This is a genomic window from Pseudochelatococcus lubricantis (assembly GCF_011762225.1).
Classification (GTDB): Bacteria; Pseudomonadota; Alphaproteobacteria; order Rhizobiales; family Beijerinckiaceae; genus Pseudochelatococcus; species Pseudochelatococcus lubricantis.
The window spans coordinates 1-115,343 of sequence record NZ_JAASQI010000001.1 but is presented as its reverse complement, the minus strand read 5'-3'; the positions used below and the strand labels follow the sequence as shown (position 1 = coordinate 115,343).

Here is a 115,343-nt window from a genome sequence, read left to right as displayed (position 1 = left end):
CCGACAAGCGGCGCGCCGGATTCGGGGCGCGCAACACATAATGTGAGATGGATCATGGCTGGATATGCCAAGCCTGCCGTCGCTGCCCGGGCATTCGGGCTCGTGGCGGCGATATGCTTTTCTGTGTTTTCTTTCGTGACGGTTCTGGCTGTCGGGGAGGTCCGTGCAGAGCCGATACGTGGCGCGGGGTCGACTTTCGCCGCGCCCGTCATCGCCCGCTGGGCGCGGGCATACAGCGAGGCGCGCGCTGACGGCGGCGACTTCGTTTCTCCCGACTGGACGGTCGATTACGAACTGGTTGGGTCGCTCGCGGGCCTCATGCGCCTTGAGCAGCCCGAACTCGATTTCGCCGCGAGCGACGTGCCCGTCGAGCCCGAGGAGCTTGCGCGGCGCGGCCACCAGCAGTTTCCGTTCGTCCTGGGCGGCATCGCCGTCGTCGTCAACCTCGACGGCGTGAGGGTGGGCGAGCTGCGCCTGCCTGGGCCGGTGCTGGCGGACATCTATCTGGGCCGGGTGACGACGTGGAAAAACCCGGCCATCGCGGCGGCCAATCCGGGGCTCGGCCTGCCCGATCTGCCGATCACCGTCGTTTACCGCAAGGACGGCTCGGGCTCGACCTTCGCCTTCACCGAATACCTGTCGGCGGTCAGCCCGGAATGGCGCGAGCGCCTGGGCGCGGATACGCTGATCGCCTGGCCGGCCGGCAAGGGCGCTGAAGGCACGCAGGACCTTATCCGCAGCGTGCAGGCGACCAAGGGCGCCATCGCCTATGCCGAGTTTGGGCAGGTCGCGCGTACGAGCATGCCCTTCGCGTCCATCGAGAACGCTTCCGGCCGCTTCGTCGCGCCCGGGCCCGACGGCTTCCAGGCTGCCATCGACTCCGTCGACTGGTCGCAGACGCGGGACTTCTACGCGGCGCTGACCAACCGTACCGGCGAGAACGCCTATCCGATCACGGCCGCGACCTTCGCGATCGTGCCGGTCGCCCGGCGTTCGGCGGGCCGCTATGGCCGCGTGCATGACTTCTTCCGCCTGGCCTTCGACAAGGGCGGCGAGGATGCGCGCGCGCTTGGCTACGTACCGCTTCCGGCGCCGCTCGTGGAGCGGATCAAGCAATACTGGGTCGAGGAACTGCGCACGCGAAGCTGATCGCGGTGCCTTCTGGGGATGGCGTAACTATGGATATTGATATCTTCAAGGACATTCTTGTCCCTGTCATCGGCGGCCTCGGGCTGTTCATGCTGGGCCTCGAATTCATGTCGAACGGCATTCAGGCCCTTTCCGTCAACCGGATGCGCGAGTTCCTCGCCAAGGCCGCGGGTACGCCGATCAAGGGCGTCATGGCGGGTACGCTGATCACGGGCGTCATCCAGTCGTCCACGGCGATGACGGTGATGGTGGTCGGTCTCGTCAACGCCGGCGTCGTCGCGCTGCGACCCGCCATCAGCGTGATCATGGGCGCCAACATCGGCACCACGCTCGGCAACGGCCTCATCGCGCTGCCGCTCGGGCCGCTCGGGCTCGTCTTCTCCGGCTTCTTCGCGCTCGTCTACTGCTTCTCGAAGAACGAGAAAGTGCGTAACATCGCGCTGTCGGCCATGGGCTTCGCGCTGATCTTCTACGGCCTCAACCTGATGACCGGCGGCCTGCGCCCCCTGCGCAACATGCCGGAAGTCATGGCGCTGCTTTCCACGCTGCAGGCCGACTCGTACATCAACCTCATCAAGTGCGTGTTGATCGCCGCCGGTATCACGGCGCTGATCCACTCCTCGTCGGCGACCATCGGCATCGTGATGGGCCTCGGCGCCGCCGGCATCCTGGACTGGAAGACGGCCGTCGCCTTCTCGCTCGGCGCGGATCTCGGCACCACGATCACTTCGTGGATGGCCTCGATCAACCTGTCCAAGAACGCCAAGCGTGCCGCTTACGCCCATATATCCTTCAATCTCATCGGCGTCTGTATCACGGTGCCGCTGTTCTTCGTCTCCATCGAGGTGCTGCGCTGGGGCATGCAGTGGTTCGGTGGCGATCCTGCGGTTCCGGTTCTGGTCGGCGGCAAGGAGACCTTCCCGCTGGTGCCGGTCGCGGTGGGTCTGTACTCGACGGTGTTCAACATCTTCAACACGCTGCTGCTTTTCCCCTTCGTGGGCGTGTTCGAACGTGTTCTCCTGCGTGTCGGCCATACGGACGACGAGGATGTGGAGGATTACTCCACGCCGAAGTTCCTCAACCGCGCTGTGGCTGACGACTTCGCCCGCGCCGTTCCCGCGGTGGAGCAGGAAACCGCCCGCCACCTGCAGGCCGGTGCCCTGTTCCTCGACATCGCGCGCGGCAAGAAGAACGCGCCGTCCGATCCGGGCGAGCACTACCTCGCGACGGATATCCTGAGCCGCGACATCCGCGCCTACACGGCGGCGCTGATGAAGGAGGATCTGCCCTACGAGCAGCTCGACCTCATCGCCAGCCTGATCGAGGAGGCGGACTTCACCGCCGCCCTTACCGAGTCGATGCATCAGGTGGCGCGCCGCGTGAAGCGTGAGAAGTTCTCGGACAAGGCGCAGGCGATCGTCGACGTCGCCCTCGACAAGCTCGACTACTCGCTGCGCGAGATCCTGCCCGACTACGGCATCGCCGATCCGCAGATGCCGGCAGGCCACGTCACGTTCCCCGGGGTCGATGAATTGCGTGCCCGCACGCTGGCGCTCGGCCCCAACGCCGGAGCGGGCGAACGCGGCACCATCCTCGCGCTGCTCGGCTCCATCGAGCGCGCGGAGCTGCTCATCCACCGCATCGACGCCGAACGCAAGTCCGTGAACCGGCAGAGCGTGCTGGCGCGCGCGGCCCGGCAGCAGGCCCCGACGCCCCGCGCGGACGAGGGCGGGCTGGCACCGGTGCCGGCCGAGTAAAACGGGCTTCCGGTTGCGCCGGAACATCGTGTAACGATCTTTCCCGCCGGGGGCGCACTCCGGCGGGAACAGTTTCGGCAGTCGCCTGTTGCCGCAGGATTTGATGCCACAACGACGATTGGAACGAACTGGGCGAGGCTTCGATGAGTGTCGGTCTGGTAGCACTTCTTGACGATATCGCGGCGCTGGCCAAGGTTGCCGCCGCTTCCCTCGACGATGTCGCCAGCCAGGCGGCACAGGCGGGCACCAAGGCGGCGGGCGTGGTTATCGACGATGCGGCGGTGACTCCGCGCTACGTCGTGGGCTTCGCCGCCGCGCGCGAGGTGCCCATCATCGGCAAGATCGCCGTTGGCTCCCTGCGCAACAAGCTGCTGATCCTGCTGCCGGCGGCCCTCATCCTGAGCCTGCTGCTGCCGCAGGCCATCACGCCGCTGCTGATGATCGGCGGTCTTTATCTATGCTACGAGGGCGCCGAGAAGGTGTTCGAACTCGTCCTGCCGCACGCGGCCCACAGCCACGAGGCGGAACTGGAGACGGTGGCCGTCGACGCCAGGACCTTCGAGGATCAGAAGGTCGCGAGCGCCATCAAGACCGACTTCATTCTCTCGGCCGAGATCATGGCCATCACGCTCGGCGCGGTGCCGAACGCCTCGCTCGGCATGCAGGCGATCGTCCTCGCCGTGGTCGGCGTCGGCATCACCATCGGCGTCTACGGCGCCGTCGCGCTGATCGTGAAGGCGGACGACTTCGGCCTGATGCTGTCGCGCTACAAGGCGCCTTCCACGCCCGGCAAGCTGATCCGGGGGCTGGGGCGCGGTATCGTGCAGGGCATGCCGTGGTTCCTGAAGGGCCTCGGAATCGTCGGCACCGCCGCCATGATCTGGGTGGGCGGCGGCATCGTCCTGCACGGGTTCGAGCAGTTCGGCCTCGGCGGCGCCGCGCATCTGGTGCACGATTTCTCCGAGGCGGCGGAGCACGCGGCGGGGTCTGCTGTCGGCTGGCTCGCCGGCGCTGCGGGTTCGGGTGCGTTCGGCCTCGTTCTCGGCGGGCTCATGATTCCGATCATGAGCTATTGCGTTTCCCCCCTCTGGCGGCGCGCCAAGCTGCAGCTCAAGAGCGCCTGAGCCGTCCCGCTCCCCGCCGCATGTTTTCGCCGCGCGGCAGCCCCGTCTCCGCGTGGCGCTCGGCCGCTCGCGGAGACTTCCGGGCCTCGTCTCAGTCGCGTCGTCCTGCCCGCCATGGACAAGGCCACGGTGCCGGTTTACAGCTTTTCCAATGTCCGGCGGTCGCGGGACGCAGGATGGGGAGGTAGGCCGTGGAAGAGGCGCGCCACAAGCTTTCGATGAGTATCCTGATGACGCCCGACATGGCCAACTTTTCCGGCAATGTTCACGGCGGCCACATCCTGAAGTATCTCGATCAGGTCGCCTTTGCCTGCGCCAGCCGCTACGCGGGCAGCTATGTTGTGACGCTCTCCGTCGATCAGGTGATCTTTCGCCAGCCCATCCACGTCGGCGAACTGGTGACGTTCTATGCCGCCGTCAACTATACCGGTCGCACCTCGATGGAGATCGGCATCAAGGTGGTGACCGAGGACATGCGCGCCCGGAGCGTGCGTCACACCAACAGCTGCTACTTCACCATGGTCGCCGTCGACGAGAACGGCAAGGCGATCCCCGTGCCGCCTCGCGTGCCGCAGGGCACGGAGGAGCGCCAGCGCTACGAGGCCGCCATCCAGCGCCGCGCCCTGCGGCAGGAGATGGAGCAGCGCCACCAGCGCATCCGCGAATCCGTCAGCCACGGCCCGCACGAGGTGGCGCCGGTTTCCGACGAATAGCGCATCGGCAGGGACGCGGCGCGGCGGCCTTCAGACCTGCGTCGCGCCCCTTGCCCGCTTTCCCGTGTCGCTGCCCTCAGCCGGCCAGCATGGTGCCCTTTTCGCGCAGCCGGGCATGCCATCCCAGCGCTTCCTCGATGACATGCGGCGTCTGCCCGCCGCGCTTGAGGGCGCGGTCGAAGTAATCGTCGAGGGCGTCGCGGTAGCTCGCGTGGGCGCAGTGGTCGATGATCTCGCGCGCCCGCTCGCGCGGCGCCAGGCCGCGCAGATCGGCAAGACCCGCCTCGGTGACGATGATGTCCACGTCGTGTTCCGTGTGGTCGACATGGCTCGCGAACGGCACCACGCTCGAAACGGCGCCGCCCTTGGCGATGGACTTGGTGACGAACACCGACAGATAGGCATTGCGGGCGAAGTCTCCCGAGCCCCCGATGCCGTTCATCATGTGCGTTCCGCCGACGTGGGTCGAGTTGATGTTGCCGTAGATGTCGACCTCCAGCGCCGTGTTGATGGCGATGATGCCGAGGCGGCGGATGATCTCCGGATGGTTGCTGACCTCCTGCGGGCGCAGGATGAGCCGCGACTTGTAATCGCCCAGGCGCGGCAGCACCCGGCCGTAGCACTCGCGCGACAGCGTGATCGACGAGCCGGAGGCGAAGCGGAGCTTGCCGGCGTCGAAGAGATCGAAGGTGCTGTCCTGCAGCACTTCGGAATACATGGTCAGGTCGTGGAAGGGCGTCTCGATGAAGCCGTGCAACACCGCGTTGGCGATGGAGCCGATGCCCGCCTGCAGCGGCTGCAGGGTGTTGGTGAGGCGGCCCCGCGCGACCTCGTTCTGCAGGAAGTCCGACAGATGGCTGGCGATGGCGCGGGTCTCGTCGTCGGGCGGCAGCACGGTGGAGGAGCTGTCGAGCTTCGTCGTCACCACGATGGCGACGATCTTTTCCGGCGGGATATCGATATACGGCACGCCGACGCGGCTTTCCGGCGTGACGACCGGGATGGGCTCGCGGTAGGGGCGGCGCTTGGGGATGTAGATGTCGTGCAGCCCCTCCAGCACGTCGGACTGCTCCAGGTTGATCTCGACGATGACCTTCTCGGCGAGGATGGCGAAGGAGGCCGAATTGCCGACCGAGGTGGTGGGCACGATGCCGCCGTTCTCCGTGATGGCCACGGCCTCGATCACGGCGACGTCGACCGGGCCGATCTGGTGCGTGCGCAGCAGCTCCACCGTTTCCGACAGGTGCTGGTCGACGAACATCACCTCGCCCTCGTTGATGAGCTTGCGAAGCGCGGGATCGGACTGGAAGGGCATGCGGCGCGCCAGCACGTGCGCTTCCGCCAGCGTCTTGTCGAGATCGTTGCCGAGCGAGGCGCCGGTGATCAGCGTGATCTTCAGCGGTTCCTCCTTCGCGCGGGCCGCGAGCGCCAGCGGTACGGCCTTGGCCTCGCCGGCGCGGGTAAAGCCGCTCATGCCCACAGTCATGCCGTCACGGATGTGGCGCGATGCTTCCAGCGCCGTCGTAACCTTGGACTGGAGGCCGGGATGGCGGATTCTCTCGCGATGCATAAGCGTGTCCTCGAAAACTGCGCGCGGTTTCGGTTGCCGTCTTTCCGGCAATGCCTGTCCACGTGGCAAATGAACGTCAGGGAACGGCCCGCCCGTGGCGTCGGGAAGGGGCCGTCCATCGTCATGACAGAGAGAGCCGTTCGTTGCCGCACGACTCACCCGCCAGCATATGTGGCGATATTCGATACGATCAACGGCGCGAGCGCGGTTTGGAACCTAGCAATTGGTTGTATGGGAAGGAAAAATGGAAATGCATTGCCGCTAACCCGCCGCCCGCTTGTCAGGCCGCGCCACGGCGTGGTAACCGGAGACGGGGCAGCCGGGCGGTGGCGCATCGGCGCCGGTCCGTATATGCTCCGGGTAACGGGGATAGGCTCCGGGATGGAGATCGCAGGAGGCGTCAATGGCTGAAAACAATGCGCAGGGTGGCGGCGTCGGGACCGAGGTGCCGTTCAGCCTGTTCGTGGGCGGGGTTGCGATCGCGCTCGTCCTGATCGCGCTCGTCGCCATCGTGAACGTCGGCTGATGCCGGGCCGTCGCCGGGCAAGCGCCGGCGGCGGGGGTGAGCGGGCGTGAAAAAGCCGGCAGGGGAATGTCCCTTTGCCGGCCTCACTGCGTTGCGGCTGCTTCAGTCGCGGTTACAGGCTGCCCTGCGAGACGAACTTCGTGTTGAGATAAGCCTCGATCGCCTCAAGGCCGCCCTCGGAGCCGTAGCCCGAATCCTTGATGCCGCCGAAGGGCACTTCGGGGAGCGCGAGGCCGAGGTGGTTGATGGTCAGCATGCCGCTTTCGATGGACTGCGCCAGCGCGGTGGCGGTCTTAGCGGAGCGGGTCACGGCGTAGGAGGCGAGGCCGAAGGGCAGGCGGTTGGCCTCGGCCACGGCGTCGTCGAAATCGCGGAACGGCACGATCAGCGCCAGCGGGCCGAAGGGTTCCTCGTTCATCGCCCGCGCGGTGGTGGGCACGTTGGCGAGCACCGTCGGCTCGAAGAAGTAGCCCTTGTTGCCGATGCGGTTGCCGCCTGTGACGAGTTCCGCGCCGTGCTGGACGGCGTCCTGGATGAGGCCTTCGAGGGCGGGGATGCGCCGTTCGTTCGCGAGCGGCCCCATGGTGGTGCCCTCCGCCGTGCCGTCGCCGACCTTGATGGCCTTCGCGAACGTCGTGAACTTGTTGACGAAGTCGTCGTAAACGCCTTCCTGCACCAGGAAGCGCGTCGGCGAAACGCAGACCTGCCCGGCGTTGCGGAACTTCGCGCCGGCAAGCATCTTCGCCGCGACGTCGAGGTCCGCATCGTCGAAGACGATGGCGGGCGCATGGCCGCCGAGTTCCATCGTGACGCGCTTCATGTGCAGGCCGGCAAGCGCCGCGAGCTGCTTGCCCACGGGCGTGGAGCCAGTGAAGGAAATCTTGCGGATGACCGGATGCGGGATGAGGTATTCCGAAATCTGCGCCGGCACGCCGTAGACGAGGCTGATGACGTCACCCGGCACCCCGGCGTCGATGAACGCGCGGATGAGTTCGGCGGGCGAGGCCGGCGTTTCCTCGGGTGCCTTGACGATGATGGAGCAGCCGGCGGCGAGCGCGGCCGAGAGCTTGCGCACCACCTGGTTGATGGGGAAATTCCACGGCGTGAAGGCGGCGGCCGGGCCGACGGGCTCCTTGATCACGAGCTGGTAGACGCCCTCGGCGCGGGCGGGAACCACGCGCCCGTAGGCGCGGCGAGCCTCTTCCGCGAACCAGTCGATGGTATCGGCGGCGGCCAGCGTCTCCATGCGGGCCTCGGCCAGCGGCTTGCCCTGTTCGAGCGTCATCTTCAACGCGATCTGCTCTGCCCGTTCGCGCAGCAGGTCCGCCGCCTTGCGCATGAGCTTGGAGCGCGCGAACGCAGACGTCCTGCGCCAGGTCTCGAAGCCGCTCGCCGCCGCCGCGAGCGCGAGGTCGAGATCGGGAATCTCGGCATGCGCAACCGTGCCGATGACTTCCTCCGTCGCGGGATTGACGACCGGGATGGTTTTGCCCGACAGGCTGTCGCGCCAGGAGCCGTTTATGAAGAGCTGGACATTGGCATACATGTGAAGTCGTTCCCTCAGGTGAAGTCATTGGTGCGTTCGCCGCGCTGCGCTGGCGGCCCGGGCGGATTATGCTGCCTTTGCCGCAAAAGGAAAGGGCACCGGGCGCGCGTCAAACGCGCCCTCCCTGCATGGCGATGCAGGCGGTTCGCTTCAGGCGCGCGGCGGCCCGAGGCGCCCGGCGAGGCCGGCCGCGAATCCCTTTACCATCGCGCGCGGCCGCGCCGTCCTGCCGCCGTCGGCCAGCCAGTAGGCCAGCGTCTGCGCGGCGATGTAGAGACAGATGCGCGTCTTCCAGCGCAGGGGAACGTGACCCATGCCCAGCAGCGCCGCCTGGTTGCGCGCGTAGGTGCCCAGCCGCAGGGGCGACTGCACCGGCAGTTCCCAGCCGATGACGGGCACCCGAAGCTGCCCGCCGCCGAGGCGATGCGGCATCGGGATGTCATCCGCCAGCCAGCAGGAAAACCCCTTCGACCAGGCGCGGAAGCACCACTCCACGTCGATGGCGTCAATGAAGAAGTCGCCGCGGAACGGGCCGATTTCACGAAACGCCGCGATATCGATGAGGCTGCCCGACGAAATCGCGAACCACACGGCCCGCGCCTCCGCCACGACGCGCCCGTCGGGATGGGGATGCACGGTCGGCGGCTTGTGGTCGGGCGAGGCGGAGACGGGCAGGGGCCCGGCCAGCGCCGCGCGCTCGCCCGCCGCCAGGAGTGCCGACAGCCGGCGGGAAAGTGCCGTCACCATGCCCGGCGGGGGGCTCGAATCCTGGTCGAACAGGATCACGCGGCTGGCCACGGCTGATTCGGCCCTGGCCATGATGCGGGCGTAGGCCTCGCCCAGCCCGACATTGCCGCCCGGATCGTCGATGTGGATGGGCGTGTCCCCGGCGATATCCAGCAGGCGCGCGCGCTCCTCCGCCGGCATGGGGGAGTTGGTGACCACGACGACCTCCGCCGTCTCGGGCGCGACCGTGGCGACGAGATCCGCGAGCACGGCGAAATCGGGATTGAAGGTGACGATGCCGGCGACGATCCGTTCCATGTTGCCCCTGCCCGCGCCGGACATTCCCGCCGCCTGCGCCCGGGACCGTTTAACAGCGATATCCGGCAAGGTCCACGAGGATCGTGCCGTTTGCCCGGCACGGACGTTGACCCGGGGGGGCGTCTCCGATAATGACAGGACGCGCGGTCAAGCCTGCTCCAGTTGTGCGACAGGTTACGAAGGGTGATGCGGTTGCTGCCCGGCCGGCTCCCGAGCGGATGCTTGCGAGGGGACCGGGAGCAGGCGGCGCCCTTCGATGCCTCATCGCGGGCCTGATTCCTCGGGTCCGCGTGCGGTCAACCTGTTGCTGCAACCAGTTGTCGAGTGAACATCTGCATGTCCCTTCATCCCACTTCCAGAGACTGGCGGCTTGCCGCCGACGATTTTCTGCGCGGCATGAAGTCCTGGCAAATCTGGACCCTGATGGGCGTCAGCGACATCAGGCAACGTTACAAGCGATCGCGCTTCGGCCAGTTCTGGATCACGCTGTCGATGGCCGTGTTCGTCGCCGGCATCGGGGTCGTGTTCTCGCTGCTGTTCAAGCAGTCGGTCGCCGAGTATGTGCCGTATCTGGCCGTCAACTACATCATCTGGACCTTCATGTCCGGCGTGGTGTCGGACAGCACCACGGCCTTCGTGCAGGGCACGGTCTTCCTGCGGCAGGAGAACCTGCCAAAGACGATTTTCGTGATGCGCGTCATCGTGCGCAATCTCATCGCGCTGGCGCACAACATCGTGATCGTGCCGCCGGTGTTCCTGCTGTTCGGCGTGGTGCCGGACTGGGGCATCTTCCTGATGCTCCCGGGCTTCGCGCTGCTGCTGGTGGCGTCGTTTCTCGTCACGCTCCTGTGCGGCATCCTGTGCACGCGCTTCCGCGACCTGCCCCAGATCATCGCCAACCTGCTGCAGCTCGCCTTCTTTATCACTCCGATCATGTGGCGCGTGAGCCAGCTCGACGGGCGGGGATGGTATGTGACGCACCTCAACCCGTTCGCGGTGTTCCTGCGCATCGTCACCGATCCGATTCACGGCAAGGTGCCGGAATTGTACGACTACGGCGCGGCGCTGACGGTCATCGCCGTGCTCACGGCGGTCACGTGGCCGCTGTTCGCCCGCTTCCGCGCCCGCATCGTCTACTGGCTGTGAGGAATCATGGCGAAGAGTAACGTTTTGCCGTCCATCGAACTCGTCAACGCGAGCGTCGAGTTTCCGATCTACAACGCGCGCGGCCGCTCGATCCGCTCCACGCTGCTGCAGCGGGTGGGGGGCGCGGTGAGCACCGAGGCCGACGGGGTGACGGTGACGGCCCTGCGCGACATCACCCTGTCGCTGCGCAACGGCGACAGGCTCGCGATCGTCGGCCACAACGGCGCCGGCAAGTCCACCCTGCTGCGGGTGTTCTCCGGCGCATACGAGCCGTCGAGCGGCGCTGCCGAGATCGTCGGCAAGGTCGCCTCGCTCCTTGACATCACCATGGGCATGGACCCCGAGCTGACCGGCGCGGAGAACATCATCCTGCGCGGCGTCTTCACCGGCATGACCATCGATGAGGCGCGCGGCTTCATTCCGGAGGTGGCGGCGTTCTCGGAACTCGGGGACTACGTCAACCTGCCGATGCGTACCTATTCCAGCGGCATGACGCTGCGGCTCGCCTTCGCCATCTCGACGGCCAGCACGCCGGATATCCTGCTGCTGGACGAGCTGATCAGCGTCGGCGACAGCTCCTTCGCCCACAAGGCGCGCGACCGCATCGAGCGCATGATGGACCGCGCCAGCATCCTGGTGCTCGCCTCCCATGACGCCAAGACGCTGCGCAAGTACTGCAGCCGCGCCGTCATGCTCTCCGAGGGGCGCATCGTGGCGGATGGCACCGTGGAGGAGGTGCTGGAAGCTTACGGCATCGGCGACGATGGCGACGGCGTGCTGTAGCAACGCCGGCGCCGGTCGCCGCGCCCGTCACTTCGCGGGCGTGTCGTCCGTGCGGGCGTAAATGTCCTCGATGCGCACGATGTCATCCTCGCCGAGATAGGGTCCGGACTGCACCTCGATCAGGTTGAGCGGCAGCTTGCCCGGATTTTCCAGCCGGTGGACGCAACCGAGCGGCAGGAAGATGGACTCGTTCTCGCGCAGCAGAATCTGTTCGGAGTCGCGGGTGACGAGCGCCGTGCCGTTGACGACCACCCAGTGCTCGGCGCGGTGGAAGTGCTTCTGCAGCGACAGCTTCGCCCCGGGATTGACGGTGATCCGCTTCACCTGAAACCGCTCGCCGGTGTGGATGGACTGGTAGTAGCCCCACGGGCGATGCACCTGCACGGTCTGCGTGGCGGCGGCGTGGCCGTTCCGGCGCAGGCGCTCGACCAGTTTCTTCACGTCCTGGTCCCGGTCCTTGCGCGTCACCAGCACGACGTCGGGCGTGGCGACCACCACGAGGTCGTCGATGCCGAGCGCCGCGACAAGCTGGCCCTCGCCGCGCAGGTAGCTGCCGCGCACGTCCTCCGCCACCACGTCGCCGATGAGCACGTTGCCGCTGCCGTCACGGCTGCCGATCGCCCATAGCGCCGACCAGCTTCCGACATCCGTCCAGCCGCAATCGGTGGGCGTGACGACGGCAAGCGCAGTCTTCTCCATCACCGCGTAGTCAACGGCGATGGAGGGGCTTTCGGCGAACGCGGCCTCGTCGAGGCGGACGAAGTCGAGATCGGCGCGCGCGGCGTCGAGCGCCGTGCGGCTCGCGGCCAGCACCTCGGGCGCAAGCCGTTCCAGCTCCTGCAGGAACACCGCCGCCGGAAGCAGGAAGATGGCGCTGTTCCACAGATAGTCGCCCGAATCGAGATAGGTCTGGGCGGTCGTGGCGTCGGGCTTCTCCACAAAGCGCTGCACCGGATAGACGCCCGGCACGTCGGTTTCCCCGGCGCCCCGCTGGATATAGCCGTAACCGGTGGCGGGCGCGGTCGGCTGCACGCCGAACAGGACGAAGCGGCCGGCCACCGCCGCCGGCAGGCTGTTGAAGACGGCGTCGAGCAGGGCCGGTGTGTCCTGGACGACATGGTCGGCGGCGAGCAACAGGATGAGCCCCTGCGGATCGCGCCGGCTCTCGACCAGCGCCGCGATGGCGGCCGCGGCCGTGGTATTGCGCCCGACGGGCTCCAGCACGATGGTGGCGTCGTCGATGCCGAGAGCGCGCAACTGCTCGGCAATGACGAATCGATGCTCGACGTTGGCGATCACGATGGGGGCGTTGAAGCGCTTGCGGTCGGCGACGCGCAGCACCGTTTCCTGCAGCATGGAGCGCTCGCCGGCAAGCGGCAGCAACTGCTTGGGGAAGGTCTCGCGCGAGAGCGGCCACAGCCGCGTGCCGGTGCCGCCGGAAAGAATGACGGGAGTGATGCGTCCGGAAGGGGCTTGCCTGTCTGTCTCGCTCATGTCTCGCTCACGTTATTATATTGCCACTCGTGCCGGGTTGTTTAGCACAGCTTCGTCGTGATTGGGCAATCCTGCTTCCTCCATAAAGTTGCTTGCGTCAGGCTGTCTTTCCCCGGATAACCTGACCTGCGAAACCGAACCGCGGGTTCCGCGGCACGCTCAGGAGATGCGGGATGGTGGCTTTGCATATGACTTCGCCTGTAGCCCGGGGCGGATTCCGGCGGCTGATCGGTTATCTCGCGATGGCGGCGCTCTGCGCGTTCCTGCTGTCCGGCGTGCAGTCCGCGATGGCCGCGCGCAGCCAGATCGTGGTCGGCGTACGGCTGGAGCCGCCGCACCTAGACCCCACTGCCGGCGCGGCGGCCGCCATCGGCGAGGTGACCTATGCCAACGTCTTCGAGGGGCTGACCCGAATCGACGGCAAGGGCGAGGTTCTGCCGGGGCTCGCCGAAAGCTGGGACATCGCCGACGACGGGCGCACCTACACCTTCCGCCTGCGCGAGGGCGTGCAGTTCCACGACGGCAGCTCCTTCGACGCCGCCGACGTGAAGTTCACGCTCGACCGCGCGGTCGCGGCAGACAGCGTCAACCCGCAGAAGTCGCTGCTGGAGCCGATCGAAAGCGTGGAGGTCGTCGATCCGCGCACCGTGCGTATCGTCCTCAGGCGGCCCACCGCGCAGTTCCCGTTCACGCTCGGCCTGCCCGCCGCCGTCATCGTGGCGAAGGAAACCGCCGATACGAACCGCACCAACCCCAACGGCACCGGCCCCTTCCGCGTTTCGCGCTGGGTGAAGGGCGACCGGATCGATCTGGAGCGCAACGAGCGCTACTGGGGCGCGAAGCCCGCACTGGCGCGGGCCACGTTCCGCATCATCGGCGATCCCTCCGCCGCCTATGCCGCGCTGCTCGCGGGCGATATCGACGCCTTCCCGAATTTTCCCGCGCCGGAGAACGTGCCCCAGTTCCGGGCCGACCCGCGCTTCACCGTCGTCGTCGGCAACACCGAGGGCAAGACGGTGCTCGCCATCAACAACGGCCGGAAACCGCTCGACGACATCCGCGTGCGCCGCGCCATCGCGCACGCCATCGACCGCAAGGCGCTGATCGATGGCGCGATGGACGGGCTCGCCCAGCCCATCGGCTCCCACTACGCGCCCCAGAACAAGGGGTATGTCGACCTTACGGGCCGCTATCCTTACGATCCCGACAAGGCGCGCGAGCTGCTGAAGGAAGCGGGCGTGCCGGAGCTGCGCCTGCGACTCGTGCTGCCGCCGCCGTCCTACGCACGCCGCGGCGGCGAGATCATCGCGGCGCAGCTGCGGGCCGTGGGCATCGAGACGGAAATCGTGCCGGTGGAATGGGCGCAGTGGCTCTCCGACGTGTTCCGCGACAGGCGCTACGATCTCAGCATCGTCGCCCACGTCGAGCCGAACGACCTCGATATCTACGCGCGCGACGACTATTACTTCGACTACCACAGCCCGGAATACAAGGAACTCTATGCCGCGCTCGTGGCCGAGACGGACGATGCGAAGCGGCTCGACATCCTGAAGCGGATTCAGGAGAAGCTTGCGGACGATTCCGTCAACGGCTTCCTCTTCCTGCTGCCCAAGATCGGCATCTGGGACGCCAAGCTGAAGGGCCTGTGGGAGAACGCGCCGATTCCCGCCAACGATCTGACCGGCGTTTCGTGGCAGGACTAGCCCTTTCCCGTCCCGCGCCTGCCGGCCCCTCGCCATGATCCGCGTGCTCCTGCGGGCGGTGCTGTCGCTGCTGCTGACGCTCGCGTGTGCGTCTGTGCTGGTGTTCGCTGCCATGCAGGTGCTGCCCGGCGACCCGGCGGAGGTGATGCTGGGCGTGAACGCGCGTCCCGATACGCTGGCGGCGTTGCGAGCGCAACTGGGACTGGACCAGCCCCTGCCCGTGCGCTACGCCGCCTGGGCGGCGGGCTTCTTCTCCGGCGACCTCGGCACGAGCAACACGTATGCCGTGCCGGTGATGGAACTGGTGAGGGAGCGGCTGTCCGTCAGCCTGCCGCTGGCGCTGCTGGCGCTGGCGCTCACCGTCGCCATAGCCTTGCCGCTCGGCATGCTCGCGGCGGCGCGGCGCGGCCGGCTCGCGGATCGCGGCGTGCTGCTCGTCACGCAGCTTGGAATCGCCGTGCCCAATTTCTGGTTCGCCATGCTGCTGGTGCTGCTGTTCGCCATCACCTGGCGATGGCTGCCGCCGGGGGGCTTCCCGGGCTGGGAGGCCGGCGTGCTGCCGGCGTTGGCGGCGCTGCTGCTGCCGGCGGTCGCGCTGGCGCTGCCGCAGGGCGCAATCCTCGCGCAGGTGATGCGCTCCGCGCTGATCGATACCCTCGATCAGGACTTCATCCGCACCGCCCGCGCCAAGGGGCTGACGCGGGGCGAGGCGCTGCGGCGGCACGCGCTGCGCAACGCGCTTATCCCGGTGCTGACCGTCGTCGGCCTGCAATTCTCCTTCCTGCTCGCCGGCACGATCATCATCGAGAACGTGTTCTTCCTGCCGGGCCTCGGGCGTCTCGTCTTCCAGGCCATCAACCAGCGCGATCTCGCGGTGGTGCAGAGCGTCGTCATGCTGTTGGTGGCGAGCGTGGTCATCGTCAACTTTCTCGTCAACCTCGCCTATGCCATCGTCGATCCGCGACTCAGGGGGCGCGCGTGAACGGGCGCCTCGCTTGCGGCTTCGCCATCGTGTCGTTCGTCGGGTTCTGCGCGCTGCTGTCGCTCGTGTGGACGCCGCATGACCCGCTGGCACTGGACATCGCCAACAAGCTGGCGCCGCCGGATGCCGCCCACTGGCTAGGGACGGATCAGCTCGGGCGCGACCTTCTTTCGCTCATCATGCGCGGCGCGCTCGCCTCCGTCGCCGTCTCGTTCGTCGCGGTCACGCTCGGTGTCACGGCCGGCGTGCCGCTCGGCGTGCTGGCTGCGGGCCGGCGGGGCGTGACGGGCGACGTTGTCATGCGGATCAGCGATTTCCTGTTCGCCTTTCCGGCCATCATCATCGCCATCCTGCTGCGCGAGACCTTCGGCCCCGGCGTGACGAACGCCGCCGTCGCCATCGGCCTCTTCAACGTGCCGGTGTTCGCGCGCGTGGCCTATGGCGCGGCGCTGCCCGTGTGGGGCAGCGGCTACGTGATGGCGGCGCGCGTCGCTGGCCGGCGGGGGCTATGGATCGGCTGCGCCCACGTGCTGCCGAACATCGCCAGCACGCTCATCGTGCAGGCCACTATCCAGCTCTCGCTCGGCGTGCTGGCGGAGGCATCGCTGTCCTATGTCGGGCTCGGCGTGCAGCCGCCGCAGCCGAGCTGGGGGCGCATGCTGTTCGAGGCGCAGACCTTCATGGCCATCGCGCCGAGGCTCGCCGTCGTGCCGGGCCTCGCCATCGCCGTCGCGGTGCTTGGCCTGAGCCTCACGGGCGAGGGGTTGCGCCGCGCGCTCGATCCGCGCCGGGAGGAGCGCCGATGACGCTGCTGTCGGTGGAGAACCTGCACGTCGGCGTCGGCGGGCGCGACATCCTGCGCGGGATAGACTTTTCCGTCGCGCGGGGGGAGACGCTCGGCCTCGTCGGCGAATCGGGCTCGGGCAAGTCGATGACGGCGCTGGCCCTGATGCGCCTGCTGCCCGATGCGGCCATGGTGCGCGGGCATGTGCGGCTGGCGGGGAAGGACCTGCTCGCGCTGGACGAGACCGCGATGTGCGCCGTGCGCGGCGGGCGGATCGGCATGGTGTTTCAGGAGCCGATGTCGGCGCTCGACCCGCTGATGAGCATTGGCGATCAGGTGGCGGAAGGCCTGCGCGTGCACCTGCCCCTCGGCCGGCGCGCGGCGCGGGAGCGGGCAGCAGCGGTGCTGGCGCGCGTCGGCCTCGATCCCGCGCAGATCGCGCCGGACCGTTTTCCGCACGAGCTGTCGGGCGGCCAGCGCCAGCGGGTGGTGATCGCCATGGCGATCGCCATGCGGCCGGACCTTCTGATTGCCGACGAGCCCACGACCGCGCTCGACGTCACCGTGCAGGCGCAGATTCTTGCGCTGCTGAAGGAGATCGTGCGCGAGGATGGGCCCGGCCTGCTGCTGATCTCGCACGATCTCGCCGTGATCGGCGCGATGGCGGACCGCATCGCCGTGCTGCACCGGGGCGAGATCGTGGAGACGGGGCGTGCGCCGGGCTTCTTCCGGCGCGCCGTGCATCCGCGCGCCAGGGCCTTGTGCGCGGCGGCCGCAGCCATGCCGAAGGCGCCACCCGCTGGTCCGGTGCCCGAAGGCCCGCCGTTGCTGGCGGCGGAGGGGCTGACGCGGCGCTATCTGCTCGCCCGCCCGTATCCCTTCGCGCGCCGCCCCTTCCGGCTGGCGCTCGACAATGTCAGTCTCGCCATTCACGCTGGCGAAAGCGTGGCGCTTATCGGCGAATCGGGCTCGGGCAAGTCGACGCTGGCGCGGCTGCTGCTCGGCCTCGACAGGCCGGACGCGGGCACCGTCACCTATCGCGGCGGGGACATTGCCTGCGCGGACGCCACGGCGCTGCGCGCCATGCGCCGGGACGTGCAGGCGGTGTTTCAGGACCCGTTCGGCTCGCTCGATCCGCGCCGGCGCGCGGGCTGGATCGTGGCCGAGCCGCTGCACGGCCCGCAGGACGCGGGGGAGGACGTGCGCGCCCGCGTCGCCGCGGCGCTTGAGGAGGTGGGCCTGTCAGCGGACGACGCCGACAGATATCCGCATGCGTTTTCCGGCGGTCAGCGGCAGCGGATCGCGCTCGCGCGGGCGCTGATTACCCGTCCGCGTCTCATCGTGCTGGATGAGGCGGTGTCGTCGCTCGACATGTCGATCCGGGCGCAGATTCTCGCCCTGCTCGCCGATCTGCGCGCGCGGCACGGGCTCGCCTACCTGTTCATCACCCACGATCTGCGCGTCGCGGAGGCCGTCTCCACGCGGGTGCTCGTGATGCACGACGGGCGCGTCGTGGAGGAGGGGGCTTCCGCCGATGTGCTGCGCGCGCCGCGGCATCCCTATACGCGCGCGCTGCTCGCCTCCGCGCCCGATCTCAGCGCGCTGCTTTCGGCCGGGAACGCCTGACCGGCCGGGCATTGTGGCCGACGACGATTGTCGTGCGCGGCCCCAGCACGGCGAGCAGCCGTGCCGCCCGGGCGCGCGGCACGGCGACACAGCCTTCCGTGGGGCCGAAGTTCTCGCGCGCGAGGTGCAGGAAGATGGCGCTGCCGCGCCCCTGGACGCGCGGTCGGGCGTTCCAGCCGAGGTCGAGCACGATGTCGTAGAGGCGGTCGTCGCGCCACATGCGCTCGTGCCGGGCCGGAAACGGCAGGCGAACCGGGCGGTTGTAGAGGCGGTGGCCCGGCTCGTCGCACCAGCCGTCGTCGGCGCGCAGGGGCGCGAGCGGCACGGCGGTCGCCGGCCTGCGCAGCCTGTCGGCGCGATACCAGCCGCGCACGGCATGGTGGACGCCGGCGGGCGTGACGCCGTCGCCCTCGCGTTTGACAGCGGCGATGCCGCCTTTGCCGAGCGCGCAGGCGATCGTCATCTGACCCGCGACGATGCGGCCGCGCCTGCGATCGCCGACGCCGGCGAACACACGAATCCGTGAAAAGGTGGTGGACTTCTTCATCGTCTGTCCGAAAGCGCCGACGTTGCCCAAGATTTGGGGACAGTTTATGGAGGATAGTCAACGATGGTTGAATCAGCCTTAACGGTTCGACACCGTTCCGCCTTACACGTTCCGGAGAACACCTACGGATGCCAAGCGCCTACCAACTGCTGATCGTCGACGATGAGGCGGAGTTGCGCGACACCCTGTCCGAGCAGCTTGAGCTGACCGGGGACTTCAAGGTTTCGACGGCCGATACGGCCGCGGGCGCCATCGAGGCCGTGCGCAACGACCGTTTCGATATCGTCATCATGGATATCGGCCTGCCGGACATCGATGGCCGCGAGGCGGTGAAGGAGATGCGCCGCAACGGTTTTCGCGCCCCCATCCTGATGCTCACCGGCCACGCCGAGGACGCCGATACCATCCACGGGCTTGAGGCCGGCGCCAACGACTATGTCGTCAAGCCCTTCCGCTTCGCGGTGCTGCTGGCGCGCATCCGCGCGCAGCTTCGCCAGCATGAGGCAAGCGAGGACGCGGTGCTGACCGTGGGGCAATACACGTTCCGCCCCGGCGCGAAGCTGCTCGTCGACGTCAAGGGATCGCGGCTCAAGCTGACCGAGAAGGAAACGGCGATCCTGCGCTTTCTCTACCGTGCCGAGGATCAGGTCGTCACGCGCGAGACGCTGCTCGCGGAAGTGTGGGGCTATAACGCCAACGTCACCACGCACACGCTGGAGACGCACATCTATCGCTTGCGGCAGAAGATCGAGGAAGATCCGTCCAACGCCCGCATTCTCGTGACGGAGCCGGGCGGCTACAAGCTCGTGCCGTGAGGTTTTCCGGAGCCTTCCACCCCTCGCCGGAGCGGAGTGCCGATCATGGCGTTGAATGACGAAATCACGGTGTTGTCATCCCTGCCGGCATTGCGGGGTTTCGAGCAGGGCGCCCTGCGGCGCATCGCCCTGTCGGTGCAGACGCGCATCCTGCGCGCGGGGGACACGCTATACCGTCGCGGCGAGGCGGCGGAGGGCGCTTATGTGGTGATGTCGGGCGAGATCGCGCTCGTCGATGCGGCGGGCAACACCGTCGCGCTGGCCCGGCCGGGCGACATGCTGGGCGAACTGGCGCTGCTGATCGAGATCGAATGGCGGGAAACCGCGACGGCACGCCGCTCGGCCTCGGTGATGCGCGTGTCGCGTGCGCTCATGCGGCGTATCCTGGGCGAGTTTCCCGCTTCCGCAGCCGCGTTTCAGGTGGAGATCGCGGGCCGCGTGTCGGCGCTGTCGGGCGAGCTGGAGCGCGTGCGCCAGTCCCTGCTCGCGCTCGACGGGGCGGCACCGGGCGGCGATGAAACGATGGGGGCGGCCCCGTAAGGCCGCCCCCGCTTCAACCGTTCCCCTTATGTAATCTTGCCGGTTGAAATCAGAGGTTGTAGGCCCGCTCGCCGTGCTCGGCGAGGTCGAGGCCCTCGCGCTCCACTTCCGGGCTGACGCGCAGCCCGACGAGCACGTCGACGACCTTGTACAGGATGGCGGACCCGACGCCCGTCCAGACAACGGTCAGCAGCACGCCCTTGAGCTGGGCGATGACCTGCGAGCCGATCGACACGGCCGCGCCCACTGCCTCACCGGGGCTCGCCACGTAGTCGACCAACCCGGCGCCGCCCAGCGAGGGCGCCACGAGGATGCCCGTGCCGATGGCGCCCACGATGCCGCCCACGCCGTGGATGCCGAAGACGTCGAGCGAATCATCGTAGCCGAGCGCGTTCTTGACGGCGGAGCAGAAGTAGAAGCAGATCACGGCCGCGACGATGCCGAGGAAGGCCGCGCCAACCGGCCCGGCGAAGCCGGCGGCGGGCGTGACGGCGACGAGGCCCGCGATCGCGCCCGATACCATGCCGAGCAGGGAGGGCTTGCCCTTCGCGCCCCACTCCACGAACAGCCAGCCGAGCACGCCGCCCGCGGTCGCGAACAGGGTGTTGACGAAGGCGAGCGCCGCGCCGCCGGTGGCTTCGAGATTGGAGCCCGCGTTGAAGCCGAACCAGCCGATCCACAGGATCGAGGCGCCGATCATCGTCATGGTCAGCGAGTGGGGCGGCAGCGCCTCCTTGCCGTAGCCGATACGCTTGCCGATGATGATCGCGCCCACGAGGCCCGCGACGCCGGCGTTGATGTGGATCACGGTGCCGCCGGCGAAATCGAGCGCCCCCCACTTGTAGATGAGCCCGGCGTCGGCCTGCACGGCTTCGAGGTTAGCAACGGCAGCCGCGCGCGCAGCGTCATCCGTGGCGGCGGCAACGGCACGCGCCGCATCCGCCAGCGCATCGGGGCCGGCCCAGTACCAGACCATGTGCGCGATGGGGAAGTAGACGAAGGTCAGCCACAGCGCCGTGAACAGCAGCACGGCGGAAAAGCGCGTACGCTCGGCGAACGCACCCACGATCAGCGCCGGTGTGATGCAGGCGAACGCTGCCTGGAAAGCAATATAGGCGTATTCGGGAATGACCACGCCATTGGAGAAGGTCGCGGCCGTCGACGAGGCATCGACGCCGGCGAGGAAGAGCTTGTCGAAGCCGCCGACGAAGCTGTTGAGGCTGCCGCCGCTGGTGAAGGCCAGCGAATAGCCGTAGGTGACCCAGATGATCGCGGCGAGGCAGACGACGGCCAGCACCTGCGAGAGGACGGAAAGCATGTTCTTGGAGCGGACGAGCCCGCCGTAGAACAGCGCGAGGCCCGGCAGGGACATGAACAGCACGAGCGCCGCGCTGATGAGCACGAAGGCGGTGTCGCCCTTCTCGGGGACCGGCGCGTCCTGCGCCATCGCCGGCGTCGCGAGGCAGGCCGCGGCGAGCGCGAGCGGAAGCGCGGAGCGCACAAGGGCGCCCGACGACAGGGAAGGCGAGGCGGAACCCCGGAGCCTGGAATTAAAGAACTTCATCGATTGAATTCCTCCCGTCACAGCGCGTCCCGACCGGTCTCGCCAGTGCGGATACGGATCGTCTGCTCTATGGGTAGAACGAAAATCTTGCCGTCACCGATCTGGCCGGTGCGGGCGGCGGTCTTGATCGCCGTGATCACGGCGTCCACTTGCGAGGCCTCGACGGCGACCTCGATCTTGAGCTTGGGCAGGAAGCTGACGGCGTATTCGGCGCCGCGATAGATTTCCGTATGCCCCTTCTGACGGCCGTAGCCCTTCACTTCGCTCACTGTCAGCCCGTGAATGCCGAGCGCAGTCAGAGCATCGCGAACTTCTTCGAGCTTGAAGGGCTTGATAACGGCCACGACGAGTTTCATGGCGTTGTCTCCCGCTGCGGATTCGGCGCGCACCATTGCGGCCGACGCGGGAGATCAATCAAGCTTCGTGCCAGATGGGGAGGGAACGCCCGAAAATCGCCTTCGGCAGGCGGGGAAACGCGGGCGCACGGCGAAAAACGCCGCAAACGGCATCAAACGCTGCGATTGCTCGCAACGGCATGCATTCGACGGCAGGAGGCACTGCCTAAAAAACAGGCTGTGATTAAAATTCGTGCAACAATCAGGCGAGATTCCGCAGCGGGCGGATGAGGCCCTCCTGCGCGACGGTGGCGATGTGCCGGCCGTCCCGCGTGAAGACGAGCCCCCGCGACAGGCCGCGCGCACCGCCGGAGAACGGGCTTTCCTGCGAGTAGAGCAGCCATTCGTCGGCCCTGAACGGCTGGTGGAACCACATCGCGTGGTCGAGGCTCGCGCCCTGGATATCGCCGTCGAAGACGGAGCGGCCGTGAACGGCGAGACTCGTGTCGAGCAGCGTCATGTCCGACGCATAGGCCAGCGCGCAGCGGTGGATCGCCGGGTCGTCGGGGAGGGGGCCGGTGGCGCGGATCCAGATGTCGAACGTCGGCTTGCGCGCGCCCTCGACGCCCGGGATGAAGCGGTTGTAGTCCACGGGCCGCAGCTCTATGGGCCGCTCGGCTTCGAAATAGGCGCGAATGTGGGGCGGCATGCGGTGCAGGAACGCCTCCCGCAGCTCTTCCGCGCCCGTTTCCTCCGGCGGCGGCACGACCGGCATCGGCGGCTGGTGGCGCAGGCCCGGCTCCTCCCTGTGGAAGGAGGCCGTCAGCGTGAAGATCGCATGACCGTGCTGGACGGCCTCGACATAGCGCGTGGTGAAGCTGCGGCCGTCGCGGATGTGCTTCACGACATAAATGATCGGCGCGGCCGGATCGCCGGGATGGATGAAGTAGCAATGCAGCGAATGGGCGCCGCGCTCGGGCGGCACGGTGTGCGAGGCCGCCACCAGCGCCTGCCCGATGACCTGCCCGCCGAAGACACGCTGCCAGCCCACCTGCGGGCTGCGGCCGCGAAACAGGTTGTCCTCCAGCACTTCGAGGTCGAGGATGGAAACCAGGGCGGCAACGGCTGCACTCATGAACGCAATCCCCTATCGCTGGGCGGGTGTCTCTAGACGGATGCCGGCGGGCCCACGGCCCTCCCGATTGAACAAACACTTGTTTTGCTGCTTCGGTGCAGATCAGGCTGCACCACCTTCCGGTCGGCCTGCCTCCATGGGGCATGTTCCATTGCGGCGCGTCAAGTGTATATAGAATGTTTTCAGATGGAGTTGATGACAGGCGCGACGTGCGCGCCGATCGAGGCGGAGGTGCGGCAATGGCGGAAACGGCGTTTCACGGGCGGGCCATCGTGGTGGCCGGTGGCGGGGCTGCCGGCCTCGCGGCGGCGCTGGCGCTCGGCCGGGCGGTCGGCGGGCGCCATCCGGTCGCGGTGCTCGATCCGGCGCTGGCGCGCGATCCCGCCCACGAAGCCGGCCGCGCCTACGCGCTCGCGGGCGGTTCGCAGCGGATGCTGGCGGTGCTCGGCGTCTGGGACAGGATCGCGGATTCCGCCCAGCCGGTCGCCCGCATGCGCATCACGGACAGCCGGGCGGGCGACGCCGTGCGCCAGCCGCTGCTGACCTTTGGCGAGGCGGGGGAGGCGGAGGGCCCGCTCGCCTGGATCGTCGAGGGTGACGTGCTGGTCGAGGCGCTGCGGCAGGCGAGCCGCGAGGCGGGTATCGCGCTGGAACCGGTGGCGGTGAAGGCGCTCGACACCGCCTCCCGCCACGACCTCGCCCACCGTGTCCGCGTGAAGCTGGCGGATGGGGGCGACCGCGAGGCGGCGCTTGTCGTGGCGGCGGACGGCAAGAACTCGCCCCTGCGCCGCGCTGCCGGCATTTCATGGATCGGCCGGCCCTACGGGCAGGCGGGCATCGTCGCCACCATCGGCCACGAGCGTCCGCACGAGGGCGTGGCCGTGCAGCACTTCCTGCCGGCGGGCACTTTTGCCATGCTGCCGCTCACCGGCAACCGCTCGTCCATCGTGTGGGTGGAGCAGGAGGAGGAGGCGCGCCTGTTCGCCGCCCTCGACGCGGAGGACGTCGTCCGCGAGGTCGAGCGCCGATTCGGCGCCTCGCTCGGCCGCCTCGAACTGCTGGACAAGCCGCGCGCCTTCCCGCTCGCGGTGGGTATCGCCCGCCGCTTCACCGGTGAGCGGCTGACGCTGGTGGGCGATGCGGCGCATGTCGTGCATCCGCTGGCGGGGCTCGGGCTCAACGTCGGCCTGCGCGACGTGGCGGCGCTCGCCGAGGCGGTCGCCGACGCGGTCCGGCTGGGGCTCGATCCGGCGCATCCCGACGCGCTGGAAGCCTACGAGCGCGCGCGCCGCTTCGACGTGGTGAGCACCGGCCTTGCCATGGACGGCATGAATCGGCTGTTCTCCAACGATATCCTGCCCCTGCGGCTCGCGCGCGACCTGGGGCTCGGCGTTGTTGACAGGTGGCCCGGCCTCAAGCGGCTTCTGGCGCGCGAGGCCGGCGGCCTCACCGGCCGCCCGCCCCGGCTGTTGCGGGGCGAGGCGCCGTAAGGGGCCGCGCCGTCAGGCCGCGATGGAGGCGTGCGGCGCGGCGGCGTGCACGTCCGCGTCGACATGCGGCGCGAAGGACGCGAAGTTCTCGCGGAACATGCCGACGAGGTGCGCCGCCGTCTCGGCGAACTCCGCCTTGTTCGCCCATGTCTTGACCGGATAGAGAATGTGCGGCTCGACGCCCGGCACGGAAGTGGGCACCGTGAAGCCGAAGTAGGGATCGGTACGGAAGTCTGCCCGGTTCAGCGAGCCGTCGAGCGCCGCCGACAGCAGCCGCCGCGTCACGCGGATCGGCATGCGCCGCCCCACGCCGTACTTGCCGCCCGTCCAGCCCGTGTTCACCAGCCAGCAGTCCACGCCGTGGCGGGCAATGAGATCGCGCAGCAGATTGCCGTAGACGGACGGATGGCGCGGCATGAACGGCGCGCCGAAGCAGGTGGAGAACGTGGCCTCCGGCTCCGTGACGCCCTTTTCCGTGCCGGCGACCTTGGCCGTGTAGCCCGAGAGGAAGTGATACATGGCCTGCGCCGGCGTCAGCTTCGCGATGGGCGGCAGCACGCCGAAGGCGTCGCAGGTCAGCATGACGATGTTCTTGGGAATGCCGGCCCTGCCGGTGGCGCTGGCGTTGGGAATGAAGTCGAGCGGATAGGCGCAGCGCGTATTCTCGGTCTTCGAGATGTCGTCGAAGTCCGGCACGCGCGTCAGCGGGTCGAGCACGACGTTTTCCAGCACCGTGCCGAAGCGCGAGGTGGTGGCGAAGATCTCGGGCTCCGCCTCGGCGGAGAGGCGCACCGTCTTGGCGTAGCAGCCGCCCTCGAAGTTGAAGATGCCGTTCGCCGACCAGCCATGCTCGTCGTCGCCGATCAGCGTGCGGGAGGCATCGGCGGAAAGCGTCGTCTTGCCGGTGCCGGACAGGCCGAAGAACACAGCCGAATCGTCGTCGTCGCCGGTGTTGGCCGAGCAGTGCATCGGCATGACGCCTCGCTCCGGCAGCACGAAGTTGAGATAGGTGAACACGGATTTCTTGATCTCGCCCGCGTAGGACGTGCCGCCGATGAGCACGATCCGCCGCGAGAAGTCGCAGGCGATCACCGTGGAGGAGCGCACGCCGTGGCGCGCGGGATCGGCGCGGAAGGAGGGAAGGTCGATGATCGTCAGGTCGGGGACGAAGTCCGCAAGGTCGCTTTTGTCGGGCCGGATCAGCAGGTTGCGGATGAACTGGGAATGCCACGCATATTCGGTGAACACCCGCGCCTTCACGCGGTAGGCGGGGTCGGCGCCGGCATGGAGATCCTGCGCGAAAAGCTCCTTCCCGGCCGCGTGGGCGAGGAAGTCCGCCAGCAGGACGTCGAACGATTCGGGTGCGAGCGCACCGTTGTTGTCCCACCACACGGCCTTTTCGGTCAGGGCGTCGCGGACGATGAACTTGTCCTTGGGGCTGCGGCCGGTGTGAACGCCGGTGTCGGCGACGAGCGCGCCGCCCGCCGCGAAGGTCGCCTCGCCACGCCGGATGGCCTCCTCGCTGAGGAAGGGTGCGTCGAGATTCCAGTAGATGCGCGCCGCGTCGCGCAGGCCGGGGGCGCCCGTGGCGCCGATCGTTCCGGCATCTGCCGCGTTGTTGAATACCCCGATGTTCTCCACGGTACGCTCTCCCTGATTGTTTCGGCTGACCGCTTCCGATGTCCGTCCACGATCCGGTTCCGGTTCGTTACAGTAGATGCCAATGTGACGAAACAATGCAATCCGGGATTACACATCTTTCGGCGATTCGGGCGTCGCCGGCGGCGCCCGCGCCGCCGCACGCGGGCGTTCTCCGATTGTATCGGGGGCGGGGAAAGTGTAGTTTGCCGAATTGTGGCTGGCCCGCCGGAGCGAAAACCGGTTGCCGCAGCGGCTTCGGACAGGGAAGCGCCATAATTCGGCCCCGCTCGCCCGTGCAAAAGGGGGGGCAGGTTCCGGGGGAGCCAGTGCCGAGGAGAGCGACATCGTATGCCAACCATCGCCCTTGTAGATGACGATCGCAACATCCTGACGTCGGTATCCATCGCGCTTGAGGCCGAGGGCTACCGCATCCAGACCTACACCGACGGCGCCACCGCGCTCGACGGCCTGGCCAGCGATCCGCCCGACATGGCCATCTTCGACATCAAGATGCCGCGGATGGACGGCATGGAGCTGCTGCGCCGCCTGCGGCAGAAGTCCGATCTGCCGGTGATCTTCCTCACCTCCAAGGACGACGAGATCGACGAACTGTTCGGCCTGAAGATGGGCGCGGACGATTTCATCCGCAAACCGTTCTCGCAGCGCCTGCTGGTGGAGCGTGTGCGGGCCGTGCTGCGCCGCGCCGCGCCGCGCGACCAGTCCGCCCCGCGCGACGCCGACGTCGCCGCGCGGGTGCTGGAGCGCGGGCACCTCAAGATGGACCCGGAACGCCACACGAGCACCTGGCGCAACCAGCCGGTGACGCTGACCGTGACCGAGTTCCTGATCCTGCAGGCGCTTGCCCAGCGGCCTGGCGTGGTGAAAAGCCGTAACGCGCTGATGGACGCCGCCTATGACGACCAGGTCTATGTCGACGACCGCACGATCGATAGCCATATCAAGCGGCTGAGGAAGAAGTTCAAGGCCGTGGACGACGAGTTCGACATGATCGAGACGCTATACGGCGTCGGCTATCGCTTCAAGGAAGCATGACCGAACCCGCGCGGCGGCCCGGCCGGCTGATCACGATGACACGCTGATGGGCGATGACGATCGAGTATCCTGACACAGGCGTTGCCCGGGCTTCCGCCGAGGCGCCCGCCACCCCGCCCCGCGCCGGCGCGCGGCGCTGGTGGCGGCGCGCGGGACGGCGCATGCTGCGCGGCGTGCTGCGGCGAGGCCTTTCCAGCCTGACGCGGCGCATCGTGCTGCTCAATCTCGCCGGCCTCGTCGCGCTGCTGCTCGGCTTTCTCTACCTCAATCAGTTCCGTGCCGGCCTCATCGAGGCGCGCACGCAGAGCTTGCTCATCCAGGGCGAGATCATCGCCGGCGCCATCGCTGCCTCCGCCACGGTCGAGACGGACACCATCACCATCGATCCCGACCGGCTGCTGCAGCTTCAGGCCGGCGAGAGCCTCGGGCTCGGCGACGACCTGTCCCCGCTCGATTTCTCCATCAATCCGGAGCAGGTGGCGCCGGTGCTGCGCCGCCTCGTTACGCCGACGCGCACCCGCGCCCGCATCTACGACCGGGAAGGGATGCTGCTGCTCGACTCCCGGCACTTCTATTCGCGCGGCGACATCCTGCGCTACGACCTGCCGCCCATCGACCAGCAGCCGGGCCCGCTGGAGCGGGTGCGCGACTGGACCGCGCCGCTCACCCGGCTTTTCGGCGGCGGCAGTTCCGGCTTCTCGGAGGAGATAAGCACGGCCAACGGCCGCAATCTCGCCGAGGTGAAGCAGGCCCTGTCCGGCACGGCCGCCAGCACTGTCCGCGTCAATGGGCAGGGCCAGACAATCGTCTATGTGTCGGTGCCGATCCAACGGCTGCGCACGGTGCGCGGCGCGCTGCTGCTTTCCACGCAGGGTGGCGACATCGACGCCATCATCGCCGGCGAGCGCTGGGCACTGCTGCGGGTGTTCGCCGTCGCCGCCGCGGTGATGACGGTGCTGTCCGTGCTGCTCGCGGGCACCATCGCCGGCCCGGTGCGGCGGCTGGCCGAGGCGGCGGAGCGCGTGCGTCGGGGCATCAAGTCCCGGCAGGAGATTCCCGACTTTACCGACCGGTCGGACGAGATCGGCCACCTGTCGGGGGCGCTGCGCGACATGACGCAGGCACTCTACCGCCGGATCGACGCCATCGAGAGCTTTGCCGCCGATGTGGCGCACGAGCTGAAGAATCCGCTGACCTCCCTGCGCAGCGCCGTCGAGACCCTGCCGCTGGCGCGCAACGATGAAGCGCGCGCGCGGCTGATGGCGGTGATCCAGCAGGACGTGAAACGGCTGGACCGGCTGATCAGCGACATTTCCGACGCCTCGCGCCTCGACGCCGAGCTGGCGCGCATCGAGGCGGAGCCCGTCGACGTGCTGCAGCTCGTGGAGGCGGTCGCGGCCGTGGCGCGGGGCGTCCATGACCATCCCATCACCGTGACGGTCGCGGCCGTTGACGATCCGGGCCGGGATTTCCTCGTGCTCGGCCAGGACGGCCGGCTGGGACAGGTGCTGAACAACCTCGTCGACAACGCACTGTCGTTCTCGCCGCCGGACGGCGAAATCCGCGTCTCCCTCGCGCGGGAGGGCGGCGACGTGGTCGTGGCCGTGGAGGATGACGGGCCCGGCATTCCCGAGCATGCGCTGGAGCGCGTGTTCGAGCGTTTCTACACGGATCGCCCGGAACAGAAGTTCGGCCAGAACTCCGGTCTCGGCCTGTCGATCTCGCGCCAGATCGTCGAGGCGCACCGGGGGCGGATCGAGGCCGGCAACTGCACGCCGCAGCCGGGCGCGCCGGAAGGGCGCGCCGGCGCCCGTTTCGTTGTGCGCCTGCCCGCCCTCGTGCAGGAGGACTGAGGGCGAGATGGCGCAGGACACCCAGCCGCGCTCGCAAACGCAGCACGCCACGGCGGTCGTCATCGGCGAAACGGGGGTGCTGATCCGCGGCCGTTCGGGAACGGGCAAGTCGACGTTCGCCCGCCGGCTGATCGACCGCGCGGCGCGCGGCGGGCGCTTCGCCCGCCTCGTCAGCGACGACCGCGTGCGGCTGACGGCCATTCACGGCAGGCTGTTGGCGGAAACCGTGGCGCCCATCGCGGGCCTGCTGGAGGTGCGCGGCGTGGGAATCGTGAGGGTTCCCCACGAGCCCGCCGCCGTGATCGGGATGGTCGTCGACGTCGACGTGACACCTCCACGGTTACCTGAGTCGTGCGACAAAATGACCACAGTGTTGGAAATAGTTCTCCCGCGTCTCGCCATCGGCGGCCTCATCGACGCAGCCGACGTGGTCGACTGCCTTGTTGCGCAACGAGAAAGCGGCGGCAGGCGCGGTTTATGGCTGAACGATGACAAAATGAACTTAGAACCCTTGCACTTTTCCGTGCAATGCACAAAATGATTGCTCCTGTCATGGATCGTGACGGTGATACAGGGTTCTGAATGATCGGTCTCGTATTGGTGACTCACGGTTCTCTGGCGACGGAATTTCGCGCCGCGCTGGAGCATGTCGTCGGTCCGCAAAAACAGCTGGAGACCGTCGCTATCGGTCCGGAAGACGATATGGACGGCTGTCGACAGGATATCCTGTCGGCCGTATGCAGAGCAGATGCCGGGGACGGCGTGGTCGTGCTGACCGACATGTTCGGCGGCACGCCGTCTAACCTCGCCATTTCATGCATGAACGGCAGCAAGGTGGAGGTGATCGCCGGGATCAACCTGCCCCTGCTCATCAAGCTTGCCTCGGTAAGGGAAGATCATCCGCTCGACGAGGCGGTGATCGAGGCCCAGGAGGCGGGCCGCAAGTACATCAACGTCGCCAGCCACGTCCTGACGGGGCGGTGACGTCGCGGCGCTCCGCCGAAGGAGCGCACGTTTGTGTGTTGAACAGGCCGGCTGAAGCGGTTACCTGAAAGGTGCGCGGCGCGGATGCTGCCGGTGTGGCCGCGATCACGCCTGTGACTGTTGCGCCTGAACTGTTTTGCGCCGGGTAAGGCGCCGTGCGAAGAGTGCCCGACCTTGACCGACTCCGTTGACAGCGCCGCCCCCCGACATACCGACAACGCATCCCCGGATGCCGGAGACGGCGCGGCCGTGCCGCCGCGCGAGCTGCCGATCATCAACCGCAAGGGACTGCACGCGCGCGCCTCCGCCAAGTTCGTCCAGACGGTTGACCGCTTCGATGCGGAGGTCACTGTCACCCGCTGCGGGGAAACAGTCGGCGGCCGCTCGATCATGGGCCTGCTGACGCTCGCCGCCGCCAAGGGAACCACCATCGTCGTGGCCGCCTCCGGCCCGCAAGCCGTCGAGGCGCTCGACGCCATCGAGGCGCTGCTCGCCGACCGTTTCGGAGAGGACGAGTAGGTCTGGCGCGTTTTCTATATAAAGACTTCTTTATATGCTTATTGCCGTTCTTTCCTGACGCTGCTATAGAGCGGACCAGAACGGCGTGTGCCCGCACGCCGGAACCGCACTTCAGGATGGGACGCTGTTCATGTCGCAGGATTATGTCGTCAAGGATCTGTCGCTGGCCGACTGGGGCCGCAAGGAAATCTCCATCGCCGAAACGGAGATGCCCGGCCTGATCGCGGTGCGCGAGGAATTTGGCCCGTCGCAGCCGCTGAAGGGCGCGCGAATCGCCGGCTCCCTGCACATGACGATCCAGACGGCGGTGCTCATCGAGACGCTGAAGGCGCTGGGCGCCGACGTGCGCTGGGCTTCCTGCAACATCTATTCCACGCAGGACCACGCGGCGGCGGCGATAGCGGCCGCGGGCGTGCCGGTGTTCGCCGTGAAGGGCGAGACGCTGGAGGAATACTGGAACTACACGCGCCGGATTCTGGAATGGGGCGACGGCGGCACGCCGAACCTCATCCTGGACGACGGCGGCGACGCGACGCTGCTGGTTCATCTCGGCCTGCGTGCCGAGCAGGGCGACGCGGCCTTCCTCGAAAAGCCGTCCTCCGAGGAGGAGGAGGTGCTGTTCGCGCTCATCCGCCGCACGCTTTCCGAAAAGCCCGGCTGGTTCGCGGAACTTGCGGCCAACATCGTGGGCGTGTCCGAGGAGACGACGACGGGCGTGCACCGTCTCTACATCATGGAGCGGGAGGGCAACCTGCTGTTCCCGGCGATTAACGTCAACGACTCGGTCACCAAGTCGAAGTTCGACAACCTCTACGGCTGCCGCGAGTCGCTGGTTGACGGCATCCGCCGCGGCACCGACGTGATGATGGCCGGCAAGGTCGCCATGGTGGCGGGCTTCGGCGATGTGGGCAAGGGCTCCGCCGCCTCGCTGCGCAACGCGGGCTGCCGCGTGCTCGTCTCCGAGATCGACCCCATCTGCGCCCTGCAAGCGGCGATGGAAGGCTATGAGGTGGTGACGATGGAGCAGGCGGCGCCGCGCGCCGACATCTTCGTCACGGCGACCGGCAACAAGGACATCATCACCCTTGAGCACATGCGCGCGATGAAGGACCGCGCCATCGTCTGCAACATCGGCCACTTCGACAACGAGATCCAGGTCGGGTCGCTGCGCAACTTCCAGTGGGACAACATCAAGCCGCAGGTGGACGAGATCACCTTCCCCGACGGCAAGCGCATCATCCTGCTGTCGGAAGGCCGTCTGGTGAACCTCGGCAACGCCACGGGCCATCCCTCCTTCGTGATGTCGGCCTCCTTCACCAACCAGACGCTGGCGCAGATCGAGCTGCACACGAAGCGCGGCGAATATGAGAAGAAGGTCTACACGCTGCCCAAGCACCTCGACGAAAAGGTCGCGTCGCTGCACCTCGCCAAGATCGGCGTCACGCTGACGAAGCTGACGGACGAGCAGGCGACCTATATCGGCGTCTCCGCGAACGGGCCGTTCAAGGCGGACCACTACCGCTACTGAGGCGGCAGCTTGGCCGGGCGCGGCCGGGCGCTTGTGAACGTCCGGCTGCGACATATTGAATCGTTTGACGATTCCCCCTGTCCGGGAAGTCCAGATAGCTGGGGGCAGGCTGCGTTTCCTCCCCGTTAACCACTTTCTGATGAGCTGCACGAAACGTTAATGTACTGGTGATTCGCGGCTCGGTTTTTCGCCGGGCGGGTATTATCGGCAAAACTTTCCGGGCAGGCTCTTCGGGCGGGGATGATGAGGGCGATGGCGCGCAGGCATTGGCGTCGGTGCGGGGCTGCATTGTCGGTGCGCGCCCGCCGCGCGGCCGTGTGCGCGGGCCTGCTCACGACACTCCTTGCCGCCGGCGGCGTTGCGGACGCGGTGGGCGCGACCAGCGGCGAGGCAGACGGCGCCGTTGACGGTTTTGCACTGCGCTACACACCCCGATCCGCCATCGTTCTCACGGGTTTCGCCGGTCTCGCGGTCGCCTTCGCGCTCGCGGCTGCTGCGCTGGCGCGCGAACGCGCGCGCGGGCGCATGGCGACGACCGCCCTGCTGCGGGAGCTGAACGATCTGCGCGCGCGGCACGACCGGCATGTCACCCTGATCGCCAGCGATCCGCAGGTGATCGTGAGCTGGCCGGGGCGGGACAGCGAACCCGTCATCGAGGGCGACGCCGGCATTGCGGTGCCGGGGCAGTCGGCGCGGCGCGTGCTGGCCTTCGGCGCCTGGCTCGCGCCCTCGCACGCGCAGGCGCTGGACGCCGCGCTCGATGCGCTGAAGAACGGCGGCGAACGGTTTCACCTGGGCGTGCGCGCGCTGGACGGCCGCTATTTCGAGGCGGACGGGCGGGCCATCAGCGGGCAGGCGGTCTTTCGCCTGCGCGAGATGACGACGGACAGGCAGGAACTCGCCCGCGCCCGCGATTCGCTCACAGCCGCGCGCGGCGACCTCGCGGCGCTGCGCACCATGCTCGACGCCATGGCGCAGCCCATATGGCTGCGTGACCGCGAAGGCGCGCTGATCTGGGCCAATCTCGCCTACGCGGCGGCGGTGGGTGCGGCGGACGGTGCCGAGGTCGTGGCGCGGCAGGTTGAGCTGCTCGACGAGGACGCGCGCCGTGCCGTTCGGACGCGCATCGCGGAGGGGGCGATCTACACCGGCCGCGTGACGACCGCGGCGGGTGGAACGCGGCTGTCGCTGGAGATCGTCGAGAGCCCCGGCGGCAGCGGCGCGGCCGGCACGGCGAGCGACGTGACGGCGCTGGAGGAGGCGCGCGCCGATCTCGAACGTCTGCGGGAGGCGCATGCCCGCACGCTGGACAAGCTGCCCACGGCGGTGGCGATCTTCGACGCGGACAAGCGGCTGGTGTTTCACAACGCTGCCTATCGCAGGCTCTGGGCGCTCGACGCCGACTTTCTGGAAACCGTGCCCGGCGACGGCGACATTCTCGAACGGCTGCGCGGCGAGCGCAAGCTGCCGGAGCAGGCCGACTTCCGCGCCTGGAAGCGCGAGCTGTTCGCCGCGTATGGCGCGAGCGCGCCGCAGGATCACTGGTGGTATCTGCCGGACGGACGCACGCTGCGCGTCGCCATCACACCGAACCCGCAGGGCGGCGTGACCTACGTCTTCGACGACGCGACAGAGCGGTTCACGCTGGAATCGCGGTACAACGCGCTGATGCGCATCCAGGGCGAGACACTCGATTCGCTGCGCGAGGGCGTCGCCGTGTTCGGCTCGGACGGCGGGCTGACGCTGTCGAACCCTGCCTTCTCCGAACTCTGGGAACTCGACGACAGCCTGATCGCCTCGCGCCCGCATGTCGACGCCATCGCCGGCCATTGCGCCGCGCGCTCCACGGATGCCGCTGTCTGGCGCGACATCCGCATGGCGGTCGCCGGCCTGCACGACGCCCGCACCGCGCATACGTTCCGCGTCGTGCGCAAGGATGGCGCCACGCTCGATTGCGCCACGGCACCCCTGCCGGACGGCTCGACCCTGCTCACCGTCACGGACATGACAGCCAGCGTCAATGTCGAGCGGGCGCTGACCGAGCGCAACGAGGCGCTCGAAAAAGCGTCGCGCATCCGCGACGATTTCGTGCATCATGTTTCCTATGAGCTGCGCTCCCCGCTCACCAGCGCCATCGGCTTCGCCCAGCTGCTGGCGGAGGAGACCGTGGGGCCGCTCAATGCCAAGCAGCGCGAGTACGCGGACCACATTACACGCTCGTCGGAAAGCCTGCTGGCGCTGATCAACGACATTCTGGACCTCGCCAGCATCGACAACGGCGGCGTCGAGATGAACATGGGCGATGTCGATGTGGCCGAGGCGGTCGCCGGCGCCATCCGTGGCATCGAGGACAGGCTGGCGGAAAAGGCCGTGCGGCTGCGCGTCGATGTGCCGGTGGATATCGGCGTCTTCATCGGCGATGCCCGCCGGGTGCGGCAGGTGCTCTACAATCTGCTGTCCAACGCGGTCAATGCCTCGCCGGAAGGCGGGACGATCGTCGTGGGCGCGGTGCGCGGCGGCGAGGATATCCGTATATCGGTCGCGGACGACGGGCCGGGAATGGCTCCCGGCGAGGCGGAGCGGCTGTTCTCGCGCGCGCAGGCCGCGACGGGCATGCGGCTTTCGGTGGGTGTCGGCCTGTCGCTCGTCGGCTCGTTCGTGGAACTGCACGGCGGGCGCGTCGAGGTGGAATCGGTCCCCGGGCAGGGCACGCGGATCGTCTGCATATTCCCGCTCGCGCGTGCGCAGGACAAGGCGGGTGAAGCCGGAGAAGCCGCCGCATGACGGATAATGGAACCAGCACGGGCGCGGCCGGAACGCCGGCGACATCGTCCATGACGACCTGGGCGGTGCGCCTCGGCGACGAGGCGGCGACGGAACATTTCGCCCGCGTGCTCGCGGACGAATCGCAGCCCGGCGATCTCATCACGCTCTCGGGCGATCTGGGCGCGGGAAAGACGACCTTCGCGCGCGCCTTCGTGCGCGCCTTCGCCGGCGATCCCGGACTTGAGGTGCCGAGTCCGACCTTCACGCTGATGCAGCTTTACGAGACAGCGCGCGGCAATGTCGTGCACGCCGATCTCTACCGCATCTCCGACCCGCTGGAACTCGACAATCTGGGCTGGGACGAGGCCATTGAGGACGCCGTCGTGCTGGTGGAATGGCCGGATCGCGCGGGAGAATACCTGACGGCCGACCGGCTCGACGTGAACCTGCGGCTGGTGCCGGGGCTGGAGGGCGAGCGGGTCGCGGTACTGACGGCGACGGGCAGCCGGGCGGCGTGGCTCGCGGATTTCAAGGCCGTGCGCACCGTGCTCGACCGCGCGGGATGGGGCCTCGGGGAGCGCAAGCCGATCTACGGCGATGCGTCGAGCAGGCGCTACGAGCGGGTGACGAAACCCGGCGGCGAGACGGCGATCCTGATGTTCTCGCCACCGCGCCCGAAGGTTCCCACTCTGGGGCGGGAGAAGCCCTATCACGTGGTCGCCCGCCTGTCGGAATCCGTGCATGCCTTCGTCGCCGTGGACCGGGGTCTGCGGGCGCTCGGCTTCAGCGCGCCGGTCATCTACGGGCAGGACCTAGACGCGGGCCTGCTGCTGGTCGAGGACTTCGGCGGCGAGGGCGTGGCGGACGCGGCGGGGCCCATTCCGGAGCGCTACGCGGAGGCGGTGCGTCTGCTCGCCCGCCTGCATGCCTCGCCGGTGCCGGATGTCCTGCCGGTCGTCGAGGGCGTGGACCATGCCATACCGCCCTACGATCTCGACGCGCTGACGATCGAGGTGCGCCTGCTGCTCGAATGGTATCTGCCCTACCGGGCGGAGCGATTCGTGCCGAATGCGGGGCGCGAGGCCTTCGGCCGCATCTGGACCGGCCTGCTGAACGAGGTGACCGCCGGCCCTCACACCTGGGCGCTGCGCGACTTCCACTCCCCGAACCTGATCTGGCTGAAGAGCAGGCAGGGCGTGGCGCGCGTCGGGCTGATCGACTTCCAGGACGCAGTGATGAGCCACCCGGCCTACGATCTCGCCTCTTTGTTGCAGGATGCCCGCGTCACCGTTTCGCCGGAACTCGAACTGCGGCTGCTCGCGCTCTATGCACGGGAGCGGCGCGCGCGGGATCCCGCCTTCGATGCCGAGGCGCTGACGCGCGCCTATGCCATCCTCGGCGCACAGCGCGCGACGAAGCTGTTCGGCCTCTTCGTGCGACTCGACCGGCGCGACGGCAAGCCCGCCTATCTGGCGCACCTGCCGCGCATCGGCGAATATCTGCGCCGCAATCTCTCCCATCCCGCGTTGCACGAGTTGCGTGACTGGTTTGCCACGCACCTGCCGCAACTGGCGACGGAGGCCTGATTCCGCCTGCAGGGGGTGCACGCGCGGGCGTTTCGTGCAGGTCAGGACTTTTCGCATTCCGATTGAATAAAAAAGCTGAAAAACGTCCAGGGATGCGTGGCGCTTGAGCATTGAAAAAGCGAAACTTTTTCCGCCGGGTGCAAATGCTGGAGTGCTTCTGTTTTCATCGGAAGCACTCTAATGGTTGCCTTATGGCGTACAGGTTCTAAAAAGGCGGAAAAATATCCCGTACGGGAAAGATGGTTCCATCGATCTCCCTTGGCCGTATAGTCTCTCGCAAGAGCCAGATCAGCAACATCGATCATGTCCGAGCGCCCTTCGTTTACGCCCACCTCCGCCATGGTGCTTGCCGCAGGGCTTGGCAAGCGCATGCGTCCCGTCACCACGACCCTGCCCAAGCCGCTCGTGCGCATCGCCGGGCGCTCGCTGCTCGACCGGGCGCTGGACCGGCTGGTCTCCGCCGGCGTGCAGCGCGCGGTCGTCAACGTGCATTACCTGCCGGACCTTGTCGAGCAGCACCTGAAGCACTTCGACGGCCTTGAAATCGTCATCTCCGACGAGCGCGCCAAGCTGCTGGAGACGGGCGGCGGCACCAAGAAGGCGCTGGACCGGCTGGGGCCGGATCCGTTCCTGGTCGTCAATACGGACGCCATGTGGCTGGAGGGACCGACGTCGAATCTCTCGCGGCTCATCCGGCGCTGGAATGCCGATGAAATGGACATCCTGCTGCTGCTCGCCACGTCTTCCAACAGCATCGGGCACGAGGGCAGCGGCGATTTCATCATGGAGCCGGACGGGCGTCTCAGCCGCCGTCCGGAGCGGCTGGTCGCGCCGTTCATCTATGCCGGCGTCGGGCTCGTCAAGCCGGAGCTGTTCGCGGACACGCCCGACGGGCCGTTCTCCATGAACCTGCTGTTCGACCGCGCCATCAGCGCCGGACGCCTCTTCGGCCTGCGCCTCGACGGGGAGTGGCTGCATGTCGGCACGCCGCATGCCATCCTTGAGGCGGAGGAATACGTTGCCGCGAGCGCCCGGTGACGGACAGGCACAGGACGGCGGGCGCGACCTGAGTCTCGCGCGGCGCGCGGCGCGCGTCCATGCCATCCCCACCGGAGCGCCGTTCCTGCCGACGCTCGCGGATGCACTGCTCGACGGGCGCGTCGTGCCGGGATTTCCGGATCGCGGCGACCCGCTGTCGCTGTCGCGGGCGACGATCTTCCTGCCGACCCGCCGCGCGGCGCGTGCCTTCGCGACGCTGCTGTCGGAGCGCTTCGCGCCGGCGCCGGTGCTGCTGCCGCGCCTCGTGCCGCTGGGCGATGTCGACGACGCGGAACTGTCGCTGGCCGCCTCGGCAGCATTGGACGAAGGTGATATCGATGTCGCTCTCGGCGCCGCGCTGTCGGCGTCGCTCGCGCCGGCCCTCGGGGACACCGAGCGCCGGCTGATTCTCACCCGCCTCGTGCTGGCATGGGCGCGGGCAGTGGACCGCGCCTTGCTGCGGCTCGACGAGCGTGAACCGTTGCTGGTGCCGGCCTCGCCCGCCGACGCGCTGGCGCTGGCGGGCGATCTCGCGCGGCTGATGGATTCGCTCACCACCGAGGACGTGCCGTGGAGCGCACTGGCGGCGCTGGTGGAGGAGCGGCACTCGCAGTATTTCGCCATCACGCTCGCCTTCCTGAAGATCGCGGCGGAGCAGTGGCCGCAGATTCTGGAGGAGCGCGGCGCGAGCGACCCGGTGGCGCGCAACCACCGGCTGATCCTGGCGCAGGCCGCGCATCTGCGGCAGGCGCCGCCGGCCGATCCGATGATCGTCGCGGGCTCCACCGGTTCCATCCCGGCGACGGCGCAGCTCATCGCGGCCATCGCCCGCCTGCCGCTGGGGGCCGTGGTGCTGCCCGGCCTTGACGACAGGCTCGACGACGAGGCGTGGGAGGTCGTCGGCGGCAGGCGCGGCGGCTCTCCCGTGGCGCATCCCGAGGCGACGCATCCGCAGGCGATCCTGCGCCGGCTGCTCGACACCATCGGTGTCTCGCGCGAGGACGTGGAGACGTTGGGCGCGGCCGCGCCGGGGCTGGAGGCGCGGCGCCGCTTCGTGAGCGAGGCGCTGCGGCCGGCCGAGACCACGGAGCGCTGGCATATCAACCGCGCGGATGTCGCCGGCGCGCAGGCGGAAGCGGCGCTCGCCGGCGTGGCGCTGATCGAGGCGGCGGACGAGCGCACCGAGGCGCTGGCCGCGGCTGTCGCGCTGCGCGAGGCGGTGGAGCGGGACGGGCAGACAGCCGCGCTGATCACGCCGGACCGGGCGCTGGCGGAGCGTGTCAGCGCCGAACTCGCCCGCTGGGGGATCGAGGCGGAGGACTCTGCCGGGCGACCGCTGTCGCGCAGCCGTGCCGGCACGCTCGCGCGGCTCGCGGCGCAGGTCGCGGTGTCGAACTTCGCGCCCGAGCCGCTGCTCGCGCTGCTCGCGCACCCGATGGCAGTCTTCGGCATGACGCGGGCGGAGGTGGAGCGTGCGGCCGCCGTGATCGAGATCGGCCTGCTGCGCGGGCCTGCGCCGCCCGCCGGCATTGACGGGCTGCGGGCAATCCTGCCGGTGCGCCGGGCCGCGGCGCGGGAAGCGCATGCGCTGCGCCCGCTCGCGGCGCTTTCCGCCGACGACTGGGCGCTGGCGGAAGGTTTTCTGGACCGCTTGCAGGAGGCGTTCGCCGGGTTTCTGCCGCAGGCGGGCGACAATCCCGCCAGTCTCGATCTCGTCGCGCTCGCTCCGCGCCATGCGGCGGCGCTGGCCAGGATCGCCGCGCGCGACGGCGTGGAAACGTTGCCTGAGGGCGAAGGCGGCGAGGAACTCGCGGACCTGTTCGACGAACTCGCGTTTTCCGAAAGCCTCGGCGTGTGCGGGCGCTTCGCCGATTATCCCGCCCTGTTCGAGGGGCTCGCGGACATGCGCATCGTCCGCCGGGAGAGGCATGCGGGCGCGAGCGTCCATCCGCGCGTCAAGATATGGGGCCTGCTGGAGGCGCGCCTGCTGCATGCGGACAGGCTCGTGCTCGGCGGGCTCGACGAGGGTGTCTGGCCGCCGCGCACGCGCAGCGACGCCTTCCTCAACCGGCCCATGCGCGCCATGCTCGGCCTCTCCTCGCCGGAGCGGCGCATCGGGCAGACGGCGCACGATTTCGCCGAGGCGCTCGGCGCGCGCGAGGTGGTGATGACCCGCGCCGTGAAGCGGGACGGCGCGCCGACCGTGCCGTCACGGTTTCTCCAGCGCATGAAGGCGCTTGCAGGGGCGCAGTCGTGGCAGGCGGTGGCGGATGCCGGCCGCCGGTTCGTCGCGCTCGCGGAGGCGCTCGATGCGCCGGTTGCGGTGGCGCCCATCCGCCGGCCCGCGCCCCGGCCGCCTGTCTCGCTGCTGCCGAGACGCCTCAGCGTCACCGCCGTCGAGACGCTGGTGCGCGATCCCTATGCGGTCTATGCGCGCCATGTCCTGAAGCTCGATCCGCTCGACGGTATCGCGGTGCCGCCCGGCGCCGCGGACCGGGGCACGCTGGTACATGCGGCGCTCGGCGATTTCGCGGCACGCTGGCCGCAGTCGCTCCCGGACGATCCGCTGGACGAGGTGCTCGCCGCCGGCCGCGCGGCCTTTGCGCCGCTGGCGGTCTATCCCGACATCGCCGTGCTGTGGTGGCCGCGTTTCGAGAGATTGGCGCAGGCTTATGTCGGCTGGGAAAGGGCGCGCCGCGCCGCCATCCGCAAGGTGCACGCGGAAGTATCGGGAAAGCTCGACATCCCGCTGCCGGACGGCGGTAGCTTTGTGCTCACCGCCCGTGCCGACCGCATCGAGGAGACTGACGCCGGCGCCGTGATCGTGGATTTCAAGACCGGCGCCCCACCGTCCACCAAACAGGTGTTCGCCGGCTTCGCGCCGCAGATGACGCTGGAGGCCGCAATGCTGAAACGCGGTGCATTCCGCGGCGTTGCACCCTGCGATGCGCCGGCGCTGCTCTACATGCATGCCACCGGCGGGCGCGAGCCGCTGCTGGACAGGCCGGTCAACCCGCCACGTGGCGAGGAACGCACCGTGGAGCAGATCGCAGAGGAACACTTTGCCGGCTTGCGGGCGTTGCTGGAAAGATATTTTGCCGGCAATTCCGGCTTTATCTCGCGTCCCTTTGCGGAGTTCGCGCGACGCGAAGGACCATATGACCATCTGGCACGGGTGCGCGAATGGTCGGTGATGGCGGGAGAGGGGGAAGACGCATGAGCGACATCGTCGTTCCGCCGAAAACCGGCCAAGACCAGCGCCGTGCCGCCGATCCGGCCGCATCCGCCTGGGTGTCGGCCAACGCGGGCTCGGGCAAGACGAAGGTGCTGGCGGACCGCGTGCTGAGGCTGTTGCTGTCCGACGTCGATCCGGCGCGCATCCTCTGCCTCACCTTCACCAAGGCGGCGGCCGCGAACATGTCGAACAGGGTGTTCGACGAACTCGGCGCGTGGGTCGCGCTGGACGATGCGGCGCTGGGGCAAAGGCTCGCCAGACTCGTCGGCGGGGAGCCGGGAGCCGGCAAGATCGAGGCTGCGCGCCGTCTCTTCGCCCGCGCCGTGGAGACGCCCGGCGGCCTGAAGATCGAGACCATCCACGCCTTCTGCGAACGGTTGCTGCATCTCTTCCCCTTCGAGGCCAACGTGCCGGCACGCTTCGAGGTGCTGGACGAGACGCAGTCGCAGGAAATTCTCGAACAGGCGGTGCGCGATGTGCTGATCGCGGCCTCGCGTGCCGGCGATCCGGCTCTCACCGGCGCGCTGGCGTTAATGTCGCGCGAGGCCGGTGACGAGGCGGTGAACAGGGTGCTGCGCGCGGCGCTGCGCTGCAAGTCGTTCCTGCGCGACTACGCGCGGGAACCTGGCGGGCTTGCGCGGGCGCTCGCGGCGTTCGGCGTGCTGTGCGGCCTCGCGCCCGGCGAGACGCCGGAGCGTCTGTGCCGCGCCATCGTGGAAGACGGCCTCGGGCCTGACGAATGGCCGATCGTCGCCGAGGCGCTGGAGGCGGGCAAGAAGACGGACAAGGAGCGTGCGGACGGCTTCCGCCGCGCCTTCGCCGCCGCTGACGAGGATGAGCGGTTCGCGCTCTATCGCGACATCTTCCTGACGAAAACCGGCACGCCCGTCGCCCGGATGGCGACGCAGTCCGTCGATGCGGCGATGGCGGAGCGGCTGGTCGAGGAGCGCGACCGGATCGTCGACCTGCTCGGCCGCATCCGGGCGGCGGAGGCGGTGGCACGCACGCAGGCGCTGTTCGCGCTGGCGGACGCCGTCTTCGGCCGTGTGGAAGCGCTGAAGAACGCGCGCGGCGCGCTCGATTTCGACGACCTCATCGCCCGCACCGTCGCGCTGCTGCAACGTGCCGACGCGGCCTGGATCCTCTACAAGCTCGACGCCGGCATCGACCACGTGCTGATCGACGAGGCGCAGGACACATCGCCCGAGCAATGGGCCATCCTCAAGACGCTGGTGGCGGAGTTCACCGCCGGCGAGGGTGTCTTCCCACGCCCGCGCACGCTGTTCGCGGTGGGCGATCCCAAGCAGTCGATCTACGGGTTTCAGGGCGCGGCGCCGCATGAGTTCGAGGCGAGCGGGCGCTATTTCCGCACCCGCACGCGCGGCGCGGGCATGCGCTTCGAGGACGTGGAACTGACGGTCTCGTTCCGCTCCGCGCCGGAGGTGTTGTCGGCGGTCGATGCCGTGTTCGACGTGCCGGAGCACCGCCGGGGACTGTCGTTCGACGACGGCGCGGGAGCGCCCGTGCACGAGAGCGCGCGCCCCGCGGCGCCGGGCATCGTCGAGATGTGGGAAACGCAGTGGAAGGCGCCGGTGCCGGACGCGGATGCCTGGGCTTTGCCCGTCGACGAGCCGGAACGGTCGGCGCCTGCCGTGCGGCTCGCGCGCAAGATCGCGGCGACCATCCGCCGCTGGATGGAGCAGGGCGACGGAAAAGACCCGGCGATCCCGCCCGGCGACGTGCTCGTGCTGGTACGCAAGCGCGGCGCCTTCTTCGAGGCCGTGATCCGCGCGTTGAAGGACGCGGGTGTGCCTGTCGCCGGCGCGGACCGGTTGACGGTCGCCGAGCACATCGGCGTGCGCGACCTCGTCGCGGCGGGGCGCGCGGCGCTGCTGCCGCGCGACGACCTCACGCTCGCGGCGGCGCTGAAATCGCCGCTCGCAGGCTGGGACGACGGCGATCTCATGCGCATCGCGGCAACGCGCGAAGACGGTACGCCGCTCGCGGAGGCGCTGCGCGCGGCGGCGGAGGCGGGCGATGCGGCGGCAGCGAAGGGGCTCGCGGCGCTCGCGGGATGGCGGGAACTGGCGGCGCGGGAAGGGCCGTTCGGCTTCTACGCCACCGTGCTGGGGCCGCGCGGCGGGCGCCGCGCGCTGGTGTCACGGCTGGGGGCCGAGGCTGGCGATGCCATCGACGCCTTCCTCGCGCAGGCGCTCGACCACGAGAGGCGCTTTCCCCCCTCGCTGACCGGCTTCCTCAACGCCTTCGAGGGCACGGCCGGCGACATCAAACGCGACATGGACGACGCGCGCAACGAGGTGCGGGTGATGACGGTGCACGGCGCGAAGGGGCTTGAGGCGCCGGTCGTCATTCTCGCCGACGGCGGCGAAAAGCCCGACGGCCGGCACGATCCCCGGCTGATCGAGGTCGAGGTCGCGCTGGACGGGAAAACCGTTGCGGTGCCCGTGTGGTCGCCGGGCGAGAAATTCGATCCGGAGCCGGTCGCCGAAGCGCGCGCGGTCCTGCGCCACAAGGCAGTCGAGGAGAACAACCGCCTGCTCTACGTCGCGCTGACGCGGGCCAGAAACCGCCTCATCGTCGCCTCCGCCATCAACCGCTCGCCGCCTGCCGAGGGCGAGCCGCGCCCGCCCGAGGAAAGCTGGACCGGCATGGTCATCAACGGGCTCGAACGAGCGGCGGAAGGCGCGGGTCGGCTCGCCGGCCGGGGAACGCTGCTGCGCGATCGCGACGCCGATGGCGGCGAGGTGCTGCGTTGGCTGACGCCGGACAAGCCGGCCCCCGCCGTCCCGCCTCCGGGGGGGCCGAAGACGCCGCCGCCGCCGATGCCGGACTGGCTCACCGCGTCCGCGCGCGCCGAGACGGAGGCCGTGCCGCCGTTGCGGCCGTCAAGCGCGCTCTCGGCGGCGGACCGGCCCCACCGCGCGCCGGAGACGCCGTTCGTCGCCCGCGCCCGCCTGCGCGGCCAGCTCGTGCATGCGCTGATCGAACGTCTGCCCGGCCTTCCGGTTGCGGCGCAGGCTGGCGCGGCGGCGGCCTTCGTGAAGGCACGCGCAGCGCGCTTGCCGGTGCACGAGCAGCAGCAGATTGTCGCGGCCGCGCTCGATGTGCTGAACGCGCCGCCGCTCGCGGTGCTCTTCGGGCCGGGGAGCCGCGCGGAAGTGGCGTTGGCGGGCAACGTCACGCTGGAGCTTGCCGGCGGCCGGCGCGTCCTGCCGATTTCCGGCCGCATCGATCGGCTCGCCGTCGCGGGCGGCGAGGTGCACATTGCCGATTTCAAGACGGGCACGCCGCCCCCTCTCGACACGCGCCCGTCTCATGTGGTGCAGCTTGCGCTCTACCGCGCCCTGCTGCAGCAGATATTGCCGGGGAAGGCCGTGCGCGCCTTCCTGATCTACACCGCCGGGCCTGCTGTGCAGGAAGTGCCGGCCGCCCGGCTCGACGAGGCGCTGCGCCTGCCGGGGCTGGCGGGCGGCTGACGGGGACACGATTGCATGGCGCGTCAGCATCTTCAGGTGGAAACAGTCATTCTCGGGGCAGGCGCGGCCGGCCTCATGTGCGCCGCCCATGCAGGCGCTGCGGGCGGGCGGGTGCTCGTCGTCGACCATGCCCGCGCGCCGGGCGAGAAAATCCGCATCTCCGGCGGCGGGCGCTGCAACTTCACCAATCTCAATGTGAAGCCGCAGTGCTTTCTGTCGGACAATGCCCACTTCGCCAAATCCGCGTTGAGCCGCTATACGCAGCACGATTTCATCGCGCTCGTGGAACGCTACGGCATCGCCTATCACGAAAAGACGCGCGGCCAGCTTTTCTGCGACGACAGCGCCAGGCTGATCGTGGATATGCTGTGCGCGGAAATGGCGCGGGCGGGTGCCGAGCTGCGCCTGCAGACCCGCATCGACGGCGTGGCAAAGACGGAAGGCGGCTTCTCGCTCGATCTCGACGGGCAGGAAGGAGCCTATGGCGTCGCCTGCCGCAATCTCGTGGTGGCGACGGGCGGCAAATCGATTCCCAAGATGGGCGCGACCGGCTTCGGCTACCGGCTCGCGGAGCAGTTCGGGCTCGCCGTGACGGAAACGCGGCCGGGGCTCGTACCGCTGACCTTCGGGGAGGATGTGATGGCGGATTTCCGCCCGCTCGCGGGCGTCGCCGCCGATGTCGCGGTGACGTGCGGCGCGGCACGCTTCGAGGAAGCGATGCTGTTCACGCATCGCGGCCTGTCCGGTCCGGCCATCCTGCAAATCTCGTCCTACTGGCGGGAGAAGATGCCGATTGCGGTGGCGCTGCTGCCGGGGGCCGATCCGTTCGAGGTTCTGCGCGAGCGCCGGCGGCAGGACGGCCGCAAGGCCATCGCTTCCGTGCTCGCCGACCTGCTGCCGAAGCGGCTGGCGCTCCATATGGCGGACCGGCTCGGCCTCGCCGGCAACATCGGCGACATGAGCGACAGGAAGTTGTCGGCGCTGGCGCAGGCGCTCAACGGCTGGGAGCTTCATCCCGCCGGCAGCGAGGGCTACCGCACGGCGGAGGTGACGCTGGGCGGCGTCGACACGGCGGCGCTCAACTCGCGGACCATGGAGGCGAAGGCGGTGCCGGGCCTTTACTTCATCGGCGAGGTGGTCGACGTCACAGGCTGGCTCGGCGGCTACAATTTCCAGTGGGCGTGGTCGTCGGGCCGGGCGGCGGGCACGGCAATCGCCGGGGAGCGATCCGCCTGACCGGGCGCGATGTTTCCGGCGCCGGTCGCGGCTTCGTTGCCGGCCGCGCGATGCTGCGTTGCGGTGGCAGGGCCGCCTGATCCGTTATACACTGCCCGGCGTCCGGCCACTCCGGCCATATCCCAGAAAGGCATCGTTCATGAGCATTCCCGCTACCGTTGCCGTCTTCGTCGGCAGCCTGCGCAAGGCCTCGTTCAACCGCAAGATCGCACATATCCTCGCGGATATCGCCGCCGACAGCCTCAAGCTTGAGATCGTCGAGATCGGCGATCTTCCCCTCTACAATCAGGACCTCGACGACGAAGGCACGCCGCCCGCGGCCTGGACCGCCTTCCGCGAGAAGGTGAAGGGGTTCGACGCCGTGCTGTTCGTGACGCCGGAATACAACCGCTCGGTGCCGGCGGTGCTGAAGAATGCGCTCGACGTCGGCTCGCGCCCCTACGGGCAGAGCGTGTGGGGCGGCAAGCCCGGCGCGGTGGTGAGCGTCTCCATCGGCGCCATCGGCGGCTTCGGCGCCAACCATCATCTGCGCCAGTCGCTGGTGTTCCTCAACGTGCCGACCCTGCAGCAGCCGGAAGCCTACATCGGCGGTGTCGGCCATTTGCTCGACGATGACGGCAAGCTGACGAACGAGGGCACGAGAACCTTCCTCGGCAAGTTCGTCGCTGATTTCGCGGCATGGATCGAGAAGAACCGCGCTCACTGATCCCTCACGCGGCGGGAGCAGCGGACCACGCCAGGCTATGAGTTCCGTGGCCTTTATGGTATGTATGATCCCAAGGGAGGTGAGACGACCTTTCCTCCGGTGGGAGCCGGGCTTTCGCCCGACCCCCGTTCTCTTAGCGACTGACTGTCAGGGTGAACCGCCAAGTCCTGATCCTGATTGTCAGCGTAAGCCGGAATTTCAATCGTCTCACCTCCTTTCGTGTCGCCGAATCGCTTCGACCCGGCCGTTACTTTCTGCTTGATGCGCAATATTTTTCAAGCACGGCGTCACTTGCGTCGCGCCGTGTGGCGTTTCGATGCCGGATGGTATTACTGTCCGGAAAGTGGACGATGAGCGCGTCACACGGCTTTGCGGAGCGTTTTCCGTTCCGGTCGAATCATCCGGACAATAAGGATTCGCTCGAAATCAAAGCATTGATGAGCATGATCCGATTATTTCAAACCGTTTCGCGTTTTCGGGCTATCGTCACAAATCGGGCTATCGTCATAAAAAAGGGGAAGGCCGCCAGAGCGTCTTCCCCCAGTTGGCACGGCGGGTTTCCGTGGTGAAGGGTTACGCGCGTGCGCGTTCCGGCACCGGCAGGTTCAGCCAGTCGCGGTAGAAAGTCTCGATATCGGGCTCGAAGTCGTGGATGACGGGATACCACGGCGTCGGGGCCTCCACGTCGAGCAGCGTGCCGCAATCCGGGCAGTAGTACTCGCGCAGCACCTGCCAGGTGGCGGTGGGCGCCATGAGCCGGGGATAGATTTCCTCAAGGTCGGCCTGGGTGTCGCGCACGCGCACGCGCGCGTGCAGCTTCCAGTTCTCGCTGGCGTCGCAGAAGTCGTGGCCGCATTCGCAGCGCACCACCCACTGCTTCGTATCCTTGCGCTGGACGATGTAGAGCTTCGGGCCGAGCGGCAGCAGGATGCGGTCGTCCCACTTCACGCGCTCTTGCAGGATGTCGATGTAGGTGACGAAGCGGTCCGGGTCCTTCGGCGTCGAGAGCATCTGGTGCAGGGTGTCGTGGTCGATGGTGCCGTCGACCAGATCCGCGATCTTGGTGCGGGTGTAAGAAGCCATGATGTTTCCTCCGGTGTTTCTTGGCGGGAAGGAGGCGGCGCTTCACGCCGCCCCGCGTTGTTTCATTCGTCCACGAATTTCACCGTGGTGACATCCGGCAATTCGGACACGTCCATCGAGTAGTTCGCGCCGTAGCTCGGGATATCGAGGTCCTCCTCGCGCAGATCCCAGTCCGCCGGCAGCTTCCAGAACGTCTTGAAGTCGCCAAGGAACTTCGGGCTGAGCTTGAAGGAGGCGGCGAACATCTGCTGCACCTGCGTTTCCGCCTGCTTGGCGACGATCTTCTCCCGTTCCCGCGCCAGCCAGTCGGACACCGGTTCGGACTTTGCGAGGCGTTCCTTGCGGATTTCGAGGCGGCGTGCCACGGTCGCGTCCTCGTCGATGACATGCCGGCCGCCTTCGTGCTGCAGCACGACGCCGTAGACTCGCTCGGCGAAGCGGGGCAGCAGGTAGCCGCCATCGAGATCCTCCTGGATGCGCGCCGTCTCGCGGTCGAGCGGATCGCCGAAGCCTGGGCCGCCACGCAGGTAGTTGAGATAGAGGTCGTAGTCGGCGAACATCTCCTCCGTGGTGATGGCCTGCTTGTCGCGCTTGATCTGCGCTGCTGGCAACAGGCCGTCCCATTCAGGATTTTCCGGGTCGGTGTCGCCACCCAGCGGCAGCGGCTTGCCCTCCTCGATGAGCGCCTTGATGTTCGTTTTGTGCGCGGCGAAGCGATAGCCGGAGGCGGCGGGATAGCCGCCCATCAGCCCCCAGTCGGAGGTGATGTGGCCGTTGCCCATGAAGAACATGGTCCAGTCCTTGGCGTTCCAGACCATGCGCAGGCTCTCGAAGCCGCAGCCGCCGCGATACTTGCCGTAACCGGCGGAGTTCGTCTTGATCTTGCGCCCCAGATAGACGAGCGGCTCGGCCAGTTCCCAGATTTCCATGTCGCCCATGTCGCCTTCCGGGTTCCAGATGGCGGCGGCGTGGTCGAGGCCGTCTTTCACCGCGCTCGCGCCGGTGCCTTCGGCGGCGGACTCGAACGAGTTGACGGCGTGGATCTCGTCGTACTGGTTGAAACCGCCGCCCTGCAGCCAGTTGGAGGTGTTGGCGTTGCCGGAGTTGACCTCCTCAAGATACCCGCGCCCGAAGTAGGAACGGCTGAGACCGCGCCACAACGACGTCCATGACGAGACGAGGAAGTGCCAGGCGTAGGAGAAGGCGACGCGCCGGTCGTCCGGGTTCATCCAGGTGCCCTTGGGCAGGCGGAACTCGGTGCCGTAGGCCGCGCCGTCGTTGATCATCTCGGACGGAATCAGCGTTTGCGTCATCATCACCCAGATGCCGGATGTGAAGCTCACCGCATGCGCGTTATAGGTATGCCAGCCCCAGCGCGACGAGCCGTCGAAGTCCAGCCGCCAGGTGCCGTCGCCCCGGATGGTGATCTCGGAGGGCGTGTGCATGATGGTGTTGACCTTCGCGAAGTCGGAAGGCACGCGCACGTCCGGGTGATCGTAGGGCACGTCGACGAAACCGACCTGCCGGTACTTGCCGGGAATGGTCATCGCCTTGATGCGGTTTTGCAGGCCCTGCCGGCCGTGCTCCACCGCCTCGTAGGCGAATTTCCAGTAGTTTTCGATGCCTTCCTCGGCGATCACTTCCTCGACGAGCTTGCGGATCATGTGGCAACCGGCCACGCGGGTGCGCTCGTCGAGCACCCAGTAGCGGGTGGTGCGCACCATGCGCTGGCTCTCGTGCAGCCAGTCGCGGAACAGCGTGTCGTTGGCGCCGATCTTGCGGCAGGTGATGGAGTAACCGTCGCCGAAGCGCTGCACCTGCCCGGTCGACATCGAGCCCGGCCCGACGGAGCCGGTGTCGATGACGTGGGTGACGCCGCCGACCCAGCCGATCAGCTCGCCCTCCCAGAAGATCGGCACGATGGTATGGATGTCGCACGGATGCACGTTGCCGATCAGCGCATCGTTGTTACAGAAGATATCCTTGTCGGCGACGCCGGGGTTCTGCTCCCAGCCGTTCTCGATCATGTACTTGATCGCCGCGCCCATGGTGCCGACGTGGATGATGATGCCCGTTGAGGTCAGGATCGAGTCGCCCGCCGCGTTGTAGAGCGTGAAGCACAGCTCGCCTTCCTGCTCCACGATGGGGGAGGCGGCGATCTTCTTCGCCGTCTCACGCGCGTCGACGACGCCGGCGCGCAGGCGGGAGAACAGCTTGTTGTACAGAATGGGCTGGGTGTCGCGCAGTTCGAGCCCCTTGAGGCCGGCATAGTGGCCGCTGCTCTTCGTCGCGTCCATCAGCCGGTCGCGGTGCTGCTTCAGCGTCTCGCCGCCGCGCACGATGCCGCGTGCCGCCCCGGCGAGGGCATCCTTGCGAACATTGACGTTCATGATGTTTCCTCTCTGAACTTATTGTTGGGGTCACACTTCCTTGAGGTGGAAGAGGCGATGGCCGTCGAGCCACGTCTCGAACCCGTCGGGCACGACGAAGGTGGTCGCGTCCGATTCGATGATCGCGGGACCGGTGATGCGGTTGCCCGGCAACAGCGCCTCCATCCGGTAGAGCTGTGCGTCGACCCAGCGCTTCTTGCGGTAGAACTTGCGCGTACCGAGGAACGCCTCTTCCGGCGGCGTCGGACCGTGCTCGGGTTCCTTCGGAATCTTCGGCTTGGGAATCGGCACCGAGCCGCGCATGATGGCGCCCGTCACCGAGTATCCCAGCTCCGGCGAGCGGGCGGAGGCGGCGTAGACGCGCCCGTAGGTGTCGTTGAAGGCATCGACGAGCTGGTTCCAGTCCTCCGTCGTGGCGACGGCGGGGAGCGGCGACTCGATCTCAAGGTCATTCAACTGACCGCGATACTGCATGCGGAAGCCCGGCGTCAGCGTCACCTGGTCGGCGGCGTAGCCGTTGAGCCGGAACTCCTCCAGCACGTTCTCGCGCAGTTCCTCCCACGCCTGCTGCAGGGTTTTCGACGCGGCCTCGCGGTCGCTGTCCGGCGCGTCCGGCGGCAGGTTGATGTCGAGGCTCTTGTCGTAGCGGTACTCGAAGTCGGCGGCCGCGCAGCCGAAGGCCGAGAAGCCTGCCGCCCACGCCGGCACGATCACGTCCTCGAAGCCGAGCCCCTCGGTGTAGCCGTAGGTATGCACCGGCCCGGCGCCGCCGTAGGAGAAGCAAACGAAGCTTGCGGGGCTGTAGCCCTTGCCGGAGATCATCGAGCGCAGGTAATCCCGCAGGTCGGAGTCGAGCAGTTCGATCACGCCCGCCGCCGCGTCCTCGACGGAAAGCCCCAGCGGGTCGGCGACCTGCGCCTTGATGGCGGCCACTGCCCGGTCGCGGTCGAGCTTGATCGCGCCGCCCAGGAAGTTGTCCGGGTTGAGATAGCCGAGCACGACGTGGCAGTCCGAGATGCTGACCGTCTCGATACCGCTGTCCGCCCAGCAGACGCCGACGCGGTAGCCGGCCGAATCCGGGCCGAGCTTGATCGCCTTCGTGTAGGGGTCGAGCCGGATGAAGCTGCCCGCGCCCGCGCCCACCGAGTCCATCGCGACGAGGGGAAGCGACAGCACGAGGCGCGCCATGTCCGGATCGTTCTTGATGGTGAGTTCGCCCTGCGTGATCAGTGCCACGTCGAAGGACGTGCCGCCGATGTCCGAACAGGCGATGTTCTTGTAGCCCAGCACCTCGCCGAGATACTTCGCGCCGATCACGCCGCCGATGGGGCCGGAGACGATGGTGCGCGCCAGCTCCTTCGCCTTCCACGAGATGGTGCCGCCGTGGGTCGCCATCACACGGAAGTCGAACTTCGTGCCGTGCTCCTTGAAGCTGTCGGATATTTTCTTCAGCGTTTGCCGCGAAGGCTCCGCCGCATAACCCTCCAGAATGGTGGTGTTGGTGCGGTGCGTCTCCTTGCGCACGGGATAGTAATCGGCCGAGGCGAACACCGGGATGTTCTTGCCGCTCTTCTTCACCGCTTCCAGCACGATGTCGCGCACGCGCCGTTCGTGAGCCGGGTTGCGATAGCTGTGCAGCAGGCTGATGACGATGCCCTCGACATCCTGATCGATCAGCTCCTGCGCGGCTTTCAGCGCGCTCTCCTCGCGCAGCGGAATGACCACCGTGCCGAACATGTCGACGCGCTCCACCACGCCGCGCGTGAGGTGGCGCGGCACCAGCGGCGGGTCGTAGCGGTGCGTGTTGAGGTGGATGCGGTCCTCGTAGGCATAGCCGAGATAGGCCTGGATGGCGCGGCCCATGCGGTGAAAGTCCTCAAGGCCCTGGTTGACGATGAGGCCGCATTTCAGGCCCTTGCGCTGCACCACGCGGTTGAGCATGGCGGTGCCGGAATAGACGCCGGTCTGCAATTGCTTCAGCGCGTCGTCGAGGGAGATGCCCCAGGCCGCGAGGCCGTCGACGCTGGAGTTGATGAGGCCTATGGCCTCGTTCTGCGGCGTGCTCTGCGCCTTGCCGACGACGAAGTCGCCGTCCGCGTCGACGAAGAACGTGTCCGTCATCGTGCCGCCGGCGTCGATGCCGAGCACCTGCACGTTACGGGCTGGCACGTCCTTGTTATGGACATTCATGAAGTTACCTCCCCTTGGTCCGTGGTTTTTTGCGAAGCCGGTCCGCTTGTCGACCGGTCCGCCTGTGATGGAGCAAGGGGCGTGCCAGTGGTGCCCTGGCGGCGAAATGCCTTGCCATTGCACGGTAATTCGGGAAACGGCGCGTGTCCGGCCGCTGTCGTGGCGGTGTCGTGTCCGACAGCTATCGGACAATGGCCTGTCCGGATTTCGAACAGGGTAAATCAATATATTGTTGCGTGAGAACGTCAGCGGAAGACATATTGGCAAATGCCGTCAAACACGGTTATGCTACGTGACCCAGTTGCGCCGGCCTTACAGAAGCGCAACGGGATGGGGAAACGTGGACGGTTGACAGACCTGGGGCATCGCGCCGACCGTCGGGCAGGCCGATACGCCTGTCTGCACCTTTCCTCCTGATGCCTGTGCCATTGCAGATGCGGCGTTCCTTCACACGCGGCATGGCACGACGGGAAGGGAACTGCTGTGAACGAACGCGAGATTCGTCAGGCGTGGGAGACGTTCGTGGCCGATGGCCGGGTGCCGTCGGATTTCCGGCAAGACATTGCGGCATCCTGGGTTCGCTCGCGCGGCTATACGAGCATCGCGCGCCGTCGCAATGCCCCGAAGCTGCCGGAGCCGGAGCTTTACCGCCGCAGGCACGAGAACCGCATCCTTCTGAACGCCGCCCGCGGCGCGCTGGCGCGCACGGCCGATTTTCTGGCCGAGGCGAATTCGATGATCATCCTCACCGATCCCGGCGGCCTCATCATCGAGACGAGGGGCGATCCGCGCGTCATCGATTCAGGGCGCGACGTCCATCTCGAACGCGGTGGGCGCTGGGCGGAGGATGATATCGGCACCAACGCCATCGGCACCGCCATCGCGATGAAGCGCCCCGTCCAGATCCACGCCGCCGAGCATTATTGCGAGGATGTGCAACGCTGGACCTGCGCGGCGAGCCCCGTCAGGCACCCCATAGACCAGGAGATGCTCGGCATCATCGATATCTCCGGGCCGGCCAGGACGTTCAATCCGCAAAGCCTCGCGCTCGCCGTTTCCGTCAGCCAGCAGATCGAGGCGCTCCTGCTGCAGAACGTGCAGGATACACGGGAGGAACTGCTGCGGGTTTTCCTGTCGCGCCGCTCGCGCTGGCAGAACGACGAGATCGTGGTGTTGGACAACCGCGGCGCCATCATCCATGCGACGGACGCCGCGCTCGCGGCGCTCTCCCGCGATCATCCGGGCATGGTCGTCGGCCGGTCGATCGAGCCCCTGCGCGGCGTGCCCCTCGACCTGTGGCGGCCTCTGGTGCGGGGAAGCCTGCCCAGCGCCGAGGTCGAGATCATCGATGCCGCGCGGCGGCAGGCGCAACGCGATGACGCAGGGGACGGCCAGATCGGCGCCGTGCTGACATTTCCCTCCCGGCGCAGGCCCCGCCCGGTGGTGGCGCGGCCGCAGGCAGGCGAAGCCGTCGCTCTCGATGATATTCTGGGCGAAAGCGCGATCATGCGCGAGACGTTCGAGCGTGTCCGGCGCATGGCGGCGAGCCGCGCGCCGGTGCTGATCGAAGGGGAGACGGGCGTCGGCAAGGAGCTTTTCGCCCGCGCGCTGCATATGCTTGGCAGCGCGGAGGGCGCGCCGTTCATCCCGATGAACTGTGGCGGCATGTCGCGCGATCTCATCGCCAGCGAAATCTTCGGCTACGAGAAGGGCGCCTTCACCGGCGCGGACGACCACGGGCGAGCGGGCCGCATGGAGGCGGCCGACGGCGGCACCCTGTGTCTGGACGAGGTCGGCGAGATGCCGGCGAGCCTGCAGCCCTACCTGCTGCGGGTGCTGGAGGACGGCGTCGTCTATCGGGTGGGCTCGAACATCGGCCGGTCGGTGAATGTGCGTCTCGTGTCCATGACGAACCGGGACCTGCTGTCCGAGGTTGCGTGCGGCAATTTCCGGCGCGACCTCTACTACCGGATCGCGACATTGCGGCTTGCCATCCCCCCGCTGCGCGAGCGTGGCGACGATGTGCTGCTCATCGCCGGCCACCTGCTGCACAGGAGCGCGCGCGCCATGGGCCTGCCGATGCCGACGCTCGACCACGAGGTGGCGGACGTCTTCCGGCGCTATCCGTGGCCGGGAAACGTGCGTGAGCTTCGCAACGTGATCGAGAGCATGGTCGTTCTCGGCAGCGCGCATCTGACGATGCGGGAGGTGCCCGGCGAAATCGTCCGCGCCGTCGTCGGCGGCGAGGTTGCGGGGCAGTGGGAGGATCCCGCGCCGGGCACGGCCGAGGACCGCCTCCAGCAATGGAGCGCGGCGCAACGCGCGGTGATCGAGCGTGAACTGGCGCAGACGGGCGGCAACATTTCGCTCACCGCGAGGCGGCTCGGCATCGCGCGTTCGACACTCTACGCCAAGCTCGAAAAATACGGCTTCCGGCGCGACCACTGAACAAATGCGCCGGCGCCTCACGCCCCCGCATCGCTGGAGGCGGCGGCATGCACCACGATCCCGTCGAGCAGCAGTTCGATGGTGAGGGCGTGAACCGCGTTCGGCGCGAGGTCGCGATAGCGCGGCAGGAGCCGCTTCAGCAGCGGATACGAAGCGTCGGGAAGCTGGTCGATCTCCAGGGCGTCCTCGTCGGTCGCGGGGCGGATCAGCCCGCCGACCTCGCCCATCGCAAGGCCGGTGATGCAGGTGTACCAGCCGAGGCAGATGCCCGGGATGTCGCGGTCGGCGATGCCGGCCTCCTTCAGGGCGCGGTGTACCATCTCCACGTGCCCGTAGTCGGCGATGCCGGTGTGCGGGAAGCGTTGCATCAGCCGGAAACTGTGCGGGAAGCGAAGCGCGAGGCTGCGGTACTGGTCGGCGAGGTGGCGCAGCCGCCCGCGCCACGGCTGGTCCTCCGGCGCGGGGCGGATCTGGGCTTCCAGCTGGTCGGCCATGGCGCGGAACAGGCCTTCCTTGGACTTGAAATGGTAAAGGATCGACATCGGGTCGCACCCGACCCGCGCGCCGAGCTTGCGCAGGGTGAAGCCCGCCTCGCCGGCGGCCTCCATAAGCTCGATGGCGGCTTCCGCGAGGACCTTTCTGGATAATCCGCGCGGACCCGGACTGGTTTTGGGTTTGGTGTTGGGCATCTCACGCCGACGGAGAGGGCGGCGGCGGCGCAAGCCGTCGTCTGTGACAGTCGATTCCGGATTTTACGTTGCCGACATGGCGCGCGCAATGTTCTCTGTTCCGCGCCGGGCCGTTCCGGCACGCGGTTGAGCGGAGGCCGGGTTTCGTGCCATGAAAGTCCTTCCATAAAAATCTGCCGGCGCGTCTACACGAGAGGAGAACGGTCATGAGTCATCACCTGAAGTTTTTCATCGACGGTGCCTGGGTTGATCCGGTCACGCCGAATATCCTTGACGTTATCGATCCCGCGACGGAGGAAGCGTTCACGCAAATTTCGATCGGCTCGGCCGCCGATGTCGACAGGGCGATCGCGGCCGCGCGGGCTGCATTCGGCGCCTTCTCCACGACCTCCCGGGACGAGCGGCTCGCCCTGCTGCGGCGCATTCTGGCGCTCTACAACGAGCGTTACGAGGACATCGCCCGGGCCGTGAGCCGGGAGATGGGCGCGCCGATCACCTTCGCGCGCCGGGCGCAGGCTGCCGCCGGACAGGCACATCTGGAAGCGACCATCGCGGCGCTTGAGACCTTTGCCTTCGAGGAGCAGCGCGGTACGACGCGCATCTTCCGGGAGCCGATCGGCGTTTGCGCGCTGATCACGCCGTGGAACTGGCCGCTGAACCAGATCGTCTGCAAGGTGGCGCCCGCCATCGCCGCCGGCTGCACCGTGGTGCTGAAGCCCTCGGAGATCGCGCCGGTGAGCGGCATCGTCTTCGCGGAGATCATGGAAGCTGCCGGCACGCCGAAGGGCGTCTTCAATCTCGTCAACGGCACCGGCCCGGACGTCGGACAGGTCATGGCCGGACATCCGGAAGTGGATATGGTCTCCTTTACGGGCTCGACGCGCGCCGGGATCATTGTCGCCCGCACCGCCGCTGAAACGGTCAAGCGCGTCGCGCAGGAACTCGGCGGTAAATCGGCCAACATCATCCTGCCGGATGCCGACTTCGAGCGGGCGGTGACGAAGGGCGTGCGGGGCTGCTTCGGCAATTCAGGCCAGTCGTGCGATGCGCCGACCCGCATGCTCGTGCCGGTGGACCGCCACGAGGAAGCGTTGCGCATCGCGGGCGCAGTGGCGGCAGCGGTGAAGGTGGGCGATCCGCGCGAGGAGGAAACGACGCATGGACCCGTGGTGAGCGCCACGCAGTTCGAGAAGATCCAGCGACTGATCGAAACCGGCATCCGCGAGGGTGCGACGCTTGTCGTCGGTGGTCCCGGCCGGCCGGAAGGGTTGGAACGCGGCTACTACGTCCGCCCCACCGTGTTCGGCCATGTCGCGAACGGGATGACCATTGCCCGTGAGGAGATTTTCGGGCCGGTCCTGTCGATCCTTTCCTATGAGGACGAGGAAGACGCCATCCGCATCGCCAACGACACCGTTTACGGCCTTGCCGCCTACGTCCAGTCGCGGGATATTGGCCATGCCCGCCAGGTCGCGGCGCGGATGCGCGCGGGCTCGGTCTATCTGAACTATCCTGAGTGGGACACGACCGCCCCGTTCGGCGGCTACAAGCAGTCCGGCAACGGCCGCGAATACGCCGACTGGGGCATTCACGACTTCCTTGAGATCAAGGGCGTGGTCGGCTGGGGTGAAGCCTGAGGCGGTGGCTCACTCCGCCCATTCGGGGTCGGTGGTGAAGACGATGGTGAGCCAGCGGTCGGGGCTGTCGTCGCCGAGCGCCTTGCCGATCTCGTCGCGCAGCTTGTCCCATTCTTCCAGCCGCTTGGCAGGCCACGCGGGGGGCACGATGAAATAGAGTTCGATCTGCCTGCCGCGCCCGACCCGGGCGACATAGGCGCGGTAGGAGACGAAGCCGTAGCGTTGCACCATCTCCTGCGCGACGGTGTCCACGTGCCGCTTCAGGTCCGCTGGCGTGACCAGCAGAATGTCGGCCAGCGCCCGCCGCACCGTGCCGATGGGCATCGGAATGACAACGAGGCACACCGCCGCCAGCACGGCGGGGTCGATGTAGGGCGAGATCCACGCAAGCTGCGTGCCCTGCACCAGATAGCCGAAAACGAAGGCAGCGAGCCACGCCACCGTCATGGCGGCCGACATCAGCCAGCCCTTCGCGTCGAGCGCCAGCAGATCGGAGCGGATGGTCTGATTCGCCGACCTCGCATAGAGCCCCATGCCGACCTCCGCCACGAGGGAGATGAGGGCATAGACGATAGCGTAGTCGAAGGAGATCAGGCGCCCGCCCGACAGGAAGGCGTCGATGGCGTTGATCAGCGCGTAGATGGCCGCGCCGATCAGCATCGTGCCGTTCAGCCCCAGTACCATGGGTTCCAGATGCCAGAACCCCATGGTGAAGCGCTCCACCAGCCTGCCGTGGGAAGGGCTGCCCGAGGTGCCGGCCGCGATCAGCCTGGCGACGAGCAGGGCAAGCGTCGTCATGGCGGCGTCCGTCAGTTCGTAGATGCCGTCGAAGACGATGGCCGACGAGCCCGCCAGCAGGCCGAAGAGAATGCCGAGCCCCGACATGAAGACGGTGAGCACGATGGAGACGCGGAGAACACCCTGTTCCGATTGCATGTTGCCGCCCTCCGTCCGCAAGAAACCCGTCGGCCCCGGGCGGCCACCGGCTGCGCATACCGGCATTGTGACCTGCATCCCGGCGAAAGCCGGGGAAAGGAGCGCGCGGCGCGATTTCCCGAGCGGGCGCACCACGGGAGCACCGTTGCCGGGGAGAGGCGCGGCCACGCGGCGCCCCCGATCTGCCACGCTGCGTTTCTACATCGTAGAATGAAAAAGTCAAGTTCTCAGCCCGTCGCGGATGTTCAGGCCGACCAGCAAGGAAGCCTATCTGGCGACGTTGCGGACGATCATCGCCGCGCTCGATGCGCTTCCGGAATAAGCGGCGATCGGATGACACCGCCCGGCGAACGGGTATTATACCGCCTCCACCGCGAGGCGCCCGCCGGCAGGCGAGGGCGCGCCGCGACGGAAACCGCGGCGCTTTCCGGTTGGATGTAAGCATCCAGGCTTCCGGAATGCGTTCAATATCAAGAGAATCATGGGGCAGGTCCGGCGATGCCGGGTCGGGCTCCGGTAACGGGCGCTGTGAAATCATGTCTCTTCTTGATCGTCTGAACCTCTCTTATCCTATCGTCCAGGCGCCCATGGCCGGCGTCTCCACGCCGGCGCTGGCGGCTGCCGTCAGCGAGGCGGGCGGTCTCGGTTCGATCGGCGTCGGAGCGACGGATGCCGCCGGCGCGCGGGCGATGATCGCGGAAGTGCGGCAGCGCACGGCGCGGGCGTTCAACGTCAACGTGTTCGTCCACGCGCCCGCGCGGGCGGACGCCGTTCGCGAGGCCGCATGGATCGAGGCGCTCGCACCGCTGTTCGCGCGTTTCGGAGCCGAGCCGCCGCGAGGCCTGCGGGAAATCTACCGGAGCTTCGCCGGGGACGATGCGATGCTTGCCGCTCTTGTCGAACTCGCGCCGCCTGTCGTCAGCTTTCATTTCGGCTTGCCGGCGGCCCCGCGCATCGCGGCGCTGAAGGCGGCCGGCTGCATCCTGTTGTCGACCGCGACCAACCTGGCCGAGGCCGAAGCCGCGCGCCGGGCCGGCATCGACGCCGTGGTCGCGCAGGGCTTCGAGGCAGGCGGCCACCGGGGTGTGTTCGATCCCGCCGCGCCCGACGAGCAGGCGGGCGTGCTGCCGCTCACACGGCTGCTGGCCGCCCGCGCCGGCCTGCCGGTCATCGCCGCCGGCGGTATCATGGACGGGCGGGGAATCGCGGCGGCGCTCGATCTCGGCGCGGTGGCGGCGCAGCTGGGCACGGCCTTCGTCGCCTGCCCGGAAAGCGCGGCCGACGCCGCCTATCGCGCCGCCCTCGCCGCCGCGCCCGGCACGGTCATGACGGACGCCATCTCTGGCAGGGCCGCACGCAGCCTGCGCAACGGCTTCACCGCCTGGGCGGAGGCGCATGCGGCATTGGCGCGGCCGGATTATCCCATCGCCTACGATGCTGGAAAGGCGCTGAACGCCGCCGCGAAAGCCGCTGGGGAGAACGGCTTCGGCGCGCAATGGGCGGGACAGGGGGCCGGCCTGTCGCGGGCGCTGCCCGCGGCCGAGCTGGTTGCGACGCTCGCGGTGGAACTGGCAGCGGTGCGGGAACGCTCATCCGTTGCCGAAGCTGCGTCCTGAGGTCCGCTTTTCCATCTACGGACGGCGCGTCAGCCTGCGGGTTCCGCCCGGAAGATTGCCACGGCCGCAGCCACCAGCGCGGCATTGCCAGCGGCCGTCGTGCCGTCCGGCAGATGCTGGCCGTCCTCCAGCCCGACCCGAGTCGACCAGCGTCGCTGACGGGCAAGCGCGACGAAGGGCCAGACCATGGCGTCGAAACCGTGCAGCAGGACCGGCCGCGACGCCTCCGCGCGGCCGAGCACGCGGGCGATGCCGTCCGTCACTTCCCAGGCCGCATCCGGCTCCTGCTCCCCGATCTCGATCAGGATGCGAAACACTTGTCCGTGACCTGCGAGATTCACGAAACGCTCCGCGTCGGCGACTGATGCGAGTCCCGCCTCGATGCCGATTCCCCGGCGCCGGAGCAGATCCATGACGGCCGGCGCGTCGGGTTCCGACAGGTTCACGGACGCATGGTCCGGCAGCGCCTGCCAATCCGCTATGGCGGCGCGCGTCCTCGCTGCGCTGTTCTCGATCCATGCCCCCGTCGAAACGCCGATCAGCGTGCCGGGACAGGCGCGGCGCACGGCGTGCACAGTCGCGTCCACGGCCGCGAGGCTTTCGCAGCCGTCCGTCCCACGCGGGTGAATGTGCAGTTCGGCGGCTCCTGCCGCGACGCAGGACGCACCATCACCGGCCATTGCCTCCGGCGTGAGCGGCAGCCGGGGATGGAAGCCATCGGGACGCGCACCATTGAGGCAGGCCTGAACGATCATCTGCTTTCCTGTCCGGTGAACTGATGTTTACTTTAATAGAGCGACCGCGGGTTGCAAGAATAACAGCGGCCGGGAAGCTCCTTTCATGCCGGCGGTCCGCGACGGCCGCATCCGGCCTTTTACCACGGTAACCGCCTCCCGCCGCAGCAGCGGGCATGTCGTCATCCGGCTCCCCGTACGTCCTTTTTCGCCGCGCCGCTGCTCGCCGGTCCGGTGTTCTGAATCGGCATAAGAATTATAATATTTCTAAAGCGATGTATTATTGACACAAGAATCGTCAAAATGAACATCGTTTCACATAAAATACTTCAGATTCATCTCACCGTAGGTCAGAAGCATAAGCAGTGCACAGGGTGCTAATTCTGATTCTTCCTTGAGGCGAAAACTTTTGAATTATTGAATTCTTGTTTTCGAAGTAGAGGAATTATAAAAAGGGGCTGTCAACATGACACGTCATGGAGAATTTGTCGGGGCAACGGCCCTGGTGTTGCTGTTTGCTGTTGCCAGCGGGGCTGCTCACGCGCAGGGCGCTGGAGCGCAGAGCCAGCAGGCGAACGCGGACAAGGAGCTGACGGGCGACGAACTGCTGCTCGACGAGGTCGTGGTGGTCTCCGCCCGTGAACAGCTGAACCAGGCGCCGGGCGTGTCGATCATCAGCCGGCAGGAGATCGAGCGCAATCCTCCGGCACGCGGCGACCTCGCCGAGATTATCCGCCGCCAGCCGGGCGTCAACCTCACCGGCAATTCGTCCAATGGCCAGCGTGGCAACAACCGCCAGATCGACATCCGCGGCATGGGCCCGGAAAATACGCTGATCCTCATCGATGGCAAACCGGTGTTCTCGCGCAACTCGGTCCGCATGCGCCGCGGCGGCGAGCGCGATACGCGCGGCGATTCGAACTGGGTCCCGGCGGAAGCGGTCGATCGCATCGAGGTGCTGCGCGGCCCCGCCGCCGCGCGTTACGGCTCGGGCGCCGCAGGCGGCGTGGTCAACATCATCACCAAGCGGCCGGAGAAAACCACGTTCAGCGCGACGAGCTTCGCCAATATTCCGGAAAGCAGCAGCGAAGGCCGCACGTACCGCTCCACCGTCGTTGCGGGCGGGCCCATCGATGAGCGTTTCTCCTACCGCATCTCGGGCAACTACAACCGCAGCGACGCCGACGACATCGATATCAACGAGGACGCCACGCCTGATGGCCAGAACGTCGCCGCCGGTAATGAGGGCGTGATCAACACCGACTTCCGCGGCCTGCTGTCTTGGAAGCTCGACGAACGCCACGTGCTGGACTTCGAGGCGGCATGGAGCCAGCAGCGCAACATCTATGCCGGCGATTCGCTGTTCCAGGATGTGCTCGGCTCCGCGCTCAACCAGGAGCTGGCGCGCGGCGGCCACGAGACCAACCGCGTGACGCGCACCACGCTGTCCGCCACCCATCGTGGCAAGTGGGAATTCGGTACGTCGAATACCTACATCCAGTGGGAAAACACCAAGAACAAGCGCCTCGGTGAAGGCAACGCCGGCTCGGTCGAAGGGCAGATCAACAGCCAATACGCCAAAGATCGCAAGACTATTACGCTCGACAACATCACGGCCAAGAGCGAATGGAACTTCCCGCTGACCATCGTCGTACCCCAGACGCTGACGCTCGGCACCGAGTTCCGCGGCGAGTGGATGGATGACGAGAACATGGCCGACGGCAACGCGCTCGATGCGCCGCAGTTCGGGGTGTCGAGCGCCGAAAACCGCAATCCCAAGAGCCAGGCGATGCTCGGCGCGATCTACGCCGAGGACAACATTCTCGTCACCGACAAGTTCATCCTGACGCCGGGCCTGCGCTTCGACCATCATACCGAGGCGGGCAACAACTGGAGCCCGAGCCTCAACGCCTCGTATTCGATCACCGACGAGATCACGCTCAAGGCCGGTGTCGCGCGCGCTTTCAAGGTGCCCAACCTGTTCCAGCTCAATCCGAACTACCTTTACTCCTCCGCCGGCAACGGCTGCCCTCCCGGCACGGGCCCCTGCTGGGTGATGGGCAATCCGGACCTGAAGGCGGAGACCAGCATCAACAAGGAAATCGGCATCAACTACACCGACGAGAAGGGGTGGAACGCCGGCATCACCTACTTCCACAACGACTACAAGAACCGTATCCAGGCGGGCACGACGACAGTCGGCACGTTCCAGGCATACAACTCGCGGCTGGGCCGCTGGGCCCCGAACAACGTCTTCCAGTGGGAGAACGTGCCCAAGGCCGTCATCTCGGGTCTTGAAGGCAACCTGCGCGTGCCGGTTCTGGAAACCGTGACGTGGAGCACCAACGCCACCTACATGATCCAGTCCAAGGACAAGAGCAGCGGCGAGCCTCTCTCGCTTGTGCCCAAGTACACCATCAACTCGAATGTCGAGTGGCAGGCCACCGAGGAGCTTCAGCTCAACCTCGGCGTCACCCACTACGGTGAGATCGAGGCGCCGACCATCTCCTATTCCACGCTGCAGCCCCTCTCGAATACCCGCTCGCGCTCGCCCTATACGCTCGTCAACATCGGCGCGCGCTACGAGTTCAACGAGAACCTGCGCCTGCTCGCCGGCGTCACCAACCTGTTCGACAAGAGTGTCAAGCGCGAGGGCACGGGCAACAGCGCCGGTGCCAACACGTTCAACGAACCGGGCCGCGCCTACTACATGTCGCTGACAGGCTCGTTCTGACGTTTTCCGGCGCGGGAGGGGGCCGCCACACACCTCCCGCGCCGCCTCTTGTATTCGCGCGTCGATTTTCCGGAGATTGCGTCTGCTTTCCGGTTCGATGCTTCGGATAACAACCAGAGAGACCGACCAGACTTGAAGGCTCCACGCTCCCGCCAGCCGGCGAGCGGGGAGCCTTTTTTATATGCTCGGGGCCGCAACCTCCCCCGCCCACCTTGCGGAAGCCGTGCCGCGCCCGTGGTCACACGCCGGATGGGGAAGGCTTTTCCGTGCTTTCCTGAAGCCGTTTCTGTACGAGCAGCATCGTGCGGTGCAGATCGTCGAGTTCCTTCTGCGAAAGGCCCAGGGCTTCGACCACACAGGCGGGGATGTGCTCCGCCTGCTTCCTCAACTCCCGTCCCTTGTCCGTCAGGCGGATACGCACCTGGCGTTCGTCCTTAGGATCGCGGGTGCGCGAGACAAGCGCCAGCGCTTCCAGCCGCTTCAGCAGCGGCGTCAGCGTATTCGACTCAAGCGACAGGGCCTTGCCGATCTCCCTGACGGTCTGGTCGTCGCGCGACCAGAGGCTCACCATGGCGAGATACTGCGGATAGGTCAGCCCGATTTCTTCCAGAAGCGGCCGGTAAAACTGGTTGAAGGAGTGTCCGGCCAGATACACGGAAAAGCACAGGAACTGGTCGAGCTGCAGGGCATTCGCCACGGGGAGGGGCCTTTCATCAACGAATCGTTATCGCCTCCTCCATGTAGATCGCGCGCGCCTTGATCGCAAGCGCTTGACAGTATGTCCGGGATCGGGCATATAAATCTCACACGATTTAATCGTTAGCGATTTAAGGGAGCCTGGCATGAGCTTCGGACACCCTGAACTCACCCGCCGTGGAGCGCTCGCCCTGGGCGCGGGCGCCGCGGCCTTCTTCCTCGCCGCCTCGCCAGCCGGTGCGGCGACCCGAAACCTTCATACGAGAGGAGACCTGATCATGAGCACCATCGCGACCAAGGACGGCACGACGATTTTCTACAAGGACTGGGGGCCGCGCGACGGCCAGCCGATTGTTTTCGCCCACGGCTGGCCGCTCTCGTCGGATGCCTGGGACGCGCAGATGCTCTTCTTCGGCCTGCGGGGCTTCCGCGTCATCGCCCATGACAGGCGCGGCCACGGCCGCTCCGGCCAGCCGTGGGACGGCAACAACATGGACCAGTATGCCGACGATCTGGCGGAGCTGATCGAGAAGCTCGATCTCCGGAACGCGGTTTTGGTCGGCCATTCGACCGGCGGCGGCGAAGTCGCCCGCTACATCGGCCGTCACGGCACGCAGCGCGTTGCCCGGGTCGTTCTGGTCGGTGCCGTGCCGCCGCTGATGCTGAAGACGGCCGGCAATCCGGAAGGCACGCCGATCGAGGTTTTCGACTCCATCCGCGCCGGCGTCGCGACCAACCGCTCGCAGTTTTACTACGATCTGACGATCCCCTTCTACGGCTTCAACCGTGGGGGCGCGGCGATCAACGAGGGCTTTCGCGAGAGCTTCCGCCTGCAGGGTCTCGCCGGCGGCATCAAGGGGCAGTACGATTGCGTCCACGAGTTCTCGGAGGTCGATTACACGAACGACCTCAAGGCGATCGACCGGCCGACGTTGATCATCCACGGCGACGACGACCAGATCGTGCCGATCAAGGCCGCTGCCGACAAGGCTGCGAAGCTGGTAAAGGGCGCGGTCTACAACGTCTACAAGGGCAGCAGCCACGGCCTCGCCCAAATCGAGGCCGACCGCTTCAACGCGGATGTGCTCGCCTTCATCAAGGCATGACGGACACCTGCCGTCAGCGGATCTGGAGCATTTCTCGGTTTTGTTGAAACGCGACGATGATCTATGTCTTTGTTTTTAAAACATTTCAGCAAAAGTGGCGTCTACTTTTGCTGAAATTGTCTTATAGCATTTCGACATTTTATTGAAACGCCGAAATGCTATAAGTTTTTGATATTACGCGCTTTCTTCACGCAAACCGGTACCCGCTTTGCTTGAAAACGCTTTAAGGCCGCCGAAAGCTGCGGGTAACCGCGGCTTTCGGCAGTATCGCTGTCCTCCGGGAAGGTTCATGGATTCTGGTGCCCGCGCGGCACCGGGGTGGTGACCTGCGAGCCGAGCTGCTTCTGCAGATTCTGGATCTCGTCCCTGACGGCTTCCAGTATCCGGCGGGAGCGTGCCGGCGCCTGCCGCAGCGGCGTCGCGACGCACAGGGCCCGCGTCACCGCCGGCTGGATCAGCTTGCTGCGTTGCCAGTTCGGGTGGAACGTCGCCAGATAGGGCAGAATCCCCATGGCCATCCCGCTGTCCGTGATCTTGATCACCGACCAGAGGCTGCCGGATTCATAGACCACGTTCAGCGTCACGTTGCGCGACCGTGCCACCTGCTCGATCTGCCGGCGGGTGATGTGCTCCTTGCCGGACAGCACGAGCGGGTAGCGATGCAGATCGGCGACCGGCGTCTCCGGCGGAAGCCGGATATCATCGCGGTGGCAGACCAGATACAGCGGGTTGCTGGCGATGGGGATCGGATTGAAGCGCTTGAGCATCGGCCCGTCGTCGAGGCAGGCGATGTCGAGCCGGCTGTCGTTCAGCCATTCGACAAGTGTGCCGCCCGCCGCTTCCTGGATAAGCAGTCGGGTGTCGGGGAGCATCTCCGACAGCCTGCGGATCAGCGGAACCGTGGCGATGGCCGCCAGCGAGGGGATGAGGCCGATCCTCAGCCTGCCGGGATTGAAGTCCTTGCTCTCGTCGATCAGTTCGCGGACCTGCTCGATGTCGCTCAGGATACGCCGGGCCATCTCGATGATCAGGGCGCCCTCGCGCGTCTCGACCAGCCCGCGGCCGGTGCGGTGAAAGATGGTCGTGCCGGCCTCCGCCTCCAGCTCCTGCACATGACGGCTGAGCACGGACTGGGTGACGCCCAGCACGATGGACGCCCGCGAGAAACTGCCGGATTCGGCGATCTTGACCAGATAGCCGAGGTTGCGCGCGTTGAGCTTGGTTCCGGTGACCAATGCGGCCTGCCCCTCCTGTTTGGGCTGCGGCGGCCGGATAGCCGCCGCAGCCCAAGCTACTAGGCGGCCACCAGCGTGTCGAGACCGTAAAGCCGTTCAAGCAGCAATAGCACCGCCAACGCTATCAGCATCTGGATAGCGCTGATGGCCGCGATTGCGGGGTCGAACTGGTTCTCCATGTAGCTCAGCATCACCACAGGCAGCGTCGTGGCCGACGCCGAGCCGAAGAAGAATGACAGCGAGAGGTTGTCGAAGGAGATCAGCGCGGCGAACATCGAGCCCGCGAAGATTCCGGGCCGGACCATGGGCAGGGTCACATGGCGCAAGGTGGATAAGCGCGAGGCGCCAAGGATGGCGGCGGCTTCCTCAAGGTTTTCCGGGACCGAGCGATAGACCGCCAGAACCGTGCGGGCGATGTAGGGTATGGCCACCACGGTGTGGGCAACCCACAGCCCGAAGAACGAGACCCCGATCCCGACGGCCGAAAGATAATACAGAAGCGCGAAGCCGAGGACGATGGCCGGGATCGAGATCGGCGCCACCAGAAAGGCCGCCAGTGTCCGCGCGGCGGCGGTCCGGCTGCGTGCCAGCGCCAGCGCCGCCGGCACGCCCAGCAGACAGCCGGCCAACGTCGAGGCGACCGCCAACTGGATGCTGATCCACAGCGACTTCATGAACGGTCCGTATTCGATGGCCCTCACATACCATTTCAGCGACCAGCCCCGGATCGGGAACTGGATGAAACTGGCCGAGGAAAAAGACGCAATCACCACCAGCACGATCGGCAGCATGACGAACGTCAGCAGCGCCACCGTATAGAGGCCGAGCGCCAGCCCGCTCATCTCGCGGCGCTTTCGGACGGTAACAAGGCTCATCTCAGCCTCCCTGCTTTCTGGCGAATTTCGATTGCGCCCACAACCCCAGCAGGGCGATCACCAGCAGCACGTTGCCCATGGCGCCGGCGAAAGAGGTGTCCTGGGTCAGGTTGAACTGCTGGTAGATCAGCAGCGGCAGCGTCTTCACGGAGTTGCCGCCCAGAAGCAGCGCGGCGACGAAATTGCCGTTGCACAGGACGAAAACCAGAATGGCGCCGGTGATGATGCCCTCCACGCTGAGCGGCAGCGTCACGTGGAAGAAGGCGCGCAGCTTGCTGGCGCCAAGCATCCGGGCCGCCTCCTCAAGGTTGCGCGGAATCGCCTGTAGCACCGAAGAGATCGACAGCACCATGAAAGGCAGCAGAATCTGGATCAGCGCCACATAGACAGAGACCGGATGGTTCACGAGGTTGACCGGCCGTTCGAGAAGCCCCCAGTCGATGAGCACGGAGTTCATCAAACCGCGGTTGGCGAACAGCACCCGCCAGCCGAACGCCCGCATCACCACCGAGGTCAGCAGCGGCGCGATCAGGCAGAACAGGATCAGCCCCTTCCAGCGACCGGCCTTCCGCACCATGAAGTAAGCCAGCGGATAGCCGAGCAGGATGCAAACCAGCGTGACGATCACCGCGACGAGGATGGTCTCGCGCAGGACGCCGAAATAGAACGGGTCGGTGACGAGAACCGCGTAGTTCTCCCAGATGCCCCGCGCTCCGGCCGCTGCCGGGGAGCCGGTGCTGCGCCAGGCATTGGTCAGCATCGGTGTGACGAAGAACAGCACCAGATAGAGGACCGCCGGAACGGTCCACCAGGCATTGGCGACGCGGTAGCGTCTGGGGGGGCGGCGGGGTTGGGTGGTGACGGCGTTCATTCCGCCACCTCGCGCAGAAGCACGGGCGCATCCGACCAGTCGAGGCCGACGACGCCGTCGCCGGGCAGGTCGAAGGACTGCTGGCTGTAGACGATGACCGGCTTCTCATGGCCGTCCACGGTCAGCTCGTAGGTGTACTGGCTGCCGCGGAACACTACGTCGCGCACCCGGGCGTTGATCTGCCCCTTGCCGGCGGCGGTGATCTGCAGCTTCTCGGGGCGGAAGACGAGAGACGAGGGGCCATCCGGCTCACCCGTACACGCGATCCGCAGCGCCGGCACGCCATCGGCGACGAAGAATCCCGACCGGAGCTTTCCGCTGAAGATGTTGCTGGTTCCGAGAAACTCCGACACGAAGATTGAATTCGGCCGGGCGTAGATATCCTGAGGCGTGCCGATCTGCCGGATTTCGCCTGCACCCATCACCGCGACGCGGTCGCTCATGGTGAGCGCCTCTTCCTGATCGTGGGTGACAAGGATTGAGGTGATGCAGAAGCTGCGCTGCAATTGCCGCAGTTCGAACTGCATTTCCTCGCGCAGCTTCTTGTCCAGCGCGCCGAGCGGCTCGTCCAGAAGCAGGACGGAGGGGTTGACCACCAGCGACCGCGCCAGAGCAATCCGCTGCTGCTGGCCGCCCGACAGCTGGCTGATCGCCCGGTCGCCGAAGTTGCGCATCCTGACCATGTCGAGGGCGGTCTCGATCCGGCGGGCCGCCTCGGCTTTCGCGATCCCGCGCATCTTCAGGCCGAAGCCGACATTCTCGGCGACGGTCATGTGCGGAAACAGCGCATAGTTCTGAAACATCAGGCCGATGTCGCGCATGTTGGGAGACAGCCCCGTCACGTCGCGCGTTCCGATGCGGACCGAACCCGTATCCGGAGTCTCGAAACCCGAGATGATCCGCAATGTCGTGGTCTTGCCGCAGCCCGATGGTCCCAGCAGCGCGATCAGCTCTCCGGGAGCGACCTCAAGGTTCATCGGCTTCAATGCCGTCACCTGGCCATATCTCTTCGAGATGTCGGTCAGCGTAAGCGAGACGGACTTGTTCATCTGGTTCCCTGTTCTGGCTTCGATCTGCGGTGGTCCATGGCGTCGAGCATCTGATAATAGCTGCCGAGCGCGAACATAAACCACGGGTTACCATAATAGAGGGCGTGGCGCGGCAGGGGTTGCCCGTCGAAGGCGCAGACCGGCTCATTCACGCCCTCGCGCAGCTTGCGGCCCAGCATGTGGCCCAGCCAGGACATCATGGTCACGCCGCTGCCGTTGCAGCCGAAAACCCAGTGCAATCCCTCGCGGCCGCCGATATGGGGCATGTAGTCCAGCGTCATCGAGACATCGCCGCCCCAACTATGGGTGATCTTCACCCCGGCCAGTCGGGGGTAGCGCTGCACCATCATCTGGTGCAGCAACCGGGCTGTGGTTTCTTCAGAAGTGGGCGTGAAGCGCGCCCGCCCGCCGAACACCAGCCGCTGGCCATCGCCGGACAGGCGATAGTGATTCACGACCCGCCGCGATTCCGAAACGGCCCTGTCGTTGCGGATGATCTCGCGCGCCAGCCCTTCCGGCAACGGCTCGGTCGCAATCATGTGGCTCGTCACCGGAACCACGCTGCGCGCCAGCTCGGCGTCCAGCTGGCCGCTCGAACCGTTCAGCGCCAGCACCACCTGACCGCAGCGGATCTCGCCTCGCGGGGTCTGGACCGTGAAGCCGTCGGTGGTGCGCTTCACCGCCGTCACCTGCACGCCGCCCCAGCCGCGTACGCCCTGCGCCATGGCGCGACGCAGCAGCCCGCCGTAGAAGGCCGACGGGTTCAGATGACCGGCGTTCCTGATGAATGCCGCGCCGTGATAGGCCGTGGTGCCCAGTTCCGCCGCCAGTTCGTCGCGCGTCAGCATCACCGCGTCGGAATCCGTCAGGGAGTTGAGCTGCGGCAGCCGCGCCTTCCACGCGGCGAAGTGATCCGCAGCCCAGAGCGCGGTCAGCCGGCCGTTCTGCACATAGTCGCAGTCGATGCCGTCGCCGGTGATGACTTCCTTCAGCCAGCGGTAGGAGGCGGAGGCGTCGCTCAACCGCCGTTCCAGGAGGCGTTGCGCCTCCGGGCTGCGGTTGCCGGCCATGGCCTGATTGGCCTTTTTCTGGATGTTGACGCCGCCGGTCACCTGGCCGCCCGACCGGCTGGAGGCGCCGCCGCCCAGCGGGCCCGCGTCCAGAACCGCAACATCGCGTCCGCCGGCGGCAAGCTCGGTTGCGCAGCAGATTCCGGCGTAGCCGCCGCCGACCACAACCGCGTCGGCCACCTGGGGAAGCGGATCGGTGCTGCCGTTATGCGGCCGAAACGCCTGCCACCAATAGGGTTCGGCAACGTAATCCGGCGCAAAGATGGAGTGAGCCATGGCCATATCCTTGAAGGATGAGAGGCGGGGCGGCATGCCGCCCCGAGGGTCAGTCGGCGATTCCGATGTCCTCGCGCATCTTCAGCCACCAGCCGTAGGACGCCGGCCACATGGACCAGGGGTTCTCGACATTCAGCGCCCGCGCGGCATTCAGCGCCCAGTGCGGATCGACCAGAGCCTCCCGCCCGATGGCGATCAGGTCGGCCTTGCCGGCCTGCAGGATCGCCTCGGCCTGCGGCCCGTCGAGGATCACCCCGACCGCCATGGTCGGGATCTCGGCATCGCGGCGGATGCGGTCCGCATAGGGAACCTGATGACCCTTGCGCAGCGGCTGCCGCTTCAGCAGGAAGTCGGTGCCGGAGCTGGCCGAGCGGATACCGCCCGAGGAACAGTCGATCACATCCACGCCGCGCGCCTTCAGCTCCCGCGCCAGCACCACGGAATCCTCCAGTGTCCAGCCATCCTCGCGATTGTCCAAGTCGGGGCGCCAGTCGACGCAGGACAGCCGGAAGAACAGCGGCTTGCCGGCGGGCCAGTATTTCCTGAGTTCCTCGGCGATCTCCAGCGCCAGCCGCATCCGGCCTTCCCGCGAGCCGCCATATGCGTCGGTGCGGTCGTTATTTACCGGCGAGAGGAAGGAATGGATCAGATATCCGTGCGCCGCATGGATATCGAGCACGTCGAAGCCCGCCTCGTCAGCCCGCCGGGCGCCCTGGCCATAGGCTGCGACAATCTCGCGGATGTCGTCGACAGTCGCCATGCGCGGCTCGTGCCAGTTGTCCAGGGTCTTGTTCATCGCGGCGGCCACCGGCTGCCAGGCCGGCTCGCCACGGGCGGCCTCCGCCTCGCCGAGCGGGCCGCGTCCCTCCCACGGGCGTTGCCGCGATGCCTTGGGGCCGGCGTGATGGAGCTGCGCGGCCGCCAGGGTGCCCTGGGCGTGCAGGAAATCGACGAGGCGACGCAGCGGGGCGACATGGCCATCGTCCCAGATACCGCAGTCGCCATAGGTGTTGCGGCCCCGGGCCTCCACCATCAGCGCCTCGGTCATCACGGTGCCGAAGCCGCCGGTGGCAAAACGGGCAAGGTGCTGGAAATGCCAGTCGTTGAGCTTGCCGTCGGGGCCGGCGACATACATCTGCATCGGCGCCAGAACCAGCCGGTTGGGGAAGACGACATCCCGGACCCGGTAGGGCGTGAACAGCATCGGGCTGTTGTCGGAGGCCGGGCGGCTGGCCCGGCATTGGATCGTGGTGCTCATCGCGGCTCTCATTGCTCGGAAACGGTCAGATCGATGGATGGCAGCTCATTGAAGCTGGCCTGCAACTTTGCGTATGTCTCCCGGATGCTTTCGGGGGACAGGGACGTGTCAAGGGTCTCGGCCGCCCTGAACAGCCGGTGCTTGACGAAATGACGCCAGTTGATCGGAACGAGCGACATGATCTCGGTCATGGCATCATAGTTCCGGCGGCTCCAGACGGCTTCGAAGGCGGAGCGATTGGGGCCGAAGTCGAAATGGTCCTCCGGCGCCGCGCGCGTGCCGCGCAGTCGGGCTGTCGCCGCCATGTCGACCGCGCCGTCGACGACGATCACGCCATAGGCATCGCGGGCATGGTTGACGGAGACGAAGCCGCTTTCGACATCCTCCAGTACCGCTTCCACCGGACGGTCGAACGGATGGCCATACCCGCCGCCGCCCGGGCCCTGGCTGCGGATCACGTCGCCCGGCTCGCAGGGAACGATGTCGGTATTGCCCAACTCGACGGCGTGGTCGGTGCCGGGGTTGCGGGTAAAGCGCGCGTTGGCTCCCGCCTTGCCGCCCAGCACGCCCCAGGCGGCGAGGCTGGCGCGGTTGCGGTTGCGGGCGGTCACCATCGCCTCCGGGGTGCGCATGCGAAACTCCATCACCGCTGCATTGCCGCCCCGCCAGCGACCAGCGCCGCCGGTATTGGGAACGACGCCATAACGGATGATGTGGATCGGTACCTCGGCCTCGTTGATCTCCACCGGCGTGTTTTTCAGGAAGGCGGAGTTGGCGCCGCAGCCTTCCTGCCCGTCCGCGGTCGGGCCACCGCCCGCACCGCCGCCTACCGGGCCGATGGAGGCGATGATCCGCTGCCCGTCGCTGGCCACCGCCCGCACGTTCAGCAAGCTCGAACCGCCCGCCGGGCAGGCAGGCATCCTCTCCGGCACCGCCTGCGAGAACAGGCCGAAGATGGCCGCCTGATTGACGGCGCTGATCAGGCTGCGCATGCCCACGGCCGCCGGCGCCACCGGATTGACGATGGTGCCGAGGGGCAGGGTGCCCGTCAGGATCCGGACCGTGCCGGCGTTCAGCAGCGCGTCGGGCCGCAGCGTGTGCAGGCTGTAGATCAGCCCCACGGTGATCAGCGAATGGCGGATGTTGCCGCCGGTCGGCATGTTCAGCGACGAAACGACCTGCGGATCGCTGCCGGTGTAGTCCAGATCGACGCTGTCCCCGGCAATGGTCATCCGGATATTGATCCGGCAGGGCACGCCGTCCACGCTGTCCTCGTCGGCGAATTCCGAGAAGACATATTCCCCGTCCGGGATCGAGGCGATGATCTGGCGGGCCTGGGATTCGGCGTAAGCCAGCAGTTGCTGGCTTCCGGCCATGAACTCTTCGGTGCCGAAGCGGTCGATGATCTCATGCACCTTGCGCTCGCCCGTCACGAGGCAGGCGAGCTGCGCGTCCAGGTCGCCGCGGTTCTGGGTGGGAGAGCGGACGTTCATGTCGATGATCTTCAGCAGCCGCTCGTCCAGCACCCCGTCGCGCATGATGCGGACCGGCGGGAAGCGGATGCCTTCCTGATGCACCTCCGTCAGCGTGCGCGACAGCGAGGCCGGTACGGCACCGCCCATGTCGGTGTTATGGACATGGTTGCCCACGAAGCAGACCAGCTGCCCGTCGCGGAACACCGGCATCCACAGGTGCACGTCCGGCGTATGGGTGGCGACAAAGCCGCTGTAGGGATCGTTCACCGCATAGACGTCGCCTTCGCGGTAATCGTCAATCATCCGGATGACCGGGCCGTAATCCAGACCCGTATACCAGGTCGCGCCCGTGGTGATCGGCGAGGCGAAGGTCAGCCCTTCCGGCGTCATGAGCTGGCAGGAGAAGTCCTCGGTCTCCTTGACGAAGGTCGAATAGGCGGTGCGCATCATGGTGAAACCCATCGCCTCGGCCGCCGCCGCGCAGTAATTGGCCAGAATCTGGAGGCGGGAGTTGCTGATCATGCCTGATCCCCTTTCACGATCCGCAGGTTGCCGTTGCGATCGACGCGGCAGCTATGGCCCCGCGGAATGACGGTGGTGGTATCGTCCTGTGCCACGATGGCCGGGCCGTCGAAATGGCTGCCGGCGGACAGGTCGTAGCGGCTGAACAGCCCCACGTCGCGCCAGTCGCCGTCCATGAACGCCCGGACCAGACGCTGCGGCTCCGCCCGGGCGGGAACGACCTCCTGCTCCTCGAACATGGGTTTGTCGCCAATGCCGGTGATGACCACCTTCAGTGAGATCAATTGCAGCGGGGCGGCCGGATTGCTGTGGCCGTACATCCGCGCATGCTCGGCGTGGAAAGCGGCTGACATCGCCGCCACGTCGCCGGCCAGCGCGGCCGCCAGATCGATCGGCGTGTCCAGCTCGTAGGACTGGCCCTTGTAGCGCATGTCGGCGCTGGCGGTGACCCGGAAGTCGCCGTCGAAGCCCTGTTCATCCCCGAGCCAGCTTTCCGCCCGGTCCTTCAGGCGCGCGTACTCCGAAGCGATGAGCACGGCGTCGCCTTCCGAGAGGTCCAGATAGACTGTCGAGAGGAAGTCGCTCTTCAGGTCCGCGATCAGCCCGCCCAGTGCGGAGAGCACACCCGGCACCAGCGGCACCACGGTTTCCTTCACGCCAAGCTCGCGCGAGAGGTAGCAGCCCAGCATCGGGCCGGCGCCGCCGAAGGCCAGCATGGAGAACTCGTTGATATCGATTCCGTACTTCGAGATCAGCGCGCTGACCTCGGTATACATGCCCGAAACCGCGATCTGCAGGATCGTTTCGGCGGTCTGTTCTATGGTGTCGTTGAGACGGTCGGACAGCGTGGCGATGGCGCGCCGGGAGGCCTCGATATCGACATTGACGGCGTTGAAGCCCAGCGGCGCATGGCCCAGCAGCCCGGTGGCGGCCATGGCGTCGGTGATGGTCGGCCGGTCCCCGCCGCGTCCGTAGCAGGCCGGTCCCGGCCGCGAGCCGGCGCTTTCCGGCCCAACCTTCAGCACTCCCAGGTCATCCACCCAGGCGATCGAGCCGCCGCCTTCCCCGACCGACGAGACCGAGACCGAGGGGATATGAATGTTGAAATCGCCGATCAGCTCGCCGCTGCCGAACTTCGGCTGGCCGTCCGAAATCACCGCGATATCGGCGCTGGTGCCGCCGATATCGAGGCTGAGGCATCTGGTGATCCCGCAGGATTGCGCCAGATGGGCAGCGCCGATCACGCCCGAGGCGGTGCCGGACAGGATCATCTGCACGCAGTCCCGCTTGCCCTGTTCGGCAGACATGATACCGCCGTTGGACTTGGTCAGGCGGGGCTCGCAGGTGACGCCGGCCTTCTTCAGCGCCTGCTGCAGCGAGCCGAGATAATGCGCGACACGCGGCTGCACGTAGCCGCCGATCACGGCCGTGATCGTTCGTTCGTATTCGCGGATGATCGGCCAGGTCTGCGACGAGCAGTTGACGAACACGCCGGGCCACAGCTCCTCCACCCGCGCGCGCACCGCCAGCTCATGCTCGGGATTGCGGTAGGAATGCAGCAGCGAGATGATGATGCCCTCGGCGCCGCGCGCCCTGGCGGCGTCGACAGCGGCGACGATCGAGGCGTCGTCCAGGGGAAACCGCTCGCTTCCGTCCGCATTGAGGCGCCCCTCGATGCCGAAAACCATCGAGCGTTTCACCAGCGGTGCCGGGCGCTTGGAGAGCAGACTGTACATGTCCGGCCCCTTCAGGCGCCCCATTTCGAGAACGTCCTCGAAGTTGCGGGTAACGAACAATGCCAGCTTCAGCCCCCGGCGCTGGATCACGGTATTGATGCCAACCGTGGTGCCATGTGTGAAATAGGTGATCTCCCCGGGAGAGATTCCATAGCGTTCGCCCAGAAGGCGGATGCCCTCGATCACTTCCGCGCCCGGCTCGTCCGGTCGGGAGAAGGTCTTCATACTGCTGAGCTTTCCGGTTTTTTCATCGAAGACCGCAAAGTCAGTAAAAGACCCACCGATGTCGACGCCGACTCGATAACCCATAGCGATGTCCAGATTTTAGTGAGGAAGAGGAGTGGACCGACCGGAGCACCGGCCGGCCCGTCGGATCACTTATCGATCTCTTTGTTCCAGCGTTCGATCCAGCTCGCCAATCTGGTGGAGGCCCCATCGAAAGGCGGAACGACCAGGCCCTCGTGATTGGGCATGAAACGTGCGAGATCCGCGGGCACCTTCGCATTCATGTTGCCCACGCCATAAAGGATGTTGGCGGCGAAGCAGGCCTGCTGCTTCTCTCCCAGCAGGAAGTCGATGAACTCGTAGCCGAGTTCCTTGCCGTTCTTGACCTTCTGCGCCCAGGTCATTGCCGGAACCACGCCCGGCTCCGGGCCGTAGAAGTTGAAGTTCTCGTTGCCGTCGCGCACGAAGGCCCAGGCGCGGCCGTCCCAGTAGACGGCGATGTCCGCCTCGCCCGATCCCATCAGCGGCAGTACATCGCTGGAGCTGTTCCAGACGATCATGTTGCCGCTCTGCTTCATCGCCTTCAGCTTCTCGAATGCGCTGTCGACGTTGTCGAGACCGCCGCCCATCTGGCTGGACCAGAACCAGACGGTGGTCAGCATGGCGCTGATGCCGTTGTTGACGCCCGGGACGGCCAAGGTCCATTTTCCGTCGATGGTCCCGTCGATCAGCTCGACCCAGGTTTTCGGCGGTTCGGGAACAGTGTCCTTATTGTAAAGGACACCCATGGCGCCAAAATTGTGAACCGCGCCGTTGTCCCCGGTGAATTCGCGGAACTTGGGCAGGCTTTCGGCGAGCGCCGGCACTTTATCGACGGTCAGATGTTCGACCAGCCCACGGTGGATGGCGTCGAATGCCGCGTCGCTGGAGATCAGCAGCACGTCGATAGGCGGATTCCCGGGCGTGGCCGAAATCTGGTTCAGCCATTGCGCGGAGCCGCCCAGCTGGATCGCCACCTTCTTGCCGGTCTTGGCCTCGAAAGGTTCGATCGTGCATTTGCGCAAGGATTCTTCCCAGATTCCGCCAAAGGCTGTCACCGTCAGGTCCTGAGCTGTCGCCGGCAGGACTGAACATAGCAAAACTGCTAACGGACCAAGAGTTCGCTTCATGTTATGTTCCCGTCTGTGGAAGTTATATATGTTATTGATATACAAAGCTTTATATGCTTTGTCGTTGCGCCATTCCAGGATGGCGAGGGGGATATTGGGGTGCAGATTCGCGATGTCTGCATAGAAACGTTAGCATGACAGCTTCGTTCGACTATGCGGAACCAGATATTCGCAATCCGGCATAGCCGCTGCCTGAAAACCCGCAGGACGGCCCGCCCCGAAGCCGGCCCCCCGGCCGGACACCCCGGCACAGCGCCTCGAATGACCAGGCATTCGGCGGTTGGATTCTATTGCATCGTGCTTGACGATTTGAGCGGAGGCGGTGGAGGTGAGGGCTGGCCGGCTTCCGGGATGTTGACGAGTATTAGGCCCGGCTATGCTGAGCTTGGCGAAGCTTGTGCCGCTATTTATATTAACGTCGTGAGCATCGAGAAACTCGCCACCCACGTTCCTTCGCACTGGCGCCCTTGCCGCCGACTGTCTTGGAGGGAAGGTCCGCGCGCAACCTGCAGTCGTTTCCGGATCAGTTTGCGCTATCATCGGAAAGCGAGGTATCTGACGCAGGATGCGCTTGCCGACACGGTGGGGCTTTCGTCGGAAATGATCAGCGAGATCGAACACGGCATCGCCGCGCCGTCGTTCGCCACGGTTGAGAGGCTGTCCGAGGTGCTGCAGGTGCCGGAGGTTGCGTTTTTCGGCGTAGGTATGGTCGTGACGAGCGACAACGCACGCACGCGGCAACTCGAGAAAATCCAGACGCAGCTATCCCGGATGAACGAGGATCAACTGGTGCGCGCCAGCAAGATGCTGAGCGCGTTGATAGATTGAATTTACGGACGTATATCATATTGGAACTGGGCTAGATCTATCTTTTGAGTGAACGAGTTTGTTGGTAAGCAGTTATGTCGGGTTCCTTATACATCCTAAACTAACCCGCCGGCGTGGTTGATAACTGGACGAAAGAAGTACGATGCCTGTCCTCGACTTTACAGAGATTGCCCCCGCGCATGAGGGCGCTCAACGGGATCAGTTCGAGTTGTTTGCGCGGGACGTATTAGAAGCATTTGGTTTCGAGATTTTGAAGGGGCCAGATCGTGGGCCTGATGCCGGGCGAGATTTGATTGTGCGTGAGAGGCGCACAGGTGTTGGTGGCACTACAATTTTAGATTGGTTGGTCAGCTGCAAGCATAAAGCGCATTCTGGTAATGCTGTTTTTGAATCCGACGATCGAAACCTGCGTGATCGAATTGAAACGCACAATTGTCAGGGAATTATTGCATTTTATTCCACTGTGCCAAGCAGTACGCTGGCAACACATTTTACATCTCTAGAGCAAAAATACCCTGTGCTCATTCTTGATGCTGAACGTATTGAATCCCAATTGTTGGCGGGGCCAAAAGGTCGGGTAGTGGCGGCGCGTTACTTTCCCCGCTCATACCCAAAATGGATTGCAGGTTCACAGTACGCTCAAACACCAACCCCACCGCGTCCATTACCTATTACCGACAGGTTCTTCATGCGAGTGCCGCACACGAACTTGGCTGAAGCCAAGGCTGAAGCGGAAGCGCGTGGTGTTCCAGTGTTAGCGGTCGCATACGATCCCGATCACTCCAGTCGCAGCCAGCTTGATTACTGCCTAGGCTGCTTCATGGGCTGGGAGACGACAAAGCGATTAGTAGATCAACATTTCGTTGCTGCTGTTGGGCCGATATCAGACCCCGACTTCAGGCATATCGTTCCAGAAGATGATCCACTCGAAGAGTGCCGCCTAGTGATCTTAGATGGAAACGTAACAATACGATCCGAATCGGTGTACGCAAATTCAGGTGAAGGTAGACGACGGGTTCTGTCAGCAATTGAGTCGGCGAAAAGCAGTAGGAAAGATAAACTATAAATATATCTATGAATATATCTATATTCTGTACCGCGTTCTGAAGGCAATGCCGAAAGGGCCTACTGCTGTGATCATCCTGTTAAACGACATTTTGCCGATTCAAAATCTTACCAATTACAAACTCCATTTTGCGCGATGGAATCAGCATGACGAGCCCCTTGATATCTGGGTACGGGACAGGCAGCAATGGCAGAGCTGGCAGGGCCTCAACCGGAACTGAGCCGGGATGCAAACACCTACATGAGAGAGAACATGGCTGACACGTTCCCCCGGAATGCCGCTGAGTTTGCTGACATGGCGCTGCTACTGGCCGAAAGGCTCGTGAGCAGCAACGATGCAGGAGACGCTTTCGCGGCAATTCTGGCAGCGGCCCATCTTCCGGATTGGTATTTCAAGGCTGACAGAGGGGTGGGTTTCGGCCCAAGCCAAAAGGATGTTCTACGCAAACAATTCCCGACATATGGGCTTCTGCTTGACCTCGGCAACGGCGTGAAACATGCGAAACGCGCCGTAGGGAAACCGCACCCGGATGATTTACAGCAGGAACTGGTTGCATGGGAGTCGGCGGATTTTTGGCAGCACGCCGGCCACCCCGATCATCCTTATTGGGCCGTTGAGTTTGGGGGGCGGTCCCGGTCGATATCGGCGCTGTGCGAGAGCTTCATAAAGGGATTCCGTAAAGAACATCAGTTCTGAGACGATGACTCGGCGGCATTCCGCTGCACCCCCGCGACACCACGACGCCAAACCGCCTCGCCGCCGCGCCCTTGTAACCCGCTTGTAACCGCGCCCTCCGAAGCCCCATCAACCGCCTGCGACTTCAACCACGCCCAAAACGACGAAAGCCGCGGAAAACCGCGGCTTTTGATCGTACCAAATTTTTGGAGCGGGCGAAGGGATTCGAACCCTCGACCCCAACCTTGGCAAGGTTGTGCTCTACCCCTGAGCTACACCCGCATCCACTGTCGCGGCGGTCATTGCCGCCGCCGATGGGTGGGTTATGTCTGGAATTTTCCCTGAGTGCAAGTCCCAATTTTCGGGCTGTGGAAAACTATGCCGGCCACATAATTTGCACAGCTGCCTTTCGTTGCTTTGCAAGGCTTTTGGGCCGGCTGTGCTATGTTGCGACCTTGGCGAGGCGGGCAGTGTCGCGGGCCGGTTCTTGTCGGCTGACGGAATCGGCCGTGGAATCAGTAGCCTTCCTCGGTGTTGACGAGGCCTTCCGGCGTTTCGCCCGCCTGAACCGCGTTAATCTGGCTGGCGATGCGGCGGGTGATGGCGTCGAGGTCGCTTATCGCAGCGCTGTGCGGGGTGACGACCACCGCGGGGTGGTTCCATAACGGCGAATCGGCCGGCAGCGGCTCCGTCTGGAAGACGTCGAGGGACGCTGCTCCCAAGGTGCCGTCACCCAGCGCCTCCAGGATGTCGGCTTCGTTCTGCAGGCCGCCGCGTCCGGCGTTGATCAGTACCGGGCGGCCCAGGCGGCCATTGCGCGCGAGGCCCGCAAAAATGCTCTTGTCGAGGAGGCCGCGCGTTCCGTCGGTCAGCGGCAGCAGCGACACCAGAATATCCGTACGCGCCAGGAAGGCGGGCAACTGCCCGTCGCCCGCGAAGATTTCGATGCCGGGGATGTCCTTGGGCGTGCGGCTCCAGCCGGCGACCTCGAACCCGATGTTGACAAGCTTCTGCGCCGCATCCCGCCCCAGAACGCCGAGGCCCATGATGCCCACCCGCACGCTCTGCGCCGCCGGCTGGAGCAGGTCCGGCGCCCAGCGACGCTGACGCTGATTCTGCAGATCACGCAAAAGGCCCCGCTGGTGCAGCAGGCAATGCAGCACCACGTACTCGCTCATGCGGCCGGTGAGATCCGCATCGATGATGCGATAGACCGGCACCGGCGGCAAATCGGGATCGCGCAGCAGATGGTCGACCCCGGCCCCGGTAGAAAAGATCGCCGCCAGATTCGGCAGCCCGTTGAGACTGCGCGGCGGATGCTGCCAGGCAACGACGTAATGGATCGCCCGCCGGTCGAAGGGCTCCCCCGGCACGAACACGCTCATGCCCGGCAGGAGTGCGCTCAGCCGCTCCTGCCAGACTTCCAACGGCATGCCGGAAATGGCAAGCAACACGCTCATGAGCTTCCCCCTGCAGGTTTTCCGCGCCCGGTGTTCGCACGCCGGGCGCTCGCGTACGACATCCGTACGGCATCTGGCAAGGATGGCCTGCGAAGCGGCGGTGCGCAAGAGCCGCGCTGCCGTGCGCACCGCTCTGCGTCCCTGCGCCGCTGTTCAGGACGTCAGGGCGGGGACAGGCGGGGCCGGGGCTCGGCATCGAGAGCGAGCTGCCGCGGGCCCCAGACACGGCGATGGATGCCCATCGCGGCGCTTGCGAAGGCCCGCCAGTCGTCCGTCGCCTCCTGCGCGAGGCTCATCGCTGTCGGGTTGAGATTGACGATGATGCCCGTGCGCTCGTCCGGCGCCAGCCTGATGCGCGCCTGGAAGTGCCGGGCGAGGTTCTGCATGGCGCGGTTTTCGGGCAGGCAGTGCATGACGAGCCTTGCCGTCTGGCGGTTGCGCGCGGTGATGATGAGCTTTTCGAACAGGGAACTGCCGATCCCCCTGCGCCGCCAGTCGTCCTCGACGCTGAACGCCACCTCGGCATGCTGCCCGTGCTCGCCGCGGTAGGGCCGGAACTCGGCCGCGCCACGCACCAGCCCATCCTCGACATAGCCGAAAACCAGTGCATCGTCCCGAAAGCTGCTTTCCACGTAGGACTCGATGAAGGCATCGCGCACGAAGCTCCCGAAACGGCTGTAGCGGGTGTGCGAATCGAGGCGCAGAAGATGCGCGCGGTATTCATGCAGATCCGTGGCGAATAGCTTGCGGACACGGAACGTCTGTATCAATCGGGATAATCTGAATTCATTCATCGACGGGCATCAAACTCCGGCTTAACCACCGGGCGCCTCATCCCTGAAAAGAACCGGCTTGCCTCGCCGTTATTAGTGAGCATCCGGGGGCAAAATGCGACCCGTTGCCAAAATGTGATCTTCTTATATCACACATGCTGCACTGCGATATGAAACGCAAGTGCGCATTCCACATCTCCACAGGTTCGTCAATGCGTCATATGCATGGATGACCAGGTGCGGCATCCATCATTCATCGGCCGGCAAGGGCTTCCTCGCGCAGTGCCGTGATTTCGGGTTCCGTCAGGTCGAGCAGGCGGGCGGAACGCCAGATCGCGTCGTCCTCGAAAGCGTGAACGGCGCCGTCGACGCGCGCCACGTCCCAGGCCGTGCGAATCAGCCGCTTGCGCTCTTCCCGGTCCATTTCGCGGCGCAGCGGCCGCAGCACGCCCACGATTCCAACCGGATCTTGCTCGGCATCCTGCGCCTTTTCCAACAGCGCACCCGCATCAGCCGGCTGCAGGCCGAACCGGCCCACGAGCACGTTCACCAGATAATCTCGCTCGCGCTTGACGATGACGCCATCCACGCGGGCCACATGCACAAGCACCGCCGCGAGCGCCGTCAGCGCCGGTTCAGGCACGCCGGGGGCCGGCGATGTCGAGACCTGCGTCGGCAGAAATCGCTTCACGGCGTTATCGAACAGCGAAAACAGACCAGACGGAGATGCCATGTGCCGCCTCAGGATATACCGTTTCGAAGGTGGTCCGCGACACACCCGCCCCATAGTCTGGCGGCTTTCCGGCTGGTGGGCCGAAAGGCACCGATCCTGTTGCTGTTGCCCTCAGCGGCGCCGGAACTGCGGACGTGCGGCCCCTGCGCCCGGACGTGGGGCGGAGTGCTGTTCGCGATGCCGGAAGATCAGCCGGCCTTTTTCAAGGTCGTAGGGCGACATCTCGACCGTCACCCGGTCTCCGGCAAGCGTCTTGATCCGATGCTTTTTCATCTTGCCGGCTGTATATGCAATGATAGAATGGCCTGTATCGAGTTGCACCCTGTAGCGGGCGTCCGGCAGTATCTCGGTCACAAGACCTTCAAATTCCATCACTTCTTCTTTAGCCATAAACACACCTTCTTCAGCGCCGAACTCTGGCGGCAACCTGCCGTCGCGAACCGACGGAATGACGTTTGGCAGGGCCGGTGCAGGGCGATGCGCCGCGAGGGCGCCGGGCCGAGGGTCGACAATGCCGTTCAATCGTTGCTGATATAAAGCATTTCAGGCGACGCAATCAATGCCTCGCCTGAAAAAGCGTTACCGGACGGATAAACCGCCGCATGCGCCGGACCGGAAAGTGCAGATATCGATCGGGGAATCCCGTGTCTGAACAATCAGATAGTGCGCAGATAACGCGGCTGGCCTCTTTCCGTTCAAAAACGCATTGCGGCGGAGCGTTCACCGATCGGACCGGATCGGTGAACGCTCCGCCGCTTTTTCTCCGGAGCGAATTCTTGTCCATCGAATGATTTCATTGACGGACAAGCGCTCCAAAAGGGCACGATTACTGCAGTTGCAGATTCACTGCCGACTCGCGCCCCGTACGGCGGTCGGTTTCGAGTTCGTAGGTGACCTTCTGGCCGTCGCCCAACGAGTTGAGGCCCGCGCGCTGCACGGCCGTCACGTGAACGAACACGTCCTTGCCGCCGGCGTCGGGCTGGATGAACCCGTAACCTTTTTGTTCATTATACCATTTCACCGTGCCGGTAGCCATTGTATCAATCCTTGTCGTCACAAACAGATATCAGACGGACGGGGCTCAAGCCCCAGTCCGGGTGGGTCGAAACTTGGAGGTAGCTGAACGTCCACCCCGCAATGGCGCAGGCAACGGCCCAGTCATCTGGCCAAAATCGATACCGACAACGTAGGTTTGCGCAAGGCATTTGGCAAGCCTCACGCTCAAAATTAACATATATATATCACTTTCCATTCAGAAAAATGACATGATGCTCTATTATGTCAACATTAGGACGAAATTCTTCCAACACCTTTCCATCCGTCGAATGCTGCGCATCGGCAACATTCTGCTGACCAGAAGTGCCGCGGCCGCTGTGTGAAAGGTAGGGAAAGGCTGCCGCCTCTCTCACTCCCACTCGATTATCAATGACAGTCACAAGCCTTTGAAATTACGCCATTAAAAATTTTTTGTCGGCGATATACCGTCAGCCGTCCTGCCAAAATGGCCGGCTTTTGAAATCATTGGATTTTTCCTGGATTGCCCAAAAACCGTACTTTCGGGGACTATCGTCAAGCGAGGAACGCAGGAAATGATCCGACTCGATCCGTGCATCCCACCGATTTCACGCTGCAGTCTTATTATCAAGGCAACCGATTGTCATACCGCAGCACCTAGATGACAGAGCCTGCTTTGCCGCAATCACTACGCCTGCTCCACGATCCGCGACGGTCTCGGTTATGCATTGCCCCCTATAGAGGTGTCGAGCCAACAACAACCTACCGACGCGAAGCGGCAGCTGTCCCCTGGCTCGGGAACTGCACCTTTGCCAGTTCATGGCCGTTCAGCAAAACGACGGGTGCGCCTGCTATTTTGGGGCCGGCGCAGGGCTCTGCTCTCCGGTACAGTTCTCCTTCTTGTCCGCTGCTGACAGCGCGACAAGGTTCCGTCGGAGCACGTCATCCAGTTTGAACGCTTCAGCGTTTGCGTCGAGCAGCTCGCCTGCACGCGCCAACACGCGCGGATCGAAACTGGCGAAACCCAAAGGGACCGGCAGGCCAGATTGCTGGCCGATCGGCGCGTGGACAGTTGCAGCAACGAAGGCACCGGGGACGAGTAGCATTTCGAACCCGCCGGGAAATACACGGGCGTTCGCCCCATGCTCGCGGGTGAAGGCTTCCTTCACCCAGCGTTCCGGGCGTTGTGCGGTCAACGCGATCGACTCGACGTTCTGCCGCACAGTGAGATCCTCATTCGTGCGAATGATCCGTTCGCGGAACTGCTCGACGGCTTCAGCCATGATCGAGGTGCTTCCCCACAGCGGGGCCTGAGGTATCACCCAATAGACCGCGGCCGCGGCGTGGCGCGTCTTGCGCAAGCCATAGCTTGCGACCTCGAACAGCCTGCGCGCATTTTCCATGGTGAATAGGCTGCCGATGATCGGCACAGTTGGGCGATCGGCGCGGACGTCGCCGTGGCTCGTGAAGGCGTGCCGATAGAAGCGCTGCACGCTTAACCCATCACGGCGCGTCCATTCCTTGAGGTACTCTGGGGCGAGCTGGACCAGGAGTTGGTACGCCTCGCCATCGTCCTCCCGCCGCGTGACAGCCATGCGCTCGACTAACTCGGCGACCGCACGCCCGACGGCCTCACGGTCTGACAGGTCGTAGTCTGACTTCCATTCGGAGAGGTCGATGTCGGGCAAGGTCGGCTTGAGCCCCGATGACACAAGCCGGACGCGTACGAGCGTCGAAAAGCGTTCTTCCGCTGTCACGCCGTCGATCGAATAGAGCGCGCGTCTCAGGGTCGACGTGGGATCGATCTTCGGCGCGAACTCGCGAAAGAACCGACGGAACGACGATGGCACCCTTTCCGTTGCCGAACTTACTTGTTCAACGTCGGCCAGTGGCAGCTCGGGAAGGCTCCGCTCGAAGTAGCTCAGGAATTTCTTTTCGGCGGGTGCTAGCGAGATGAGGTCGAAGCCGACGCGTGCGATCTTGCGCTCGACCTCGTAGATCAGTGGCTCCTCGACGCCGGGACGGAAGAGCGAAAGCCCCGTCGGTGTCAGCGTGATCCGCCCCTCGATGCGATGGACATAGTCGGCGTCCTCGACCTCGCGGAGAACGTAGGCCATCTCGCGCCGGCTATAACCGAAGAAGGACTGGACCGCTTCCTCGGTACAGCTTCCCATTGCGCGAACGAAACGCAGTAAGAACTCGGCTGTCACGGAGACCTTGCCGACATCGGCAACCTTATGCTCGACGACAAACCTGCGGCAGGGCAGTGTCAGGTCGAGCGTCGCCAACTGGAGCGGGCCGTCCTCGGACTCGCCGACGAGACCCTCGCGCACGGGCGCGACTGTCAGCTTACCGCGGGGCTTGTCGGTCATCGTGTCGTCTCCAAGGCGCCATCGATAGGTGCGGCGTCGAGCCCATTCTCCAGCAAGGCCATTGCATCAACCTGCCGGGCGTGCCCGTCTTCGACGGTGCTGGCGAAGGCCCGCGCGATTCGGTCCATCGGCCCGTCCTCTTCCCACCGTTTCAAGCTGCCCACGATAACGAGGCGGTCCATCGCGCGGCTGATTGCGACGTTTATCCGGTTTGGTTTTGCGAGGAAGCCGGGCCGAATTGTCTTGGTGCCGCCTTGCATGGATCCGTCCCAGTTATTGCGGACGAGCGACACGATCACGATGGGGTTTTCCTTGCCCTGGTAGCTGTCGATCGTGTCCACCTTTAGTGCAGCGCGCAACGAGGGATGGATCGGTGCCAAGGCGATCTTGCGCCTCACGAGGTCACGTTGTGCGGAATAGGCGCAGATGATCCCTATGCCATGGGCGTGCGACGCTTGTTGGCCGAGCCAGTCGAGGAATGGCTGGCATTCGCTCCATCGCTTGAGAAGGCTTACAATCACGTCTGCCTCGACCGGGTTGGTCAGGCTCTTGCGATGATTGGGTTCGGCTTGCTTTGCGCGCTCGCCAAACGGCGCCGTATCAAACCACGTGACGGGTGCGCTGAGGTCGGTAGGGAGCGCTTCCGCGTCGATAATCGGCGTTGCGCGACCGTGCTCAAGGCGCTTGCCATAGAATGACCGCGAGACGATCTCGCCGATCGGCGGGAGCATGCGATATTGCCGACGCAGCGTGTGCCCTGCGGCAGTGCCATAGGGTGTCTCGAAGACGCGCTCGAAGTCGCTCCTCGCGACCTCGGCCACGCCCACGCCGAGGCGCTCGGCGACTTCGTCGACCACTGACTCCGGATGCTGCGGCTCGAGCTGCTTGTGGTCGCCGACAAGCACGATCCATGCACCCGCCTGGATCGGCACCGCGAGCTCGCTGGCAGTGCAACGCGCCGCTTCATCGACGATTACGAGGTCGAAGGGGGTCGAGGTCAAGCCAAGCGCAGACCGACCAAGCCCCACACAGGTGCCCGCTACGATCTGGCGCGTTCCGGCGAGGAAGGTCTCGAGGCTTCGTTGCTCGGTCGAGACCGTTCCCACGAAGTCGCGCGCCAGCGCCGAGACCGCCTGGAACCTGGCAATGCGGTCCGGACTCGGGCGCTCGTCCTGCGACACGGCCTTGAGGCAGGCACCGACAATGGTCGGCACGATCTTCTCGGGCGGTATGTCGGTGGGCAGCATGTCGTCGATCCCAAGCGGCAAGACCTGCTGGTCGATCGTCTCACGAAGCGCCGTGATGCGTTGCGCCGAATTCTCCTCATCCAGCAAGCTGGCCAGCCGAGCCGCGACGGGCCTTATCGCGAGCTCGATATGGGTCAGCACATCGGTCAAAGTTTCGGAGATGCCCAGCCCCTGGGCGGCAACGGCCAGGCGCTCCCGCATCTCAGCACGGAACCTGTCCTTCTGGAGTTGTTCGACGCGCTCGACGTGGAACGGCAGCAGGCGGTCTGAGACGACGCCCTCGTTGCCGACGCGAAGGATGCTCGGCACCTCGCCCGCGCGAGCGAAGAGCTTGAGCACGGCCTCGGCGGCGTTGTTGACCGCTTCATGCGCCTGGCTTGCAAGCAAGACATTGCGCGCCAGCCCCGAGGTGAGGGCAGCATGCACCAGCGCCGCAATGAAGACGGTTTTGCCCGTTCCCGGCGGCCCCTGCACGAGAGCAAGTGGCCGTGTGGCGAGCACAGCCGACAAGGCCTCGGCCTGTTGGTCATTGAGCCCGTACTGCTCCTTCAACTTTTCGACCGGTTGGCGATCGGGCAGCGACTGGGGGTTTGCCGCGGTGCGCGGATCGAGAATCCCGATGAGGTTGCGGGTGCGCGAGGTGCGCCCGACGATCCGCCTGACCGCAGCTTGGCGGCGGTCGAGGCTGGTCTCCTCCATGCGGCTCCGGAAGCGAAGCTCGTCGCCCTCATCGACCAGCGGCGGTCCGTTTCGCTGCTCAGGCCGCATGCTTTCTAGATAGAGCGTGTCGGGCTTGGATCGCTGGAGGTCGAGTTGGCCGACAGGCCGCCAATTGCCCCGACGATCCTCGCGCTCGACCATGACACGGTCGCGGCGATTATAGTCAAACGACCCGCTCAGCAGGTCGAACTGGACCTTGTGCCGGCTGATGTTCCTATCGAAGACGCTGTCCTCGGCGACCTGGCCATAGGTGACCAGCTCCCGTTCGGCATCGACGAGGATCTCCCACAGCCTCGCCACGTCGACCTGCCCGTTGGGCGGTGGCTGAGCGGCGATTGCCTCGATCAGGTCGTCCTCGGGTGGCTCGCCTGGAACGATGTCACGTTCCTCGGCGGGCCGCTGGCTTTCCGCCTCGGCCCCGGCCTCAATCTCCTTCGGCTGCGTCGGCGCTAGGGCTGCGGCGACGTCTTCGCGCTCGAGCAACGGAGTGAGATCGTCGAGCTGGGTAGCGGGACCGTCCTCAATGACAATGGCAGCTTCGAGCGAGCCGAACTCGAACCGCTGGCAGAGCCTGATCCTTGACTGCTCGAGCGCACGCCGGTTGAGCCGATAGGGCTTTCCATTTGCCCCGATGCTGACCTCAAGCTCCTCGCAGGCGCCGCGGATGATGAGCGCGGGTCCCCACGGAGCACGGCGAAGGAAATAATGGCCCTCGTCCGGTAACAATGGGCCTGCCCCGACGTGTGGGCTGGCGAGCCGGATCGTCACTAAGTCGACGCCGTCTGGCTCGCCGGCTACCAGCACGTCGATCAAGGGAAGCAACGTCGCGTTTGCCGGCTCGTCGGTCCGCACCTTCGCGATTGCCTCGCGTACGCGGTCGGATATCCTTGAATCGCTTCCTGCGAGGAGTTCCTCGCCGATGACTGTGACCGCGAAGCAGTCGCGTTCGTAGCGACCGCCGCTCTCGGGTGCATAGCGCGCAGTTACGGTGTCGCCCTCGGCGAGGGTCGTGAAATCGCTAAGGTCGACGATAATCGGTTCGCTCGGCGTTGCGGGATCGACGAGGATGTTGGCCGGCTTGAGGTCGCCGTGCGCCAGGCGAAGAGTGTGCAACTCTTCGACACGCCGGGCGAGCGCGTCGATCAATTGGAGTCGTGCTTCTTCGCCAAGATGCTCGGGCCGTTCCGCCACCACCTGCGCTAGGTCTGGGAGATCAATCCATTCCTGAATCATGACGATGGCATCGCCCAGCCACATCGCACCCAGAATCTTCGCGCATCCCTCAGGCTCGACTGCCGATAGCTCGGCAAGCTGGTCGAGGAAGTCGAGGATACGCGGGCCTTCCTTCGTCTGGTCGCCCCACGAAGCGCGTTTCCAGACTTTGACCAGAACCTCGCGACCGTCCTTGCTGGTCCTCCACAAGGCGCGCGTCTCGTCATCGCGCAGAATCTCGGCGGGCGGATAGGCCTGAAAGAGCGACATCTGGCTCTTGATCGCGCCGCGATGCCGCTCGAGCCCCTCGATGACTTCCGCAGGCGTTGGCCGGATGGCGACTGCGGCGTTGAATGCCGTCAGCGCTTCGCCCGCATCCCTGAAACGGTGCATCGGATCGTGCGCGAGCGCGGACGCCAGCCAATCGTGCAATTCGAGATAGTCGGACGCCTTGTCGGCTGCGCTGTCCCACTCGGGAATTCCGCTCGACGTTGCTGGGCCTGTGCCCAGGAGAATGCGGTGGACGGCGCAAGCCGCGAGGAACACATCGCGGCGCTTTGGGGTGGTTTCCACTCCGAAGAAGTCCTCGGGCAGCTTGCCCGTCGACAGGAATTGGAAGCGCGAATCCCCGAGCGAGCGGACATCGGGGTAGCTTGCCGCCATTAGGTGCGAGAGTCGAACGGTCGACGGTCGCTGCACCCAAACGCTGTGCTGTCCGAGGTCGAGGTGAGCAGCCTCCGCGAGGTGAAGCACGTCGAGCGATGCGAGCAACTGGCGAGCCAGTTCAATGCGATCGCCTCGATTGAGGTCAACCAACTCGGTGCTGGCAAAATCGGTCAGGCGGTGAAGCCGGCGCCGGCGGTCGTAGACCTCCCAGTACCGCACTCCGAAGTTCGGATCGCGGGTCTTACCGTCGATGATCACGCTGTCGCACTGCTCGCACCGGTCCTGCAGGTAGGCGATGACCTCCTGCTCGCGACCGGCAATCTCGCTGCGTCCTTCCTCTGTCTGGAAGCGCGTCTCCGCCTTGGAGAAATCCCATAGCCGGAGCACGCCGAGGGTTGGTGACTGCCGGTCGTCGCTCGCCTCGAATTCCGCGAAGATTCCGCCAGGGTGTTCAAACACCGGTGCGGCGGAGGTGGCGTAGAAGCCGCCATAGGTTCGCCGGCCGGGCAGGAAGACGCCCTTGCTCACATTGAAGAACTTCGAGAGCTGGTCCTTCCACTCCACCGAGGTCAGGACTCCAGCGGGTGGCGCCTTGCCAAACACCTCGATCCGCTTGGGAACCGACTTGAGCGAAGAGGTGAACGCCGCGACCGGCATTACCCCTTGGCGCTCGGTCTCTGAAATGCCGCTGAGATCCGTGGCCTTCGTCAGGACCACGAGGCCTTGCACCCTGGGGACGATCGGCTTTGCGCCCTTGGCGTAGCGCTTGAGGTGGGCCTCGAGCTGAATGAAGACTTGGCGCGCGTTCGCAGAAATCTTCGCGACCGGGGACGGACCATGGTCCCGCCCAGCGTTGAACCAATGCCCTTCGCGGCTCTCGATGGGGCCGAACCAATCCTTGATATCGACGACGAGAATGCGGTCGTCCGCTACGATGATGACGTCAATCTCGCGGCTTGAGCCGGGCGCGGTTGCAAGATCGAGGTTGGTGTAGGCGAACCAGTGCGGGGGCAATGAAGCGAGGGCATCAATGCCCTTTACCTCGCGCTCATGCAGGCCGTTTCCACAATTTATAATCTTCAATCAAATCCCCCCGAGTCACTACTTAGGCCACTCCAGATATTATCTTTCGCTTTCTCGATGACAAATTCGTTTGAGCGAGATTCGGCGCACCGGAGCTAGCTCTGTCATAGGATCATCTCCAGGCATGCTCATCGAACTAAGGTGCCCATCCCAATTTCCTATTTGGCTGCGCCGTTAGCTCGCGCGGCTATATCAGCGCATCGCGCCATGAGCACCTCGAACGGCTCGGCGTCGTCGAAGAGCAGCCCATCCTCGACCATGCGGGCATAGTCCTCCTCCAACGCCTTTGCGCCATCGCCGATGGGCACGAGCTGCAAACCGCCGTTGACGGCCGCCCCGTAGTCGATCGCCGTGCGGTCGGCGGCCTTTTCCGCGAAGAACATCGACTTGTGGCGTGCGACGGCATTCGCCAGCTCGCGATCTGCGAAAGCCGCTTCTGCCAGGCCGGCTTCATCCAGTCTGGCGACATCGTGCCAGTGCCGCGCGAAGCGATCTCCACGCAACCGGTCCTGAAGGCAGAAAACGTGGATGGCGGTCGCCTTCTCCCAGAAGGTCCGCTCCGCGTGCATGACACGCGGCCGCGCCGTCGGGAATATCAGGCCCTCGATCAGACCCGACGCATCGCAGACAACATCGCGCAGGCTCGCCGGCTCGCCCGTCGAACGGGCGCCGAACTCCAGCATGACGCTGGGCGCGACATAGCCGGACCCGGCCGCGGTCGCCTCATAGTCGATGAAGAGCTTGTCATCCTCGACGCGGATGGCCGCCGCCAGACCTTCGGCGGCCAGTGCGTTCGCGATCACGGGCTGCACGGTTTCCGCGACCCATGCCGGCAACCGCCGACGGACCTCGCTGGACCAGCGCTTTTCCTCGCTCCGCGTTTTCGGCAGACCCTCGCCATTGTCCCCGACCAGATCGGGCGCAATCGCCCGAATGTCGTAGGTCAGATCCACGTCCTCCGAAAATCGGCGGATGACCTGATAGGCTTTGGACAGCGATGTGCCGCCCTTGAACACCAGATGCTCGCCGAGCGGCGCCGCATAGAGGGTGGCGAGCGCCCAGACCACCCACACATCCTTTTCGAGGAGATGCGTCGGACGGCCCGAACGGTCAGCCGCGACTCCCAGCGCATCGCGCCGATCCTGCGCCGAGAGGCGGAGAAAGACATCAGGCATAAGCCGCCTTTCCGACGCTCTGCGCGAGCCACGTCGGAAGCTGTGGCGCTGCGGCGACCAACTCGCCGAACGCACCAGGCGGCATCCTCCGCTTCAATGTCTTGAGCGCTGTTTCCGCTTTCTCCGGGCCGAGCCAGGCAAGCGCCCGGACCGCCTCCCCTGCCGGCCGATTGGCCAAGGCCAATTGCCAGCGCGGGGCATGCCGCAATTCCACGACCTGCTTGCCAAGGTGCATCTTTCGGCTGCGCCCGGAGGTCAGATAGACCGACCGAACCGGCACTTGCGTCGTCAGCCCAAGGGCGTTCGCCGCGGCGGCGCCGTTCGAGACGATAGTTTCCCCCCGTTGGGTCGCGAGAGCCTCGACTGCCTGTTCGACCGAAGGTGTGCGCGTACCAAACCGGCTGGTGATGGGGCGAAGATAAACGCCGCGGCCGGCACGGATGAGCTGCCCGCGCTCGGTCAGGCGCGACAACGCTTGATCCACCGCAGCGCGATTTCCGAGGTGAAGCAAGCCCTTGGCAGACACGGGCGCCCCTTCGGGCAAGCCCGCCGTATGCGTCAGAATCTGTTCGGTCAGCCGAGTCATGGTCTTTCTCCTGTCAGAAATATACGCAGTTTTCTGACAGTTTTCAAGGAAGCCCTTCTGAAGGGACAGGGCGGGATAAGGGGGAAAGCCTTCCCCTGCGGCCGAGCCAGGGTCTCGGCCCACCCCTTGTGCGGGGAGAGCCCCCAGGGTGTGCTAAAACCCACGGATCAGGCAAGCCTGTCCGGCGATCCTGAAGCCGTTTCACGGACAAATGGTGTTGGCCGGGAGCGACCAACGCCCGAAATTAGCCGGCCGTCCGTTGAAAACCGGGGTACAGCCGGGAAGCGGAGTGGCGGATCTAAAGCGCCGGCTTTGGAATGGCCGCCGTTTCTGGAGTCGGCTTCCTGCCGTGCATGAACGCCTGAACCATGAACCATGCGAACGCAAAGACACCGAATGCGAACACGATGTCGCCGGGCACCCTTGCCCAGACCAGCGCCTGCATGATCGGGCTATGGATAAACTCCGCCGAGCGCGCATAGGCATAGCCGTGCTCGATGCTGGCGTAGGTCTGCAGGATGCCCTGCGGGAGCAGCGACAGGAACGTCATCATGCCAAGGCCGATATTGAGCGACCAGAAGGAAATCCTGATCCATTTCTGGTTCCACCGCGTGACGTCGGTCAGTCCACGCATGCAATAGAGCGTCAGGCCAAGGCCGAGCATGCCATAGACGCCGAACAGCGCGGCGTGGCCATGGTTGGCCGTCGTGTTCAGCCCCTGCATATAATAGAGCGCGATCGGCGGGTTGATGAGGAAGCCGAACAGCCCGGCGCCGACCAGATTCCAGAACAGGACGGCGGCGAAAAACATGAACGGCCAGTGGTAGATTCGTTCCCACTCGGCCTCATGCTCGACCTTGTGGCGCGTATAGGCCTCGAAGCCGACCACCAGCAACGGCACCACTTCCAGCGCCGAGATCATCGCGCCGACCGCAATCACCGACGTCGGCGTCCCACTGAAATACAGGTGATGGAAGGTCCCGAGCACCCCGCCGAACAGGAAGATGATCGTCGCGAACAGCACCATCACGGTGGCGGTGGAGGTTCGCAGGATCCCCATCTGCACGAACAGCAGCGAGATGATGGCGGTCGCGAAGACCTCGAAAATGCCTTCCACCCACAGGTGCACAACCCACCAGCGCCAATATTCCATGATGGCGATGTTCGTATGCTGGCCCCACATCAGCCCGGCGCCATACAGCAGCCCGATGGCGAGCGCCGACACCAGCACGAGATAGATGAGAGACTTGCCGCCCTCCCGGCGCAGCACGGGCCGGAGTGCGCGCACCACCAATGCCACCCACAGGAACAGGCCGATCAGGAGGTAGATCTGCCAGAAACGGCCTAGGTCGACATACTCATAGCCCTGGTGCCCGAACCAGAAATTCGCCGTCAGGTTGGTGAAGAAGCGATGGACCGCCGCCCATTGCCCGGCGAACGAGCCGATGACGATGACCAGAAGGCTGACGAACAGAAAGTTGACGCCGAGCCGCTGGAATTTGGGGTCGCGTCCCCCGAGCATCGGCGCGACATAGAGCCCGGTCGCCAGCCACGCCGTGGCGATCCACAGCACCGCGAGCTGCGTGTGCCATGTGCGGGTGATCGTGTAGGGAAGATATTCGGCGAAGGGCAGGCCGTAGAGCCCTTGCCCCTCGACCGCATAATGGGCGGTGACGATGCCGAGCAGCACCTGCGTCACGAAGAGCGCGCAGACGACCCAGAAATATTTCGCCGTGGCCCGCATCGACGGCGTGATGACCGCCTGCCCCAGTAGGTCGGAGGTCGCCATGCCATCCTCGGGCAGGATGTCGCCGCGCCAGACGTCAAACTGCTTGGCATAATAAGCGATCAGCGCCCCGGCTGCGGCAAGCAGCAGGATGACAGACGCAAGGCTCCACAACAATGTACCGGTGGTCGGGCTGTTGCCCACCAGGGGTTCGTGCGGCCAGTTGCTGGTATAGGTAATGGTCTGGCCCGGACGGTTCGTGGTCGCGCCCCATGCCGTCCAGAAATAAAAGGCGGCAAGCTGCCGGGCTTCCGCTTCCGACAGCTCGCCATAGACCGGAAAGGCATAGTCGCGGCGGAGCTGGAGCGAGGCGGGGTCGCCGCCATCGTACAGGCTGACGAAGTGCTGCTGCACCTGCCTGATCGCGCGCGCGCGCGCGTCGCTGACCGTTATGACGCCGGATGCGGGGTCATAGGTGTTCCTGCGCATTTCCTCCTGCAGCGCGGCCTTTCGCATCGCCTCCGCTTGCGTCGCGGATACCCCCTCAGGTACCGGCGAAGTCGATAGGGCGAGCAATGCCTCCGCCTCCCGGTGCAGCCAATCGGCGCTCCAGTCGGGCGCCAGATAGCTGCCATGGCCCCAGATCGAGCCCTGTTGCATGCCGCCGATCGACTGCCAGATATTCTGCCCGGCCTCGATGTCGGAGCGCGTGAACAAGGTTTCGCCTGAGGCCGATTTCACCGCTTCGGGAATGGGCGGCGCCTGCTGGTAGATCTGCTGACCGAGCAGCAGCAGGATGCCGAACATGACCACCATGCCGACCGACAGGATGATCCAGAGCCGATTGATGCTGAATGTCGTTTGATAGCTCTTCATACCCCAAACCCCCTCCGGTCAGAACAGTCCGTGGCTGCCGCCTACCGCGCCGAAAATTGTTATGACGCTGACAACAAGTAATAACTGATGCAGCCGTATCATTCGAGCGAAATCCGCCTCTGGTGACTGTGTATTGGCGAGGCGGCGATGAAGATGCAACGGCTCGATCACGAACAACATCAGCGCAAACACGGTCCAGAGTGCGACCATCAGGTGCATCCACCAGAACCGGGCGTCGAGGAAGCGGCTCCACAAATCGGCGCGCGCCACCAGCCACAGGCCGCTTGCGCCGGCAAGCAACACCCACAGGCGCGCCTGCCAGGCAAAGCGCGCCTCCATCTGCTGAAAACGGCGCAGGCGGTCCTGAGGCAGTTCCGTTGTCCTCAGCGTCGGCATCAGCACCCGGGTGACGAAGCCGACGCCGCCTATCCAGAACAGGACCGCGATGACATGCACCGCGCGAGCAAGGGCGAAGTCATCCACGGCCGGCGTCTTCGCCAAGGAACGGGCGTTCCCGGTAGAACTCGACCTGCATCGTCATGGGGCCGAGCGGAACGACATGATGGGTTGCTTGCGGCGGGATGATCGCGGGCCTGTCGGGCGTCACAAGCTGCTCGCTCGGCGGATCGACGAAAATGAGCCGCACTTCGCCGTCCAGCACCCGCAGCAATCCCCAGGTGCCCGCCTTGGTGCGATGATCGTTGCGTAGGGCATCAGGCAGGCTTTGCTCATCGAAGATCGGCGAGGCGCCATAGGGGGCGGGCGTCATGACGAGGCCCTCGCGGAAATGGCCGCCAGGCCGCCGCGGTCGATCTTGATGCCGGTCAGCAAGCTCTCGCCAATGCGCAGTGCCGCTTCGCGAAACCGATCCGCGACCGCGGCGTTCGGCGCGATCCGGTCAAGCGTCTGGTTCCAGAGCGACTGCCAGCGCGCGAAATGCGCCTCATCGAGCCCGCCGATCGCGATGTGCTTGCGCATCGGATTGCCGCTGAAGCGCCCGGATTCGAGCATGATCGAGGCCCAGAAATCCTTCATCCGCGCCAGATGATGCGGCCAGTCGCCGATCCGTTCCGCAAAGATCGGGCCGAGCATGTCGTCCTGGCGGACGGTGCTGTAGAACCGCTCCACGAGTTGCGAGATGAAAGCATCATCGATTCCGCAGGCGAGCGCGTCCGCCATCTTGCGCGCCCGCGCCTGCTCGGCATGGTTCGACGTCATTGCCTGCCTCGACTCGATTAAGATGTATTCCTATGCATGGTTTACGCGCGTTGGCGGATAAAACCAATATATGATATCCATCTTTTATGAGATTGTCCGTCCAGACCGACTATGCCCTTCGCACACTGATGTTCCTGGCCGTGAAGGACGGCCATCATTCGATCGCCGAGATCGCACACGCTTATGGCATCTCGAAGAACCATCTGATGAAGGTGGCGCAGCGACTGGCTGCGGAAGGATTTGTCGAGGGCGTGCGCGGTCGGAGCGGCGGCCTCAAGCTGGCGCGGCCCGCCAATGCCCTGAACGTCGGTTCGATCATGCGCGCCATGGAAGACACCGGGACCTTCGTGGAATGCTTCGACGCGGCGACCAACAGCTGCGTCGTGACGCCCGCATGCGGCTTGCGCCATGCCTTGGCAGGCGCGCTGGAAGCTTTCGCGCGACACCTCGATCAGTTCACCATCGCCGATCTCGTACCGGATTCCAAAAGCTACGGGTGGCAGCTCGATGCGCAAGCGGCCACTGCTTCGACGTAACGGAGAACCCGGCGATTCTGACCTCATCCTTCTCGGAAGCCCGCAACATCTGTAATGAGTTATTACGCCACCTAGCGCAGATGTTCAAAGCCAAGAACAAGCTTTTACTCATGAACCTGTCAGTGTAGAATCCAATTATCTTCCCATCCTCCACGCCGGGGTGTGCATGAGTTTTATTGAGGGACTCGCACGAGACCAGGTCAGCCTGCTTCCTCCTTGTGTTGATGACTATGTTTCCCCGGACGCATTGGTCCGAGTCGTCGATGCTTTTGTTACCAGCTTGAACTTGGCAGAGCTTGGCTTCGGTCGTGCTATCGCTGCGGTCACCGGCCGCCCTGGATACCATCCAGGCGATATGCTCCGGCTGTACATCTGGGGCTACCTCAACCAGGTACGGTCCTCACGCCAATTGGAACGAGCGTGTGTCCGCGACCTCGAAGCGCTTTGGCTAATGCGCCGGCTCGCCCCGGATTACCGAACGATCGCCTCCTTTCGTCATGACAATCCGGAAGCCATTGTCGGCGCCAGCGCTGCATTCATCCAGTTCTGCCGCGAAACCGGCTTGATCAGCGGTCGATTGGTCGCGCTGGACGGGACGAAGATGCGCGCGGTCGCGAGCCCAAAGAACATCGCTGGCGCCGACCGGCTGGCCCGTGACGTTGCGCACACCGAAAAGGAGATCGCCTACTACCTTGAACGGCTCGACATCATAGATGAGGCAGTGGCCCAGGGGTTCGACGATCAGCCCAAACATCGGGAGGCGTTCACCACTGCGATCGAGACCCTCGGGCGCCGCAAGGACAGGCTCGTGCGCCGGCAGGACATCCTGAAGGATCGCGACGAGACGGCTTTGGTCTTTGGCGAGTCCGACGCGCGGCCGATGGGCTATGGACGTTCTCCCAAGACACCCTGCTACAACATGCAAAGCGTGGTCGATGTAGATAGCGGCCTGATCATACATCACGACGTGACCAACGAGGCAAACGACAGCCAGCTCCTGCATCCAATGTCGATGGCGACGATGGAGGTGCTTGAGGTTAACGAGCTCAAAGTCCTGGCCGACGGCGGTTACTCCAACGCCCAGGCGGTCGCGCAATGCGAGCGCGACCATATTGAGGTCGCGGCGCCGATCAAACGCGGCGCCATGAGCACCGATTTTTTCCGGCCAGCGCAGTTCGTGTATGATGAGGGGACCGACACAATCCGGTGCCCCGCCGGCAAGACGTTGAGACCATCCGGCAAACATACCCGCAACCGTGCGATCCGATATAGAACGTCCGCATGCAAAGACTGTCGGCTGAAGAGCCGATGCACGTCCGGCGCCCAACGGACCATCCATCGGTTGTTCGACCAGGCGGCGCTGGATCGTATGGAGGCCAGAATCTACGCGGATCCGAGCTTGATGGTGACCCGCCGATGTACTGTAGAGCACCCCTTCGGCACGATTAAACGGATGTCCGGCGGCGGAAGGTTCCTCACGCGAGGTCTCAGAGCGGTAAAGGCCGAAGCGGCTCTCTCGATTGTCGCCTTCAACATCCTCCATGCAGTAAATGCCTTCGGTGTCGAGCGACTGACGCCAGCGGGGTGAGACGCGCGTCGCTGTGCTGGTGGCGGCGGATTAGACGAATGAGTTTTTGCACAGCCTGCCCCGCAACGCCCCCAGTAGAGTGAGAGTGCGGACGGGGTTTCCGTGACGGGTTGAGGGCTGGAGAAGGGTCTCCGGCGCCCGTCGCGGAGAACCGCGATGTTCAGGAATGACCGCAACGGGCGTGCCGGCTCCGACCGTGCGAGCCTATACGACGACATCACCAGCAAGATCATCGCCGAGCTGGAGGCAGGCCGCTTCCCCTGGGTCCAGCCCTGGGGATCGGCCTCGGTCAAGGCGCCCCTCGCCATGCCGAGGAACGCTGCGACCAGGCGGCATTATTCGGGGATCAATGTGCTGATCCTCTGGGGCGCGGTAATCCAGCACGGCTTTCCCGGCCAGAGCTGGCTCACCTTCCGCCAGGCGCTGTCGCTCGGCGGCAATGTCCGCAAGGGTGAGCGCGGCACCACCGTAGTCTATGCCGACCGTTTCACACCAGAGGACGAGAAGCGCCGCGCCCGCGAGGCCGGCGAGGAAGCTACCGCGATCCCGTTCCTCAAACGATTCACGGTGTTCAACGCGACGCAATGCGACGGCCTGCCGGAGGATGTCGGCATCGTGGCTCCGCCGCCTCCGCCCGGCCTCATCGAGCCGCAGGTCGAGGCCCTGATCCGAGCCACCGGCATCGACTTCCGCATCGGCGGGGACCGCGCTTTCTATGTCCCGGCGCATGACTATGTGCAGGTGCCGCCGCCGCAGGCGTATTTCGAGCCGATCAACTGGCACAGGACGGCCCTGCACGAGCTGGGACACGCCACAGGCCACCCCTCGCGCCTGAACCGCGATTTCTCGGGTTCCTTCGGCTCGAAGAAATACGCCTTCGAGGAGCTGGTCGCCGAGATCAACGCGGCCTTCTGCTGCGCCTCGCTCGGCATCACGCCTACCGTCCGCCATGCCGATTATATCGGCTCCTGGCTCGAGGTGCTGCGCGAGGACAATCGGGCCATCGTGCGCGCCGCTTCCCAAGCCAGCAAGGCGGCCGACTGGCTGCTCGGGTTTTTGCCGGGCGCCGATGTCGATGCGGCCGACGACGAACGGCAGGCGGCGTGACGATCTTCGAAAACCGGAAAGGCAGAGAAGCGGGCTTCCGGCTTTACGCCTTTCCGCCCGCCTGGCGCTGCCCTCCGAGAGTGAGAGGGCGGCGCTTCGCTTCGTGACGGGTTGGAGGTCGAGAGAGAGGCTCCCGGCCGCCCGTCGCGGAGTAACGAACATGGCGACTGCCATTCAGAAGATCACCCTGTCGTCGGCGCGCGACATCCCCTTCAACAAGCTGGTGCTGAGCCAGTCCAATGTTCGGCGCATCAAGGCCGGCGTCTCGATTGAGGAGCTGGCCGAGTCCATCGCCCGGCGCGGTCTCATCCAGAGCCTCCATGTCCGTCCCGTCCTCGACGCCGATGGCGCCGAGAGCGGCATGTTCGAGGTGCCCGCCGGTGGCCGCCGCTATCGTGCCCTCGAACTGCTCGCGAAGCAGAAGCGCCTCGCCAAGACCGCGCCGGTGCCCTGCGTCGTCGGCGACGCCAACAGCGACATCCTGGTCGACGAGATCTCGCTGGTCGAGAACATGGAGCGCGCGCCGCTGCATCCGCTCGACCAGTTCCGCGCCTTCCAGGCCATGCGCGACAAGGGCATGACCGAGGAAACCATCGCCGCCGCCTTCTTCGTCGGCGTCAATGTCGTGAAGCAGCGCCTGCGCCTCGCATCCGTCTCGCCGACTTTGCTCGAGATCCATGCCGAGGATGGCATGACGCTCGAACAGCTCATGGCCTTCACCGTCAGCTCCGACCATGCCCGTCAGGAACAGGTCTGGGAGGCAGTCAAGGATAGCTGGCAGAAGGAGCCCTATCAGATCCGCCGGATGCTGACCGAGACCTCGGTACGCGCCTCCGACAAAAGGGCCGTCTTCATCGGCGTCGAGGCTTATGAGGCGGCCGGCGGCATCGTGTTGCGCGACCTGTTCCAGTCGGACGATGGTGGCTGGCTGCAAGATCCGGCCCTGCTCGACCGCCTGGTGGCCGACAAGCTGAAGACCACCGCCGACGAGATCGCGAGCGAAGGCTGGAAATGGGTCGAGGCCGCCTTGAGCTTTCCCTACGGCCACCAGCATGGGCTTCGCGAACTGGCTGGCGTCACGGTCGACCTGACCGAGGAGGAGAGCGCTACCCGCGAAGCGCTGCGCGACGAATACGACCGGCTCGAAGCCGAATTTGCCGAAGCCGACGAGCTGCCGGACGAGATCGACGCACGTCTCGGCGAGATCGAACAGGCCCTCGACGCCTTCGAGCAGCGCCCAACGATCTACGATCCGGCCGACATCGCCGTCGCCGGCGTCTTCATCAGCCTCGACGCCGACGGCTCGCTGTCGGTGGATCGCGGCTATGTCCGTCCCGAGGATGAACGTCCCGTCGAGACCGAAGGCAGCGATGCGCCGGAGGTTGACGGTGAAGCTGGCCAGCAGGCCGCGCCCGCCGTTCAACGCGCCGTCATCACCATCGGCGGCCAGCCCGCGGAACCGGAGGACGATGAGGAGGACGGCATCAAGCCGTTGCCCGAGCGCCTCGTCATCGAGCTGACCGCGCATCGCACCCTCGCTCTGCGCAACGCGGTTGCGGAACATCCCGACGTCGCCATGACCATGCTGCTGCACAAGCTGGTCAGCGACACCTTCCGGCGCACCGCACCGGCCGGCTGCCTCGAGGCCCGCGTCAACAATATCTTCTTCTCGGCACAGTCCGAGGAGTTGAAGGACAGCACGCCCGCGCGCGAGGTCGCCGAGCGACACGAGCGCTGGGGCGATCACGTTCCCGACGACGACCAGGCCCTGTGGGACTGGCTCTCCCTGCTCGACCCCGGCACGCGCCTCGATCTGCTCGCCCATTGCGTCAGCTACGGCGTGAACGCCCTGTTCGAGCGGCCCAATCCCTACAGCGGATCGGGCGTCAGCCAGCATGGGCTGGACGTGCGCCTCTCGCAGGCCGACCGGCTGGCGCGAGCCACCGGCCTCGACATGGTGGCGGCGGGCTGGAGGCCGACGGTCGGCAACTATCTCGGCCGCGTCACCAAGCCCCGCATCCTCGAAGCCGTGCGCGAAGGCGCCGGCGAGCGGGCCGCCCAACTCATCGACCATCTGAAGAAGGGCGACATGGCCAAGGAGGCCGAGCGCCTGTTGGCCGACACCGGCTGGCTGCCGGAGCCGCTGCGCCTGGTCGACCTCGATGAGGGGCAGACCATCGAACCGGGCACGGAGGCAGACGCCGGAGACGATGCCGCCTTGCCGGACTTCCTCAGCGAGGATGGCGACGACGAGGAAGCCGACGGGATCGAGGACGAGGACACCCTGACGATCGCGGCCGAATGACCCTCCCGGCGGGGGAGCGGCGTGGGGTCGCTTCCCCGCATCGTCGCAAGGAGACCTTCCATGATTGAACCCGACCCGTCCGCCACGCGCCGCGTCGTCTTCCAGTATCTCGTGCCCGTTCACGTCGAGGTCGAAGACGGCCTCGTCGTTTGCGTCACCATCATCGACGAGACGCCGGTGCGCGATCCGTCCCTGGTCGAAGGCGATGCCGGCTACCTGCCGGAAGCCGTCGCCGCCGCCGACGACGGCCAGCCCTGGCCGTCCTGGCGGTTCGGCTACTGACCGCCTTCGATCCCCCCAAACCCAGCCCGGCCATCGCGCCGGGCTTTCTCGTTTCAGGAGCCTGTCATGGCCGACTATTTCACCCATTTCTCGTGCCTGCTCGACGTCGGCACGCCCGAGAACGCCGCCCGAGCGCTCGATCTCTACAACCGCCTGTCCGAGGACGGCGCATCGGAGGAACCACCCTCCGAAGGCTTCCTCCTTTCGATCCAACCGGAGCATGGCGGCAGCCAACTCTGGATGCGCGACGACGTGACCGGCGATCCCGAACGCCTCATCCAGTTCGTGAACCGCTGCGCCGCCGAGTTCGGCCTCAAAGGCAGATGGGGATTCCAATACGCCAACACCAGCTCGAAGCCCCGGCTCGATGGCTTCGGCGGCGGTGCGCATGTCCTCGACCTCGCCACCGGCGAGACCGTGGACTGGATCTACACCGATGGCTGGCTCGCCCAGACCATCTCCGGCGAGGGAGGACCGCTATGAGCATTCCCTCCTACGCCAGGACCAATTTCCAGACCCTGCTGCGCGCGGCGGGCGACGGCAATCTCGCCCTCATGGAATGCCTCGACGCGGTGACGGGCAGCCCGCGCTACGTCATCTGCGCCGTGGGTCGGGACGACGGCGATTACGTCTTCACGCCCTTCGGCCATCTCGCCAACGGCAATCCCTACGACGCCTATCTGCCGCCCGATCCCGGCGATCCCGAGGGCTTCGTGCGGCCCGACGCGGGAGAGGCGCCATGATCGACATCGACGCCATCTTCGCGGCGGATCGCCAGCATCCTCCGCGTGAACGGTCTCTGCCCTGGCCGGAAACCAGGGACGGCGTCACCGTCGTCATCGAGCCCAAGCCGCATTGGGCCAACGACATGCGGGCGTTCCGATCCGAAGCCCGTGAATATTGCGCCTATGCCGATTGGGCCGAGAACGGCGCCCGCTCTAGGTTTTTCGGCCACATCGACACCTGCGGCGATGACCTCATCCGCAAGTCCCGCACGCTCGTCGCCTGCGAGATCGCGGACGGACACTGGAGCTGATCTCCGGAAAAGCGCCCCACCTCACGGTCGGGCGCTTTTTCCATGCTGGCGTCCCGAGAGTGAGAGGGCGGCCGGAACGGGTTTGAGCCGGTGCGGTCGAGAGAGAGCGCCGCGCGGCTCGTCCGTTCCCGCTCTCCTTAAGGCTCACATCATGACCCTGATTTCCGCATCCGCGGCGGCGTCCGCCGCCGCGCCGCTTCCACTCGGCCCCAATCCCGAACCCGCAGGCGCCATCTTCACGGCCGCCGGTCTGCTGCTGCCCCATCTCGAACGCGGCGAGCGCGTCGATGCCACCGCCCTGCGTGCGGCGATGGAGACCGCCTTCGGTGCATCGGACGCCACCGGCGCCTGGGACTGGAAGACGGCCTATGACGCCTGCGAGACGGCGACCGTCCTGTTCCTCCGCAAATACGGCCGTGCGCTTTTCCGCAAAGCTGGGTCTCCGGCAGCCCGCCTTTCCGCGGTGTCGAAAATCGCCAACCTTCTACCGACGCATACGCGGCGGTCGACGGAGAGCCAGACCTTCCAGCAATTCTCTACGCCGATCCCGCTCGGCCTGGTCGCCGCCCACGCCGCGGCGATCACCCCGGCCGACCGGGTGCTGGAGCCTTCGGCCGGCACCGGCCTGCTGGCCATCCTCGCCGAGATCGCTGGTGGCGCGCTCGTTCTCAACGAGCTGGCCGACACCCGCGCCAGCCTGCTGTCGCTGCTCTTCCCGGCCATTCCCATCACCCGCTTCGACGCGGCCCAGATCGACGATCATCTCGATCCCGCCGTCACGCCTAGCGTCGTGCTGATGAACCCGCCGTTCTCCGCAATGGCCAATGTCGAAGGCCGCATAGCCGACACCACATATCGCCATGTCGCCTCGGCGCTGGCGCGTCTGGCTCCCGGCGGACGCCTGGTGACGATCACCGGCGCCAGCTTCGCGCCCGACAATCTGGCCTGGCGGGACGCCTTCATTCGCCTGCAGGAGCGCGGGCGCATCGTCTTCTCCGCCACCATCGACGGCGCGGTCTATGCCAAACACGGCACGACGTTTCCGACGCGGCTGACCATCATCGACAAGCGGCCCGCCGACGATCCGGCCGTGTTCCCCGCCACACCCGGCGTTGCCTCGGACGCCGCCACGCTGCTGGGCTGGCTCGACGATCATCTGCCGACACGGCTCGCCGTCGATCCCTCCCTCACGGTCCCGACTGTCGCGGCTTCCGCCCCTCGCAGCGTGCGCGGCTATATCAACCGCACCGCCAAGGCCGTCCCTGCGGCCGTGCCGATGGCCGAGCCGGAGGGCCTGCCACTCTCCTACGAGACCCAGGACGGCCTAGCGGGCGAAGGCGGCCGTTTGTCCGACGGCATCTATGAAGAATACGGAATGCAGGCGATCCGTATTGCCGGTTCTCAGGCGCACCCCACCAGGCTGGTGCAATCGGCGGCGATGGCCTCGGTCGCCCCGCCCAGACCGAGCTATCGGCCGCACCTCCCGGTCAATATCCACGAGCTGCTGTCCGACGCGCAGCTCGAGACCGTCATTTATGCCGGCGAGGCTCACTCCGATCATCTTGCCGGATCGTGGACGGTGGACGCCACCTCCGATGTCGTCACCGCCGCGCGCGAGGATGCGACGAACGCCGCGCGCTTCCGGCGCGGCTTCATGATCGGTGACGGCACCGGCGTCGGCAAAGGGCGTCAGTCCGCCGCGATCATTCTCGACAACTGGCTCCAGGGCCGCCGCAAGGCGGTGTGGATCAGCAAATCCGACAAGCTGATCGAGGACGCGCAGCGCGACTGGTCGGCGCTCGGCATGGAGCGGCTGCTGGTCACGCCACTGTCGCGTTTCCCTCAAGGACGGCCGATCACGCTGCCGGAAGGCGTCCTGTTTACAACCTATGCCACGCTACGCTCCGACGACCGTGGCGAGAAGGTTTCGCGCGTCCGGCAGATCGTCGAATGGTTGGGCTCCGATTTCGATGGAGTCCTCATTTTCGACGAGGCGCACGCGATGCAGAACGCCGGTGGCGGCAAGGGAGAACGCGGCGACGTCGCCGCCTCGCAGCAGGGCCGCGCCGGCCTGCGCCTTCAGCACGCGGTGCCGAACGCCCGCGTCGTCTATGTCTCCGCGACCGGCGCCACGACGGTCCACAATCTCGCCTACGCCCAGCGGCTTGGCCTGTGGGGCGGCGAGGATTTCCCGTTTTCGACCCGCGCCGAGTTCGTCGAGGCAATCGAGGCCGGCGGCGTCGCGGCGATGGAGGTGCTGGCCCGCGATCTGCGCGCGCTCGGCCTCTACACCGCCCGCTCGCTCTCCTTCGACGGCGTGGAATACGAGCTGGTCGAGCACACGCTGACCCTCGAGCAGACCCGCATCTACGATGCCTATGCCGGCGCCTTCGCCATCATCCATAACCACCTCGACGCGGCGATGGAGGCGGCCAATATCACCGGCGCCACCGGCACGCTGAACCGACAGGCCAAGTCCGCCGCCCGCTCGGCTTTCGAGAGCGCTAAGCAGCGCTTCTTCGGCCATCTGCTCACCAGCACGAAGACGCCGACCCTGATCCGGTCGATCACCAGCGACCTGGAAGCCGGCCATGCCGCTGTCATCCAGATCGTCTCGACCGGCGAGGCGCTGATGGAACGCCGGCTGGCCGAGCTGCCGACCGAGGAATGGAACGACGTCCGCGTCGACATCACGCCGAGGGAATATGTTCTCGACTACCTCGCCCATTCCTTCCCGGTGCAGCTCTACGAGCCGTTCACCGACAGCGAAGGCAATCTGTCGTCGCGGCCGGTCTATCGCGACGGCCAGCCCGTCGAAAGCCGCGAGGCCGTGGCGCGCCGCGACGAGCTGATCGCGCAGCTTGCCTCGCTGCCGCCGGTGCCCGGCGCGCTCGATCAGATCGTCCAGCATTTCGGCACCGAGCTGGTGGCGGAGGTTACTGGCCGCTCGCGGCGCATCGTCCGCAAGCGCGCGTCTTCGGGCGGCGACCGTCTCGTCGTCGAGAACCGCGCCGCCGCCGCCAATCTCGCCGAAACCCAGGCGTTCATGGATGACAGCAAGCGCATCCTGATCTTCTCGGACGCCGGCGGCACCGGCCGTAGCTACCACGCCGAGCTTTCGGCGCGGAACACGCGGCTGCGCGTCCACTATTTGCTCGAACCCGGCTGGAAAGCGGACGCCGCCATTCAGGGCCTCGGCCGCACGCACCGGACCAACCAGGCGCAGCCGCCGCTGTTCCGGCCCATCGCCACGGACGTCAAGGCGGAGAAACGCTTCCTCTCCACCATCGCCCGCCGCCTCGACACGCTGGGCGCTATCACCCGCGGCCAGCGCCAGACCGGCGGCCAGGGCCTGTTCCGCCCCGAGGACAATCTGGAAAGCGCCTATGCCCGCGATGCGCTGCGCCAGCTCTATCTCCTGCTGGTTCGCGGCAAGGTCGAAGGCTGCTCGCTCGACCGCTTCGAGTCCGCCACCGGCCTGAAGTTGATGGACGCGAACGGCATCAAGGACGAGCTGCCGCCGATCACCACCTTCCTCAACCGGCTGCTGGCGCTGACCATCGAGCTTCAGGGCGTGCTGTTCGCCGCCTTCGAGCAGCTTCTCACCGCCAAGATCGAGGGGGCCATTGCCGCAGGCATCTACGATGTCGGGCTGGAGACGCTGACAGCGGAAGGCTTCACCGTCACCGACCGCCAGACGATCTACACCCATCCGGGCACGGGCGCGGAAACCCGGCTGCTCACCATCGCGCAGCGGACCCGCAACCGCCCGGTCACGCTGGACGAGGCGCTCGCCTATCTCGGCGAACCCGGCGCCAGGTTGCTGGTCAATGAGCGTTCGGGCCGCTCCGCCGTCCAGATCCCCGCCACCTCGATCATGCTCGACGATGGCGAGATCGAACGCCGCGTCCGGCTGATCCGGCCGATGGAATCGCACACCGTTCCGGTGAAGATGATGGGCGAGACCCATTGGACCGCGGCAGAGCGGAACGACTTCGCCACGGCCTGGAGCGCCGAGGTCGCAGACGTGCCGGCGTTTTCCGACAGCACGATCCACATCGTCGCTGGCCTGTTGCTGCCGATCTGGAAGCGGCTGCCCAACGAGTCCACCCGTGTCTATCGGCTCCAGACCGACGAGGGCGAGCGGATCGTCGGCCGCAAGGTCTCGCCTGCCTGGGCGGCCAACGCCGCCACGGCCGGCGCAGCTACGCTCACGCCCGCCGACGCTTTCGTGGCGCTAATGGATGGCCGTACCATCCTCGACCTCGCCGAGGGGATTCAGCTTCGCCGCGTCCGCATCATGGGCGCCGAGCGCATCGAGCTGTCCGGCTTCACCGACACGATGCGCGAGCGGCTCACCGCCTACGGCCTGTTCCACGAGATCATCTCCTGGAAGCTCAGGATGTTCGTGCCGACCGATGCCGCCGGCCCCGTGGTGCTGGAGCGCGTGCTGGGCCGCTATCCGATCCAGCGCATCGGCGAACGCGAGGTGGCGCGATGACCCGTCTCGCCGCTTCTGATCTGGCGAACCGTCTTGGCCGGGAGGCCGAGGCGGTATGCCGCCATTATCTCGACGCCGGCCATCGCCAGGGCAACTACTGGCAGGTCGGCGACGTCCGCAACACGCCCGGCCGCTCGATGTTCGTGCGGCTCAAGGCGACGGTGAAGGGGCCGGCGGGCAAATGGACCGACGCCGCTACCGGCGAGCATGGCGATCTGCTCGACGTGATCCGGGAGAGCTGCGGCCTCACCGACTTCGCCGATGTCGTCGACGAAGCTCGCAGCTTTCTCAGCCTGCCGCGTCCCGAACCCGCGCCGGCGACGAAGAAGCGAGCGAGCACACCAGCCCCGTCGGGCTCGGCCGAGGCGGCAAAGCGGCTGTTCGCCATGTCACAGCCGATCAGCGGCACACTCGTAGAGGCGTACCTCCGCAATCGCGGCATTACGGCTTTGCACGGAACCGGAAACCTCCGCTTCCATCCGCGCTGCTATTACCGACCCGACGATCATGGCCCGACCGAAACCTGGCCGGCGATGATCGCCGCCGTCACCGATCTCAGGGGCACGATCACCGGTGCGCATCGGACCTGGCTCGCTCCTGACGGCTCCGACAAGGCGCCGATCCAAACCCAGCGTAAGGCGATGGGCGACCTGCTCGGTCACGCCGTCCGTTTCGGGATCGCCGACGAGGTGATTGCGGCGGGCGAAGGCGTCGAAAGCGTCCTGTCGGCACGTCAGGCGATACCGCACATGGCGATGGCGGCGGCGCTCTCCGCTGCCCATCTGGCCGCCATCCTGTTCCCCGAGACGCTGCGCCGGCTCTACATCGTCCGCGACAATGACCCGGCGGGCGACAGCGCACGGGATAGCCTGGTCGAACGGGCGAACACGGCCGGGATCGAGGCCATCGTGCTCTCGCCGGTGCTGGAGGACTTCAACGAGGATCTCCGGCGCCTCGGCATCGACGCGCTCCGCGCCAATCTCCGGGTGCAGCTCGCACCGCCCGACGTCGCCCGTTTCTGGCTCGAAGCAGCATAGTCGCCGGCAAGGAGTGTCGAGGCCGCGATCATCATAGCCGCCCAGATGCGTTCAACCTTCGGAGAGTACCGCGCCTCGGCCTTCGAGAGGGCGATCGGCCGTCAGCCGGGCCGGATCGGCAATGGCTGTGGCCGACGATTTTCCGGCGCGGCCCTCTGGGCCGCTTTCCATCGCGAAGCAAAATCGCCGGCCTTCGCCATCCTTCGCTGCGCTTCGGCCCTCTCGCTTCGCTCCGGGTGCAGGTCCGTCCCGCCCGACGGCTTCGTCGCCATGAAGGCCGCGACGGTCGCGGTCCAACCGACGGAGCATCCCATGAGCGGGCATGACGATTACGAACCCGAACACAGCGCATCGCCGACCGACCATATCGTGCAGGAGCTTCAGCTCTACGGCTACCGACCTTCGGAAGACGAAGCCGATCCCAGGCCCGTGCCGGAAGACCGCATCATCGAAGGCGCCGTCGCCGACATCTTCGACGCCTTGATTTCCACCGTGGCCGATACGAGCCTTGATCCTGACCTCGACGACCTCCTCTGGTCGACCGTCAATATGTTCCACCGCGCCGTCGAACGGGCCGACCGCAAGCTCGACGACAACGAGCAGGCGCAGAAGCGGCTCCAGCGCGAGCAGGATGGCTCCGAGGTCAAATCCGTCCAGCTCGAACGCCTGATCGACCTGGGGCAATCGCTGATCGAACGCCGCGACAGTCTGGAAATCTTCCGCGACAGCGCCGTCGACCACTACCACCGCGCCACCGGCTCACCCTGGTCCCAGCGCACAGGGTCGCGGGTCAACCATCGCCATCTGACCGCCGCGATGATCGACAGCCGCGACTTCATCGCCGCCAAACGCCGCGCGGAAACCGAGGTGCTCGTGCCCGCAGGACCGAAGATCGCCTTCTCCGGCGGCGACACCGCCGATCACAAGCTGATCTGGGCCAAGCTCGACCAGGTTCACACCAAGCACCCCGACATGGTGCTGATGCACGGCGGTTCCCCGAAAGGCGCAGAGAAGATCGCGTCGCGCTGGGCGGAAACCCGCAAGGTGCCGCAGGTAGCCTTCAAGCCCGACTGGACGAAGCACGCCAAGGCCGCCCCGTTCAAGCGGAACGACGCCATACTGGCGGTGATGCCGATCGGCGTCCTTATCTTCCCCGGCACGGGCATCCAGGACAACCTCGCCGACAAGGCCAGAAAGCTCGGCATCCCGGTCTATCGGTTCGGCACGGGCGGCGCGTGAGCGCCGCCCCAGATTTTTCTACGAGATGAGCTCTATAGGGCGACCGCTTTGTCCCAACAGCTCAACAACGCGGCAGTAAAGTCACCCTGCCGGACCGCAGCCCGAATTTCCGCACCTGTGAGCGGGACCACAAGCAACTCTTCTCGGCTCCCTCGAAGCATCTCCTTCGTGACCGTACCTGCGAATCCATTCCACGACACGAGAAATCCAAGTGAACAGCGCCGGCTTCGATTAAGCATCTTTTCATGGAAGATAACAAACTCGTTCTTGCCGCACCTTGCAGTCCAATTCTTGCACTCTACGAGAATCACCGCGCCCTCGCGCGCAAGGCGAGGTTCGCTACTCCCATTCACTATCGAAATATCTATCTCCTCCGTCTCCGTGCGAATACGCTGTTTCACGACAAAACCAGCGACGGAGGAAAACAGGCGAGCGCAAAGTTCCTCAAGTGCTCGCCCCTTCTCATCGGCACTTACTGCACCATCTACAGCATCGATCAATTCGTCCAGACTGTTCGTTCCCCAGCCTGAAAGGCGCGCGGAAACCTCAGCAATCCTGGCCCCTACCTCATCGGCTGCTTGGTCGGCAGCCTCAACTATTTCTGCATCGACCCTGACGATCTCGGCGTAGGCTCGATCCAGCTTCACGTTGGTGGCAGCGATACGATAACGCAGTTGAATATAGGCCCCATCATCCTCGTGGTGGACCAACTCTACGTCGCCACGCACACGTTGCCGCACCTCAACGGCGCGACGCACAAGGTCGAGATACTGCTCAAGGCCGAGTGGTGAATACCAGTATTTACGTGTCCATGTATGATCGGCTTCGCCGAAGAGCTTACCATCCTCCACGGAGAAGGAACCATTCCAGTCTAACCGGACCACGCCATCATCGAGGGTTCCAATCTCGTATCGGCCACCTTCTGGTATGTCCGTGATCGTCAGCTTACTCAACACGGCTTGGGTAAGAAGCGCCGCTTCTTCACCATCCGCTGCATCTGCAAGCGCGCCCTTCGCCACCTCGGGAGTCATACGGTAGTCAGTCCAGTTCTCGTTTCATCAGTCATGCTCCCCACGCTAACGGCCGGCCACGGCAGATGTCTACGGTAAGCCAAGAACATGCATCGGCTATTTGCGACGAGACCGCTCCGGATTCTAGGAATCCCCACCCCGCTTCAAATGCGCTGATCCTTGGTCCGGCCGAGGGCCTGACGCCATCAACCCATAAAGGGTCGGACTACGCATGCGCGTGCCGCCGCTTCGGCTGCGCCTGTCGCGGTGATTGCGGCCCTCGGCCGAACACATCGGGCGCTTGTCAGCGGGGAATGGATCTCCGCTCGAGACAGGAGCTGGATCAATGTCCTTCAACGCCGCCCACGCCTTCGCCCTCAGCCTCGCCACCACCCTGATGACAGTCATCGTTATCTTCCGCGCAGGCGACGGCACGCTGTCGGTCACACTCGCCAGTGAATATGACGGCGACGCCTCTCAGATCGTCCGCGAAATCGACCCTTTCATCCCATGAGGGGGCGAATGTCATCGCCTGCGGAGCTTGAACCTCATCCGTTTCAGCTCCCGTTGCCGTCCATCTTTTGCTATGTTCCCCCACGCGCCGTGGTGGTGGTGGAAGGCGCGCCCGTCAGAATTTTTCTCTCGGAGGCACCACCATGATCTTTCTCGGCATTCTCCTTTCCATCGCGGCAATCGGCTTCTTCTGCTGGCTGCTGTTCACGCTCGCCGTCTTCGCGCTGCCATTCATCGCAGGGATCACCGCAGGCGCCTGGGCCTATGACACCGGCGCAGGCTGGCTTGGCGCAATCCTTGTCGGCGTGGTCGCAGCCGGGCTGACGCTCGGCATCGGTCAGGTTCTGCTCGGGATCGTCCGCCCGCTCTGGGCGCGGATGCTGATCGCGCTCGCCTTCGTCGCGCCCGCGGCCATCGCGGGCTACCACGCGACGCATGGCATCGTGAAACACACCATGCCGTCGGAGACGTGGCAGTTGGTTTTCTCCGTCATCGGCGCGATTGCAGTCGGCATCACCGCGTTTGCGCGCGTCACGGCAATGGCGGCCACCGGCCCGACCGGCCAGCACCCCGCTCAAGCCTGATCGTCTCGCAACGGACACCAACGAGACCGGAACAACGACACCGCACTGCGTCCACGTCGTATCATGGGGTGGCGAAGCGGGCGACAGCGCCCGGATCACGCAGAGGACCGCAGCGCGCACCCCCTCGGGACCACCCGGACCCGAACGCCTGTCTCGGTGCAGCCGATCGATACGGAACGGCGGAGGTTCCCGCCCACGGCAGGCCATGAGAACGCAAGGACGCAAAGCCCGCCTGAGAAGAGGGAGAGATACGCCGACGAACGTCAGGCAGGTCTTGGCACCGGTCGCGATGGGGGCGCCACCCTCTCCGCTTCTTCCCGTAGCCAGACCGCAACCCAAGCGGCCTCTTCAATGGCCTGATCTGGCCGAAGGCCGGCTGCGCCTCAATCGCCTATGACGCAACAGCGGCGTCACAACTTTCATCCCCTGCCGGCTTCGCCGTCATTCCTCGCGAGACAAGAAAGTTCCTCCTTTGCTGTCGAGCCCCTGCGGGGTGCGCCGTCGATCGCCTCCGGCCTGTCGATCGCCATCGAGGTCGCAATGGTGCGGGCTCGAACACGGAAACGGAGATTTGAAAATGGCGACCATCGGCACCTTCAAGAAGACCGCCTCGAACGAGTTCAGCGGCGAAATCGTCACCCTCAGCGTCCAGGCCAAGGGCGTGCGCATCGTCCCCGACCAGCGCGCCACCGGCGAAAACGCCCCCAGCCACCGGGTTCTGGTCGGCCGCGTCGAGATCGGCGCCGCCTGGTCCAAGCGCTCCAACGAGGGCCGCGACTATCTCGGCCTCAAGCTCGACGATCCGAGCTTCAACGCCCCCATCTACGCCAACCTCTTCGACGACGAGGACGGCGATGGCTACTCGCTGATCTGGTCCCGCCCGAGCCGCCGGGCGGACTGAAACACCGAGCAAGGCCCCGGCCAGAGAGGCCGGGGCCTTTCCTCTGCTTGCAAGCGAATCAGGGACGCCTCTCCGTCGGAACGGACAGAAGAACAAGCCATCGTTCCTCCCTCGCGCACCTAGAGCGACTAAAATAGTCGTAGTTCTGGCAACGGCATATTGGCCGGTGGGAGGTGGTTATGCATGATCACCGCCCGACAATCACGGGCCGCACGCGCGTTGCTGGGATGGACACAGGAGACGCTCGCTGACCAGGCCTGCACTTCGCTGACCGCCCTCAAGCGCCTCGAATCCGAAAACGGCCTCGAGGTGTATGAGTCGACGCGTGATCTCGTTCGCAGAGCGCTCGAAGCCGCAGGCATTGTCCTGCTTTCGACCGACAAGGGCGAAGGTGTGCTGCTGCTCCACGATCGCAAGCATCTACCAGCAAAGCGCTAGCAGCCTGCCGATCTCAGGCTGGCGCCATCCGTGGTGCCGTTGTCGGAATTTCCAGCAACGGTGTTAACGAAAGTCCGTCGAGCGATTATAGTCGTTCTATGGAACAGCCGACCCCGTCATTCCTCGACGAGCCACCCGCTAGCCAGACTCTAACGGCCTATGACCGCGAGCATATGGTCCTCTATCTGCGTTTGCTGGATTCGGCGCGCGATGGTGCCGACTGGCGAGAGGCCGTCCAGATCCTTTTCGGCCTCGATCCCGCCCGTGATCCGCTGCGCAGCCGCCATGTCCATGACACGCATCTTGCGCGTGCACGCTGGATGACGGAACACGGCTATCGCGAATTGATCACCTCAACGCACTGATAGTCGTGATGCCGCTCTGGCATCACCCATTGCCGGTCGTCCAGCTTCCGCAGCGGAGATCCATCAGCAATCCTCCTCCCCAACTAGCTCAAAATGCTAAGGGAGGATCGCGATGACACCCGATGCATCCGGCTGGCGCTCGTCCGCGGCCTATGAGCATGTCGACGATATGAGCGCCTCCGATCTCGCTTGGGAGTGGCTCCGCCGCAACGATGCCTACGACGCGGATTTCCAGGAACTGAGTGACCGAAAGACCGATCCCCATGCGCTGACTGAAAGGATCCGGCATCGATGGAGGTTGCGATTTCCCGGTGGACCCGCTGGAACCACCACCCAAAGCCCGCATAGTCTGGATGCCCGACGAGGATACGAGCGCCATCTTTCTCGGGCCGGCCCCTTCTGCTCTAGCCCCCGACGCTGAGCTACCACCGACGATCGATGCCGCCCACCGCATCGGCGACAATGACGAAAACGTCCTTCTCTACGACCTTGGTAATGGCCAGCGTGTCCAGATCGACCGTGGGACGACCGCGCCGATTGGCAAACCGCTCGCCGCTCTAATCCCCCTCAACAGTGAGGGGTTCGACCGGCTCGAAGCCGTCAGTCGCCTGCTCGCGTCCCTTCACGGTAAGGCCATCCCTCGCGACACGCGGCTGACGGCGCAACAGCGCATGCGATCACGCAGGATGCTGCAATGCTTCGACGGCCATCGCGACGGAGCAACGCAGCAAGAGATCGCGCAGGTCGTATTCCATACCAACCCGCTCGATCGCCATGAATGGCAGGAATCCTCGGCCCGCCATTCCGTCAAATCGCTGCTTCGAGACGCTCGCGCCATGATCGCTGGCGGCTATCGCGCGCTGCTGCGCCATCGCAGACAGAGCTGATCGCACCCACACAATGCTTGGTGGGCGATTTTAGGCCCCTCTGATTTCACCCTGCATTTCGCCGGTCCCCCTTCGCCATCGTGGCCTTCGTTCGCCGCTGATCTCCAGCGGCCCTCACGAACCCGACGGAGGCCCTCGCATGCGACCCGATCTCGCCGTTCTCCCGCCGCGCTTCCTACGCACCAAGGAGGCTGCCGAGTTCCTCAGTCTTTCCGCCCGCACTCTCGAAAAGCACCGGACTTACGGCACCGGTCCGGCCTATCGGAAGCTCGGTGGCCGTGTCGTCTATGCCGTCGACGATCTCGAAGCCTGGGCCGCACGCGGCGCCGTCACCTCGACCTCCGATCCTCGCGGCTCGATCCTCCCCGCCAAGCGTCACACGCCGGCGCCTCAGGCCCATGCCGGCCGTTACGCACGCTGATCGCTGGCGAAACCCCGAGTGGCGGTGCGGCAACAATCCCGATCGGAGCGCGGACAGCTCGACCTGTTTCGAGCGCTCCCTGGCGAGTTCGCTGCCCGAGATGCGCAGGATCTCATGGCCTACCCCTTCTTCTCCCTCTCCAAGTCCCATCGCGCCGCACCGATCGATTTCTGCGCGGGCGACGTATCGATCCGCGTCGAGGCCGTACCCGATCACGGCATGGCGACCATCTGGGATGCCGACATCCTGATCTGGGCGGCGAGCCAGATCGTCGAGGCGCGCGACGCGGGCTTGCGCACCTCTCGGCTGATGGTCGCCACCCCCTATGAAATCCTGAAGTTCATCGGCCGTGGGACATCCCTGCGCGACTATCAGCGCCTCAAGGCCGCGCTCGACCGGCTGCAATCGACGACGATCTGCACTTCGATCCGGCAGGCCGCCGAGGGCCGGCGGCACCGCTTCTCGTGGATCAACGAGTGGAAGGAACGCACCGACCGGAACGGGAAGCCCGACGGAATCGAGCTGATCGTGCCCGACTGGTTCTACCAGGCCGTCCTCGACGACGCGCTCGTTCTCACGATCGACCGCGCCTATTTCGACCTGACGGGCGGTCTCGATCGCTGGCTCTATCGGATCGTCCGCAAGCATGGCGGTCGTCAACGCAATGGCTGGCGGTTCGACTTCCGTCACCTCCACCAGAAATCGGGCGCGCTGTCGCCGTTCAAGCGCTTCGCCTTCGAGCTGCGCGACATCATCCGTCGCCAACCGCTCCCCGGCTACACGCTGTTCCTGGAGATCGACGCTGGCGGCCGCACGCTGCTCGCCTTCGAGCCGACGCCGGCCTGTGGAAAAGCTGTGGGAGGCTTCGTGCCATCGGGAACCCGAGGGCACGTGCCATCAGGAACCGCCCCCTCGTGCCAACGGGAACCCAAACGGGCCGTAACCCACGACACGAAAAGCGAAAACCGCGCCCTTAACTTAGAGTCTAACAGAGAATCTAACTTTGAAGAGCGCGCGCGCGACGTGGAAAACCTCTGTCGGGGTGCCAGGTTTCGCGAACCGGGGCGAGGTTTCATGAACTCGCTCCAGGAAACGCGAACCGGATTCACGGACCGGGAGCCGGATCAT

At 65.9% G+C, this 115,343-nt stretch carries 96 protein-coding genes and 1 tRNA gene; 56 read left to right on the top strand and 41 right to left on the bottom strand.

What is annotated here, in order from left to right:
- The first annotated feature begins 54 nt into the window (after positions 1-54).
- The 4 genes from pstS to FHS82_RS00465 all read left to right on the top strand — a co-directional run bounded on the left by pstS (position 55) and on the right by FHS82_RS00465 (position 4,743).
- Positions 55-1,149: a phosphate ABC transporter substrate-binding protein PstS gene (gene pstS / locus FHS82_RS00480; RefSeq protein WP_166947618.1), complete on the top strand. Its 1,095-nt coding sequence runs from the start codon at positions 55-57 to the stop codon at positions 1,147-1,149.
- 29 nt (positions 1,150-1,178) lie between these two features.
- Positions 1,179-2,906 (top strand): Na/Pi cotransporter family protein, encoded by a 1,728-nt coding sequence (locus FHS82_RS00475; RefSeq protein ID WP_166947616.1) that lies wholly within the window; start codon positions 1,179-1,181, stop codon positions 2,904-2,906.
- A 143-nt stretch (positions 2,907-3,049) separates the two neighbouring features.
- Entirely contained in the window at positions 3,050-4,030 is a 981-nt protein-coding gene (locus tag FHS82_RS00470; protein ID WP_166947614.1) for a DUF808 domain-containing protein, read from the top strand.
- A gap of 218 nt (positions 4,031-4,248) precedes the next feature.
- Entirely contained in the window at positions 4,249-4,743 is a 495-nt protein-coding gene (locus tag FHS82_RS00465; RefSeq protein ID WP_166948847.1) for an acyl-CoA thioesterase, read from the top strand.
- A gap of 76 nt (positions 4,744-4,819) precedes the next feature.
- Here the strand turns inward: FHS82_RS00465 and scpC are convergent, their stop codons facing one another.
- Positions 4,820-6,313, bottom strand: coding sequence for a succinyl-CoA:acetate CoA-transferase ScpC (gene scpC / locus FHS82_RS00460; RefSeq protein ID WP_166947612.1), 1,494 nt, complete (start codon positions 6,311-6,313; stop codon positions 4,820-4,822).
- A gap of 403 nt (positions 6,314-6,716) precedes the next feature.
- On the opposite strand from scpC, the gene FHS82_RS21295 reads away from it, so the two are divergent.
- Positions 6,717-6,839 (top strand): hypothetical protein, encoded by a 123-nt coding sequence (locus FHS82_RS21295; protein ID WP_281351042.1) that lies wholly within the window; start codon positions 6,717-6,719, stop codon positions 6,837-6,839.
- A 112-nt stretch (positions 6,840-6,951) separates the two neighbouring features.
- Here FHS82_RS21295 and FHS82_RS00455 read toward each other — a convergent pair whose 3' ends face one another.
- Positions 6,952-8,385, bottom strand: coding sequence for an NAD-dependent succinate-semialdehyde dehydrogenase (locus tag FHS82_RS00455; RefSeq protein ID WP_166947610.1), 1,434 nt, complete (start codon positions 8,383-8,385; stop codon positions 6,952-6,954).
- Between the two features lie 150 nt (positions 8,386-8,535).
- Positions 8,536-9,429 carry a glycosyltransferase family protein gene (locus FHS82_RS00450; RefSeq protein ID WP_208394016.1) on the bottom strand — a complete coding sequence of 298 codons (894 nt, stop codon included), beginning with the start codon at positions 9,427-9,429 and terminating at the stop codon, positions 8,536-8,538.
- A gap of 336 nt (positions 9,430-9,765) precedes the next feature.
- Here FHS82_RS00450 and FHS82_RS00445 point away from each other — a divergent pair, with 336 nt between their 5' ends.
- A complete protein-coding gene (locus FHS82_RS00445) occupies positions 9,766-10,575 on the top strand; it encodes an ABC transporter permease (protein WP_166947606.1) in 810 nt (269 codons plus the stop codon).
- 6 nt (positions 10,576-10,581) lie between these two features.
- Positions 10,582-11,358 (top strand): ABC transporter ATP-binding protein, encoded by a 777-nt coding sequence (locus tag FHS82_RS00440; protein WP_246224951.1) that lies wholly within the window; start codon positions 10,582-10,584, stop codon positions 11,356-11,358.
- A gap of 27 nt (positions 11,359-11,385) precedes the next feature.
- Here FHS82_RS00440 and FHS82_RS00435 read toward each other — a convergent pair whose 3' ends face one another.
- Positions 11,386-12,852, bottom strand: coding sequence for a mannose-1-phosphate guanylyltransferase/mannose-6-phosphate isomerase (locus tag FHS82_RS00435; RefSeq protein ID WP_166947604.1), 1,467 nt, complete (start codon positions 12,850-12,852; stop codon positions 11,386-11,388).
- A gap of 188 nt (positions 12,853-13,040) precedes the next feature.
- On the opposite strand from FHS82_RS00435, the gene FHS82_RS00430 reads away from it, so the two are divergent.
- Genes FHS82_RS00430 through FHS82_RS00415 form a run of 4 tightly spaced genes read left to right on the top strand, consistent with a single transcriptional unit; the run spans position 13,041 to position 17,947 of the window.
- Entirely contained in the window at positions 13,041-14,555 is a 1,515-nt protein-coding gene (locus FHS82_RS00430) for an ABC transporter substrate-binding protein (protein ID WP_377590888.1), read from the top strand.
- Between the two features lie 34 nt (positions 14,556-14,589).
- Positions 14,590-15,537: an ABC transporter permease gene (locus FHS82_RS00425; RefSeq protein ID WP_166947601.1), complete on the top strand. Its 948-nt coding sequence runs from the start codon at positions 14,590-14,592 to the stop codon at positions 15,535-15,537.
- A complete protein-coding gene (locus FHS82_RS00420; protein ID WP_166947599.1) occupies positions 15,534-16,343 on the top strand; it encodes an ABC transporter permease subunit in 810 nt (269 codons plus the stop codon). The genes FHS82_RS00425 and FHS82_RS00420 overlap by 4 nt, the downstream gene beginning before the upstream one ends.
- Positions 16,340-17,947 (top strand): dipeptide ABC transporter ATP-binding protein, encoded by a 1,608-nt coding sequence (locus FHS82_RS00415; protein ID WP_166947597.1) that lies wholly within the window; start codon positions 16,340-16,342, stop codon positions 17,945-17,947. Before FHS82_RS00420 ends, FHS82_RS00415 begins: the two co-directional genes overlap by 4 nt.
- Here FHS82_RS00415 and FHS82_RS00410 read toward each other — a convergent pair.
- Positions 17,916-18,494, bottom strand: coding sequence for a L,D-transpeptidase family protein (locus FHS82_RS00410; protein WP_166947595.1), 579 nt, complete (start codon positions 18,492-18,494; stop codon positions 17,916-17,918). The genes FHS82_RS00415 and FHS82_RS00410 overlap by 32 nt on opposite strands.
- A 128-nt stretch (positions 18,495-18,622) precedes the next feature.
- Between FHS82_RS00410 and FHS82_RS00405 the strand changes: the two genes are divergently transcribed.
- Both FHS82_RS00405 and FHS82_RS00400 read left to right on the top strand, forming a co-directional pair.
- Positions 18,623-19,309, top strand: coding sequence for a response regulator transcription factor (locus tag FHS82_RS00405; protein ID WP_166947593.1), 687 nt, complete (start codon positions 18,623-18,625; stop codon positions 19,307-19,309).
- A 45-nt stretch (positions 19,310-19,354) separates the two neighbouring features.
- Positions 19,355-19,849 (top strand): cyclic nucleotide-binding domain-containing protein, encoded by a 495-nt coding sequence (locus FHS82_RS00400; protein ID WP_166947591.1) that lies wholly within the window; start codon positions 19,355-19,357, stop codon positions 19,847-19,849.
- 49 nt (positions 19,850-19,898) lie between these two features.
- Here FHS82_RS00400 and FHS82_RS00395 read toward each other — a convergent pair whose 3' ends face one another.
- The 3 genes from FHS82_RS00395 to tesB all read right to left on the bottom strand — a co-directional run bounded on the left by FHS82_RS00395 (position 19,899) and on the right by tesB (position 22,883).
- Positions 19,899-21,413 (bottom strand): ammonium transporter, encoded by a 1,515-nt coding sequence (locus tag FHS82_RS00395; RefSeq protein WP_166947589.1) that lies wholly within the window; start codon positions 21,411-21,413, stop codon positions 19,899-19,901.
- A gap of 17 nt (positions 21,414-21,430) precedes the next feature.
- Positions 21,431-21,769 (bottom strand): P-II family nitrogen regulator, encoded by a 339-nt coding sequence (locus tag FHS82_RS00390; RefSeq protein WP_166947587.1) that lies wholly within the window; start codon positions 21,767-21,769, stop codon positions 21,431-21,433.
- A 241-nt stretch (positions 21,770-22,010) separates the two neighbouring features.
- Complete coding sequence (gene tesB, locus FHS82_RS00385) at positions 22,011-22,883, bottom strand: acyl-CoA thioesterase II (protein ID WP_166947585.1); 873 nt, start codon at positions 22,881-22,883, stop codon at positions 22,011-22,013.
- A gap of 239 nt (positions 22,884-23,122) precedes the next feature.
- Between tesB and FHS82_RS00380 the strand changes: the two genes are divergently transcribed.
- Positions 23,123-24,373, top strand: coding sequence for an FAD-dependent monooxygenase (locus FHS82_RS00380; RefSeq protein ID WP_166947583.1), 1,251 nt, complete (start codon positions 23,123-23,125; stop codon positions 24,371-24,373).
- Between the two features lie 12 nt (positions 24,374-24,385).
- On the opposite strand, the gene FHS82_RS00375 is transcribed toward FHS82_RS00380, so the two are convergent.
- Positions 24,386-25,969, bottom strand: coding sequence for a phosphoenolpyruvate carboxykinase (locus FHS82_RS00375; RefSeq protein ID WP_166948841.1), 1,584 nt, complete (start codon positions 25,967-25,969; stop codon positions 24,386-24,388).
- 393 nt (positions 25,970-26,362) lie between these two features.
- On the opposite strand from FHS82_RS00375, the gene FHS82_RS00370 reads away from it, so the two are divergent.
- From FHS82_RS00370 to tsaE, 8 genes are all read left to right on the top strand, one after another.
- Positions 26,363-27,067, top strand: a complete 705-nt coding sequence (locus FHS82_RS00370; RefSeq protein ID WP_166947581.1) for a response regulator transcription factor — start codon at positions 26,363-26,365, stop codon at positions 27,065-27,067.
- A 53-nt stretch (positions 27,068-27,120) separates the two neighbouring features.
- On the top strand, positions 27,121-28,920 hold the full coding sequence (locus FHS82_RS00365; protein ID WP_166947579.1) for a stimulus-sensing domain-containing protein: 1,800 nt from the start codon (positions 27,121-27,123) through the stop codon (positions 28,918-28,920).
- A 7-nt stretch (positions 28,921-28,927) separates the two neighbouring features.
- Positions 28,928-29,461 (top strand): HPr kinase/phosphorylase, encoded by a 534-nt coding sequence (locus FHS82_RS00360; protein WP_166947577.1) that lies wholly within the window; start codon positions 28,928-28,930, stop codon positions 29,459-29,461.
- A 41-nt stretch (positions 29,462-29,502) separates the two neighbouring features.
- Positions 29,503-29,904 carry a PTS sugar transporter subunit IIA gene (locus FHS82_RS00355; protein WP_166947575.1) on the top strand — a complete coding sequence of 134 codons (402 nt, stop codon included), beginning with the start codon at positions 29,503-29,505 and terminating at the stop codon, positions 29,902-29,904.
- A 174-nt stretch (positions 29,905-30,078) separates the two neighbouring features.
- Positions 30,079-30,423, top strand: a complete 345-nt coding sequence (locus FHS82_RS00350) for an HPr family phosphocarrier protein (RefSeq protein WP_208394015.1) — start codon at positions 30,079-30,081, stop codon at positions 30,421-30,423.
- 130 nt (positions 30,424-30,553) lie between these two features.
- A complete protein-coding gene (gene ahcY, locus FHS82_RS00345) occupies positions 30,554-31,951 on the top strand; it encodes an adenosylhomocysteinase (protein WP_166947573.1) in 1,398 nt (465 codons plus the stop codon).
- 252 nt (positions 31,952-32,203) lie between these two features.
- Positions 32,204-34,735, top strand: a complete 2,532-nt coding sequence (locus tag FHS82_RS00340; RefSeq protein ID WP_166947571.1) for a sensor histidine kinase — start codon at positions 32,204-32,206, stop codon at positions 34,733-34,735.
- Positions 34,732-36,303 (top strand): tRNA (adenosine(37)-N6)-threonylcarbamoyltransferase complex ATPase subunit type 1 TsaE, encoded by a 1,572-nt coding sequence (gene tsaE, locus FHS82_RS00335; protein ID WP_166947569.1) that lies wholly within the window; start codon positions 34,732-34,734, stop codon positions 36,301-36,303. Before FHS82_RS00340 ends, tsaE begins: the two co-directional genes overlap by 4 nt.
- A 41-nt stretch (positions 36,304-36,344) precedes the next feature.
- Here tsaE and FHS82_RS00330 read toward each other — a convergent pair whose 3' ends face one another.
- Positions 36,345-36,608 carry a hypothetical protein gene (locus FHS82_RS00330; RefSeq protein WP_166947567.1) on the bottom strand — a complete coding sequence of 88 codons (264 nt, stop codon included), beginning with the start codon at positions 36,606-36,608 and terminating at the stop codon, positions 36,345-36,347.
- Here FHS82_RS00330 and FHS82_RS00325 point away from each other — a divergent pair.
- The 6 genes from FHS82_RS00325 to FHS82_RS00300 all read left to right on the top strand — a co-directional run bounded on the left by FHS82_RS00325 (position 36,607) and on the right by FHS82_RS00300 (position 46,584).
- Positions 36,607-37,341: a nucleotidyltransferase family protein gene (locus FHS82_RS00325; RefSeq protein ID WP_166947565.1), complete on the top strand. Its 735-nt coding sequence runs from the start codon at positions 36,607-36,609 to the stop codon at positions 37,339-37,341. The two genes, FHS82_RS00330 and FHS82_RS00325, sit on opposite strands and share 2 nt — an antisense overlap.
- Entirely contained in the window at positions 37,322-40,561 is a 3,240-nt protein-coding gene (addB, locus tag FHS82_RS00320; RefSeq protein WP_417715121.1) for a double-strand break repair protein AddB, read from the top strand. Before FHS82_RS00325 ends, addB begins: the two co-directional genes overlap by 20 nt.
- Positions 40,558-44,073, top strand: a complete 3,516-nt coding sequence (gene addA, locus FHS82_RS00315) for a double-strand break repair helicase AddA (protein WP_166947561.1) — start codon at positions 40,558-40,560, stop codon at positions 44,071-44,073. Before addB ends, addA begins: the two co-directional genes overlap by 4 nt.
- A 15-nt stretch (positions 44,074-44,088) precedes the next feature.
- Positions 44,089-45,309 (top strand): BaiN/RdsA family NAD(P)/FAD-dependent oxidoreductase, encoded by a 1,221-nt coding sequence (locus FHS82_RS00310; protein ID WP_166947559.1) that lies wholly within the window; start codon positions 44,089-44,091, stop codon positions 45,307-45,309.
- 139 nt (positions 45,310-45,448) lie between these two features.
- On the top strand, positions 45,449-46,015 hold the full coding sequence (locus tag FHS82_RS00305) for an NADPH-dependent FMN reductase (RefSeq protein WP_208394014.1): 567 nt from the start codon (positions 45,449-45,451) through the stop codon (positions 46,013-46,015).
- Between the two features lie 152 nt (positions 46,016-46,167).
- On the top strand, positions 46,168-46,584 hold the full coding sequence (locus tag FHS82_RS00300; protein WP_166947557.1) for a hypothetical protein: 417 nt from the start codon (positions 46,168-46,170) through the stop codon (positions 46,582-46,584).
- Positions 46,585-46,588: 4 nt separating this feature from the next.
- On the opposite strand, the gene FHS82_RS00295 is transcribed toward FHS82_RS00300, so the two are convergent.
- From FHS82_RS00295 to FHS82_RS00285, 3 genes are all read right to left on the bottom strand, one after another.
- A complete protein-coding gene (locus FHS82_RS00295; RefSeq protein ID WP_166947555.1) occupies positions 46,589-47,098 on the bottom strand; it encodes an acetone carboxylase subunit gamma in 510 nt (169 codons plus the stop codon).
- Positions 47,099-47,160: 62 nt separating this feature from the next.
- Positions 47,161-49,488 (bottom strand): hydantoinase B/oxoprolinase family protein, encoded by a 2,328-nt coding sequence (locus FHS82_RS00290; RefSeq protein WP_166947553.1) that lies wholly within the window; start codon positions 49,486-49,488, stop codon positions 47,161-47,163.
- A gap of 30 nt (positions 49,489-49,518) precedes the next feature.
- Positions 49,519-51,678 carry a hydantoinase/oxoprolinase family protein gene (locus tag FHS82_RS00285; RefSeq protein WP_166947551.1) on the bottom strand — a complete coding sequence of 720 codons (2,160 nt, stop codon included), beginning with the start codon at positions 51,676-51,678 and terminating at the stop codon, positions 49,519-49,521.
- 483 nt (positions 51,679-52,161) lie between these two features.
- Here FHS82_RS00285 and FHS82_RS00280 point away from each other — a divergent pair, with 483 nt between their 5' ends.
- Positions 52,162-54,126, top strand: a complete 1,965-nt coding sequence (locus FHS82_RS00280; protein ID WP_166947549.1) for a sigma 54-interacting transcriptional regulator — start codon at positions 52,162-52,164, stop codon at positions 54,124-54,126.
- A 17-nt stretch (positions 54,127-54,143) separates the two neighbouring features.
- Here FHS82_RS00280 and FHS82_RS00275 read toward each other — a convergent pair whose 3' ends face one another.
- Positions 54,144-54,815, bottom strand: a complete 672-nt coding sequence (locus FHS82_RS00275) for a TetR/AcrR family transcriptional regulator (protein ID WP_166947547.1) — start codon at positions 54,813-54,815, stop codon at positions 54,144-54,146.
- A gap of 206 nt (positions 54,816-55,021) precedes the next feature.
- Here FHS82_RS00275 and FHS82_RS00270 point away from each other — a divergent pair, with 206 nt between their 5' ends.
- A complete protein-coding gene (locus FHS82_RS00270; protein WP_166947545.1) occupies positions 55,022-56,452 on the top strand; it encodes an aldehyde dehydrogenase family protein in 1,431 nt (476 codons plus the stop codon).
- Positions 56,453-56,461: 9 nt separating this feature from the next.
- On the opposite strand, the gene FHS82_RS00265 is transcribed toward FHS82_RS00270, so the two are convergent.
- Positions 56,462-57,388 carry a cation diffusion facilitator family transporter gene (locus FHS82_RS00265; RefSeq protein ID WP_166947543.1) on the bottom strand — a complete coding sequence of 309 codons (927 nt, stop codon included), beginning with the start codon at positions 57,386-57,388 and terminating at the stop codon, positions 56,462-56,464.
- 536 nt (positions 57,389-57,924) lie between these two features.
- Here FHS82_RS00265 and FHS82_RS00260 point away from each other — a divergent pair.
- The gene (locus FHS82_RS00260) at positions 57,925-59,004 is read left to right on the top strand and encodes an NAD(P)H-dependent flavin oxidoreductase (RefSeq protein ID WP_166947541.1); all 1,080 of its coding nucleotides are present in this window, start codon (positions 57,925-57,927) and stop codon (positions 59,002-59,004) included.
- Between the two features lie 29 nt (positions 59,005-59,033).
- Here FHS82_RS00260 and FHS82_RS00255 read toward each other — a convergent pair whose 3' ends face one another.
- Positions 59,034-59,759, bottom strand: a complete 726-nt coding sequence (locus FHS82_RS00255) for a 3-keto-5-aminohexanoate cleavage protein (RefSeq protein ID WP_166947539.1) — start codon at positions 59,757-59,759, stop codon at positions 59,034-59,036.
- 445 nt (positions 59,760-60,204) lie between these two features.
- Between FHS82_RS00255 and FHS82_RS00250 the strand changes: the two genes are divergently transcribed.
- On the top strand, positions 60,205-62,472 hold the full coding sequence (locus FHS82_RS00250) for a FepA family TonB-dependent siderophore receptor (protein ID WP_166947537.1): 2,268 nt from the start codon (positions 60,205-60,207) through the stop codon (positions 62,470-62,472).
- 238 nt (positions 62,473-62,710) lie between these two features.
- Here the strand turns inward: FHS82_RS00250 and FHS82_RS00245 are convergent, their stop codons facing one another.
- A complete protein-coding gene (locus FHS82_RS00245; protein ID WP_166947535.1) occupies positions 62,711-63,169 on the bottom strand; it encodes a transcriptional regulator, SarA/Rot family in 459 nt (152 codons plus the stop codon).
- Between the two features lie 277 nt (positions 63,170-63,446).
- On the opposite strand from FHS82_RS00245, the gene FHS82_RS00240 reads away from it, so the two are divergent.
- The gene (locus tag FHS82_RS00240; RefSeq protein ID WP_166948835.1) at positions 63,447-64,274 is read left to right on the top strand and encodes an alpha/beta fold hydrolase; all 828 of its coding nucleotides are present in this window, start codon (positions 63,447-63,449) and stop codon (positions 64,272-64,274) included.
- A 287-nt stretch (positions 64,275-64,561) separates the two neighbouring features.
- Here FHS82_RS00240 and FHS82_RS00235 read toward each other — a convergent pair whose 3' ends face one another.
- The 9 genes from FHS82_RS00235 to FHS82_RS00195 form a co-directional block, all read right to left on the bottom strand.
- The gene (locus FHS82_RS00235) at positions 64,562-65,509 is read right to left on the bottom strand and encodes a LysR family transcriptional regulator (RefSeq protein ID WP_166947533.1); all 948 of its coding nucleotides are present in this window, start codon (positions 65,507-65,509) and stop codon (positions 64,562-64,564) included.
- 59 nt (positions 65,510-65,568) lie between these two features.
- Positions 65,569-66,384, bottom strand: coding sequence for an ABC transporter permease (locus tag FHS82_RS00230; RefSeq protein ID WP_246224950.1), 816 nt, complete (start codon positions 66,382-66,384; stop codon positions 65,569-65,571).
- Position 66,385: 1 nt separating this feature from the next.
- Complete coding sequence (locus FHS82_RS00225; RefSeq protein ID WP_166947531.1) at positions 66,386-67,255, bottom strand: ABC transporter permease; 870 nt, start codon at positions 67,253-67,255, stop codon at positions 66,386-66,388.
- Positions 67,252-68,304, bottom strand: a complete 1,053-nt coding sequence (locus FHS82_RS00220) for an ABC transporter ATP-binding protein (RefSeq protein ID WP_166947529.1) — start codon at positions 68,302-68,304, stop codon at positions 67,252-67,254. Before FHS82_RS00220 ends, FHS82_RS00225 begins: the two co-directional genes overlap by 4 nt.
- Positions 68,301-69,650, bottom strand: coding sequence for an NAD(P)/FAD-dependent oxidoreductase (locus FHS82_RS00215; RefSeq protein ID WP_208394013.1), 1,350 nt, complete (start codon positions 69,648-69,650; stop codon positions 68,301-68,303). Before FHS82_RS00215 ends, FHS82_RS00220 begins: the two co-directional genes overlap by 4 nt.
- Positions 69,651-69,699: 49 nt before the next feature.
- Positions 69,700-70,908 (bottom strand): NADH:flavin oxidoreductase/NADH oxidase, encoded by a 1,209-nt coding sequence (locus tag FHS82_RS00210; protein ID WP_166947525.1) that lies wholly within the window; start codon positions 70,906-70,908, stop codon positions 69,700-69,702.
- Positions 70,909-70,916: 8 nt separating this feature from the next.
- A complete protein-coding gene (locus FHS82_RS00205; RefSeq protein WP_166947523.1) occupies positions 70,917-72,905 on the bottom strand; it encodes a hydantoinase B/oxoprolinase family protein in 1,989 nt (662 codons plus the stop codon).
- Positions 72,902-74,950: a hydantoinase/oxoprolinase family protein gene (locus FHS82_RS00200; protein ID WP_166947521.1), complete on the bottom strand. Its 2,049-nt coding sequence runs from the start codon at positions 74,948-74,950 to the stop codon at positions 72,902-72,904. The genes FHS82_RS00205 and FHS82_RS00200 overlap by 4 nt, the downstream gene beginning before the upstream one ends.
- Before the next feature lie 65 nt (positions 74,951-75,015).
- Positions 75,016-75,930, bottom strand: a complete 915-nt coding sequence (locus FHS82_RS00195) for an extracellular solute-binding protein (protein ID WP_166947519.1) — start codon at positions 75,928-75,930, stop codon at positions 75,016-75,018.
- A 366-nt stretch (positions 75,931-76,296) separates the two neighbouring features.
- Here FHS82_RS00195 and FHS82_RS00190 point away from each other — a divergent pair, with 366 nt between their 5' ends.
- From FHS82_RS00190 to FHS82_RS00180, 3 genes are all read left to right on the top strand, one after another.
- Positions 76,297-76,863 (top strand): helix-turn-helix domain-containing protein, encoded by a 567-nt coding sequence (locus tag FHS82_RS00190; RefSeq protein WP_166947517.1) that lies wholly within the window; start codon positions 76,297-76,299, stop codon positions 76,861-76,863.
- 142 nt (positions 76,864-77,005) lie between these two features.
- Complete coding sequence (locus tag FHS82_RS00185) at positions 77,006-77,929, top strand: restriction endonuclease (RefSeq protein WP_166947516.1); 924 nt, start codon at positions 77,006-77,008, stop codon at positions 77,927-77,929.
- A gap of 252 nt (positions 77,930-78,181) precedes the next feature.
- Positions 78,182-78,625, top strand: a complete 444-nt coding sequence (locus FHS82_RS00180; RefSeq protein ID WP_166947514.1) for a hypothetical protein — start codon at positions 78,182-78,184, stop codon at positions 78,623-78,625.
- Between the two features lie 186 nt (positions 78,626-78,811).
- On the opposite strand, the gene FHS82_RS00175 is transcribed toward FHS82_RS00180, so the two are convergent.
- The 14 genes from FHS82_RS00175 to FHS82_RS00110 form a co-directional block, all read right to left on the bottom strand.
- Positions 78,812-78,886, bottom strand: a tRNA-Gly gene (locus FHS82_RS00175).
- A gap of 233 nt (positions 78,887-79,119) precedes the next feature.
- Positions 79,120-80,064, bottom strand: a complete 945-nt coding sequence (locus FHS82_RS00170) for a 2-hydroxyacid dehydrogenase (protein ID WP_166947512.1) — start codon at positions 80,062-80,064, stop codon at positions 79,120-79,122.
- A gap of 161 nt (positions 80,065-80,225) precedes the next feature.
- Entirely contained in the window at positions 80,226-80,834 is a 609-nt protein-coding gene (locus tag FHS82_RS00165) for a GNAT family N-acetyltransferase (RefSeq protein ID WP_166947510.1), read from the bottom strand.
- 256 nt (positions 80,835-81,090) lie between these two features.
- Entirely contained in the window at positions 81,091-81,570 is a 480-nt protein-coding gene (locus FHS82_RS00160; protein WP_166947508.1) for a tellurite resistance TerB family protein, read from the bottom strand.
- Between the two features lie 111 nt (positions 81,571-81,681).
- A complete protein-coding gene (gene infA / locus FHS82_RS00155) occupies positions 81,682-81,960 on the bottom strand; it encodes a translation initiation factor IF-1 (RefSeq protein WP_166948831.1) in 279 nt (92 codons plus the stop codon).
- Positions 81,961-82,396: 436 nt separating this feature from the next.
- Positions 82,397-82,606 carry a cold-shock protein gene (locus FHS82_RS00150; protein ID WP_166947506.1) on the bottom strand — a complete coding sequence of 70 codons (210 nt, stop codon included), beginning with the start codon at positions 82,604-82,606 and terminating at the stop codon, positions 82,397-82,399.
- A gap of 829 nt (positions 82,607-83,435) precedes the next feature.
- Positions 83,436-84,956 carry a hypothetical protein gene (locus tag FHS82_RS00145; protein WP_065846918.1) on the bottom strand — a complete coding sequence of 507 codons (1,521 nt, stop codon included), beginning with the start codon at positions 84,954-84,956 and terminating at the stop codon, positions 83,436-83,438.
- Positions 84,953-89,884 carry an AAA domain-containing protein gene (locus FHS82_RS00140; RefSeq protein WP_083199146.1) on the bottom strand — a complete coding sequence of 1,644 codons (4,932 nt, stop codon included), beginning with the start codon at positions 89,882-89,884 and terminating at the stop codon, positions 84,953-84,955. Before FHS82_RS00140 ends, FHS82_RS00145 begins: the two co-directional genes overlap by 4 nt.
- Before the next feature lie 158 nt (positions 89,885-90,042).
- On the bottom strand, positions 90,043-91,059 hold the full coding sequence (locus tag FHS82_RS00135; RefSeq protein ID WP_065846914.1) for a nucleotidyl transferase AbiEii/AbiGii toxin family protein: 1,017 nt from the start codon (positions 91,057-91,059) through the stop codon (positions 90,043-90,045).
- Positions 91,052-91,645, bottom strand: a complete 594-nt coding sequence (locus FHS82_RS00130; RefSeq protein ID WP_065846912.1) for a DUF6088 family protein — start codon at positions 91,643-91,645, stop codon at positions 91,052-91,054. The genes FHS82_RS00135 and FHS82_RS00130 overlap by 8 nt, the downstream gene beginning before the upstream one ends.
- A gap of 298 nt (positions 91,646-91,943) precedes the next feature.
- The gene (locus FHS82_RS00125; RefSeq protein ID WP_065846910.1) at positions 91,944-94,247 is read right to left on the bottom strand and encodes a nitric-oxide reductase large subunit; all 2,304 of its coding nucleotides are present in this window, start codon (positions 94,245-94,247) and stop codon (positions 91,944-91,946) included.
- An 18-nt stretch (positions 94,248-94,265) separates the two neighbouring features.
- Entirely contained in the window at positions 94,266-94,748 is a 483-nt protein-coding gene (locus FHS82_RS00120) for a hypothetical protein (protein WP_208394012.1), read from the bottom strand.
- A complete protein-coding gene (locus FHS82_RS00115) occupies positions 94,723-95,016 on the bottom strand; it encodes a TehB family protein (RefSeq protein WP_010335699.1) in 294 nt (97 codons plus the stop codon). Before FHS82_RS00115 ends, FHS82_RS00120 begins: the two co-directional genes overlap by 26 nt.
- On the bottom strand, positions 95,013-95,465 hold the full coding sequence (locus tag FHS82_RS00110) for a group III truncated hemoglobin (protein WP_166947504.1): 453 nt from the start codon (positions 95,463-95,465) through the stop codon (positions 95,013-95,015). Before FHS82_RS00110 ends, FHS82_RS00115 begins: the two co-directional genes overlap by 4 nt.
- 86 nt (positions 95,466-95,551) lie before the next feature.
- Here FHS82_RS00110 and FHS82_RS00105 point away from each other — a divergent pair, with 86 nt between their 5' ends.
- From FHS82_RS00105 to FHS82_RS00055, 11 genes are all read left to right on the top strand, one after another.
- Positions 95,552-96,001 carry an RrF2 family transcriptional regulator gene (locus FHS82_RS00105; RefSeq protein ID WP_065846908.1) on the top strand — a complete coding sequence of 150 codons (450 nt, stop codon included), beginning with the start codon at positions 95,552-95,554 and terminating at the stop codon, positions 95,999-96,001.
- Between the two features lie 166 nt (positions 96,002-96,167).
- Positions 96,168-97,589 (top strand): IS1182 family transposase, encoded by a 1,422-nt coding sequence (locus tag FHS82_RS00100; protein WP_065846905.1) that lies wholly within the window; start codon positions 96,168-96,170, stop codon positions 97,587-97,589.
- 156 nt (positions 97,590-97,745) lie between these two features.
- Positions 97,746-98,696, top strand: coding sequence for an ArdC family protein (locus tag FHS82_RS00095; RefSeq protein ID WP_166947502.1), 951 nt, complete (start codon positions 97,746-97,748; stop codon positions 98,694-98,696).
- Between the two features lie 160 nt (positions 98,697-98,856).
- Positions 98,857-101,001, top strand: a complete 2,145-nt coding sequence (locus tag FHS82_RS00090; RefSeq protein ID WP_065846539.1) for a ParB/RepB/Spo0J family partition protein — start codon at positions 98,857-98,859, stop codon at positions 100,999-101,001.
- Between the two features lie 60 nt (positions 101,002-101,061).
- Positions 101,062-101,283, top strand: coding sequence for a hypothetical protein (locus FHS82_RS00085; protein WP_065846540.1), 222 nt, complete (start codon positions 101,062-101,064; stop codon positions 101,281-101,283).
- Between the two features lie 66 nt (positions 101,284-101,349).
- Positions 101,350-101,766, top strand: a complete 417-nt coding sequence (locus FHS82_RS00080; protein WP_065846541.1) for a hypothetical protein — start codon at positions 101,350-101,352, stop codon at positions 101,764-101,766.
- On the top strand, positions 101,763-102,026 hold the full coding sequence (locus tag FHS82_RS00075; protein ID WP_065846542.1) for a DUF6117 family protein: 264 nt from the start codon (positions 101,763-101,765) through the stop codon (positions 102,024-102,026). The genes FHS82_RS00080 and FHS82_RS00075 overlap by 4 nt, the downstream gene beginning before the upstream one ends.
- Positions 102,023-102,319: a hypothetical protein gene (locus FHS82_RS00070; protein WP_065846543.1), complete on the top strand. Its 297-nt coding sequence runs from the start codon at positions 102,023-102,025 to the stop codon at positions 102,317-102,319. Before FHS82_RS00075 ends, FHS82_RS00070 begins: the two co-directional genes overlap by 4 nt.
- A 151-nt stretch (positions 102,320-102,470) precedes the next feature.
- Positions 102,471-106,820: a strawberry notch family protein gene (locus FHS82_RS00065; RefSeq protein WP_065846544.1), complete on the top strand. Its 4,350-nt coding sequence runs from the start codon at positions 102,471-102,473 to the stop codon at positions 106,818-106,820.
- Positions 106,817-107,857, top strand: coding sequence for a DUF7146 domain-containing protein (locus tag FHS82_RS00060; protein ID WP_065846545.1), 1,041 nt, complete (start codon positions 106,817-106,819; stop codon positions 107,855-107,857). Before FHS82_RS00065 ends, FHS82_RS00060 begins: the two co-directional genes overlap by 4 nt.
- A 312-nt stretch (positions 107,858-108,169) precedes the next feature.
- Positions 108,170-109,096 (top strand): DUF2493 domain-containing protein, encoded by a 927-nt coding sequence (locus tag FHS82_RS00055; RefSeq protein ID WP_065846584.1) that lies wholly within the window; start codon positions 108,170-108,172, stop codon positions 109,094-109,096.
- Positions 109,097-109,128: 32 nt separating this feature from the next.
- Here the strand turns inward: FHS82_RS00055 and FHS82_RS00050 are convergent, their stop codons facing one another.
- Positions 109,129-110,127 carry a restriction endonuclease gene (locus FHS82_RS00050; protein ID WP_065846546.1) on the bottom strand — a complete coding sequence of 333 codons (999 nt, stop codon included), beginning with the start codon at positions 110,125-110,127 and terminating at the stop codon, positions 109,129-109,131.
- A gap of 325 nt (positions 110,128-110,452) precedes the next feature.
- Here FHS82_RS00050 and FHS82_RS00045 point away from each other — a divergent pair, with 325 nt between their 5' ends.
- The 9 genes from FHS82_RS00045 to FHS82_RS00005 all read left to right on the top strand — a co-directional run.
- Positions 110,453-110,620: a hypothetical protein gene (locus FHS82_RS00045; protein WP_166947500.1), complete on the top strand. Its 168-nt coding sequence runs from the start codon at positions 110,453-110,455 to the stop codon at positions 110,618-110,620.
- A gap of 142 nt (positions 110,621-110,762) precedes the next feature.
- A complete protein-coding gene (locus tag FHS82_RS00040) occupies positions 110,763-111,203 on the top strand; it encodes a hypothetical protein (protein WP_065846547.1) in 441 nt (146 codons plus the stop codon).
- Between the two features lie 577 nt (positions 111,204-111,780).
- On the top strand, positions 111,781-112,104 hold the full coding sequence (locus FHS82_RS00030) for a DUF736 domain-containing protein (protein WP_012115000.1): 324 nt from the start codon (positions 111,781-111,783) through the stop codon (positions 112,102-112,104).
- A gap of 183 nt (positions 112,105-112,287) precedes the next feature.
- Positions 112,288-112,542, top strand: a complete 255-nt coding sequence (locus tag FHS82_RS00025) for a helix-turn-helix domain-containing protein (RefSeq protein ID WP_065846548.1) — start codon at positions 112,288-112,290, stop codon at positions 112,540-112,542.
- A 98-nt stretch (positions 112,543-112,640) separates the two neighbouring features.
- On the top strand, positions 112,641-112,907 hold the full coding sequence (locus FHS82_RS00020; protein ID WP_065846549.1) for a DNA -binding domain-containing protein: 267 nt from the start codon (positions 112,641-112,643) through the stop codon (positions 112,905-112,907).
- Between the two features lie 112 nt (positions 112,908-113,019).
- Complete coding sequence (locus FHS82_RS20990) at positions 113,020-113,328, top strand: transcriptional regulator domain-containing protein (protein ID WP_083199108.1); 309 nt, start codon at positions 113,020-113,022, stop codon at positions 113,326-113,328.
- Positions 113,261-113,794, top strand: coding sequence for a DUF2285 domain-containing protein (locus FHS82_RS00015; RefSeq protein WP_065846550.1), 534 nt, complete (start codon positions 113,261-113,263; stop codon positions 113,792-113,794). The genes FHS82_RS20990 and FHS82_RS00015 overlap by 68 nt, the downstream gene beginning before the upstream one ends.
- A gap of 139 nt (positions 113,795-113,933) precedes the next feature.
- Positions 113,934-114,215, top strand: a complete 282-nt coding sequence (locus FHS82_RS00010) for a helix-turn-helix transcriptional regulator (RefSeq protein ID WP_065846551.1) — start codon at positions 113,934-113,936, stop codon at positions 114,213-114,215.
- A gap of 18 nt (positions 114,216-114,233) precedes the next feature.
- Positions 114,234-115,343 (top strand): replication initiator protein A (locus tag FHS82_RS00005; protein WP_343042472.1); only part of this gene is annotated, 1,110 nt, incomplete at its 3' end.

What these genes read in the sequence shown, in the direction of transcription:
- pstS (WP_166947618.1), top strand. Translation starts at nt 55, where the DNA reads ATGGCTGGATATGCCAAGCCTGCCGTCGCTGCCCGGGCATTCGGGCTC.
- FHS82_RS00475 (WP_166947616.1), top strand. Translation starts at nt 1,179, where the DNA reads ATGGATATTGATATCTTCAAGGACATTCTTGTCCCTGTCATCGGCGGC.
- FHS82_RS00470 (WP_166947614.1), top strand. Translation starts at nt 3,050, where the DNA reads ATGAGTGTCGGTCTGGTAGCACTTCTTGACGATATCGCGGCGCTGGCC.
- FHS82_RS00465 (WP_166948847.1), top strand. Translation starts at nt 4,249, where the DNA reads ATGAGTATCCTGATGACGCCCGACATGGCCAACTTTTCCGGCAATGTT.
- scpC (WP_166947612.1), bottom strand. Translation starts at nt 6,313, where the DNA reads ATGCATCGCGAGAGAATCCGCCATCCCGGCCTCCAGTCCAAGGTTACG.
- FHS82_RS21295 (WP_281351042.1), top strand. Translation starts at nt 6,717, where the DNA reads ATGGCTGAAAACAATGCGCAGGGTGGCGGCGTCGGGACCGAGGTGCCG.
- FHS82_RS00455 (WP_166947610.1), bottom strand. Translation starts at nt 8,385, where the DNA reads ATGTATGCCAATGTCCAGCTCTTCATAAACGGCTCCTGGCGCGACAGC.
- FHS82_RS00450 (WP_208394016.1), bottom strand. Translation starts at nt 9,429, where the DNA reads ATGGAACGGATCGTCGCCGGCATCGTCACCTTCAATCCCGATTTCGCC.
- FHS82_RS00445 (WP_166947606.1), top strand. Translation starts at nt 9,766, where the DNA reads ATGTCCCTTCATCCCACTTCCAGAGACTGGCGGCTTGCCGCCGACGAT.
- FHS82_RS00440 (WP_246224951.1), top strand. Translation starts at nt 10,582, where the DNA reads ATGGCGAAGAGTAACGTTTTGCCGTCCATCGAACTCGTCAACGCGAGC.
- FHS82_RS00435 (WP_166947604.1), bottom strand. Translation starts at nt 12,852, where the DNA reads ATGAGCGAGACAGACAGGCAAGCCCCTTCCGGACGCATCACTCCCGTC.
- FHS82_RS00430 (WP_377590888.1), top strand. Translation starts at nt 13,041, where the DNA reads ATGACTTCGCCTGTAGCCCGGGGCGGATTCCGGCGGCTGATCGGTTAT.
- FHS82_RS00425 (WP_166947601.1), top strand. Translation starts at nt 14,590, where the DNA reads ATGATCCGCGTGCTCCTGCGGGCGGTGCTGTCGCTGCTGCTGACGCTC.
- FHS82_RS00415 (WP_166947597.1), top strand. Translation starts at nt 16,340, where the DNA reads ATGACGCTGCTGTCGGTGGAGAACCTGCACGTCGGCGTCGGCGGGCGC.
- FHS82_RS00410 (WP_166947595.1), bottom strand. Translation starts at nt 18,494, where the DNA reads ATGAAGAAGTCCACCACCTTTTCACGGATTCGTGTGTTCGCCGGCGTC.
- FHS82_RS00405 (WP_166947593.1), top strand. Translation starts at nt 18,623, where the DNA reads ATGCCAAGCGCCTACCAACTGCTGATCGTCGACGATGAGGCGGAGTTG.
- FHS82_RS00400 (WP_166947591.1), top strand. Translation starts at nt 19,355, where the DNA reads ATGGCGTTGAATGACGAAATCACGGTGTTGTCATCCCTGCCGGCATTG.
- FHS82_RS00395 (WP_166947589.1), bottom strand. Translation starts at nt 21,413, where the DNA reads ATGAAGTTCTTTAATTCCAGGCTCCGGGGTTCCGCCTCGCCTTCCCTG.
- FHS82_RS00390 (WP_166947587.1), bottom strand. Translation starts at nt 21,769, where the DNA reads ATGAAACTCGTCGTGGCCGTTATCAAGCCCTTCAAGCTCGAAGAAGTT.
- tesB (WP_166947585.1), bottom strand. Translation starts at nt 22,883, where the DNA reads ATGAGTGCAGCCGTTGCCGCCCTGGTTTCCATCCTCGACCTCGAAGTG.
- FHS82_RS00380 (WP_166947583.1), top strand. Translation starts at nt 23,123, where the DNA reads ATGGCGGAAACGGCGTTTCACGGGCGGGCCATCGTGGTGGCCGGTGGC.
- FHS82_RS00370 (WP_166947581.1), top strand. Translation starts at nt 26,363, where the DNA reads ATGCCAACCATCGCCCTTGTAGATGACGATCGCAACATCCTGACGTCG.
- FHS82_RS00365 (WP_166947579.1), top strand. Translation starts at nt 27,121, where the DNA reads ATGACGATCGAGTATCCTGACACAGGCGTTGCCCGGGCTTCCGCCGAG.
- FHS82_RS00360 (WP_166947577.1), top strand. Translation starts at nt 28,928, where the DNA reads ATGGCGCAGGACACCCAGCCGCGCTCGCAAACGCAGCACGCCACGGCG.
- FHS82_RS00355 (WP_166947575.1), top strand. Translation starts at nt 29,503, where the DNA reads ATGATCGGTCTCGTATTGGTGACTCACGGTTCTCTGGCGACGGAATTT.
- ahcY (WP_166947573.1), top strand. Translation starts at nt 30,554, where the DNA reads ATGTCGCAGGATTATGTCGTCAAGGATCTGTCGCTGGCCGACTGGGGC.
- FHS82_RS00340 (WP_166947571.1), top strand. Translation starts at nt 32,204, where the DNA reads ATGGCGCGCAGGCATTGGCGTCGGTGCGGGGCTGCATTGTCGGTGCGC.
- tsaE (WP_166947569.1), top strand. Translation starts at nt 34,732, where the DNA reads ATGACGGATAATGGAACCAGCACGGGCGCGGCCGGAACGCCGGCGACA.
- FHS82_RS00325 (WP_166947565.1), top strand. Translation starts at nt 36,607, where the DNA reads ATGTCCGAGCGCCCTTCGTTTACGCCCACCTCCGCCATGGTGCTTGCC.
- FHS82_RS00330 (WP_166947567.1), bottom strand. Translation starts at nt 36,608, where the DNA reads ATGATCGATGTTGCTGATCTGGCTCTTGCGAGAGACTATACGGCCAAG.
- addA (WP_166947561.1), top strand. Translation starts at nt 40,558, where the DNA reads ATGAGCGACATCGTCGTTCCGCCGAAAACCGGCCAAGACCAGCGCCGT.
- FHS82_RS00310 (WP_166947559.1), top strand. Translation starts at nt 44,089, where the DNA reads ATGGCGCGTCAGCATCTTCAGGTGGAAACAGTCATTCTCGGGGCAGGC.
- FHS82_RS00305 (WP_208394014.1), top strand. Translation starts at nt 45,449, where the DNA reads ATGAGCATTCCCGCTACCGTTGCCGTCTTCGTCGGCAGCCTGCGCAAG.
- FHS82_RS00295 (WP_166947555.1), bottom strand. Translation starts at nt 47,098, where the DNA reads ATGGCTTCTTACACCCGCACCAAGATCGCGGATCTGGTCGACGGCACC.
- FHS82_RS00290 (WP_166947553.1), bottom strand. Translation starts at nt 49,488, where the DNA reads ATGAACGTCAATGTTCGCAAGGATGCCCTCGCCGGGGCGGCACGCGGC.
- FHS82_RS00285 (WP_166947551.1), bottom strand. Translation starts at nt 51,678, where the DNA reads ATGAATGTCCATAACAAGGACGTGCCAGCCCGTAACGTGCAGGTGCTC.
- FHS82_RS00275 (WP_166947547.1), bottom strand. Translation starts at nt 54,815, where the DNA reads ATGCCCAACACCAAACCCAAAACCAGTCCGGGTCCGCGCGGATTATCC.
- FHS82_RS00270 (WP_166947545.1), top strand. Translation starts at nt 55,022, where the DNA reads ATGAGTCATCACCTGAAGTTTTTCATCGACGGTGCCTGGGTTGATCCG.
- FHS82_RS00265 (WP_166947543.1), bottom strand. Translation starts at nt 57,388, where the DNA reads ATGCAATCGGAACAGGGTGTTCTCCGCGTCTCCATCGTGCTCACCGTC.
- FHS82_RS00260 (WP_166947541.1), top strand. Translation starts at nt 57,925, where the DNA reads ATGTCTCTTCTTGATCGTCTGAACCTCTCTTATCCTATCGTCCAGGCG.
- FHS82_RS00255 (WP_166947539.1), bottom strand. Translation starts at nt 59,759, where the DNA reads ATGATCGTTCAGGCCTGCCTCAATGGTGCGCGTCCCGATGGCTTCCAT.
- FHS82_RS00250 (WP_166947537.1), top strand. Translation starts at nt 60,205, where the DNA reads ATGACACGTCATGGAGAATTTGTCGGGGCAACGGCCCTGGTGTTGCTG.
- FHS82_RS00240 (WP_166948835.1), top strand. Translation starts at nt 63,447, where the DNA reads ATGAGCACCATCGCGACCAAGGACGGCACGACGATTTTCTACAAGGAC.
- FHS82_RS00230 (WP_246224950.1), bottom strand. Translation starts at nt 66,384, where the DNA reads ATGAGCCTTGTTACCGTCCGAAAGCGCCGCGAGATGAGCGGGCTGGCG.
- FHS82_RS00225 (WP_166947531.1), bottom strand. Translation starts at nt 67,255, where the DNA reads ATGAACGCCGTCACCACCCAACCCCGCCGCCCCCCCAGACGCTACCGC.
- FHS82_RS00220 (WP_166947529.1), bottom strand. Translation starts at nt 68,304, where the DNA reads ATGAACAAGTCCGTCTCGCTTACGCTGACCGACATCTCGAAGAGATAT.
- FHS82_RS00215 (WP_208394013.1), bottom strand. Translation starts at nt 69,650, where the DNA reads ATGGCTCACTCCATCTTTGCGCCGGATTACGTTGCCGAACCCTATTGG.
- FHS82_RS00210 (WP_166947525.1), bottom strand. Translation starts at nt 70,908, where the DNA reads ATGAGCACCACGATCCAATGCCGGGCCAGCCGCCCGGCCTCCGACAAC.
- FHS82_RS00205 (WP_166947523.1), bottom strand. Translation starts at nt 72,905, where the DNA reads ATGATCAGCAACTCCCGCCTCCAGATTCTGGCCAATTACTGCGCGGCG.
- FHS82_RS00200 (WP_166947521.1), bottom strand. Translation starts at nt 74,950, where the DNA reads ATGGGTTATCGAGTCGGCGTCGACATCGGTGGGTCTTTTACTGACTTT.
- FHS82_RS00190 (WP_166947517.1), top strand. Translation starts at nt 76,297, where the DNA reads ATGACCAGGCATTCGGCGGTTGGATTCTATTGCATCGTGCTTGACGAT.
- FHS82_RS00185 (WP_166947516.1), top strand. Translation starts at nt 77,006, where the DNA reads ATGCCTGTCCTCGACTTTACAGAGATTGCCCCCGCGCATGAGGGCGCT.
- FHS82_RS00180 (WP_166947514.1), top strand. Translation starts at nt 78,182, where the DNA reads ATGGCTGACACGTTCCCCCGGAATGCCGCTGAGTTTGCTGACATGGCG.
- FHS82_RS00170 (WP_166947512.1), bottom strand. Translation starts at nt 80,064, where the DNA reads ATGAGCGTGTTGCTTGCCATTTCCGGCATGCCGTTGGAAGTCTGGCAG.
- FHS82_RS00160 (WP_166947508.1), bottom strand. Translation starts at nt 81,570, where the DNA reads ATGGCATCTCCGTCTGGTCTGTTTTCGCTGTTCGATAACGCCGTGAAG.
- infA (WP_166948831.1), bottom strand. Translation starts at nt 81,960, where the DNA reads ATGGCTAAAGAAGAAGTGATGGAATTTGAAGGTCTTGTGACCGAGATA.
- FHS82_RS00150 (WP_166947506.1), bottom strand. Translation starts at nt 82,606, where the DNA reads ATGGCTACCGGCACGGTGAAATGGTATAATGAACAAAAAGGTTACGGG.
- FHS82_RS00145 (WP_065846918.1), bottom strand. Translation starts at nt 84,956, where the DNA reads ATGACCGACAAGCCCCGCGGTAAGCTGACAGTCGCGCCCGTGCGCGAG.
- FHS82_RS00135 (WP_065846914.1), bottom strand. Translation starts at nt 91,059, where the DNA reads ATGCCTGATGTCTTTCTCCGCCTCTCGGCGCAGGATCGGCGCGATGCG.
- FHS82_RS00130 (WP_065846912.1), bottom strand. Translation starts at nt 91,645, where the DNA reads ATGACTCGGCTGACCGAACAGATTCTGACGCATACGGCGGGCTTGCCC.
- FHS82_RS00125 (WP_065846910.1), bottom strand. Translation starts at nt 94,247, where the DNA reads ATGAAGAGCTATCAAACGACATTCAGCATCAATCGGCTCTGGATCATC.
- FHS82_RS00115 (WP_010335699.1), bottom strand. Translation starts at nt 95,016, where the DNA reads ATGACGCCCGCCCCCTATGGCGCCTCGCCGATCTTCGATGAGCAAAGC.
- FHS82_RS00110 (WP_166947504.1), bottom strand. Translation starts at nt 95,465, where the DNA reads ATGACGTCGAACCATGCCGAGCAGGCGCGGGCGCGCAAGATGGCGGAC.
- FHS82_RS00105 (WP_065846908.1), top strand. Translation starts at nt 95,552, where the DNA reads ATGAGATTGTCCGTCCAGACCGACTATGCCCTTCGCACACTGATGTTC.
- FHS82_RS00100 (WP_065846905.1), top strand. Translation starts at nt 96,168, where the DNA reads ATGAGTTTTATTGAGGGACTCGCACGAGACCAGGTCAGCCTGCTTCCT.
- FHS82_RS00095 (WP_166947502.1), top strand. Translation starts at nt 97,746, where the DNA reads ATGTTCAGGAATGACCGCAACGGGCGTGCCGGCTCCGACCGTGCGAGC.
- FHS82_RS00090 (WP_065846539.1), top strand. Translation starts at nt 98,857, where the DNA reads ATGGCGACTGCCATTCAGAAGATCACCCTGTCGTCGGCGCGCGACATC.
- FHS82_RS00085 (WP_065846540.1), top strand. Translation starts at nt 101,062, where the DNA reads ATGATTGAACCCGACCCGTCCGCCACGCGCCGCGTCGTCTTCCAGTAT.
- FHS82_RS00080 (WP_065846541.1), top strand. Translation starts at nt 101,350, where the DNA reads ATGGCCGACTATTTCACCCATTTCTCGTGCCTGCTCGACGTCGGCACG.
- FHS82_RS00075 (WP_065846542.1), top strand. Translation starts at nt 101,763, where the DNA reads ATGAGCATTCCCTCCTACGCCAGGACCAATTTCCAGACCCTGCTGCGC.
- FHS82_RS00070 (WP_065846543.1), top strand. Translation starts at nt 102,023, where the DNA reads ATGATCGACATCGACGCCATCTTCGCGGCGGATCGCCAGCATCCTCCG.
- FHS82_RS00065 (WP_065846544.1), top strand. Translation starts at nt 102,471, where the DNA reads ATGACCCTGATTTCCGCATCCGCGGCGGCGTCCGCCGCCGCGCCGCTT.
- FHS82_RS00060 (WP_065846545.1), top strand. Translation starts at nt 106,817, where the DNA reads ATGACCCGTCTCGCCGCTTCTGATCTGGCGAACCGTCTTGGCCGGGAG.
- FHS82_RS00055 (WP_065846584.1), top strand. Translation starts at nt 108,170, where the DNA reads ATGAGCGGGCATGACGATTACGAACCCGAACACAGCGCATCGCCGACC.
- FHS82_RS00050 (WP_065846546.1), bottom strand. Translation starts at nt 110,127, where the DNA reads ATGACTCCCGAGGTGGCGAAGGGCGCGCTTGCAGATGCAGCGGATGGT.
- FHS82_RS00045 (WP_166947500.1), top strand. Translation starts at nt 110,453, where the DNA reads ATGTCCTTCAACGCCGCCCACGCCTTCGCCCTCAGCCTCGCCACCACC.
- FHS82_RS00040 (WP_065846547.1), top strand. Translation starts at nt 110,763, where the DNA reads ATGATCTTTCTCGGCATTCTCCTTTCCATCGCGGCAATCGGCTTCTTC.
- FHS82_RS00030 (WP_012115000.1), top strand. Translation starts at nt 111,781, where the DNA reads ATGGCGACCATCGGCACCTTCAAGAAGACCGCCTCGAACGAGTTCAGC.
- FHS82_RS00025 (WP_065846548.1), top strand. Translation starts at nt 112,288, where the DNA reads ATGATCACCGCCCGACAATCACGGGCCGCACGCGCGTTGCTGGGATGG.
- FHS82_RS00020 (WP_065846549.1), top strand. Translation starts at nt 112,641, where the DNA reads ATGGAACAGCCGACCCCGTCATTCCTCGACGAGCCACCCGCTAGCCAG.
- FHS82_RS20990 (WP_083199108.1), top strand. Translation starts at nt 113,020, where the DNA reads ATGACACCCGATGCATCCGGCTGGCGCTCGTCCGCGGCCTATGAGCAT.
- FHS82_RS00015 (WP_065846550.1), top strand. Translation starts at nt 113,261, where the DNA reads ATGCCCGACGAGGATACGAGCGCCATCTTTCTCGGGCCGGCCCCTTCT.
- FHS82_RS00010 (WP_065846551.1), top strand. Translation starts at nt 113,934, where the DNA reads ATGCGACCCGATCTCGCCGTTCTCCCGCCGCGCTTCCTACGCACCAAG.